This is a genomic window from Arthrobacter sp. 10N44_2 (genome assembly GCF_056394385.1).
Genome location: NZ_JBFTHT010000003.1, coordinates 1 through 115,343, shown reverse-complemented (window position 1 = coordinate 115,343; position 115,343 = coordinate 1). Strand labels below are relative to the sequence as shown.

The 115,343-nt window shown below is 67.8% G+C and carries 88 protein-coding genes, 2 tRNA genes and 1 pseudogene (1 of these 91 running past the window's edge); 34 read left to right on the top strand and 57 right to left on the bottom strand.

The window, feature by feature from the left end:
• Positions 1-236 carry the 5' end (the start) of a glycosyltransferase family 2 protein gene (locus AC1DBX_RS05040; protein ID WP_476931205.1) on the bottom strand. Its footprint begins 520 nt before the window's first position, so 236 of the gene's 756 nt are visible here — the first part of the coding sequence; the start codon lies at positions 234-236; the stop codon falls past the left edge of the window.
• 95 nt (positions 237-331) lie between these two features.
• On the opposite strand from AC1DBX_RS05040, the gene AC1DBX_RS05035 reads away from it, so the two are divergent.
• The 7 genes from AC1DBX_RS05035 to AC1DBX_RS05005 all read left to right on the top strand — a co-directional run bounded on the left by AC1DBX_RS05035 (position 332) and on the right by AC1DBX_RS05005 (position 7,600).
• On the top strand, positions 332-1,582 hold the full coding sequence (locus AC1DBX_RS05035) for a polysaccharide biosynthesis protein (protein ID WP_476931204.1): 1,251 nt from the start codon (positions 332-334) through the stop codon (positions 1,580-1,582).
• 123 nt (positions 1,583-1,705) lie between these two features.
• Positions 1,706-2,458, top strand: coding sequence for a glycosyltransferase family 2 protein (locus AC1DBX_RS05030; RefSeq protein WP_476931203.1), 753 nt, complete (start codon positions 1,706-1,708; stop codon positions 2,456-2,458).
• Entirely contained in the window at positions 2,458-2,832 is a 375-nt protein-coding gene (locus AC1DBX_RS05025) for a DUF2304 domain-containing protein (RefSeq protein ID WP_476931202.1), read from the top strand. Before AC1DBX_RS05030 ends, AC1DBX_RS05025 begins: the two co-directional genes overlap by 1 nt.
• A gap of 9 nt (positions 2,833-2,841) precedes the next feature.
• Positions 2,842-3,729, top strand: a complete 888-nt coding sequence (locus AC1DBX_RS05020; RefSeq protein WP_476931201.1) for a glycosyltransferase — start codon at positions 2,842-2,844, stop codon at positions 3,727-3,729.
• A complete protein-coding gene (locus tag AC1DBX_RS05015; RefSeq protein WP_476931200.1) occupies positions 3,726-4,661 on the top strand; it encodes a glycosyltransferase in 936 nt (311 codons plus the stop codon). The genes AC1DBX_RS05020 and AC1DBX_RS05015 overlap by 4 nt, the downstream gene beginning before the upstream one ends.
• 74 nt (positions 4,662-4,735) lie before the next feature.
• Positions 4,736-5,599: a glucose-1-phosphate thymidylyltransferase RfbA gene (gene rfbA, locus AC1DBX_RS05010; RefSeq protein WP_476931199.1), complete on the top strand. Its 864-nt coding sequence runs from the start codon at positions 4,736-4,738 to the stop codon at positions 5,597-5,599.
• Between the two features lie 12 nt (positions 5,600-5,611).
• Positions 5,612-7,600 (top strand): DUF6541 family protein, encoded by a 1,989-nt coding sequence (locus AC1DBX_RS05005; RefSeq protein WP_476931198.1) that lies wholly within the window; start codon positions 5,612-5,614, stop codon positions 7,598-7,600.
• Positions 7,601-7,718: 118 nt separating this feature from the next.
• Here AC1DBX_RS05005 and AC1DBX_RS05000 read toward each other — a convergent pair whose 3' ends face one another.
• The 5 genes from AC1DBX_RS05000 to glf all read right to left on the bottom strand — a co-directional run bounded on the left by AC1DBX_RS05000 (position 7,719) and on the right by glf (position 14,878).
• A complete protein-coding gene (locus tag AC1DBX_RS05000; protein WP_476931197.1) occupies positions 7,719-9,911 on the bottom strand; it encodes an acyltransferase family protein in 2,193 nt (730 codons plus the stop codon).
• Positions 9,912-10,012: 101 nt separating this feature from the next.
• Complete coding sequence (locus tag AC1DBX_RS04995; RefSeq protein ID WP_476931196.1) at positions 10,013-10,738, bottom strand: ABC transporter ATP-binding protein; 726 nt, start codon at positions 10,736-10,738, stop codon at positions 10,013-10,015.
• Positions 10,739-11,620 (bottom strand): ABC transporter permease, encoded by an 882-nt coding sequence (locus AC1DBX_RS04990; RefSeq protein WP_476931195.1) that lies wholly within the window; start codon positions 11,618-11,620, stop codon positions 10,739-10,741. It lies immediately after the preceding gene.
• Between the two features lies 1 nt (position 11,621).
• Positions 11,622-13,694 (bottom strand): glycosyltransferase, encoded by a 2,073-nt coding sequence (locus AC1DBX_RS04985; RefSeq protein ID WP_476931194.1) that lies wholly within the window; start codon positions 13,692-13,694, stop codon positions 11,622-11,624.
• Positions 13,691-14,878 (bottom strand): UDP-galactopyranose mutase, encoded by a 1,188-nt coding sequence (gene glf / locus AC1DBX_RS04980; protein ID WP_223916143.1) that lies wholly within the window; start codon positions 14,876-14,878, stop codon positions 13,691-13,693. The genes AC1DBX_RS04985 and glf overlap by 4 nt, the downstream gene beginning before the upstream one ends.
• A gap of 275 nt (positions 14,879-15,153) precedes the next feature.
• Here glf and AC1DBX_RS04975 point away from each other — a divergent pair, with 275 nt between their 5' ends.
• A complete protein-coding gene (locus tag AC1DBX_RS04975; RefSeq protein WP_476931193.1) occupies positions 15,154-19,539 on the top strand; it encodes an FtsK/SpoIIIE domain-containing protein in 4,386 nt (1,461 codons plus the stop codon).
• On the opposite strand, the gene AC1DBX_RS04970 is transcribed toward AC1DBX_RS04975, so the two are convergent.
• Positions 19,507-19,866, bottom strand: coding sequence for a hypothetical protein (locus AC1DBX_RS04970; RefSeq protein ID WP_476931192.1), 360 nt, complete (start codon positions 19,864-19,866; stop codon positions 19,507-19,509). The two genes, AC1DBX_RS04975 and AC1DBX_RS04970, sit on opposite strands and share 33 nt — an antisense overlap.
• Before the next feature lie 440 nt (positions 19,867-20,306).
• Here AC1DBX_RS04970 and AC1DBX_RS04965 point away from each other — a divergent pair, with 440 nt between their 5' ends.
• The gene (locus AC1DBX_RS04965; protein WP_003804966.1) at positions 20,307-20,555 is read left to right on the top strand and encodes a WhiB family transcriptional regulator; all 249 of its coding nucleotides are present in this window, start codon (positions 20,307-20,309) and stop codon (positions 20,553-20,555) included.
• Positions 20,556-20,708: 153 nt separating this feature from the next.
• On the opposite strand, the gene AC1DBX_RS04960 is transcribed toward AC1DBX_RS04965, so the two are convergent.
• The 4 genes from AC1DBX_RS04960 to AC1DBX_RS04945 are packed head-to-tail and all read right to left on the bottom strand — an operon-like array spanning position 20,709 to position 29,098.
• Complete coding sequence (locus AC1DBX_RS04960) at positions 20,709-22,178, bottom strand: sensor histidine kinase (RefSeq protein WP_223916150.1); 1,470 nt, start codon at positions 22,176-22,178, stop codon at positions 20,709-20,711.
• Between the two features lie 36 nt (positions 22,179-22,214).
• Complete coding sequence (locus tag AC1DBX_RS04955; RefSeq protein ID WP_476848790.1) at positions 22,215-27,080, bottom strand: NAD-glutamate dehydrogenase; 4,866 nt, start codon at positions 27,078-27,080, stop codon at positions 22,215-22,217.
• A 57-nt stretch (positions 27,081-27,137) separates the two neighbouring features.
• A complete protein-coding gene (locus tag AC1DBX_RS04950; protein WP_476887428.1) occupies positions 27,138-28,457 on the bottom strand; it encodes a CpaE/TadZ family protein in 1,320 nt (439 codons plus the stop codon).
• A complete protein-coding gene (locus tag AC1DBX_RS04945; protein WP_230008166.1) occupies positions 28,454-29,098 on the bottom strand; it encodes a CpaB family protein in 645 nt (214 codons plus the stop codon). Before AC1DBX_RS04945 ends, AC1DBX_RS04950 begins: the two co-directional genes overlap by 4 nt.
• Before the next feature lie 151 nt (positions 29,099-29,249).
• Here AC1DBX_RS04945 and AC1DBX_RS04940 point away from each other — a divergent pair, with 151 nt between their 5' ends.
• Positions 29,250-29,471, top strand: coding sequence for a helix-turn-helix domain-containing protein (locus AC1DBX_RS04940; protein WP_018775212.1), 222 nt, complete (start codon positions 29,250-29,252; stop codon positions 29,469-29,471).
• Positions 29,472-29,485: 14 nt separating this feature from the next.
• Here the strand turns inward: AC1DBX_RS04940 and AC1DBX_RS04935 are convergent, their stop codons facing one another.
• Positions 29,486-30,055 carry a hypothetical protein gene (locus AC1DBX_RS04935; protein WP_476848788.1) on the bottom strand — a complete coding sequence of 190 codons (570 nt, stop codon included), beginning with the start codon at positions 30,053-30,055 and terminating at the stop codon, positions 29,486-29,488.
• 129 nt (positions 30,056-30,184) lie between these two features.
• Here AC1DBX_RS04935 and AC1DBX_RS04930 point away from each other — a divergent pair, with 129 nt between their 5' ends.
• Positions 30,185-31,045, top strand: coding sequence for a LysM peptidoglycan-binding domain-containing protein (locus tag AC1DBX_RS04930; protein ID WP_476887386.1), 861 nt, complete (start codon positions 30,185-30,187; stop codon positions 31,043-31,045).
• Between the two features lie 158 nt (positions 31,046-31,203).
• Positions 31,204-31,689 carry an Rv3235 family protein gene (locus AC1DBX_RS04925; RefSeq protein WP_230008799.1) on the top strand — a complete coding sequence of 162 codons (486 nt, stop codon included), beginning with the start codon at positions 31,204-31,206 and terminating at the stop codon, positions 31,687-31,689.
• Positions 31,690-31,922: 233 nt separating this feature from the next.
• On the opposite strand, the gene secA is transcribed toward AC1DBX_RS04925, so the two are convergent.
• The 7 genes from secA to mtrA all read right to left on the bottom strand — a co-directional run bounded on the left by secA (position 31,923) and on the right by mtrA (position 42,439).
• Positions 31,923-34,661, bottom strand: coding sequence for a preprotein translocase subunit SecA (gene secA / locus AC1DBX_RS04920; RefSeq protein ID WP_028276005.1), 2,739 nt, complete (start codon positions 34,659-34,661; stop codon positions 31,923-31,925).
• A gap of 103 nt (positions 34,662-34,764) precedes the next feature.
• Positions 34,765-35,982 (bottom strand): winged helix-turn-helix domain-containing protein, encoded by a 1,218-nt coding sequence (locus AC1DBX_RS04915; protein WP_476856685.1) that lies wholly within the window; start codon positions 35,980-35,982, stop codon positions 34,765-34,767.
• 33 nt (positions 35,983-36,015) lie between these two features.
• Positions 36,016-36,741: a ribosome hibernation-promoting factor, HPF/YfiA family gene (gene hpf / locus AC1DBX_RS04910; RefSeq protein ID WP_028276003.1), complete on the bottom strand. Its 726-nt coding sequence runs from the start codon at positions 36,739-36,741 to the stop codon at positions 36,016-36,018.
• A gap of 171 nt (positions 36,742-36,912) precedes the next feature.
• Entirely contained in the window at positions 36,913-37,863 is a 951-nt protein-coding gene (locus AC1DBX_RS04905; RefSeq protein WP_230008823.1) for a ComF family protein, read from the bottom strand.
• A 175-nt stretch (positions 37,864-38,038) separates the two neighbouring features.
• Positions 38,039-39,757: an LpqB family beta-propeller domain-containing protein gene (locus tag AC1DBX_RS04900; protein ID WP_476873212.1), complete on the bottom strand. Its 1,719-nt coding sequence runs from the start codon at positions 39,755-39,757 to the stop codon at positions 38,039-38,041.
• Complete coding sequence (mtrB, locus tag AC1DBX_RS04895) at positions 39,754-41,676, bottom strand: MtrAB system histidine kinase MtrB (protein WP_476931191.1); 1,923 nt, start codon at positions 41,674-41,676, stop codon at positions 39,754-39,756. Before mtrB ends, AC1DBX_RS04900 begins: the two co-directional genes overlap by 4 nt.
• Positions 41,677-41,764: 88 nt before the next feature.
• The gene (mtrA, locus tag AC1DBX_RS04890) at positions 41,765-42,439 is read right to left on the bottom strand and encodes an MtrAB system response regulator MtrA (protein ID WP_026538469.1); all 675 of its coding nucleotides are present in this window, start codon (positions 42,437-42,439) and stop codon (positions 41,765-41,767) included.
• 202 nt (positions 42,440-42,641) lie between these two features.
• On the opposite strand from mtrA, the gene AC1DBX_RS04885 reads away from it, so the two are divergent.
• Positions 42,642-43,364: a DUF4166 domain-containing protein gene (locus AC1DBX_RS04885; protein ID WP_476858883.1), complete on the top strand. Its 723-nt coding sequence runs from the start codon at positions 42,642-42,644 to the stop codon at positions 43,362-43,364.
• Between the two features lie 76 nt (positions 43,365-43,440).
• Here the strand turns inward: AC1DBX_RS04885 and AC1DBX_RS04880 are convergent, their stop codons facing one another.
• From AC1DBX_RS04880 to mnmA, 7 genes are all read right to left on the bottom strand, one after another.
• A complete protein-coding gene (locus tag AC1DBX_RS04880) occupies positions 43,441-44,484 on the bottom strand; it encodes a uroporphyrinogen decarboxylase/cobalamine-independent methonine synthase family protein (RefSeq protein WP_476931190.1) in 1,044 nt (347 codons plus the stop codon).
• Positions 44,485-44,486: 2 nt separating this feature from the next.
• Positions 44,487-44,903: a chorismate mutase gene (locus tag AC1DBX_RS04875; RefSeq protein ID WP_230011813.1), complete on the bottom strand. Its 417-nt coding sequence runs from the start codon at positions 44,901-44,903 to the stop codon at positions 44,487-44,489.
• Positions 44,904-45,097: 194 nt separating this feature from the next.
• Entirely contained in the window at positions 45,098-46,801 is a 1,704-nt protein-coding gene (locus AC1DBX_RS04870; RefSeq protein WP_028275997.1) for an ABC transporter ATP-binding protein, read from the bottom strand.
• Positions 46,798-47,811 carry an ABC transporter permease gene (locus tag AC1DBX_RS04865; protein ID WP_476848779.1) on the bottom strand — a complete coding sequence of 338 codons (1,014 nt, stop codon included), beginning with the start codon at positions 47,809-47,811 and terminating at the stop codon, positions 46,798-46,800. Before AC1DBX_RS04865 ends, AC1DBX_RS04870 begins: the two co-directional genes overlap by 4 nt.
• A gap of 2 nt (positions 47,812-47,813) precedes the next feature.
• Positions 47,814-48,905, bottom strand: coding sequence for an ABC transporter permease (locus AC1DBX_RS04860; protein ID WP_476858887.1), 1,092 nt, complete (start codon positions 48,903-48,905; stop codon positions 47,814-47,816).
• A gap of 134 nt (positions 48,906-49,039) precedes the next feature.
• Complete coding sequence (locus AC1DBX_RS04855) at positions 49,040-50,668, bottom strand: ABC transporter substrate-binding protein (RefSeq protein ID WP_476856679.1); 1,629 nt, start codon at positions 50,666-50,668, stop codon at positions 49,040-49,042.
• A gap of 318 nt (positions 50,669-50,986) precedes the next feature.
• Entirely contained in the window at positions 50,987-52,099 is a 1,113-nt protein-coding gene (gene mnmA / locus AC1DBX_RS04850; RefSeq protein WP_476858888.1) for a tRNA 2-thiouridine(34) synthase MnmA, read from the bottom strand.
• A 281-nt stretch (positions 52,100-52,380) separates the two neighbouring features.
• Between mnmA and AC1DBX_RS04845 the strand changes: the two genes are divergently transcribed.
• Complete coding sequence (locus tag AC1DBX_RS04845) at positions 52,381-53,619, top strand: NAD(P)/FAD-dependent oxidoreductase (RefSeq protein WP_476931189.1); 1,239 nt, start codon at positions 52,381-52,383, stop codon at positions 53,617-53,619.
• Between the two features lie 8 nt (positions 53,620-53,627).
• Here AC1DBX_RS04845 and AC1DBX_RS04840 read toward each other — a convergent pair whose 3' ends face one another.
• Entirely contained in the window at positions 53,628-54,869 is a 1,242-nt protein-coding gene (locus tag AC1DBX_RS04840) for a cysteine desulfurase family protein (protein ID WP_476931188.1), read from the bottom strand.
• A 132-nt stretch (positions 54,870-55,001) separates the two neighbouring features.
• On the opposite strand from AC1DBX_RS04840, the gene AC1DBX_RS04835 reads away from it, so the two are divergent.
• On the top strand, positions 55,002-56,003 hold the full coding sequence (locus tag AC1DBX_RS04835; RefSeq protein WP_476931187.1) for a DMT family transporter: 1,002 nt from the start codon (positions 55,002-55,004) through the stop codon (positions 56,001-56,003).
• On the opposite strand, the gene AC1DBX_RS04830 is transcribed toward AC1DBX_RS04835, so the two are convergent.
• Positions 55,945-56,715 carry a helix-turn-helix transcriptional regulator gene (locus tag AC1DBX_RS04830; RefSeq protein WP_476931186.1) on the bottom strand — a complete coding sequence of 257 codons (771 nt, stop codon included), beginning with the start codon at positions 56,713-56,715 and terminating at the stop codon, positions 55,945-55,947. The genes AC1DBX_RS04835 and AC1DBX_RS04830 overlap by 59 nt on opposite strands.
• Before the next feature lie 92 nt (positions 56,716-56,807).
• Between AC1DBX_RS04830 and AC1DBX_RS04825 the strand changes: the two genes are divergently transcribed.
• Complete coding sequence (locus AC1DBX_RS04825; RefSeq protein ID WP_476856673.1) at positions 56,808-57,236, top strand: hypothetical protein; 429 nt, start codon at positions 56,808-56,810, stop codon at positions 57,234-57,236.
• Positions 57,237-57,297: 61 nt separating this feature from the next.
• Here AC1DBX_RS04825 and AC1DBX_RS04820 read toward each other — a convergent pair whose 3' ends face one another.
• Positions 57,298-58,221 (bottom strand): diacylglycerol/lipid kinase family protein, encoded by a 924-nt coding sequence (locus AC1DBX_RS04820; protein WP_476931185.1) that lies wholly within the window; start codon positions 58,219-58,221, stop codon positions 57,298-57,300.
• 141 nt (positions 58,222-58,362) lie between these two features.
• Between AC1DBX_RS04820 and AC1DBX_RS04815 the strand changes: the two genes are divergently transcribed.
• The 4 genes from AC1DBX_RS04815 to AC1DBX_RS04800 all read left to right on the top strand — a co-directional run bounded on the left by AC1DBX_RS04815 (position 58,363) and on the right by AC1DBX_RS04800 (position 61,723).
• Positions 58,363-59,349, top strand: a complete 987-nt coding sequence (locus AC1DBX_RS04815; protein ID WP_476931184.1) for a J domain-containing protein — start codon at positions 58,363-58,365, stop codon at positions 59,347-59,349.
• 83 nt (positions 59,350-59,432) lie between these two features.
• On the top strand, positions 59,433-59,900 hold the full coding sequence (locus tag AC1DBX_RS04810) for a tRNA (cytidine(34)-2'-O)-methyltransferase (RefSeq protein WP_026538402.1): 468 nt from the start codon (positions 59,433-59,435) through the stop codon (positions 59,898-59,900).
• A 307-nt stretch (positions 59,901-60,207) separates the two neighbouring features.
• Positions 60,208-60,813: an ECF RNA polymerase sigma factor SigK gene (gene sigK / locus AC1DBX_RS04805; protein ID WP_223913940.1), complete on the top strand. Its 606-nt coding sequence runs from the start codon at positions 60,208-60,210 to the stop codon at positions 60,811-60,813.
• Positions 60,814-60,823: 10 nt separating this feature from the next.
• A complete protein-coding gene (locus AC1DBX_RS04800; protein ID WP_476931183.1) occupies positions 60,824-61,723 on the top strand; it encodes an anti-sigma factor in 900 nt (299 codons plus the stop codon).
• 115 nt (positions 61,724-61,838) lie between these two features.
• Here AC1DBX_RS04800 and AC1DBX_RS04795 read toward each other — a convergent pair whose 3' ends face one another.
• The 6 genes from AC1DBX_RS04795 to AC1DBX_RS04770 form a co-directional block, all read right to left on the bottom strand.
• Positions 61,839-63,233: a GntT/GntP/DsdX family permease gene (locus AC1DBX_RS04795; RefSeq protein ID WP_223913985.1), complete on the bottom strand. Its 1,395-nt coding sequence runs from the start codon at positions 63,231-63,233 to the stop codon at positions 61,839-61,841.
• A 54-nt stretch (positions 63,234-63,287) separates the two neighbouring features.
• Positions 63,288-63,818, bottom strand: a complete 531-nt coding sequence (locus tag AC1DBX_RS04790; protein ID WP_028277966.1) for a gluconokinase — start codon at positions 63,816-63,818, stop codon at positions 63,288-63,290.
• A 74-nt stretch (positions 63,819-63,892) separates the two neighbouring features.
• A complete protein-coding gene (locus AC1DBX_RS04785; protein ID WP_476931182.1) occupies positions 63,893-64,669 on the bottom strand; it encodes a PIG-L deacetylase family protein in 777 nt (258 codons plus the stop codon).
• A 4-nt stretch (positions 64,670-64,673) separates the two neighbouring features.
• Entirely contained in the window at positions 64,674-65,624 is a 951-nt protein-coding gene (locus AC1DBX_RS04780; protein ID WP_223913937.1) for an electron transfer flavoprotein subunit alpha/FixB family protein, read from the bottom strand.
• A gap of 16 nt (positions 65,625-65,640) precedes the next feature.
• Complete coding sequence (locus AC1DBX_RS04775) at positions 65,641-66,441, bottom strand: electron transfer flavoprotein subunit beta/FixA family protein (protein WP_476931282.1); 801 nt, start codon at positions 66,439-66,441, stop codon at positions 65,641-65,643.
• A gap of 255 nt (positions 66,442-66,696) precedes the next feature.
• Positions 66,697-68,427, bottom strand: a complete 1,731-nt coding sequence (locus AC1DBX_RS04770; RefSeq protein WP_476848767.1) for a S1C family serine protease — start codon at positions 68,425-68,427, stop codon at positions 66,697-66,699.
• A gap of 296 nt (positions 68,428-68,723) precedes the next feature.
• Here AC1DBX_RS04770 and AC1DBX_RS04765 point away from each other — a divergent pair, with 296 nt between their 5' ends.
• The 3 genes from AC1DBX_RS04765 to AC1DBX_RS04755 all read left to right on the top strand — a co-directional run bounded on the left by AC1DBX_RS04765 (position 68,724) and on the right by AC1DBX_RS04755 (position 73,340).
• Positions 68,724-70,787, top strand: a complete 2,064-nt coding sequence (locus tag AC1DBX_RS04765) for a TPM domain-containing protein (RefSeq protein ID WP_476931181.1) — start codon at positions 68,724-68,726, stop codon at positions 70,785-70,787.
• 156 nt (positions 70,788-70,943) lie between these two features.
• Positions 70,944-71,735, top strand: a complete 792-nt coding sequence (locus AC1DBX_RS04760) for a PspA/IM30 family protein (RefSeq protein WP_223913934.1) — start codon at positions 70,944-70,946, stop codon at positions 71,733-71,735.
• Positions 71,736-71,915: 180 nt separating this feature from the next.
• Entirely contained in the window at positions 71,916-73,340 is a 1,425-nt protein-coding gene (locus AC1DBX_RS04755; RefSeq protein ID WP_476931180.1) for a cryptochrome/photolyase family protein, read from the top strand.
• A gap of 97 nt (positions 73,341-73,437) precedes the next feature.
• On the opposite strand, the gene AC1DBX_RS04750 is transcribed toward AC1DBX_RS04755, so the two are convergent.
• The 4 genes from AC1DBX_RS04750 to AC1DBX_RS04735 form a co-directional block, all read right to left on the bottom strand.
• Positions 73,438-73,511 (bottom strand) — tRNA-Met (locus AC1DBX_RS04750).
• Positions 73,512-73,750: 239 nt separating this feature from the next.
• Positions 73,751-73,824 (bottom strand) — tRNA-Met (locus tag AC1DBX_RS04745).
• Between the two features lie 264 nt (positions 73,825-74,088).
• Positions 74,089-77,085, bottom strand: a complete 2,997-nt coding sequence (locus AC1DBX_RS04740; protein WP_476871337.1) for a UPF0182 family membrane protein — start codon at positions 77,083-77,085, stop codon at positions 74,089-74,091.
• A 214-nt stretch (positions 77,086-77,299) separates the two neighbouring features.
• Entirely contained in the window at positions 77,300-78,448 is a 1,149-nt protein-coding gene (locus AC1DBX_RS04735; RefSeq protein WP_476858897.1) for a YlbL family protein, read from the bottom strand.
• Positions 78,449-78,705: 257 nt separating this feature from the next.
• Here AC1DBX_RS04735 and AC1DBX_RS04730 point away from each other — a divergent pair, with 257 nt between their 5' ends.
• Positions 78,706-80,250 (top strand): zinc-dependent metalloprotease, encoded by a 1,545-nt coding sequence (locus AC1DBX_RS04730; protein ID WP_476931179.1) that lies wholly within the window; start codon positions 78,706-78,708, stop codon positions 80,248-80,250.
• A gap of 7 nt (positions 80,251-80,257) precedes the next feature.
• Here the strand turns inward: AC1DBX_RS04730 and AC1DBX_RS04725 are convergent, their stop codons facing one another.
• From AC1DBX_RS04725 to nudC, 3 genes are all read right to left on the bottom strand, one after another.
• A complete protein-coding gene (locus AC1DBX_RS04725; RefSeq protein ID WP_230010553.1) occupies positions 80,258-80,902 on the bottom strand; it encodes a M48 metallopeptidase family protein in 645 nt (214 codons plus the stop codon).
• Positions 80,902-83,004, bottom strand: coding sequence for an ATP-dependent DNA helicase UvrD2 (locus tag AC1DBX_RS04720; RefSeq protein WP_476931281.1), 2,103 nt, complete (start codon positions 83,002-83,004; stop codon positions 80,902-80,904). The genes AC1DBX_RS04725 and AC1DBX_RS04720 overlap by 1 nt, the downstream gene beginning before the upstream one ends.
• 181 nt (positions 83,005-83,185) lie before the next feature.
• The gene (nudC, locus tag AC1DBX_RS04715) at positions 83,186-84,277 is read right to left on the bottom strand and encodes an NAD(+) diphosphatase (RefSeq protein ID WP_476856662.1); all 1,092 of its coding nucleotides are present in this window, start codon (positions 84,275-84,277) and stop codon (positions 83,186-83,188) included.
• A 198-nt stretch (positions 84,278-84,475) separates the two neighbouring features.
• On the opposite strand from nudC, the pseudogene AC1DBX_RS04710 reads away from it, so the two are divergent.
• A pseudogene (locus AC1DBX_RS04710) lies at positions 84,476-85,744 on the top strand (macrolide 2'-phosphotransferase); the annotation flags it as partial.
• Positions 85,745-86,121: 377 nt separating this feature from the next.
• On the opposite strand, the gene AC1DBX_RS04705 reads toward AC1DBX_RS04710, so the two are convergent.
• Genes AC1DBX_RS04705 through AC1DBX_RS04695 form a run of 3 tightly spaced genes read right to left on the bottom strand, consistent with a single transcriptional unit; the run spans position 86,122 to position 93,544 of the window.
• On the bottom strand, positions 86,122-89,751 hold the full coding sequence (locus AC1DBX_RS04705) for an ATP-dependent helicase (RefSeq protein WP_476931178.1): 3,630 nt from the start codon (positions 89,749-89,751) through the stop codon (positions 86,122-86,124).
• Positions 89,748-93,101, bottom strand: a complete 3,354-nt coding sequence (locus AC1DBX_RS04700; RefSeq protein ID WP_476931280.1) for an ATP-dependent helicase — start codon at positions 93,099-93,101, stop codon at positions 89,748-89,750. The genes AC1DBX_RS04705 and AC1DBX_RS04700 overlap by 4 nt, the downstream gene beginning before the upstream one ends.
• A gap of 26 nt (positions 93,102-93,127) precedes the next feature.
• Entirely contained in the window at positions 93,128-93,544 is a 417-nt protein-coding gene (locus AC1DBX_RS04695) for an MGMT family protein (RefSeq protein ID WP_028277185.1), read from the bottom strand.
• Between the two features lie 110 nt (positions 93,545-93,654).
• Here AC1DBX_RS04695 and AC1DBX_RS04690 point away from each other — a divergent pair, with 110 nt between their 5' ends.
• From AC1DBX_RS04690 to AC1DBX_RS04675, 4 genes are all read left to right on the top strand, one after another.
• The gene (locus tag AC1DBX_RS04690; protein ID WP_028277186.1) at positions 93,655-94,365 is read left to right on the top strand and encodes a 3'-5' exonuclease; all 711 of its coding nucleotides are present in this window, start codon (positions 93,655-93,657) and stop codon (positions 94,363-94,365) included.
• Positions 94,366-94,773: 408 nt separating this feature from the next.
• Positions 94,774-95,709, top strand: coding sequence for an ABC transporter substrate-binding protein (locus tag AC1DBX_RS04685; RefSeq protein WP_223913927.1), 936 nt, complete (start codon positions 94,774-94,776; stop codon positions 95,707-95,709).
• Between the two features lie 3 nt (positions 95,710-95,712).
• A complete protein-coding gene (locus tag AC1DBX_RS04680; protein ID WP_028277188.1) occupies positions 95,713-96,477 on the top strand; it encodes an amino acid ABC transporter permease in 765 nt (254 codons plus the stop codon).
• Positions 96,474-97,211, top strand: a complete 738-nt coding sequence (locus AC1DBX_RS04675) for an amino acid ABC transporter ATP-binding protein (protein ID WP_028277189.1) — start codon at positions 96,474-96,476, stop codon at positions 97,209-97,211. Before AC1DBX_RS04680 ends, AC1DBX_RS04675 begins: the two co-directional genes overlap by 4 nt.
• Before the next feature lie 79 nt (positions 97,212-97,290).
• On the opposite strand, the gene hemL is transcribed toward AC1DBX_RS04675, so the two are convergent.
• From hemL to hemE, 10 genes are all read right to left on the bottom strand, one after another.
• Positions 97,291-98,622 carry a glutamate-1-semialdehyde 2,1-aminomutase gene (gene hemL / locus AC1DBX_RS04670; protein ID WP_476873232.1) on the bottom strand — a complete coding sequence of 444 codons (1,332 nt, stop codon included), beginning with the start codon at positions 98,620-98,622 and terminating at the stop codon, positions 97,291-97,293.
• Positions 98,623-98,667: 45 nt separating this feature from the next.
• Positions 98,668-99,768 (bottom strand): LLM class flavin-dependent oxidoreductase, encoded by a 1,101-nt coding sequence (locus AC1DBX_RS04665; RefSeq protein WP_476856658.1) that lies wholly within the window; start codon positions 99,766-99,768, stop codon positions 98,668-98,670.
• A complete protein-coding gene (gene hemB / locus AC1DBX_RS04660) occupies positions 99,765-100,748 on the bottom strand; it encodes a porphobilinogen synthase (RefSeq protein ID WP_476856657.1) in 984 nt (327 codons plus the stop codon). The genes AC1DBX_RS04665 and hemB overlap by 4 nt, the downstream gene beginning before the upstream one ends.
• Complete coding sequence (locus AC1DBX_RS04655; RefSeq protein ID WP_476931177.1) at positions 100,745-101,725, bottom strand: uroporphyrinogen-III synthase; 981 nt, start codon at positions 101,723-101,725, stop codon at positions 100,745-100,747. The genes hemB and AC1DBX_RS04655 overlap by 4 nt, the downstream gene beginning before the upstream one ends.
• 19 nt (positions 101,726-101,744) lie before the next feature.
• Entirely contained in the window at positions 101,745-102,743 is a 999-nt protein-coding gene (hemC, locus tag AC1DBX_RS04650; protein WP_230010623.1) for a hydroxymethylbilane synthase, read from the bottom strand.
• Positions 102,740-104,023 carry a ferrochelatase gene (locus tag AC1DBX_RS04645; protein WP_476931176.1) on the bottom strand — a complete coding sequence of 428 codons (1,284 nt, stop codon included), beginning with the start codon at positions 104,021-104,023 and terminating at the stop codon, positions 102,740-102,742. Before AC1DBX_RS04645 ends, hemC begins: the two co-directional genes overlap by 4 nt.
• Positions 104,020-104,766: a hydrogen peroxide-dependent heme synthase gene (hemQ, locus tag AC1DBX_RS04640; protein WP_028277195.1), complete on the bottom strand. Its 747-nt coding sequence runs from the start codon at positions 104,764-104,766 to the stop codon at positions 104,020-104,022. Before hemQ ends, AC1DBX_RS04645 begins: the two co-directional genes overlap by 4 nt.
• A 124-nt stretch (positions 104,767-104,890) precedes the next feature.
• Positions 104,891-105,751, bottom strand: a complete 861-nt coding sequence (locus tag AC1DBX_RS04635) for a hypothetical protein (protein ID WP_476931175.1) — start codon at positions 105,749-105,751, stop codon at positions 104,891-104,893.
• A gap of 265 nt (positions 105,752-106,016) precedes the next feature.
• Positions 106,017-107,543: a protoporphyrinogen/coproporphyrinogen oxidase gene (locus AC1DBX_RS04630; protein WP_476931174.1), complete on the bottom strand. Its 1,527-nt coding sequence runs from the start codon at positions 107,541-107,543 to the stop codon at positions 106,017-106,019.
• Between the two features lie 4 nt (positions 107,544-107,547).
• A complete protein-coding gene (hemE, locus tag AC1DBX_RS04625) occupies positions 107,548-108,720 on the bottom strand; it encodes a uroporphyrinogen decarboxylase (protein ID WP_476931173.1) in 1,173 nt (390 codons plus the stop codon).
• 170 nt (positions 108,721-108,890) lie between these two features.
• Here hemE and AC1DBX_RS04620 point away from each other — a divergent pair, with 170 nt between their 5' ends.
• Positions 108,891-110,273, top strand: a complete 1,383-nt coding sequence (locus AC1DBX_RS04620) for a glutamyl-tRNA reductase (protein WP_476931172.1) — start codon at positions 108,891-108,893, stop codon at positions 110,271-110,273.
• Positions 110,274-110,311: 38 nt separating this feature from the next.
• Here the strand turns inward: AC1DBX_RS04620 and AC1DBX_RS04615 are convergent, their stop codons facing one another.
• Positions 110,312-111,397, bottom strand: coding sequence for an SDR family NAD(P)-dependent oxidoreductase (locus AC1DBX_RS04615; RefSeq protein ID WP_476931171.1), 1,086 nt, complete (start codon positions 111,395-111,397; stop codon positions 110,312-110,314).
• 85 nt (positions 111,398-111,482) lie between these two features.
• On the bottom strand, positions 111,483-112,706 hold the full coding sequence (moeB, locus tag AC1DBX_RS04610) for a molybdopterin-synthase adenylyltransferase MoeB (protein ID WP_476931170.1): 1,224 nt from the start codon (positions 112,704-112,706) through the stop codon (positions 111,483-111,485).
• A gap of 108 nt (positions 112,707-112,814) precedes the next feature.
• Between moeB and AC1DBX_RS04605 the strand changes: the two genes are divergently transcribed.
• The 4 genes from AC1DBX_RS04605 to AC1DBX_RS04590 form a co-directional block, all read left to right on the top strand.
• Positions 112,815-113,510, top strand: a complete 696-nt coding sequence (locus AC1DBX_RS04605; protein ID WP_374208359.1) for a TetR/AcrR family transcriptional regulator — start codon at positions 112,815-112,817, stop codon at positions 113,508-113,510.
• Between the two features lie 61 nt (positions 113,511-113,571).
• Entirely contained in the window at positions 113,572-113,796 is a 225-nt protein-coding gene (locus tag AC1DBX_RS04600) for a DUF3107 domain-containing protein (protein ID WP_028278253.1), read from the top strand.
• Between the two features lie 57 nt (positions 113,797-113,853).
• Positions 113,854-114,156, top strand: a complete 303-nt coding sequence (locus tag AC1DBX_RS04595; RefSeq protein ID WP_476848746.1) for a hypothetical protein — start codon at positions 113,854-113,856, stop codon at positions 114,154-114,156.
• Positions 114,157-114,323: 167 nt separating this feature from the next.
• Positions 114,324-115,343: DUF222 domain-containing protein (locus AC1DBX_RS04590; RefSeq protein WP_476931169.1), on the top strand; the 1,020-nt coding region annotated here is incomplete at its 3' end.

Genomic DNA, 115,343 nt, shown 5'->3' with positions numbered 1-115,343 from the left:
ACGTACCCCCGGTTGACAGGCGAGCGGACGAGCCTGATCCGCGGATCAACGATCCCCTCCACGATTGCGGCAGTCTCGTCGGGGGACGCATCATCGACCACGACGAGCTCGTCGTCGGGACCCAACTCGGCGAGGATGGACGCTATCTGCTCCCGGACAAAGGCCGCACCCTTGTAGGTGGCCATGCACACGCTGGCCCTGACCTTCGGCACATCGGGGCCATTCTCGTCGTTCATGCGAACCACTCTAGGCGACTCCCGGGCCAGGGGCCGGTGCGGGGCAATCGCGTATCATCGTTAGGTCAAGCCCCCCAGCACGAGGACCGTACCGCATGAGACCCGTTCTGTTCAGGCTTGCAGGCTTCACCCTGTTGCCCCTGCTGGCGCTGGTCCTGCCGTTCCTGCTCCTCCCGGTCGTTTCGCGCGTCGTGGGGGCCGCCGGCTGGTCCAGCATCACCTCCGGCCAGGCCATTGGCATCTTTGCGTCGACCATCATTCTCTGGAGCTGGAACATCTCCGGCCCGGTCGAGATTGCCCGCGCCGGCGCCTTCCCGCTGCGGGCGGCACTTTATTCCAGGAGCGTCCGTTCGCGGATCCTGCTCGCGGTCGTCGTGCTGCCCGTCATGAGCGTGATCGTCGCGCTCGTGGCCCGGGAGGGTTTCCGCCTCGATGCCATCACCATGGCCTGGGCCACAGCGCTGACCGGTTTCTCGCCGGCGTGGTACGGCATCGGCACCGGCCAGCCCCGGATCCTCGCCGTCTACGACACCCTCCCCCGCTTCTTCGCGGCCATCATCAGTGCCCCGGTCATCCTGCTCACCGGACAAGTCTGGACCTACGGGCTGGTCTCGGTCTTTACGACGCTCGTGGCATTGATCGCATTCCACCGCCGGTTCGGCGAACCCCGGACCTGGCTGCCCCGGAGCCCTCGGACCGTCGTGCGGGAGATCGTGCCCACCGCGGGCACGGCCGGCATCAACTTCACGGGAAGCGCCTACGGCTCGTCCCCGGTTCCGATCGCCACCGCGACGGTGCCGTCGGCCGCTGCCACGGCCGGTTTCGCCTCGGCGGACGCCATCTACCGCCTGGGGCTCTTCACGATCGTGGCGCTCGGCAACACGTTCCAGGGCTGGACCCTGGAGCACGATGCCGCCGACCCGCGCCGCCGCCACTTCGCGGCCATGGCTGCCCACGCGGCCCTGGGGCTCGCGGGCGGGATCTTCCTCACACTGTTCGGCCCGTGGGTCTCCGGCGTGATGTTCGGCGAGGCTGTCCGCGCGGACACCCTGACCTGCCTGTTCTACGGGGTATCCTTCTTCTTCATCTCCTCATCGACGCCGCTGATCCGGAATGTGCTGATCCCCGCCCATCGCCAGAAGTCGGTGCTGATGTGGACCGCGGTTTCCGCCGTCGTCGGCGTGCTGCTCATGGTGGCGGCCGGGCTGGCGGCCAACGTCCCCGCCATCGCCCTGGGCATGGCAGTGAGCGAGGCCCTCCTGTTCCTTGGCCTGCTGCGCCCTTCCCTCCGGATCCTGCCAGCGGGCGCCCGCGGCCGGGGCCGGAAGGTAGGATCAGCAGCGTGATCGCCAGATGCCCGCGGCCGGTCGCCGCCGTCAACACCGCATGCCCCCGGGTGATCACGAATCCCGAGCCGGACGCCGCCCACTCCGTCAGCCGCCTCCGGGCCGTTGATATATTGGAGAACTATGAAAATTCTTGACTCGACCCGTGTGCTGGTCATAATGCCGGCGTGGAACGAAGCCGAGTCCGTGGGGAATACCGTCCGGGAAGTGCTGGGCGTCGGCCGGCCCTACGATGTCCTGGTGGTCAACGATGGCTCTGCGGATGCCACCGCGACGGTCGCGAAAGACGCTGGCGCCACCGTCCTGACGCTGCCGTTCAACCTGGGCGTCGGCGGTGCCATGAGGGCCGGTTTCAAGTACGCCCAGCGCCTCGGTTACCAGCGCGTGATCCAGGTGGACGCCGACGGACAGCACGATCCCCGCAATATCCACGAGGTCCTGGCAGGCCTGGAGCACGCGGACATCTCCATCGGTGCCCGCTTTGCCGACCGCGGCGACTATTCGGTCAGCGGGCCCCGCAAGTGGGCCATGCAGCTCCTCGCCAAGGTCATCTCAGGACTGGCCAAGACCCGGCTCACGGACGTGACCAGCGGCTTCCGGGCCGCGAACGGGCGCGCCATCAACCAGTACCTGGACCACTACCCTGCGGAGTATCTGGGTGACACCATCGACTCCCTGGTGGTGGCGATCCGCTCCGGCTGCCGGGTGACCCAGGTCCCGGTGGAAATGCGCCCGCGCCAAGGCGGGACTCCCAGCCACAACCCCGTCAAGTCCGCCGTCTACCTCGGCCGGTCCGTCTTCGCCCTCATGTTCGCGCTGACCCGTAAGCGGTCCACCATTTCCGACCCCGCGCTGGCCGCCAAAGGAGCCGTCTAATGGGCAACTGGCCCGCCTTTTTCCTTGCCCTGGCGATCGTCGGCGTCGTCTTCGAGATGCTCCGCCGGAAGAAGCTTCGCGAGAAATACGCAGCACTCTGGCTCTTCGTGGGCATCGGCACGCTGGTTCTGGCCGCGTTTCCGAGCCTGCTGACGATCGTGGCCGAACGCGTCGGCGTCCAGCTGCCGTCCAATCTGCTGTTCATCATCAGCATCCTGCTGCTGCTCGGTGTCTGCCTGCACTTGTCCTGGGAGCTGTCCGTGGTCGAGGACGAGACCCGCACCCTCGCGGAGGAAGTCGCCATCCTCCGGACCATGGTCGAGGACATGTCCTCCCGGGACGGCGACGCTCCGGCGGCGCCGACGACGAAGTAGGAGGCCCCGGTGGCACTGGACATCTTTATCCCCTACTGGGGCGACGTTAACTACATGAAACTGGCCGTCGACAGCGTCCTGGCCCAGACCAGCCCGGACTGGCGCCTGACGGTGGTTGACGACGCTTACCCCGGCGACGACGTCAGACGCTACGTCGAGGCCGCGGACGATCCCCGGATCACGTATATCCGCAAGGACAAGAACGAGGGCATCACCGAGAACTTCAGGACCTGCGTCTCGCTGGCCGGCCAGGACGTCCTGGTGGTCATGGGATGCGACGACCTTCTGCTGCCGAACTTCGTGGACGTCGTGCTCCGCGCCCACAACGAATTCCCCGACGCCTGGATTATCCAGCCCGGCGTCCAGATCATCGACGAGAACGGCAAACCCTCCGTTCCCCTGGTGGACATCGTCAAGCAGCGGCTAGTCAAACCGCACGGCACCGGGTCACGGCTCGTGGGCGGCGAGCGGCTGGCGGTCAGCCTCCTGCACGGCGACTGGCTTTACTGGCCCTCCCTGGCCTTCCGCCGCGACCGGATCCGGGACTACGACTTCCGTGACGGTTTCCCCGTCATCCAGGATCTCGCCCTCGTCATGGACATGGTGCTTGGCGGGGCCGAGCTGCTGATCGTCCCGGATATCTGCTTCGAATACCGCCGGCACACTCACAGCGCGTCCTCCGCGAAACTCGTCGACGGGTCCCGGTTCGTCGGTGAGCGCGACTTCTTCGACCTGGCCGCGGCGCTGTGCACGGCGAAGGGCTGGCGCAAGGCGGCCCGCGCTGCCCGGCTGCGGCTCACGTCCCGTGCGCACGCACTCCTGATCCTCGCCGGCGCGCTCCGGCAAAGTGCCTCCGGGACGCTCGGCATCCTCCTGCGGCATTCCTTCGGAAAGTGAGCGAACCCCACGTGACCGGCGAGTCCCCCGTCCCTGCCACGGGGGCCACGGGCGTCACCGGCGTCGTCACCGCGTTCCGGCCGACGGCGGCGCTGATCGGCAACGTCGAATCGCTGCGGGAGCAGGTGGACGCCGTCGTGGTGGTTGACGACGGCGGCGGCCCCGGCTTCGAGCCGGTCTTCGCCGCGCTGGCCGCGGCCGGCGCCGAAGTCGTGCGCCTCCCGGAGAACGCCGGCATCGGCGCCGCCTTAAACGCCGGCATCCGCGCGGCACGCCGGCACCGGAACCCGGACTTCATCCTGACCGTGGACCAGGACTCCCTGCTGCCCGCGGGTTATGCGCAGGCGCTGCGCCGCGCCGCCGCGGACGCGCGGGCCGCCGGCGTCGAGCCCGGCCTCATCTCCCCGTCCAGGATCCACGGAAACCCGGTGTTGCGCGCCGGGACCCGGAACGGCGTCGCCCTGGGCCGGGAGCCGATCCAGTCGGGCCTGCTGATCCCGGCCGGCACGCTGGACGTCCTTGGCGGGTTCTGGGAAGAGCTCTTCATCGACCTTGTCGACACCGAGTACTATTACCGCGCACTCGCCGCGGGCCTGCCCACCGTCCTTGCGGCGGCGGAGTTCGACCACTCCCTGGGAACGATGGTGGAGGCCAAGGTGTTTGGCCGGCCCGTCCCGGCGGGCGGCCGTCCGCTGCTGGTGCGCACCGCCGCGACCTGGCGCTACTACTACATCTTCAGGAACCGCCTCGTCACGGGCCGCCGGTACGCGGTCCGGTATCCCGCATGGGTGGCCGCCGGGATGTGGGGCGATCTGCGGCATCTGCTGATCGTGACCCTGCTGGCGCCCGGCCGCTCCGCCCGGCTGGGCTCGGCGCTCCGCGGCACCGCCGACGGCCTCCGCGGACGGACCGGGCGCCGGCATTCGGCCTGACACCATGCGGGACCCTGGGCCGGCGGGCCCCCAGAGTTTGGCCGAGTGCAGACCCGTAGGAGAGGATGTATACCATGCGCGGAATAATTCTTGCCGGCGGGACCGGCTCTCGTCTCCATCCCATCACCCACGGCATCAGCAAGCAGCTCGTCCCGGTATACGACAAGCCGATGATCTACTACCCGCTGTCGACGCTGATCCTGGCCGGCATCCGGGACATCCTGATCATCACCACCCCGCATGACGCCGAGCAGTTCGAGCGCCTCCTCGGCGACGGTTCGCAGTTCGGCATCAACCTGAGCTATGTCCAGCAGGCCTCCCCCGACGGACTGGCCCAGGCCTTCATCCTCGGTGAGGAGCACATCGGCAACGAGACCGTTGCCCTGGTGCTGGGTGACAACATCTTCTACGGCCAGGGGATGGGAACCCAGCTGCGCAAGCATGAAAACATCGACGGCGGTGCTGTTTTCGGCTACTGGGTCAAGAACCCCAAGGCCTACGGTGTCGTGGAGTTCGATGACGCCGGCCAGGCCGTCTCGCTGGAGGAAAAGCCGGAGCGGCCCAAGTCCCACTACGCCGTGCCCGGACTGTACTTCTACGACAACGACGTCGTCGGGATCGCCAAGGACCTGAAGCCCTCGCCGCGCGGCGAGCTGGAAATCACCGACGTCAACCGGACCTACCTCGAGATGGGCAAGCTCCGCGTCGAAATCCTGCCCCGCGGCACGGCCTGGCTGGACACCGGAACCTTCGATGACCTCAACGACGCGTCGAACTTCATCCGGACGGTCGAGAACCGCCAGGGCTTGAAGATCGGCGCCCCGGAGGAGATCGCCTGGCGCCAGGGCTTCCTGAGCGACGATGAACTCCGCCAGCGCGCCGAGCCGCTGGTCAAGAGCGGGTACGGTGCCTACCTCCTCGGACTCCTGGAGCCGTAGCCCTCCATGTGGATGTCCGTCTTACCGCAGGTCCTGATCGCCTGCGCTGTCTTGGTCCTGCCCGGGCTGATCATCTCCGTTGCCCTGCGATTCAGGGGATTCAGTGCCCTGGCGCTTGCTCCCGCGATGACCGTCGGTGTTGTGGTCATCACGTCCACGTTGGCCCCGTTCCTGAAGGTGAGGTTCGGGCTGCTCCCCGTGGCCGCGGTGGCGGTGGCTCTGTCCCTGCTCGGTTTGTGGGCGGCGCGGTTCCGTCCCTCCGGCCCGGCCGTAACCGGCCTGAACCCTCTGAGGGTGCCGGACGTCCGCGGCGACGTCGCGGCGCTGGCCGGATCCGTCATCGCCGGAGGGCTCCTCGCCGTCCACTCCGTCCACCTCATCGGCAGCCCGCAGGCCATTTCCCAGACGTATGACGCCGTCTTCCACCTGAATTCGGTCAGGTTTGCCCTGGACACCGGCCAGGCGTCCTCGTTGACCCTGGGTGCCATGACCGGCGGCGGAGCCTACCCGGCCGGCTGGAACGCTGTCGCCACCCTCGTCGCCATGGCAACGGGTGCGAGCGTCCCGCTCGCCGTCAATATCACCAGCATCGTCCTCGCGGCCGTCTTCTGGCCGTTGGGATGCCTCCTGTTGGCGCGGTCCGTGGTGGGGGGACGCCCGGCCGCCCTGGTCGCCGCAGGCATTGCGGCGGCGTCGCTGGGTGCCTTCCCGCTGCACATGATGGACTTTGGGGTCCTGTATCCGAACCTGCTGGCCATTAGCGTATTGCCCTCCAGCGTCGCCCTGGCAGCAGCGTGTGCCGGGTTGACGCCCGGACTTGTCCGCCGCGATCTCGCCACGATACTTGCCCTGCTGCTGGCGCTCACCGGCCTGATTGTCGCCCATCCCACAACGTTCATGGCCTGGCTGACGTGGACGCTGCCCATGGTGCTGACGCTGGTGTGGCGCTCTGCGGCTGCCCTCCGGCGGAAGCAGTCCCGCGCCCGCTCGTACGTTTTGAGGCTGGCGCTGCCGGTCGCCGGGTACGCCGTCGCTTTCGACCTGCTGTGGACCAATCTGCGTCCACCCCCCGAGGCTTCGTTCTGGGGCCCGTACCAGAGCATTCCAAAGGCCATTGGCGAAGCCGTCACCATCTCCCCCACCGGCCTGGCACTAGCGTGGCTTGTGGCCCCGCTGGTATTCCTCGGCCTCTGGGCCTGCTTCCAAGACCGCTGGCAGCGCGTGTGGATCGCTGGCGTCTTCGCATTGTTCACTTACCTGTTCGTTGTGGTCTCCGGCTTTACCAAGTCGGAAACCCGGGACTTCCTCACAGGCGTGTGGTACAACGACAGCCACCGGATTGCCGCCCTGCTGCCGCTGGTTGCGGTCCTGCTCGTCGCCGTCGGTATGGACTGGGCAGGGCACCGCATCCTGGCCATGCGCGGCCGGTCCAAGGCCCTCGCGGTCGCCCTTGACGGTTCTCCGCGCTGGGGGCGTGCCGGAACGGCAGCCTACCGGTCCGCAGGCATCGCCGCCGTCGTGCTGGCAGCCATCGCCCTGGGACAGCAGGGCGGCCTGGAACTGGAGGTCGAACAGGGCTCAAAAAACTACAGGCTCGCCGCCGATTCGCCGCTAGTCTCCACCGACGAGCTCCAGCTCATGAAGCGGCTGCCCCAGACTGTTCCCGAGAATGCGCTGCTGATCGACAACCCTTACACGGGTGCCGCGCTGTCCTACGCGTTGGGTGAGCGCAAGTCCGCCCAGCTCCATGTCATGAGCTACGTCTCCCCGGACGTGAAGCGGATCTACGATTCGATGGGCAACGTGACGACGGACGCCAGCGTCTGCCAGGCAGTCCGCGCGGCGAATGCCTACTACATCCTGGACTTCGGCCCGGTTGAAGTCCACGGCGGAGACCACACTCCCGCCGGGCTGCGGAATCTCGCAGCGAACCCAGGCGTGCAGCTCATTGACAGCCAGGGCGAGGCGAAGCTCTACAAGGTCACCGCCTGCGGGAACTGAACCCCGGCGTGCTGCAGGCTGCGGGGCAGGTTCCGCAGCCTGCAGCAGCACCCTGCCCGCAACCTGCCCGCAGGCTGCTCCGGTCCCTGGCCCGCGGGGCAGGCTCCGCGGCCGCTGCCTAGAAACTGAGTTGCCGGGCCAGTGCCGGTGCCAGCGTCTTGGCAAAGGTGTTGGTCATATGGTTGTCCCGGTACACGAGCACGTTGCCGATGACGGCCGGGCAGATCCCCTGCCGGCAAAAATAGGCCGACATATCCAGAACCTCGACGCCGGGCACGCGTGCTCCGGCCAGCTGCAGGGGGTCTGTGGCGGCGCCGGCGCCGGATGTTGTGGACTGGCACTCGGGCGAATCCCGCCCATTGGCTTGGACGCAGTCCGGTGCCGAAAATTCCGGATACGGTGTGTCGGGCACGACGGCCACGCGGATCCCGGCTTCCCGGAGCGGCGTCAAGAGTTGGACATAGCCGTTGACGAGTTCTTCCGGGCTGCCCCACGTCCAGTTGAGAGCTTCGCGGTAGCCGGCCGGCGCCATTCCCGATACCACCACCAACCGTGGCCGCAGCTTCAGGATGCGCTGCAAAGTGGCCTTGTTCTGTTCAGAGCAACTGCGGTACACCGTGGTGCCATTCGCGGCCGGCGCTGCCGTGAAGGGGCACCCGTTCCGGACCATGGCCTGTACCTTCCAGCCCCCGGCTGCGCCGGCAATCACGAGCGGATCCACGTACTGCGCGGCGTGTGAGTCCCCGACGACGACCACCGTCTGAGTGGCGTCCGGCGCGCCGAAAACGCATTGGTCAGCCCCGGTGACGGCCGGGTTGAACTTCCCGCACGTCTCCGTCCAAGTCAGTGGCACATCCTTCATGGCGACGGCGGGATCGGGCCGGACGGGCACGCCGTCGGGGACGGCGGCGGGCCGGACGGGATCAAACGCCGTCGCGCCGGGATAGTCGCGCAAATTCAAGGCCGCGTTCAGCTGCTGCGACTTGGCTTCGACGACGCCCCACGGCACCGCAGCTGCCACCGTCGACGCCACGATCAGTCCTGCTGCCAGGACGAAGGCATTCCGGCGCAGCAATTCCCACCGTCCGGGCGTCGATCCTTGGGCGGCCGGGGTTCCGTGCCGGAACTTCTGCTCGACGAGGTGGTAGGAGGCTGCCGCCAGGGCCAGGCTTATGGCCACAATGGCGGTTCCCTGGATGACGCCCGGAGCCCGCCCGAGGTGGAAGACGTAGATCACGACGACGGGCCAATGCCACAGGTAGAGGGAATATGAGAGATCGCCGATGTAGGTCACTGGCCGCAGGCTGAGGACCCGGCTTGCCGAGTAACCGGCAGGGCTGCCCGGAGTGGCCGGTTCGACCGCCGGCGAACCGGCTGTGAGCAGCAGCAATGTCCCCGCGACGGGCAGGAGGGCGATGCTGCCCGGGAAGTCCATCGCAACGGAGAGTGCCATCGCGGAAAAGACGATCACGCCCAGGCCGATCCAGCCCGAAAGCCAGGCCCGCAACGGGCCCAAGCGCAATTTGGGAATCAGCAGGGCGCCGATGCCCCCGGCGCCCAGCTCCCAGATCCGCGTGGTGGTCGCAAAGTACGCCATGTCGTGCTGGGAGGACGAGAAGGCGACGCTGTGGACGAAGGACGCCAGCGACACTACCGCCAGGATCCATAAGGAAACGGTTTCGATCCGGAGGCGCCGTTTCACAGTGACGGCCACTCCCGCCAGCAGGATGACGGGAATGATCAGGTAGAACTGCTCTTCCACTGCCAGGGACCAGAAGTGTTGAACTGGAGACACGAGGGCGGTCGCCGCGGCGTAACTGTCCACGCTGAACGCCTGGTTCCAGTTCTGCACTTGCAGGGCGGACATGATGACGTCCAGAGAAATGGACTGCCAACGGTTCTGCGGCAGCAGGACCACGGCGCCCAGCATGGTCGCCAGCAGAACCGTGGTGGCAGCCGGCAGCAGGCGCCTGATCCGTTTCGCGTAGAAGATGGAGAGCCGGATGCGTCCGGTACGCGCAAGTTCCTGGACGAGCGATCCCGCGATCAGGAAGCCGGAGATGACGAAAAAGACGTCGACGCCGACAAAGCCGCCGGGGAGTACAGCGGGCCAGACGTGATAGATGATCACCATGCCCACCGCCAGGGTGCGCAACCCCTGGATGTCCAGTCGCCGGCCGTTCCTTCCCGCGCAGGAAGCGCCCGTCTTGCTGGCGGGCCTGGCCCGCTCGGGGGAACCCGGGGGTTGGGGCAGAACAGCCGCCGGCGGCAAAGAGGTCACAGTTCTCTTTCTGTTTTCAAACAACGTCATCGTCATTTTTGCGCTATGTGCGTTTGCCGGGAACCTGAAGGGACCATGTCCAGCGGACATGGTCCCAACAGAAACGCTGCCGGTACCGGCTGCGGTACCGCCTACGCCCGCAGCCGGGCAACGGCCTCATCAATAGGTCCGTCGAATAATACGTTGCCATGCTCGAGATAGACACCCCGGGCACAGATGCGCGACACCAGGTCAAGATCGTGGCTGACAACCACCAGCGTCTTGCCGTGCCGGGCCAGTTCCTGGATCTTGGCTATGCACTTGCGCTGGAACGGCTCATCTCCGACGGCGAGGATTTCGTCGATCAGGAAGACCTCGGGATCGGTGTGGACTGCCACGGAAAACGCCAGGCGCAGGTACATGCCGGACGAATAGAACTTGACTTCCGTGTCGATGAACTCGCCGATCTCGGAGAATTCGATGATCGCGTCGAAGCGTTCGTTGATCTGCTTCTCCGTCATCCCCAGGATCGCTCCATTGAGGTACACGTTGTCGCGGCCGGACAGGTCAGGGTGGAAACCCGCCCCGACCTCGATCAGCCCGGCCACGCGACCGCGCGTATAGACGCTGCCGGAATCCGGGAGCATCACGCCGGAGATGTGCTTGAGCAGGGTGGACTTGCCGGAGCCGTTGAGGCCGAGCAGCGCCACGGTCTCCCCCGTCTCCACCATCAAGGAGACGTCCTTCAGGGCGTGGAACTTCTTGGAAAGATCCCCCTTGCGGCCCTTCACGAGCCAGACAACCGCCTCCTTGATGGAACGGGTGTGGCGGAGCACGAACTCCTTGCTGACGTTGGAAACTTCAATCGCGTTTGCCATTTAGAGCTCCTGGGCGAAGCGGCCTTCAAGCCGCCGAAAGGTTAGCTGTCCCAGTGCCAGGACCACCAGCGAAATGATCATGCCGACCGGCATCCACAGGCTGAACAGGTTCGGCGGCATCGCGGCAGAACCGTCAGTTGTGGGGTACCAGAAGGCATAGTGGAACAACTCGACGCCCACCGTGATGGGGTTTGCCTGGTAGAGGGCGAAAAGCCCCGGTCCCAGCTTTGCTTCCACCATCGTCCAGGAGTACATGACGGGCGATGCCCAGGTCGCCACCATCAGGAGCATGTCAACGAGGTTTTCCGAATCGCGGAAATACACGTTGGCGGCCCCGAACAACAGCCCGAGCCCGGTGGCAAGGAAGCCAACAATGGCGAATCCGCCCACCGCCGCCAGAAGCTGGAACGCGTCCGGATGCCAGCCGGCAAAGACGCACCCGATCACCAGGACAACGAGCTGGGGGAAGAAATGCACGGCCGACACCCAGACCGACGCCACCGGAAACAGCTCCCGGGGAAGATAGATCTTCTTAATCAGGTTGCCGTTGTTCACGATCGATCGCGCGGAGTTCCCGAGGGCTTCGGAGAAGAAGTTGATCAGCACGATTCCGGAGAAGAGATACACGGCATAGTTCGAGAGGCCGTCCGGGTTCCGTGCACTGCGTTCCAGGCCCAGGAAGACACCCAAGGCCACATAGAACACGAGAAACTGCACAGCGGGCTTCACATAGGACCAAAGGAGACCAAGAACGGAGCCGCGGTAGCGGACTTTCAGTTCCTTGCGGACCAGCAGTTTCAGCAGAAAACTGGACTGGCGAAGATCCCGAAATCCACCACCGAGACCCGGGCGGGTCAATTCCCCGGAAATCGTGGTTGTCACGCTATTTCACTTCGCTCTGGCGCTTTTTGTGGAGATCTTCTTCAAGGAATCCAGGGATGTGAGCTCTGGCATCGCCGCTTTGGCTGTTGGCGTCAAAAGTCTTCTTCCACGCTTCCATGGAGGTTATCTCGGCGAGGGCACCTCGATACTCCCGTTTGAGGGCCGGCCATCTGCGGAGCACTTCCGCATACACCTTCATACTTTCTGCGAGCAAGCTTCGGACCCGGCGGGGATCGCGCTTATACCAGGACACTGCGCTGCCCTCGGCGTTGGATACGAGCGCGCTGTCGTACTGCGAGACCCTCCACCATTTGTTGTCCTGATGGGCCACGATGGTCTCAGGATGGGCCTTGCTGGAGTCCGAAACAGGGAAGCCGACGTGCTTTACCACCGTCTTTGCTACCCACGGCACCAGTTGCAGATAAGACGGCACTGATACGCCCTTGCCGCGTCGGGGCACCTTCGTGGACATCACCGACGGATAGTCGTCAAAGCTGGGCTTGAACTGTGCTTCCGAGAACTGCTGTGCCATTGACCGGATTTCGGGGAGCTTGGTGGGGAGAATTTCGTGCAGGCCACGGGGGCCCCGCAACAGGTCCTTCATGGCCTCGATGCGGCCCTGCAGCGTGTAGTACTGCATCGAAATGTTGTGCTTCAGATCCAGCTTGATCGAGTTCTCCACGAGGCCGCCGCCAAAGTCATAAGGGCTGTGCAGTAGTGCGTAGATGAATCGGTTCCGGGTGTGGAAGTAGGCCTGCCAGCCGACCAGGTCGTCTTTGTCAATCCAGGAGACGTGCCACACTGCCGAACCCGGCAAGGAAACCGTGTTGTAGCCCGCGGCTTTGGCACGTACGCCGTACTCCGTGTCGTCCCACTTGATGAAAACAGGCAACGACAGACCGATTTCTCGGATAACAGCGGTGGGGATCAAGCACATCCACCAGCCGTTGTAGTCGACGTCTACACGCCGGTGCATCCAAGGCGTGTCCCGCAGGTTCCGCTGCGCGAAGTTGTGGCGCATCTGTTGGTCGGGATTGGCTTCAGCCGGGCCGATGAAGTAAGGATTGACGACCTCACCAAGAGTGTGGAGGACGTTCCGGTCGTGAAGGTCAAACATGTGGCCGCCGACCAACGTGGGCTTCTTACAGAAGTCAGCGAAGGTGCCCAGCCGGATAAGGCTTTCAGCCTCGATAACGACGTCGTCGTCAAGAAGGAGGACGTAGTCGCTGCCATTCTCCACAGCCTCGTACATGCCACGGGCAAAGCCGCCGGATCCGCCTAGGTTGTTTTGGTCAATGATGCGGAGCTTGCCGCCGAGAGCACTCTCAACTTCGGCGAAGCCCTCGGCTTCCGCCACTTTTTCGGTGCCCTGGTCGACGACGATTACTTCTTTTACCTGCTCCAACGCCTCGGGATGTTGCCCGAGAATGCGGAGGTTATTGATGCAGAAACCCGTCTTGTTCAGAGTCGTGATTTCAAGCGTGATCGAACCTGTCTGCCGCCGCTCGGCCTGGGTCTGCCATTCGGCTCCGACAAAATCCATCCCCTCGGTTCCGGCAGTAACGTCGAACCAATACCAGCCGCCGTCGCCGAAGGGAGCCAAGGAGAGAGTGAACTCAGTTTGTGCGTCTCCGGAGACCCTTGTGGTCTCGACATGCTGAAGCGAACCCCGGGCGTTGGAGCGGTAGATGCTGACGGTGCCGCGCCCGGAAGTACGCACCCTCAGGCGGACCTCCTCCACGGTGGTCCAGCGACGCCAGTAGCTTGCCGCGAATGCATTGAAGTAGGTTGCGAAGGAGATGCGCTCACCAGCACGCACTGACGCGCTGGTCCGCGACGTGATGTCATCTGCGTGCACCATGCGTGCCGGGTTAAAAACGTTGACCGGCGCCTTGGTACTGCCGAATCCCCCATCGAGATCCGTAGAACTGCTAACCACACCGGAATCCATGTACAGCGGGAGGGTTTCAAGACCCCGCTCGCCCGGGAGGATGACGCGCTGGATAGTATGCCAAGCGGCTTCGTTGCCCGTGTCCGCTGTCAAGGTTTTATTGTCCTGCTGACCTACACTCATGCGTCCACTCCTCCGCTTTCAATCTTTGCGCCGCCTTCGAAGTGCGGGCGGATCTTGTTGTCGAACATGGTCAGGGCCGAGCCGATCGCCATGTGCATGTCCAGGTACTTATAGGTACCGAGGCGGCCCCCGAAGAGGACATCCTGCTCGGCCGCGGCCAGGTCGCGGTACTTCAGGAGCCGGTCGCGGTCCGTGGGCGTGTTGATCGGGTAGTAGGGCTCGTCGCCCTTCTCCGCGGCACGGGAGAACTCGCGCATAACGACCGTCTTCTCCGTCTGGTAGTCGCGCTCCGGGTGGAAGTGGCGCGGCTCGATAATGCGGGTGTACGCAACGTCTTCGTCGTTGTAGTTCACTACCGACGTGCCCTGGAAGTCCCCGACGTCGAGCACTTCTTCTTCGAAGTCGATGGTGCGCCAGGACAGATCGCCTTCGGCGTAGTCGAAGTAGCGGTCAACAGGTCCGGTGTAGACGACCGGGATGTTGCCGACCACCTTGCCCTTGCTGTACTCGTGGGACTCATCGAAGAAGTCCGTGTTGAGCCGCACCTCGATGTTGGGGTGTTCGGCCATCTTCTCGATCCACGCCGTGTAGCCGTTGGTCGGAAGGCCCTCGTACTTGTCGTTGAAGTACCGGTTGTCGTAGTTGTAGCGCACCGGAAGGCGGGAGATGATGCCCGCGGGCAGGTCCTTCGGATCCGTCTGCCACTGCTTGCCGGTGTAGTGCTTGATGAACGCCTCGTAGAGCGGGCGGCCGATCAGCTGGATGCCCTTGTCGTTCAGGTTCTGCGGGTCGGTGCCGGCCAGTTCGCCGGCCTGCTCCTTGATCAGTTCCTGGGCCTGCCCGGGGGTGAGGTTGGCCCGGAAGAACTGGTTGATCGTGGCCAGGTTGATGGGCAGGGAGTAGACCTCGCCCTTGTGCACGCCGTAGACCTTGTGGACGTAGTTCGTGAACGTCGTGAAGCGGTTCACGTACTCCCACACGCGGTCGTTGGACGTGTGGAAGAGGTGGGCACCGTAGCGGTGCACCTCAATGCCGGTCTGCTCTTCCTTTTCGCTGTAGGCGTTGCCGCCAATGTGGTGCCGGCGGTCGATGACGACTACCTTCAAGCCCAGCTCAGTGGCGGCCTGTTCTGCGATTGTCAGGCCGAAAAAGCCCGACCCTACGATGACGAGGTCAGCGGTCACAAACTCTCCTGGTTCGAATGCGGGCAGCGCAATGTTGTGCATTGTCTGCTGGTCTAGCCTACCTGAGTCCCTGTGGGTACCGGCGAATCGCGGCTGGCCCCGCGATCAGATGGCACCCCCGTCACGGGTCCGGGAGCTCCGCATGGCGGGGGCAGCGGCGCCGCTCCGAAGCGTTTTCCACATGGATCATTTTCCCCGGCGCTGCCGGGCCGGAGCCTCCCTACTCTGGAACCGGACCCGTGGAACAGGACGGCCGCTCGGAAAGGATGCCGCGGATGATTTACCACTGCACTCTCGCGCCCAGCAGCCTGATGCAGAGCGCCCCCGCAGCAGGTACGACGCCGGACGGGCAGCTCATTGAGCTGTCCGTCGAGGTCCCCGACCCGTGCCCGGGCGCGGGCCTGGAGGCTGCCGTCGCCCGGTGCTACGGGACCGGTGAGCTGTCTGTCCGGGGAGCGCCGGTCGCCGCCATGACCGTTGGCGTGCCTCCCCTGGTCCAGGGTGCTGTGCTGGTTGAGGGTGCTGGGCTCGTGCCGGGATCGGGAGCGGGATTCAGCTCCGGGCCGGGCCGACGGCACACTGCCACGTTGCTGCTCGCCGTGGACAGCGGTCCCGGCGCGGGCACGCTGGTCGCCCTGCGGCGGGGAAGCTTCCGGATCGGACGCGGGGGCACCGAGGTCGTGATCCCTGATGCCGCGCTCTCCCGGGAGCACGCGCGCCTGGACGTCGGGGACTCGGACGTCACGATCATGGACCTCGGCAGTGCGAACGGCACCAGCGTCGATGGCCGGAGCGTGCGAACGGCCCCGGTGACCACGGCGTCCTCGATCCGCTGCGGCGATTCCACTATCTCGCTCCGGCTCGGGCCATCGGGCGTGCCCCGTGCTGCCCCGGACGCCGTGACGGTGCTGGCAGGCTCCAGCGTTGCCGCGCCGCTGGTTGTCCGCGGCACCGCCGCCCAAGGCCACCGGGCCGCCATGGCGCTGGCCGCGGTGCTGCCGCTCCTGGTCGGCGTCGGCATGGCATTTCTCACCGGCATGTGGATGTTCCTGGCCTTCACCGCAGTCTCTGGCGTGTCCGTCCTGGTCCCGTTCCTCTCGGGCCGCCGCCAGCGTCGCGAGTTCCAGGCCGCTGTGGCGGAGGCCGCCCTGCAGGACAGGGAACGACGCCGGCACGCCGCACCTTCCGCGGCTGACCTGACCATTGGTTGCGCGGCTGCGGTGCCCCCGGCAGCCCGTGCGCCTGGCGGAGAGCCGCCGGACATCTGCCTGCGGCTCGGGCTGGCGGAACAGAGCGCGAATATCCGGCCCGAACCACCCGACGCCGGCTTTCGGCCACCGTCGCTCGGCCAGGTGCCCCTGACCTTGGACCCGGTCCCGGCGGTGGTGACCGTCCACGGCCCCGCGCCCGCGACGGCCGGACTGATGCGCTCGTTCATCCTGCAATTGGCCGCCTATCCCCTGGCGGACAGCACCCGACTGCTGCTGCATGGCCCTGCGGACACGGTGCCGTTGCCGGCGCGCTTCCTGCCCGGCGTCACACTGTCCGCGAATGACGCCACCACTGCGGCCGTGCTGGCCGCCGGTTCCGCCGCTCCCGACGGTCCAGGCGCTCCCGACGGTCCAGGCGGTCCAGGCGGTCCAGGCGGTCCCGGCCGCCCCGGCGGCCCCGGCGATCCCGGCGGTCCCGGCGGTCCTCCGGGTCATGGCGGGGGATTTGACCGCGGCGTCCTCATTCTTTGGGACACTCCGGCGCAGTCAGGCGCCGCGCCCGGTCCGGGCGCTGCTGGCGCCGGCCCGGCATTCAGGGCAATGGCGGCGGCGCATGGGTGGAGGGTGATCGAGTGCTCGCCGGAGCCCGGTCCCGGCGTACACCCCGGCATTGTCCTCGGCCGGCGCGGCGCCCTGATCAAGGTTGGGTCCCCGCCCGTGGACTTCGTGCCGGATCTGGTCCCGGCCGAGGTCTTTGACCGCTTTTGCCGTGGGTTCAGCGCCGCACGGCGTACGCCGCCGGCTCCCCCGCCGGCTATCCCCCAGCATTGCAGCCTGGCCGACGTCCTTCCCCTCGCGGCACAGGACATCTCCCGGCGCTGGTCCCGGAGCGGCGCGGAGGCCGGGCTGGGTACGCCCGTCGGCGTGGCGGCCCGGGGTGCCGTGCGGATCGACCTGAAGGCTGACGGTCCGCACTTCCTGGTCGCGGGGACCACGGGTTCCGGAAAGTCGGAGTTGTTGCGGACTCTTGCTGCCGGCCTCGCGGCCAGCCATCCGCCGGACCGGGTCAACTTGCTCTTCATAGATTTCAAGGGCGGCTCCGGCTTGGGTCCGCTCACCGGCCTCCCGCACTGCGTCGGCATGCTGACCGATCTGGGCGCTGCGCAGGTGGAGCGCACATTGGTTTCCCTGCGGGCCGAGGTCCGCCGGAGGGAGGAACTGCTCGCCCGGGCCAATGCCCCGGATCTCGCGGCCTACGAGGCGTCACCGGCCGCCGGACCGCCCGTCCCCTCTCTGGTCATCATCGTTGACGAGTTCAGGATCCTGGTGGACGAAGCGCCCGGCGCCCTCACCGAACTTATGAGGATTGCCGCCATCGGCCGGTCACTGGGGATCCACCTCATCATGGCCACCCAGCGCCCGCAGGGAGCCCTGAACGCCGACATCAGGGCCAATGTCACCACCTGCATCGCGCTCCGGGTCCAGTCCGGCCCCGAATCCTTCGACGTTATGGGCTCTGGGCTCGCGGCCGCGATTCCCATCGCACGCCCCGGGCGGGCGTTCCTGGTCCGCGGTGCACAAGCTCCGGAGGAATTCCAGACAGCCACCCTGACGCCCCGGGCCGACCCGCGGTCAGACGGGACGGTCACGGTTCGCACGGCCACGGACGAGCTGACCCGGTCACCGTCAGCCGCCGGTTTCCGGGCCGACGGCTCCGCCGGACGCGAAGCAGACGACGGCGCGGCCCTGGCACCGGTTCCGGCTCCGGCGCTGGCTGCGGCCCTAACTCCGGCGCAGGGGGCGGCGGCGTTGATCGACGCCGCTGCGGCCGTGTGGCAGGGTCTCGGCACACGAAGGCCCCGCCGGCCGGTGGCAGATCCGCTGCCGGCCCTGCTGCCGCACCCAGGTTCCGGGCACGCCGGGCGGGACATGGTCCGGCTGGGGCGGGTGGACCTGCCGGAGCTCCAACGCGTCACAGAGCTGGGCTGGAGTCCCGCCGGGCATGGGCATCTGGGCCTTGTCGGCGCTGAAACCGGTGCCGGGGACCGAGTAATGGCCCTCGCGGTTGATCAGCTTCTGGCCGGCAGGGTGGAGTCGCACCTGTACATACTTGACGCCGCCGGCGCTTTCAGCGGCGCCGCAGCGGAATCCCGGGTCGGCGCCGTAGCCGGCCTGCACGAAGTGCGCCGGGCTGCCAGGGTGCTGCGGCGGGTCGCCGAAGAGGCCACGTCACGGCTCGGTGCGCCTGCTGGCCGGCCGCGGCCCGGGCTGGTCCTGGTGGTCAGCGGCTGGGGCGCCTGGGTTTCGGCATTCCGCTCCGGGCCGCTGGCCTGGGCAGAAGACCTCGTTCATGACATCGTGCGGGACGGTTCCCGGGCAGGGATCACTGTCCTCGTCTCCGGCGGGCGTGAGCTCGTGACCGCGAGGTTCTTCGCTGGCCTGCCCAACCGGATTTTCTTCCCTTTAGGCTCGACCGACGAAGGCCGCCTTGCATGGCCGCGGCTTCCCGCGCTGGAGCCTCTCCCCGGCCGCGTGGCCGTGTTCGGCGCCTTTGTTCCCGCGCCTCTGGCGACCGGGCATGCGGCCCAGCTGTTCGAACCAGCGGCCGCGGGCGGGCGGCATCCCACGAGAGGGGCCGTCTCGACGAGGCCCTTCCGGGTGGACGCGCTGCCCGGGTCGGTGACCGTGGACGAGGTGCTGACCCGGTGCGGCTCCGGTCCAGGGCAGAGGATTCCGGCGCCTGCTGCCGCGCCCGGCGCCATGCCCGGCCCGGCTGATGTCCCGGTCCCGGCGGTTGCTTTGGTCCTCGGGGTCGGCGGCGACGAACTGCGGCCGCAGGGGATCCAGTTGCCCTCCGGCGGCGTTCTCGCGGTCCTCGGCGGCCCCGGCTCGGGGAAAAGCACGCTGCTGGCTGCGCTGCCGGGGATGAACCCTGCTTGCGCCTGGCTCGCGCCGCGGCCGGGAACCGCTTCCGGCCAGTACTGGTCCGGGCTCTACGCCAGCGCGCTCGCGGGCACCTTGGACCGGACAGCGATTGCGCTCGCAGATGACGCCGATCTGCTCTCACCCGAGGCCAACAGGGCCTTGGCGTCCCTGAACAGCCTGGGCTGGAGGGTGATCCTCACCGCGGGATTTGGCTCGGGCTTTGGGCAACGGGTGGATCTCGCTGCCATCGCGCGCGGCCAGGGGCGGGCGGTCCTGATACGTCCGCGCGGGCTCATGGACAGTGAGCCGTTCGGGGTCCGGTTCGAACCGGACCACAGTCCTCCGCCGGGACGCGCAGTCGTCATTTCCGACGGCCGCGCGACGCCGGTCCAGCTGGCTGCGCTCCGCCCGGCCGGCCGGGCAGCACTCCTCCGCGCCAACGGCGGCCCGGACCACATCTTCCCCGGGCGGCACGCCGCACAGGACGGACCTCTACAGGGCGGGAGGGGCTCCGGCAGCCCGTGAGGCGAACGCTATGACCCGCTTGTCGAACAGAAGCACGATCGCCATCACAGCGGGGATCAGCATGGCCAGTCCGGCCACCGGATAGCCGCCGGTCAAGGTGGGGAAGCCAATGGTCAGCACAAAGATTTGGGCCACCAGGGCACCGGCCCGCGGCCAGCGGAACCCCCGCAGCAGGAAGCGTGCGACGGCAAAGAGCCACACGGAGAAGGCCAGCAGCAGGCAGAGCGTAAAGACGGCACCCCAAAAAGAGAGTACCGGCGCCCCGGTCAGAAGCTGGGTCCCGTACCAGACGCCCGCCACGAGCAGCGCCGTGGCTTCCAGTGCCACGACCACAGCGATGACAACAATTCCCCGAGGCCGCACAAGGCCACTGCCAGGGGCTTCGCCCGGATTCGGCAGCGAATTTGCTTCGGGAGGCCCGCCGGCATTTTCAGGGAGACTCTCACCGGGGTTTTCGCGGGGATTCTCACCGGGGTTTTCGCCGGCATTTTCACGGGGATCTTCAGGGTTCACAGGGGGCCTTGACACACTGGCACACTACCGGACATAGTCGTCTAGATGTGAGGACGCCGCCACTGAATGTGATGCATCGCTCACGGTCTCGAGGCATCTTGGCCTCTATTACCCCTTGTTTACACAGCGTTAACATGACACGCTTAATCCAGATGACCGAGGGGGCCCCAATGGGCCCTTTTCTTATGAAGCCTCTAGTGAATAATTTCACAAAGGCATTTAACGAGTTCCCAGGAATGGAGTGACTGATCAGCATGGATTGGCGTAACCGCGCAGCCTGCCTTGACAAGGACCCGGAGCTGTTCTTCCCCGTAGGAAACACCGGCCCTGCCCTCCTGCAGATCGAGGAAGCGAAAAGTGTTTGCCGGCGCTGCCCGGTCGTGGACACCTGCCTGCAGTGGGCATTGGAGTCCGGCCAGGATGCCGGAGTGTGGGGCGGGATGAGCGAGGACGAGCGCCGCGCCCTCAAGCGCCGCGCAGCACGGGCACGGCGCGCCTCCTGATTCTGCTGCCCAAGCACCGATAGCTACGGTGCCGGCAACGATCGCACGACCCTGCAGCAATGGCCGCGGACCCACAGGTCCGCGGCCGTTGTCCGTTTAAGCCGGTGCGCCCGGAGCCGGCGGTGCGCCCGGCATCAGCGCGGCGTCAGGATGTCAGCGCGGCGTCAGGCTCAGGACAATCTGGACTGCGGTTCCCCCGCCGTCCCTTCCCTGCCAGTGGATGGTGCCACCGAGTTCACTCATGACCAGCGTGCGGACAATCTGCAGGCCCAGGCCCTCGACGTAAGGCGTGTCCGGCAGTCCGACGCCGTCGTCCTCCACCGTCACGGTGAGAAGTTCATCCCCGTCCTCGCTCTCCGACCGGTCGGCGATGAGCCAGACAGTACCGGTGCGCCCCTCCAGCCCGTGCTCGACCGCGTTCGTGACCAGCTCGTTGATGACCAGGGCCAACGGGGTGGCGAAGTCGCTCGGCAGGTCGCCAAAGAGGCCGGAACGCTGTGTCTTGACCTGCTGCGAGGGCGAGGCGACCTCGGCAGAGAGCCGGAACTGGCGGCCGATGAGCTCGTCAAAATCAACGCTCTGGGTCAGGCCCTGCGAGAGCGTCTCGTGAACGAGGGCAATGGTCGCCACCCGCCGCATGGCCTGCTCGAGCCCCTGTTTGGCCTCGTCACTGACCATGCGCCGCGACTGCATCCGCAAGAGGGCGGCGACAGTCTGCAGGTTGTTTTTCACCCGGTGGTGGATCTCGCGGATCGTGGCGTCCTTGGTGACCAGCTCCATCTCCCGGCGGCGCAGCTCCGAGACGTCCCGGCACAGGACCAGGGCGCCGAACCGCTGCTGCTCGTCGCGCAGCGGGATCGCGCGCAGCGAAAGACTCACGCCGCGTGACTCGATTTCGCTGCGCCACGGCATCCGGCCCGTGACGACGAGCGGCAGGGTTTCATCGACCATGCGCCGGTCCCGCAGAAGCCCGGCAGTGACCTCGGCGAGGGACCGGCCCTCGAGGGACTCGCCGTCGCCGAGGCGGCGGAACGCGGAGACCCCGTTGGGGCTGGCATACTGCACGATCCCCTCGGCGTCGAGCCTGATCAGACCGTCCCCCACACGCGGCGCGCCGCGGCGCGAGCCTGTGGGCGACGCGAAGTCCGGCCACAGGCCCAGGGTTCCCATGCGCAGCAAATCGTAGGCGCATTGCCGGTACGTTAGCTCGAGCCGCGAGGGCATCCGCGAACTCGACAGGTCCATATGGGAGGTCACGATCGCCAGGGTGCGGCCGTTGCGGACCATCGGAACCGCCTCGACCCGCAGGGCCATGTCGCTGCTCCAGTTGGTCTCGTTGGAGCGTTCGATCGCGCGGCTCTCCCACGCCTTGTCGACCAGCGGCTGCAGGTCCGACCGGATCCCCTCCCCCACGAAGTCGGCGTGGAACACCGTGTGCGTGGTGGAGGGGCGGACGTGGGCCAGTGCCACATAACCGAACTCCGGGTGCGGAAACCACAGGGCCAGGTCGGCGAATGCGAGGTCGGCGACCATCTGCCAGTCGCCGACCAGGAGATGCAGCCATTCGGCATCCCCCGGGCCAAAATCAGCATGTTCCCTGATTGGGTCCGTAAAGATTGCCACAGCACCTCCATTTGCGACGCCAGGGACGGCAGCCCCTTAGCGTCGGACGATTGACCTCAAGAGCCTCAATGCTACCGACAGTGAGGCCATGTCATCGGCCTCGAGCGCATTGACCTCATCAAACATTGACTTCGCCCGGCCCAGCTGCTCCGCGTTCTGGCCCTCCCAGACCGCAAGACGCTCCTCGGCGGGAGTCCCGGCCGGCGTGCACTCGAGCACCGCCGTCGTCATGTCCGAGACGGTGGAGTAGAGGTCATCACGCAGGGCTGCGCGGGCCAGGGCCTGCCAGCGGTCCTCCCTCGGCAGCTTGGTGATGCGTTCGAGCAGGGAATCTGCATGGAAGCGGTTGAAGACCGTGTAGTACACGTGGGCAATATCGGCCACGGATTCCTTGCTGCCGTGGACGATCTTGGCGATGTCCAGGAGCACGAAGCTCTCGAACAGTTCCGCCCAGCGGTGTGCCAGGTCTTCCGGAAGGTCCCAGCTGCGCGCCTTCTCCAGCCATTCGGCCACGCGGGCGCGGTCGTCGCCCCGGAGGTAGTCGAGCAGCCGGGCCCGCATGGGATCCATCAGCGGCTTGAATTCGGCCACGATCTCGGCGATCGGACGGGACGCCGAGCCTTGGCCGAGGAGCCACCGGACGGCGCGGTCCAGCAGCCGCCGGATGTCCAGGTGGACGGTGCTCCAGTGTTCGGTCGGGAACGACGCCGGCAGTTCGTTGAGTTCCTTGACCATGATGTCGAGCTCGTAGACCTCGCGGAGGGCCACGAACGCCTTGGCGACGGCGGCCTCCGTGGCCGAGGTTTCCTCGATGGCACGGAACGCGAAGGTGATGCCGCCGAGGTTGATCATGTCGTTGGCAACCACGGTCGCGATGATCTCCCGGCGCAGCGGGTGGGTGTCCAGTTCGGCGTCGAACCTCTCCCGCAGCTGCTCCGGGAAGTAGGCCCGCAGCGTCATGCGGAACCACGGGTCATCGGCGAGGTCGCTGTCGCGCAAAGCGGTGGCAAGTTCGATCTTGGCGTAGGCGGCCAGGACCGACAGCTCCGGGGAGGTCAGCCCCTGGCCCTGTTCCAGGCGCTCGCGCAGCGTGTCCGTGGTGGGCAGGGCCTCGAGGTCCCGCTTGAGGTCCGCCGACTTTTCCAGCCAGTCCATGAGCCGTTCGTAGCTCGGGCTCCATTCGGAGACCCGCATCCGGTCGTTGAGGAGCAGGATGTTCTGGTCGATGTTGTCCTCGAGCACCAGCCGGCCGACCTCGTCGGTCATCGAGGCCAGGAAGTCCGCACGCTCGGCGGGCTCAAGCTTGCCTGCCGCCACCATCCGGTCCACGAAGATCTTGATGTTGACCTCGTGGTCCGAGCAGTCGACGCCGGCCGAGTTGTCGATCGCGTCCGTGTTGAGGATGACGCCCTGCAGCGCGGCCTCGATGCGTCCGCGCTGGGTCATCCCCAGGTTTCCGCCTTCCCCAACCACCTTGACCCGCAGTTCGCGGCCGTCAACGCGGATGGCGTCATTGGCCTTGTCGCCGACCTCGGCATTCGTTTCGGTGCTGGCCTTGACGTAGGTGCCGATGCCGCCGTTGTAGAGCAGGTCGGCCGGGGCGAGGAGGATGGCGCGCAGTAGCTCCGGCGGGCTGAGTTCTGTGGTGCCCTCCGGGAGGCCGAGGGCGGTCCGGATCTGCGCGGACACGGGGATCGACTTGGCCTGCCGGGCAAAGACGCCGCCGCCTTCGCTGATGAGCGATTTGTCGTAGTCATCCCAGGAGGACCGGGGCAGTTCGAAGAGCCGCTGGCGTTCCGCGTAGGACGTTGCCTCGTTAGGGGTGGGGTCGAGGAAAATGTGCCGGTGGTCGAAGGCAGCCAGCAGGCGGATGTGCTTGGAGAGCAGCATGCCGTTGCCGAACACGTCGCCGGACATGTCGCCGACGCCCACCACGGTGAAGGGCTCGGCCTGGGTGTCGAGGTCCAGTTCGCTGAAGTGGCGCTTGACCGACTCCCACGCGCCGCGGGCGGTGATGCCCATGGCCTTGTGGTCGTAGCCGACGGAGCCGCCGGAGGCGAAGGCGTCGCCGAGCCAGAACCCGTATTCGCCGGCCAGTCCGTTGGCGATGTCGGAGAATGACGCCGTACCCTTGTCGGCCGCGACCACAAGGTAGGAATCGTCGTCGTCATGGCGCACGACGTCGGCCGGGGGCCGGACGGTTTCGCCCTCGGGCGTCACGATCAGGTTGTCCGTGATGTCCAGGAGTCCGCGGATGAACGTTTTGTAGCTCTCAACACCTTCGGCCATCCAGGCGCTGCGGTCTGCCGCGGGGTCCGGGAGCTGCTTGGCGTAGAAGCCGCCCTTGGCGCCCGTCGGAACAATGACGGCGTTCTTGACGGTCTGCGCCTTCACCAGGCCCAGGATTTCAGTGCGGAAGTCCTCGCGCCGGTCCGACCAGCGCAGGCCGCCGCGGGCCACCTTGCCGAAGCGCAGGTGCACGCCCTCGACCCGGGGCGAGTAGACCCAGATCTCGAACATCGGCCGCGGGAAGGGCAGGCCCTCGATCAGGGACGGATCCAGTTTGAAGCTCAGGTGGGGCTTGTTCTGGAAGTAGTTCGTGCGGAGCGTGGCCTGGATCAGGTTCTTGAACGTGCGCAGCAGGCGGTCGGCATCGAGGGTCGCGACCTGCTCGATCGCTGCATCCAGTCCGGCGAGGACCTCTACCTCCCTGAGCACGCGGTCGGAGTCGCTGAGCGCCGGGTCGAACCGCGCTGTGAACAGGGCGCTGAGTCCCCGGGTGACGTCCGGGTTCGCCAGCAGGGTGTCAGCCAGGAATCCGAAGGAGTTGGTGTTGCCCATTTGCCGCATGTACTTGGCGTAAGCGCGCAGTACGACAACCTGGCGCCAGTGCATGCCCTCCCGCAGTACCAGCCGGTCGAAGCTGTCGGATTCCACGGCGCCGGTCACGGCGGCGCCGAAGAACTCGCCCAGCAGCTGGCCGGTGGCTTGGGGATCCACGCCGGCGGGGTACTTGAGGCCGAGGTCGTAGAGGAAGAAGTCCCGGTGATCCGCGGTCTCGATCTCGAACGGGCGTTCGTCCAGGACCTCGAGGCCGAGGTTGTGGAAGTACGGCAGGATCTGGCTCAGGCTCTTCGGCTCCAGCATGTAGAGCTTGACGCGGGCGTCCTCTTCCAGTGTGGCTCCGGCGCCGTCGGGGAGGTACACGTGGACGCCCGGGTGCTCCTTGACGGCTTCGCCGGCCCGTTCGGCCGCGGCACCGTACTTTTCGAAGCGGTCGATGTCCTGCAGCGCGTCTTCGATCTCGTAGTCCACCCGGTATCCGGCCGGGAACGCCTCGGCCCAGACCGCTGCCAGTTCCTTGGCGCCGTCCTCCTTGGTGCCGCCGTCGCCGCGGGCGCGCAGAACTTCGGAAATGCCTTCGCCCCAGGAACGGGCGGCCCGGACCAGCCGCTTCTCCAGTTCGTCGCTGTTGACATTGCTGACGTCGGCGTCCTTGGGCAGCCGGATCCGGAAGAAGAGGCGGGCCAGAGCGGACTCTGTCATGCGCGCCTCATAGTCGATGGAGACGGCGTTGAAGGTCTCCCGCAGTTCCTGCTCAATGCGCAGGCGGACGTTGGTGGTGTAGCGGTCGCGGGGCAGGTAGACGACGGCGGACATGAAGCGGCCGTAGATGTCGGGGCGGAGGAAGAGCCGCGTCCGGCGGCGTTCCTGCAGCCGCTGGATGCCGGTGGCGATGGCGGCGAGGTCCGGGATTTCGATCTGGAAGAGCTCATCGCGCGGATAGGTTTCAAGGATGCCGAGGAGGTCCTTGCCCGAGTGCGAGTCCGGCGGGAAGCCGGCGTCGCTGAGAACAGCGGCGACTTTCTCCCGGACTACGGGGATATCGCGGACGGAACCGGCGTAGGCGGTTGTGGCGAACAGGCCGATGAAGCGGCGTTCGCCGTTGACGTTGCCGGCCGCGTCGAAGCTTTTAACGCCGATGTAGTCCAGGTACGCCGGGCGGTGCACGGTGGAGCGGGAGTTCGCCTTCGTGATCACGAGTGCGCGCTTCTCGCGGGCCTTCTTCCGGCCGGCCTCGGTGAGGTGCTGGACCTGGCGGGTGTCCGCGCCGGCGCGGAGCAGGCCGAGGCCGCTTTCCTCGCGCAGTTCCAGGACATCCTCGCCGGATTCGTTCACGAGGTCGTATTCGCGGTAGCCGAGGAAGGTGAAGTTCCCGTCATCGAGCCAGCGGAGCAGGTCCTGGGCCTGGCGCAGCTCGGCAATCTGCGCCCGGTTGGCCACCCGGTCCAGATCCGCGGAAATTTCAAGGGCTTTCGTGCGCATCTTCGGCCAGTCTTCGACGGCGGCGCGGACGTCGCCAAGCACGCGGGAGATTCCCTTGACCAGCTCCGCGCGCTTCTCCTCGCCGACGAGGTCGATCTCGACGGCGATCCAGGATTCCATGTGCGAGGCGTTGTCGCCCTCGGCGATCAGGTGGGAGAGGTTCGGCATGGCCGCCGTGTCACCGCTGGAGATGCCCAGGTGGGAGGGGACGCGGGCCACCTTGACGAGGTTGCCCGTCTCCCGGTTGCGGGTCACCACGAAAAGCGGGTGCAGCACGAGGTGGATGGGCGCGTTCTGGCGGACCAGCTCGGCGTTGACGGAGTCCACGAGGAAGGGCATATCGTCGGTGACGATGTACAGGACGCTGCAGTCTGCCTCGTCACGAAGGTCGATGTTCGCGATGCCCGGCTTCCGCGTCGCCGCGATCTGGCGGTGGGTTTCGGTCCTTGCCGTCAGGACTTCCTGGGGATAGGCCCGGAAATCCTCCTCCGCGAGGTGCTCGTAGTAATCCCCGAGGTAGCTTTCGCTGCTACCGATCGAAACGGGCTGATCCTCCACGCTGGACCCAGACGACATCGAAACGCCTCCATAAAAGAAGTTCACAGCCGCCTCTTTGCGGCCCTTACGTTGACCCTAACCCTTTGCCCGGCGTCGTGCTGTGGAAGAAAAGACAAAGGATTTCTTATTTCGCTGGGCAGGTGCACAAACCAAAATGGCGATCGCGTGCCTCAACTCGGATTCAGGGGCGGATTCGAGCAAAAGTGCCCCGGACAGGAGGGCGGCGTCGCTCGCCGCGGGGTCGGACGGCAGGAACGCCGACAACGGCGCCGAGGGGCCGTACCGCTCCCAGGCGGCCCGCAGCTGGCGTTCGGGCGAGCGCCCAACGGCGGAGGTCCTGACTTTGTTCAGGACCACTTGCGGCGCCGCCTGCGGGACGGCCGCCCGAAGCTCGGCGAGGCCGCGGACGAGCCTCGGCACCCCGATGGAGTCCGCCGCCCCGACGGCAAAGACCGTGTCGGCCAGCTCCAGGCTTCGCAGGGTCGCGGCGTTGCGGCGCGGCGCGCCACTGTCAAAGCCAATCTCGTCATCGGCTTCGAGGCAGAAGCCGGTGTCCACCACAGTGACATCCGCAATCTCCCGGGCCCGCTCCAGCACCAGTGTGAGGGCCGCGGCGCGCAGTTCCGTCCAGCGGTCCGCCCGCGTAATCCCGGTGAGCACCCGCAGCGCGCCGGCCTTGGTCGGCACGGTCGTGGCGATCCTGAGCAGGGCATCGGCGTCAAGCAGGCCCTGGTCTGCCAGCCGGCAGGCCTGGGCCAGCCCGGCGGCCTCGTCAAGCAGACCCAGGAGGGCGGCCACGCTGGCACCGTAGCTGTCGGCGTCGACCAGCAGCACGGAATGGCCTTCCGCGGCCAGCTCCCCCGCGATGTTGGCGGCCACCAGGGTCCGGCCCGGCGCGCCGGCCGGACCCCAGACCGCAATGATCCGACCCTTCGCGCCTGGGCTTGCGGTGACGGTGTGCGCCCCGGAAGACCGCGGCACCTGCCCTGCGGCGGCGACGGGCGCGGCGCCGTCCCCCGCGGCCGGTCCCGGGCCCTCTCCGGTGCCACTGAGCTGCGCCACCGCTGCGGAAATCCGGGCCGCCAGGGCCGCGGCGTCAACGGCCCGGGCTTCCGCTGCCACGCCAATGGTCCGCAGGCGGACAGTTTCCTCCGGATTGTCGGTCAAGGCGATGACGACGACGCCGACGGCGGACAGCCGGTCCACCAGCGAGGCCGTCAGCTCTTCGCTGCCGGCCGCTACGACGGCGGCGCGGGCCAACCCGCTCTGGCAGGCGGCCAGCAGTTCCGCCAGCTCGCTGCACCGCCGGACAACGGACACGGGCCCGTGCAGCCGCTCCAGTCCGCCGACCAGGTCATCGCGGGAGTCCCCCACAGTCACCACGGGAATGCTCATCGCGAGGTACCGCCCGGGTTCCACACGACCGCGATCTTTGCTTTGTTGGCCTGGGCCCCCAGCAACTTGGGCATCTGGGCGTCGGGAACGAGCACCATGACCACCGTGGAACGTGAGGAGCCCAGGGCCGTGCTGCCCGGGGTGATCTGGGCAATTTCGGCGCCGGAGAGGAGCAGGGAGGGCTCGCTGAAGCCGTTGCGGGTATCCGGCAACGCCACCCAGACATCCACGCGCGAGCCCGCCACGGCTTGGGCGGGAAGGGTCTCCTCGACGGTGACGGCCACGGGCTTGCGGTCCAGCCCGTCGAGCTGCCCGACACTCTCACGCGGCAGCAGTTGGTCCTTGCCGATCCGCTGCACGGCCACAAGTCCGGCATCCAGGCCGGCCTCCGGGGTCAGGTAGTGCTGTTCCACTTCGCCGAGCCGCACCTTGACCCGGTGCAGCTTGTCGGTTGTCAGCGTCTCGCCGACGGCGATCGGCTCCCGCGCCGCGTACGCTTCCGTGGTCTGGTCCGCGGCGCCGACCAGCGAGACCACGCCAACGACGGATGCCAGGACCAGCAGGATTCCGACGAGGAGCCGGGGGTCTTTCCAGGACGGCCTTTTCAAACGAGCCCCTTCGGCTGCCGCGCTTCCACTCATGCGTCCGCTCCCCCTGTCGTCGCCGTCCATTCCCGGATGCCGGGCACCCCTATTGTTGCGCCCGGGCCGCCCGGGTGGAAGATCCGGGGCCAAACAGGCGCAAACTGTGGATAACGGCACCAGTAGGCCTCAACGGTGGCAAAATGGGTTCATGCCCCGATTCCTGACTCTCGCTGACGTTGCCGAGCAGCTCCAGATCAACTCTCCGGCCGCCTACGCGCTCGTTCGCAGCGGCGAGCTGAAGGCAATCCAGGTGGGCGGACGCGGCCAGTGGCGCGTCGAGGAGAAGATGCTCGAGCAGTACATCCAGGAGCGCTATGCCGAGGCCAGCCGCATGATCGAAGAGGCCAAGGCGAAGTCCGCCGGAAGTTGAACCCGGCGGGCTGACTAGCCGCCCGCGGTACCTACGGACCTGATGCCCGCGAGGGCGCCGAAGGGGATGGCAATCACCTTCCGGGCGTTCGCCGGAGGCCGTTCCCCGCCGTCCCGTGTCACGGCCAGGTCCAGGAAGTCCCTGCCGACCGTGTCGATGATGCCGTGGAGCCCCGCATCTGCCCTCCCGTGACCGGCAAAGATCGTCACCCGTGCACGGTTCCTGGCGAGTCCCCGGAGGGCGCTGCCCAAACCGAGCCGCCGGCGGACGATTGACGGTTCGGAGACCGCCACCCGCGACAGGCCCCCATAGTGCGCGGCCGCGGCGTAGGGAATGAGCACTTGGTGTTGGGGCTCATCAAGGACCAGGGCCTCGCTGCCCGCGTGGCTCAGCACTCCCTCGAACACCCGCCCCAAGGACAAATGCACGCGGATACTGAGCCCGAGGGACCCGCGGAGCCGGTCCGCGAGCTGCACTCCCGCAGAGTCCACGAGTGCACGCTCGGCTATTTCAGCCTCTAATTCCAGCCGCTGGCGCGCGGCCAGCTGTGCCTCCATGTCCTCAAACAAGGCGTCCCACCGCATGGCGCCAGCGTAGGCGGCCCTCCCGCACTGGTCAATCCGAGGCCTCCACTATCCACAGACTCGGACTGCGTCTAGACAAACGGAGCACAACAGGATCAGACTCAATTAAACAGGCTTAAAAGTTATCAAATGGCATTAAACACCATCAAACGGTACACATTTCGACTGGAGGAACAGCCCATGGACCGGACAGTGACGCCGCAACCCGCGGACCGGCCCCTGCCCGTCCCCATGCCCAGACAAACAGTCCGGGCCGACGCCGCCATGGCCGCCGCCATCCTGTTGCTCGGGATCTTCCTCGCAGCTACGGGAAGTTTCCTGATTCAGCGCTGGCAGTCCGGCTCGGCACGCCGGCAGTCGCTGTCCTTCGAGGACCAGCTCGGGATCGTGGCAAATACGGCCGGGCTGATTGTCATCACCTGGTGGGTGATGTCGCTCGCTTTCGCCGTCGCGGCGGCACTGCTGGACCGCCTCGGCCGGACCCACGCGGCGGCCGCCACGGGCCGGTTCAGCCCGGCGTTCATGCGGCGGCTGGTGCTCGCCGCCGTCGGACTGCAGCTGCTGACGGCGCCGCTGGCCAGCGCGGCCACTGCGCCTGGCGGGCCCGGACCGGAAAGACCCGGTCCGGCAGCGGTATCGGCATCCTGGACTCCGTCACCCGGGGAGGCCTTGGCACCGGAGCCACAAGGGCCGGGAGCCGGTTCCGCGCTGGATCCGCGGTGGAAGCCGCTGAGCCCGATCGTGGATGCCGGACCGCTGGCTGCACGCCATGTGCGCACACAGGACTTCCCCGGCGCCCGCAGGGAGGTCACGGTCCGGTCCGGCGATTCGCTGTGGAGCATCGCCGCGGCCGCTCTGGGGCCGTTGGCTTCCGACGCCGACATCGCCAGAGAGTGGCCCCGGCTCTATGCGGGCAACCGCGACGCTATCGGAGCCGACCCGCACTTCCTGCGGCCCGGACAGGTCCTGGTCCTCCCGCCGCCGCGCTAGGGGCCGCCGCACCATAGGCCGGGCCCCAGCGCCGGCCCCGGCCTATGGTCCCGGCCCACCGAAGACCACAGGGACAAGCCGGTCGGAAGATTCGCCCGGTTCCAGCCACCCGCACCAGCCGCAAGCCACCCGCACCAGCCATCAGCAAAGGAACCGTCATGAACGCAGTCACCGGGATCCGCTCAGCCGCGGCGACCCCCGTCCCGCATGCCCCCGCCCTTCGGGTTGTGTCCGGCACGGCTACACCACCGGCCAACCACGCCACTGCGGCCCCGCCGCCGCTGCGCGTTGTTGACGAGGCCCGCGAGATTTGTGCGATTTCCCGGAGCACCGTGCAGGCGGCGATCGAGGTGCTGGCCGGGACGCGGCCCGCACAGCAGCTCTCCCGGCGCCTGGACCCGCGCTGTCTGGCGGCCCTGCAGCACCGAGCCGCATTGACCCGCCGGGTTGCCTCCGGCAGCTCGCCGACGGCGGGCAGGCTGCACCGCAACCCGTCCGTCAGGTCCGTCCGGGCCTGCCGCGTGTCGGATGACGTCTACGAGGCCAGCGCCGTGGTGGTCGAGGAATCACGGGTTCGCGCGGTCGCGCTGCGGCTGGAGCGCGGCACGGCGGCCTGGCGCGTCACAGTGCTGGAGATCGGCTGAACGGCAGGGCCGGAGGCACAAAACAGGCAGAGAGTCCGCAGAAAACAGGCAGAAAGCCGGCAACAGACAGGCAGAGAACCGGCAGAAGCCAGTCGCCGCCGAGGGCAGCGACGGGCACGAACCTGCGGAACCGGGCCCGGTCTGCAAGGGAATGCCCGGCATGTGAGGGAAAGGAGGCGCAAACACGGAAGGACCGGAGCAAATGCTCCGGTCCTCCCGTGTTTGCGTCGTGCCTAGCGCCGCTTCTTCTTCGCAGCGCGGCGGCCGATGTCCTGCGCCGCGGCCTTGGCCGGGTTTCCCGAACGTCCGGAGACCTTCGCCTCGATCCGGGTCTGGGCGGCACCGTCCTCGCCAGGTGCGGTGTACTGCAGCTGCGCGGGTTTCTCCGGGGCTTCGAGCCCGGCGGCATGGATCTGCGGCTCGTGGTGTTCGGTGTGCTGGCCCTCGGCGTCCGCCACCACAACGTCTTCGGCCGGCGTCACTTCGACGTCGAGGTTGAACAGGAAGCCGACGCTCTCTTCGCGGATGGCCTCCATCATGGCCTGGAACATGATGAAGCCCTCGCGCTGGTACTCCACCAGGGGGTCACGCTGGGCCATGGCGCGCAGCCCGATGCCCTCCTTGAGATAGTCCATCTCGTAGAGGTGTTCCTGCCACTTGCGCCCGATAACGGAAAGGACCACCCGGCGCTCCAGTTCGCGCATGCTCTCGGAGCCAATCGCCTGCTCCCTGGCCTGGTAGACCAGACGGGCATCGGAAAGGATCTCTTCCCGGAGGAACTCGGTCGTGATCCGGGACTTGCCGCCGGCCTCGTCAATGACGTCGCGCGGGGTGAAGCTCACGGGGTACAGGGTCTTGAGGTTGGACCACAGGAGGTTGAAGTCCCAGTCGTCGCCGGTGCCCTCGGCTGTGGCTTCGTCGATGAAAGCGTTGATGGTGTCTTCCAGGAAGTACTGGACCTTCTCGTGGAGGTCATCGCCTTCGAGGATGCGGCGCCGGTCGCCGTAGATTGCCTCGCGCTGGCGGTTCAGGACGTCGTCGTACTTCAGCACGTTCTTGCGCTGTTCGGCGTTGCGGCCTTCCACCTGGCCCTGGGCCGAGGCGATGGCGCGCGAGACGAGCTTGGATTCGAGTGCGACGTCGTCGGGCACCGAGCTGTTCATGAGCCGTTCGGCTGCGCCGGAGTTGAACAGGCGCATCAGATCATCGGTCAGCGAGAGGTAGAACCGGGACTCGCCGGGGTCGCCCTGGCGTCCGGAACGGCCGCGGAGCTGGTTGTCGATGCGGCGGGACTCGTGCCGTTCGGTGCCGAGCACGTAGAGTCCGCCCAGGTTCAGGACTTCCTCGTGTTCGTCCTTGACGGACTGCTTGGCGGATTCGAACACCTCGGGCCACGCGGCCTCGTATTCCTCGGAGTTCTCCTCCGGGTCCAGGCCGCGCTTGGCCATTTCGGCGACGGCGGTGAATTCCGCGTTGCCGCCGAGCATGATGTCGGTACCGCGGCCGGCCATGTTGGTCGCGACTGTGACGGCGGCCTTGCGGCCGGCCTGGGCCACGATGGACGCTTCACGGGCATGGTTCTTGGCGTTCAGGACCTCGTGCCGGACGCCTTCCTTGGCCAGCAGCCGGGAGAGGTATTCGCTCTTCTCGACGCTGGTGGTGCCGACGAGGACAGGCTGGCCGTTTTCGTGGCGTTCGGCGATGTCCTTGACGACTGCGTCGAATTTGACGGTCTCGTTCTTGTAGACAAGGTCGGCCTGATCGATCCGCGTCATGTCGCGGTTTGTCGGGATGGCAACGACGCCGAGCTTGTAGGTGCTCATGAACTCGGCGGCCTCGGTCTCGGCCGTGCCGGTCATGCCCGCGAGCTTGTCGTACATGCGGAAGTAGTTCTGCAGCGTCACGGTGGCGAGCGTCTGGTTCTCGGCCTTGATCTCGACGCCTTCCTTGGCTTCGATGGCCTGGTGCATGCCTTCGTTGTAGCGGCGGCCGGCGAGAATGCGGCCGGTGTGCTCATCGACGATCAGCACCTCGCCGTCGAGGATGACGTAGTCCTTGTCGCGCTTGAACAGCTCCTTGGCCTTGATGGCGTTGTTCAGGAAGCCGATCAGGGGCGTGTTGGCGGACTCGTAGAGGTTGTGGATGCCGAGGTAGTCCTCGACCTTTTCAATGCCGGCCTCGAGGACACCGACGGTGCGCTTCTTCTCATCGACCTCGTAGTCGGTCTCGGCCTGCAGGCGTGTGACCACCTTGGCGAATTCGCTGTACCAGCGGTTGGTGTCCCCCTGGGCCGGACCGGAGATGATGAGCGGGGTGCGGGCCTCGTCGATGAGGATCGAGTCCACTTCGTCGACGATGGCGAAATGGTGGCCGCGCTGGACGAGTTCCGAGCTGTCCCACGCCATGTTGTCGCGCAGGTAGTCGAAGCCGAATTCGTTGTTCGTTCCGTACGTGATGTCCGCGGCGTACTGTTCGCGGCGCAGCGCAGGGTCCTGGTTGGAGAGGATGCAGCCGCTGGTGAGGCCGAGGAAGCGGTAGACGCGGCCCATGAGGTCTGACTGGTATTCGGCGAGGTAGTCGTTCACGGTGACGACGTGGACGCCCTTGCCGGTGAGGGCGTTGAGGTAGGCCGGAGCGGTGGCCACCAGGGTCTTGCCTTCACCGGTCTTCATTTCCGCGATGTTGCCCAGGTGCAGGGCGGCGCCGCCCATGAGCTGGACATCGAAGTGGCGCATGCCGAGGGTACGGGACGAGGCCTCGCGTACGGCCGCGAACGCTTCGGGCAGCAGATCGTCGAGCTTCTCGCCGGCCTGGTGGCGTTCGCGCAGCCGGTCAGTTTCTTCACGGAGCTCGGCGTCCGTGAAGGTCTGGAAGGAGCTCTCCAGGGCATTGATGGAATCGGCATAGTTCCGCAGTTGCCGCAGGGTTTTTTTGTCACCCGTGCGGAGAAGTTTTTCGATAAGTGATGCCACGTGAAGTTGCTCCCAGTCTCAAGCTGCCGAATTCTGGCGTGTTTAGTCTACGGGAGAGACGCAAGGCCGGTGGCGCCTGTTCCCTCACAGCGGATAGTGCGGTTTACCGGGCAGCCACGGCTTCGGCGAGCGCCGGCGCAAGGTTCCCCATTGGCGAGACAACTACGTCGTCCATTCCCAGCCACTCTGCCATGAGCTGCAGTTCCGCGGCGAGTTCGACGGCGGTGTCCTCCGGCGCGCCGGGTTCGGCGTGGGCGGCCCTGGCCAGGAGCCGCCCGCCGGCCCGGTCCGCTTTGAGGTCGACCCGTGCGACGATCGCGTCGCGGAGCAGGAACGGCAGGACGTAGTAGCCGTACTTCCGCTTCGGCTCGGGCGTGTAGATCTCGATCCGGTAGTGGAATCCGAAGAGCTCCTCGAGCCGCCGGCGTTCGAACACGAGGGAGTCGAAGGGGCTCAGGAGCGCCCGGCCCGTGGCCGAGCGCGGCAGTTTCGCCTCCACGTGGCGGTACAGGGGCCGGTCCCAGCCGGATACCGTGACCGGCTGCAGCCGGCCGCTGTCCACGAGGTTCCGGACGGCGACGGCGGCGTCCTTCTGCGGTGTCCGGAAGTAGTCGGCGAAGCATCGCACAGTCCCGATACCGTGGGCCTGGGCCGCGGCGTCGATCAGCCGGTCCATGGCCGCGGCCGCATCCGGTTCGGGTGCCACCGCTTCCTTGCCCGGTCCGGGGAGCACCCGGGCGGTGAGGGTGTAGCGCCGTTCGAAGGAGTCGGTCCGCGAGGATGCGGAGACCAGGCCCTCTTCGAAGAGATGTTCCAGCACCCTTTTAACGGCGTTCCAGTTCCAGCCCCAGTTGTCCCGCTGCTGGTCTTCCACGTGGCCGAGCCGGGCTGTCAGTTCGGCGGCGGTCAGCGGCTTCCCGACGGCCAGGGTTTCCAGGACCTTGGCCGCCACCCCGTTGCGCAGTTCGGGGTCCATCGCGTGCGCGCCCACCCATTTGCGGCTCTGCCACTGCACGAGATCGTGGAAATGGTCCGGGCGGATGAAGCAGGCTTCGTGGGCCCAGTACTCCATCATCCGGCGCGGGTGGGTCCCCGCCATGCGCGCCAGGATGGTGCGGTCGTAGTTGCCGAGCCGCGAGAAGAAGGGCAGGAAGTGGCTGCGGGACACCACATTGACGGAGTCGATCTGAACCAGGTGCAGCCGGGCAAAGGTACGGCCCACCGCCCGTGCACTCACGGGTCCGGTGGGCCGTTCCTTCTCCAGTCCCTGGGCTGCCAACGCGATCCGCCGTGCCTGTGCCAGGCTCAGCGATGCTTGCACGTTAGTCCCTTCGTCGGAAAAGTCTGCACCAGCTTATGCGCTGGCGGGCTCATCCTCTGAACGGTAGGCCAGGATTTTGTCTTCCAGACTCGAATGTCCGGGCTCGCACGTCTGGTCCAGGGAGATGACCCCGTAGGTCCAGCCGTCACGGCGGTAGACGACCGACGGCGCCTTGGTCTCCTTGTCCACGAAAAGATAGAAGTCGTGACCCACAAGTTCCATGTTGTCGACGGCGTCATCGAGGGTGAGCTGGGACGCGGCGAACACCTTCCGGCGGATCAGTACAGGCGAGTCGCCGGCCGGAATATCGTTCTCGACCTCATACGGCGACTTCTCTGCCGCCGTCGCCTGGGTCTCCTGCTGCTGCGCCGCCTCCACATAGAGGGGTTCGCTGGGGCTGGCCGGCTCCAGGGCTGCCGTCGCCTCGGTGACGGACTTCGGGGTATGCCGGCCGTGGTGGACCTTTCTGCGGTCCCTGGCCCTGCGGAGGCGTTCAAGAAGCTTGTTGTAAGCGAGATCGAACGCAGCGAACTTGTCGGCGGCACTCGCTTCTGCGCGGATTACTGGGCCGCGTCCCAGGACTGTCAGCTCAACCGTGAGCGATTCGGCGGTCTGGCGGGCTTTGGTCTCTTTGGTGACCTTCGCGTCTACCCTCTGGACCTTGTCTCCCAACGACGCGATCTTTGAGATCTTGTCGTCGGCATATTCGCGGAACCGGTCTGAGACCGTCAAGTTGCGTCCGCTGATCATGAACTCCATGGTGCCCTCCAAATGACTTCGGTGACACGACGGCGGTACTTCCCGGGGGCCGATCTGACTGACAGTCGAGCCCCTTTCCGAGCCGCTATCGACAGGTACATCTGTTCTTGGTACCCATCTTCGACGTTAGTTCATAGACACCTGTTATTCATCCTTTTACGGTTTATTTTTTTAGCTCCCACCGATCATCCGCGCCGCCGCGGGGATGGCGGCGCCGACATCGGCGGCGGCCGGCGGGCGTGTCGCGGCCAGCACGACGGCGCCGCTGACAATTGCCCCCGCGGCCCGGAGCGCACGGGCCGCCTCCGCCAGGGTGGCGCCGGTGGTCAGCACGTCATCGACGATGATGCAGACACGTCCTTCGACTCGCGCAGGCCACGGACCGGACCTGGCCCGCATGGATCCGCGCACGCGCCGGGCGCGCTCACCCCGGCCCAATCCCTTCTGTCCGCCGGACAGGGAGCCGGCCCCTGTGGGGCCGTCCCGCAACCGGCCCCACAGGGGCAAAGCCGGCGGTTTCGTGTTCCGCGCGGGCGGCACGGATTTCCGCAGCGCGTCCGCGACGGTGAACCCTGGGATTTCGTCCCCGCGGACGAGCCGGCGGAGCAGGATATGGACGGGGCTGAAGCCCCGCCTGCGGTAAGCGGCGGCGCTCGTGGGCACGGGGACGAGGACGAGTCCCTGCCCGGGCCCGGACGCGGCGTGGAGGGCGCGCGCCAGTCCCCGGGCCAGCTCGGCGCCCAGCCGGGCCTGCCCGTGGCTTTTGAAGGACAGCAGGCACTGCGCCAGCTCGGCCCGGTATGGCCCGGCCGCCACCACGGGCAGCAGCACGGAGCCGTCCATGTCCATCAGGGCCGGAGCCTGGGCCTCTGCCCGGAACGGCCGGAGCGTCAGCAGGCGCAGCTTACGGGAGCACGCGCCGCAGAGTGCCGAGTCCTCCGCCCCGCAGCAGACGCAGTCCACTGGAATGGCCAGGGCGAGCACCTCAGCCGCCGCTTCGGCTGTCCGGTCGCCCAGCCTCGCCAGCGGCCACGCGTAGCTCCCGCGGTGTCGCGCCGCCCTGGCCGCGGCCGGGGCAAGGTCAGGGTCCGCTGCCGGGACCCGGGTGGTGTGGCTGCCCATCCTCCGATCCTGGACCGGGTGCGCCCCCCCGTAGTAGCCCGGCGGGCCGCTATGTGGACAACACCCCGGCCGGAACCTTCGCGGAACCTTCACCGGATCCGGGTGACGGCCGCACCGCCGTCGTCGTCGCCGTCGTCCGAGGGCGCCGGTCAGCCGGGGAAAGAGGGGACGCCGGTCAGCCGGGGAACGAGGGGTCGATGGGGCCCTTGAGCTGCGGTGACCAGCCGTTGCCCAGCCGCTGGAAGATCCCTTCCGCGGACTGGCCGTAGATCTCGGCCGGTCCGTTGCCCGCGCTGAGGGCGGTCAGCCCGGGCCACGGCGCCAGCTGCTGCGGCTGTGCCGAGGTCAGCGACAACAGCTCGGGGGTGACGGCATCGCTGGCGGAGGCCTTCATGACCGCGACGGTGGTGTCATCCACCCAGACCCCTTGGTCCGGGTCCCGGGGGGTCAGGAGCGTCAGGGGCACGGTCAGGTCCCTCGGGGTGCCATCCGCGTTCCGGATGATCCCGGTGATCTGGACCTTGCTCTTGCCGTTCTGCTGCGAAATGACGAGGGCCCGCGTGCCGTCCCGGGAAATCCGGAACTCCTTCACCGTCCGGCCCGCGAGCCATCCCGGCGACAGGGTCACGGTGGGTACGCTGGCGTTCTCCGCCACACCGACCGGCCGGTAGGCCACCACCTCGGTGGCGCCGCCGGCACCCGGCCCGGCAGTCCAGACCCAGTCATAGCGGCCGAACGAAGGCCGGGACAGCGCGGCCCGCGTAGTCAGCGCCCTGGCGGGCTGGCCCGGAACGATCGAGTACAGCGTGGTGCGGGCGGCGTTGAGGAACGCGGCCGCCTGCGACTCGGTGGACTCCGCAGGCGCCCGGGGTGAGAGGGCTGAGACGGACCGGACGTCCGGGAGCGGTGAAATCCTGTTGTTTTCGTACCGGACCAGGTCATTGTTGCTGACGGCGATCTGGTAAGCGGGGACGCTTTCGTCCTGGACCGGAGGCAGGACCGTGCCGTTGTCCTCGACGCGCACCAGGTCCTGGTTGGCCCGGAGCTCAACGTTGATCACATCCGGCTGGCTGCGGAACGTCAGGGCAAGCTGCGTCTGCATCCGCAGCCGGTCCTCGTTGGAGGCCTCGACCAGGTCCTTGGCGGTGAGATCCACCTGCGCGGCGCCGGATACGACGGGCACTGATTCGCGGGCCAGCTTGATGCCTGAAGGGAACGCGCTGACGACGGCGCCCTTGAGGTAGGGGGCGGGTCCGCCCAGGAGCGCGCTCGTCATGGCTTTGACGGTCTTCTTGCGGATGAACCACCGGACGTCGGGCACTGCGTAGGTGAACGTGGGGTCGTAGAAGTAGATCGGGAACGCGCCGTAAATGACCTTGAAGGTTTCTTCCGGAATGGCCGTGCCGTCAGGAAGATCGGAGATTCGCCATTCGCCGTCCACCTGGGTCACGGTGACGGGTATGTTTTCGGTGGTGCCCTCGGGAAGCTGCGTGGCCACGCCGTCGGCGTCCACCGAATAGGCGAGGTCGAGCTGGTAGTTGAAGACATTTTCGACGCCGGTGGCCACCACCGTGGCCTTGCGGAACACGAGCGCCCGCTGGTCCGGCTTCCACGTCACCGACGAACCCTGGGTGAGGTACTGCCGGGCCACGGCGTAGTCGTCCTCGTAGCCGCTGCCGGCGAGGTAGAAGTCTTCGATCACCGCTTCGGGTCCGGCGCCGGGACGCGGCGCGGCCGGAAAGAAGACCGGGGCGTTAGGGTTTCCCGCACTCTCGTCCGTGCTCTTGCCCACCGGCCCCGAGCGCGGAATCTGGGCGCACGAGGTCAACAGAAGCAGGATGAGCGCCAGCAGCGCAGCCCCCACGCGGGTAAACCTGCCCGAAACCCCACTCATGCCCTGCCCTCCGTCCCGGTCCCCCGGGGGCCGGCCGGGCCGCCGTCCGGGATAGCCCCGCCGGCGGCACCGCTGCCGCCGTCGTCAGAAAAGTCGTCATCGAAGCCGTCTGCGAATCCGTCCGAGGAACCCTCAACACCGGTCCCGCGGCCCGCGGTCCGGAGCGGGTCCAGCAACACCACGGTGCGCTGGCGGCCTGCCTCGGGGAGCCCGACGTTGACCGGTTCGAGCTGGAGCGGGGACCTGGTGATCGGCTCGTCGCGGCGCAGGGGAAGGGTCAGGCGGAAGTTCGACCCTTCTCCCTTGCTCCCCCAGGCCTGCAGCCAGCCGTCGTGGAGCTTGGTGTCCTCGGCGGCAATGGACAGTCCCAGCCCGCTGCCGCCCGTGGTGCGGGCCCGGGCCGGATCGGCGCGCCAGAAGCGGTCGAAGACGCGCGCCGCCTCAGCCGGGGTCATGCCGATTCCGTGATCCCGTACGGCCACGGCCACGGCGGTGCCGCTGGCGGCCACGGAAACGTTGACCGGCCGGCCCTCGCCGTGTTCGAGGGCGTTCAGGATCAGGTTGCGCAGGATCCGGTCGATCCTGCGGTCGTCCATGTCGACAATGACGCTGCCGGCCGGGGCGTTGAGGGTGACGGCGGACCCGTATTCGGCCGCGACGGGCGCCACCCCCTCGATGACATGCGCGACAAGCTGGACGATGTCGGTGGGCTCGGCGTCCAGGGTGGCGGCGCCGGCGTCAAAGCGGGAGATTTCCAGCAGGTCCGCCAGGAGCGACTGGAAGCGTTCCACCTGGTTGTAGAGCAGCTCCGCGGAGCGCTTGTTGATGGGGTCGAATTCCTCGCGGGCGTCATAAAGGACTTCGGCGGCCATGCGCACCGTGGTGAGCGGGGTGCGGAGCTCGTGGGAGACATCGGAGACGAACCGCTGCTGCATCTGGGACAGCGTGGCCAGCTGGGTGATTTGCTCCTGGAGGCTTGCGGCCATGTGGTTGAACGAGGCGCCCAGGCGGGCAACCTCGTCCTCGCCTTTGACCACCATGCGCTCCTGCAGCTGGCCGGCGGCGAGCTTCTCGGAGACGACGGCGGCATGGCTGACCGGGCTGACCACGTTGCGGGTCACATACCAGGCGACGCCGCCGATCATGAGCACCAGCAGCGCGCCGCCGGCCAGCAGGACATTCTGGATCTCGTCGAGGGTCTTCTGCGCCGTGTTGAGGTCATAGATGAGGTAGAGCTCGTAGACGGTGCCGTTGAAGGTCACCTTGTTGCCGACGGCGATGCCGGGCCGGTCTTCGGTCCCTACAGGGAACTGGGTGGACGCCCAGTACTGGTCCTTGCCCGAGTCCTGCACAGCCTTGCGCAGGTCCGGGGGGATGACGCCGATGGTGAGTTGGTCCGAGGCCCGGGATTCAACCCAACGGTTGCGCGGCTTGGTCTGCTCCGGCATGGCCTCGAAGACGTAGCGCCGCTGGATCACGGATCCGCGGCCTTCGACCGCGTTCAGGGTGTCATAGACCAGCGTGATGACGCTGGACTGGTCGGTGACCTGGGCGCCGTCGAACGTGTCCTGGACCTGCTTGACGTTGTAGCGCGTCTCCGATTCGGCCTGGGCGAGCCGTTCCTGGAACAGGTTGTTGGCGATCTGGTTGGACAGGTAGGCGCCCACCACCGCGAACGAGCCCATGGCCAGCATCAGCGTGGTCAGGACCGTCCGGAACTGCAGCGAACGCCGCCACTTCCGCTGTACCGCCCGGAGCAGGTACAGGATGCCGGGCCACAGGCGCTGCATCCCGGTGCGGACCAGCCGCGCGACCCGGACGCCAACGATCCTCGCGCGTTTCGCCCACAAGCGGGTCCGGAAGGCCAGACGCCGCCACGGGCCCGGGCCGCCGCGGGGCGTTTCGGGCGCGCGGGGCATGGACGTCTCTGGCGATGACGCCGCGGACGACTCGGCCGGCGGCGCCGTATCCGTTGCTATGGACTGCCGGACACTGCGGTCCGCAGGCTCAGGAACCTGCTTTATAGCCGACACCACGGACCGTCAATACAACTTCGGGGGCTTCCGGGTCGCGTTCGATCTTGGACCTCAACCGCTGGACATGGACATTGACCAGCCGGGTGTCGGCGGCGTGCCGGTAGCCCCAGACCTGCTCCAGGAGCAGTTCGCGCGTGAACACCTGCCACGGCTTGCGGGCCAGGGCGACGAGGAGGTCGAATTCCAGCGGCGTCAAGGAGATCCGGTCGTTGCCGCGGCTGACCAGGTGGCCGGCCACGTCGATCGTGACATCGGCGATCCGCAGGGTTTCCGGTGCCTTCTGGTCACCCGGGCGGAGCCTGGCCCGGACCCGGGCGACGAGCTCGGCGGGTTTGAACGGCTTGGGCACATAGTCATCGGCACCGGACTCGAGGCCGCGGACCACATCCGAGGTATCCGCCTTGGCCGTGAGCATCACGATCGGGACGTCGGACTCGGCACGGACCTGGCGGCAGACTTCAATGCCGTCCATCCCCGGCAGCATGAGGTCGAGCAGGACGAGGTCCGGCTTGGAGGAGCGGAACACGTCCAGCGCCTGCGCGCCGTCCGCGCAGAAGACGGGTTCGAAGCCGTCATTGCGCAGCACAATACCGATCATCTCGGCCAGAGCCTCGTCATCATCCACTACCAGAATGCGTGCCTTCATAGTTATATATTCCCCCATTGAATTGGCTTTGTCGTATCGGGCGGCCCGCCGGCATGGTGCAACCGGGCCTGCCACGGCCGCCGGAACCCCGCCGGAACCGGCCCAGAACCGCGCCGATGCACGGGACGCTGTGACAATTGCCGCGTTGTCCTGCATGCTGTGGAAAGGCCCAGTGAACCGGCCCGGACCGCAGGAGGAACCCGTGAACACCCCGATCTACCAGCGAGCCCTGGGCAGCGACTTTGCCCGACTGCAGCCGGAGCTTCAAGAATACTTTGCTTTGGCACCGGGATCCGGCCACTACGGCGTCGGCGAGGGGGTGTTCGACGTCGTCGGCTGCCGGCAGGCCTGGCTGCGTCCCCTGCTGCGGCTCACCACCGGCGAGCAGGCCTTCTTCCCCGAGTACGGCGAGGGCGTCCGCTTCCGGATCGAGAACCACGCCCACCTGGACCCGTTCGGCAGGTCCAGCCTGACGGCCCGCCGGGAAATCTTCTTCCCGGGCACCACCCGGCTGTTCCAGGACACGACCAGCTTTGATGACGGCGGGCGCGATAACGGCGGGCTCGGGCCCGGGCTCGTGGACTACGTGGGCCGGTACCGGCGGCTCGTCACCGACCTCAATCTCAGCGTCACGCCGGAGGGCCGGCTGCGCGGCGTGTCCGAGGCGTCGCGGCTGTTCGTGGGACCGCTCCGGATTCCGCTGCCGGCGGCCCTCGACGCCAAGGCCTACGCCGAGCAGTGGTGGGAGCCGCAGGACGGCGGCAGGCACCGGATCCAGGTCAAGGTGATCCAGCCCCAGCTCGGGCTGGTGCTGGTCTACGCCGGCCATTTCGACTACCGGCTCGAGCCCTACCCCGGCGGTATTGCGGCGCCGGGCTACCTGCCAGGGCACGCCCGACCGGACGCCTGGGAAAGCAGGGTCTGACCAGGGCCAGCAGGGCACAGCGGAGGCACCGCGGGCACGGTTGCGCCCCGGGCCGCCGGCGGCCGAAGGTGCCGCGCTAGCCGAGGGCGAGCTGGTTGAGCCCGTCCGCCACCTGGGTCAGCCGGGTCAGGACCGCCGCCGCAGTGGCGGGTGAGTGCCGCGCCAGGCCCTCTGACGGCGTGACCCGGAGCGCACCCAGCGTGGACGCGGGCAGACCCAGCTGCCGCCATGGGCGCCAAACGTTTTCCACGACGTCGCGGACCCGTGGCAGTGACGCGGCAGGATCAGCCACGTCCAGCGCGCCGGCCCAGAGCCGCTTGCCGGCCTCCACCGCGCCCGCGAGTTGTTCCCACTGGCGCGAGGTCAGGGCCCGAAGCGGCACAGCGATTCCATCCGCGCCTGCCGCCAGGATCCGCTCGAACGGCGCCTCTACCTCGGAGACGGCCACAACGGTTTCGACGGCGCCCGCGGCCCGGAGCGCGTCGATCACCAATTGCCAGGACTCGGTCACTTCCCGGCCCGGCACCGAACGCAGGGTCCGGTAACCGCTGGCGGTGGGAATGGTGCCGGCCAGCACCGACGCAATTTCAGGTTCGTCGATCTGGACGACGATCCGGGCACCGGGGGCAGCCGCCGCCACCCGCTTGAGGTAGCCTTCCACGCCCGCTGCGAGCGAATCCGCGATGTCCCGGCGGGCACCGTAGTCGATCAGGGCCCGCTCGCCGTTGTGCAGGTGCAGCCCGGCGGCAAGGCTGAGCGGCCCGCGCAGCTGGATCTTGATATCGTCCGACGGCACTTCCTCGACGCCGATCACGTCCGCCAGGATGTTGATGTCGGTGGACAGGGCCGACTTGGCCCGCTGCAGGTCCTTGCCGGGCCGGTCCACGAACCGCCATCCATGCGGCTGGACGTCGACGGCTAGTTCGACGAGCAAAGAGGCGGTCCGGCCCAGGGCATCGGAGCCGACGCCGCGATCGGGAAGCTCGGCGAGGAACGGCAGGTGCGGGCTGCCCAGTTCACCGCGGATGATGCGGGCGGCCTCGGCCGGGTCCTCGCCCGGCCAGGGGCCAAGGGCGGTCGCGGTCACCTGGCCCGGTGCGGGCGCGTCTGGTGCTGCCATGGCTAGGCGTCTGCGGCGCGGGCGGCGTCCGCGGAGCCGGAGGCCTGGGCGGCCTGGTGGTCCTCGGCGATGGCCTCGTGGTGGCGGATGACCTCGCCGATGATGAAGTTCAGGAATTTCTCCGCGAAGGCCGGGTCCAGGTGGGCTTCGGCGGCGAGGTGCCGCAGCCGGGCGATCTGCGCCGTTTCACGGCCCGGGTCCCCGGCGGGAAGTTGGTGCGCGGCCTTGAGGAAGCCGACCTTCTGGGTGGCTTTGAAGCGTTCGGCGAGGAGGAAGACGAGGGTGGCATCGATGTTGTCTATGCTGGAGCGGATCGACAGCAGCTCCGCCATGACCGCGGGATCCACGGAACCGGCCAGGGAGCTTGCCGCCGGGTCGTAGGAATCGGTTTCGGGAAGAGTGGGGTTCTGCTCGGTCATTGACCCAGTCTAGGGGTTCCGCGGCCAATGCCTCCCGCTGTTAAGCACCGTTGCAGGCGCCCGCGGAGACACCAAGGGGCATGCCCACCGTTCGTGGCGAACGGTGGGCATGCCCCTTGGCTGTGGCCCTGCCGGAGCCCTCGCCGGCGCAGGATCGGGCCGCGCCGGATCGGGCAGGTGCCCGGTTCCGGCAGTTAGCTGTGGAGCACGGCCTTGAACGCCTCGCGGCGCCTGGCCTGTTCGTCGGGGTCCGGAACAGGCAGGGAGGCGATGAGTTTCTTCGTGTAGTCGTGCTGCGGGTTGCCCATCACCTGGTTGCCGAGGCCCTGCTCCACCATCTTGCCCTTGTAGAGCACGCCGACCCAGTGGGCGAGCATGTCCACCACGGCGAGGTCGTGGCTGATGAACAGGCACGCGAAGCCGAACTCCTGCTGGATCTCCTTGAACAGCTCCAGCACAACGGCCTGCACGGACACGTCCAGAGCCGACGTCGGCTCATCGGCGATGAGCAGCTTCGGGTTCAGGATGAGCGCCCGCGCCAGGGAGGCGCGCTGGCGCTGCCCGCCGGAGAGTTCGTGCGGGAACCGGTCAGCGTACGACGCCGGCAGCTGCACGGATTCGAGCAGCTCCCCGACCTTCTTGCGTGCCTCGGCCGCTGTCGGGTTGGAGTGGATGATCAGCGGTTCCGCCACGCAATCGCCGATGGTCAGCTGCGGGTTGAACGAGGCCGCCGGGTCCTGGAAAACGAAGCCGATCTCCTTGCGGAGCGGCTTGAAGGTGCGCTCCTTGAAGTTCAGCATCTCGTAGCCCAGCACATTCAGGCTGCCGCCCGTGGTCCGGTTCAGGCCGGCGATCGCCCGGCCGATGGTGGTTTTGCCCGAGCCGGACTCCCCCACGAGGCCGAAGACTTCGCCTTCGGACACGGTGAAGCTGACGCCGTCGACGGCCTTGAACGCCGGGCTGCCGAGCCGCCCCGGATACTCGATGGTCAGGTTCTTTGCCTCGACCAGCACCTTGCCGCCCTGGTGGGCGCGTTCGACCATGCCCTCCGAGGCGGAGTTGCGGCCCAGGTGCGGGACGGCGGCGAGGAGCTTCTTGGTGTAGTCCTCCCTGGGCTCGGCGAACAGCACCCGTGAGGATGCCTCCTCCACGACGTCGCCCTGGTACATGACCACGACGCGGTCGGCGAGGTCGGCGACGACGCCCATGTTGTGCGTAATCAGCACGATGGAGGTCCCGTAGTTGTCGCGCAGATCCCGCAGCAGTTCAAGGATCTCGGCCTGCACGGTGACATCCAGGGCGGTCGTGGGCTCGTCGGCCACAATGAGGCCAGGGTTCAGGGCCAGCGCGGCGGCAATCACGACGCGCTGTTTCTGGCCGCCCGAGAACTGGTGCGGATAGTAGTTGACCCGAGTTTCCGGGTCCGGGATGCCAACTTTGCGGAGGGCGTCAATTGCCCGCGCCTTGGCCTCCTTGGCCGAGACCTTGCTGCGGCCGCCGCTGCCGGCGTGCGCACGGATGCCCTCGGCAATCTGCCACCCCACGGTGAAGACCGGGTTGAGGGCGGTGGATGGCTCCTGGAACACCATGGCCACGTCGCGGCCCCGGATCTCCCGCAGCTTGGCTTCGCTGACGCTGATGACGTTGTTGCCGTTGATCAGGACGGCGCCTTGGCTGATGGCCGTCTCCGGCAGCAATCCCAGGATGGTCTTGGCCGTCACGGTCTTGCCGGATCCCGACTCGCCAACAATGGCGACCACTTCGCCGGGGTTGACCTGGAGGCTCACGTCCTTGACGGCATACACATCCCCGGCGTCGGTGGCGAAGGTGACTTTGAGCCGGTCGATGTCAAGGACCGGGCCTGCGCCTGCGCCGGGCTTGTCGATGTTGGTGGTCATAGAACTCTCGATTCTGCTTCGAGTGCAGCCTGGGTGCCGGCGGTGGAGTCGGGTCCGCCCTTGCCTGCCACAGCCTTCTTGCGGCCCCGCAGGCGGGGATCGTTGAGGTCGTTGATGCTCTCACCGACGAGGGTCAGCCCAAGCACGGTCAGGACGATCGCCGTACCGGGGTAGACACCGGTCCACCAGATGCCCGAGGAGGCATCTGCAATGGCCTTGTTCAGGTCATAGCCCCACTCGGCGGCGGAGGTCGGCTCGATGCCGAACCCCAGGAAGCCAAGGCCCGCCAGGGTCAGGATGGCCTCGGACGCGTTCAGCGTGAAAATCAGCGGCAGCGTGCGGGTTGCGTTCTTGAAGATGTGCCGGCCCATGATGCGGATACTGGAGGCACCCACCACCTTGGCCGATTCGACGTACGGCTCCGCCTTCAGCCGGATGGTCTCGGCACGGATGACCCGGAAGTACTGCGGGACGAACACCACCGAGATGGAGATGGAGCAGGCAACAATGCCTCCCCAGAAACTGGACTGCCCGTGGCTGATGACGATTGACATCACGATGGCCAGGAGCAGTGACGGGAAAGCGTAGATCGCATCGGCGATCACCACGAACACCCGGTCCAGCCAGCCGCCGAAGTAGCCGCTGACGAGGCCGAGGGCTACGCCGAGGAAGATCGACATCGCGACGGCCACGATGATCACCACGGCGGCCGTCTGGGCACCCCAGAGCACCCGGGAATAGACGTCATAGCCACCAACCGTGGTGCCCCAGATGTGGGCCGGGCTGGGGGGCTGCTGTGTCGGGAAGGGACCGGCGGCGTCGCTGAGCTGGGCAAACCCGTAGGGCGCGATCCACGGCGCAAACACGGCGACGAGCAGGAAGACGGCGGCCAGCACCATGCCCGTGACGAGCATGCCGCGTTGCAGCCCGACGCTCGAGCGGAAATGCGAGATCACCGGCAGCCGGTAGATGAGGGGCTGCTTGCGCCCACTTACTTTGGTTGCATTCATGGCTAGTACCTCACTCGCGGGTCGATCAGGGCTGCGACGACGTCCACGATGAAGTTCGTGACGGCAACGATGACCGCCAGCATCACGACGATTCCCTGGACGGCGACGAAGTCGCGGGCGTTCAGGTATTGCACCAGCTGGTAGCCGAGGCCCTTCCACTCGAAGGTGGACTCCGTGAGGACGGCGCCGCCGAGCAGGAGGGCAATCTGGAGTCCCATGACAGTGATGATCGGGATGAGGGCAGGCTTGTAGGCATGCTTGGTCACGAGCCGGTAATTACTGACGCCACGGGACCTGCCGGCCTCCACGTAATCCTTGCCGAGCGTGCCGATGACGTTGGTGCGGACCAGCCGCAGGAAGACCCCTGCCGTCAAAAGCCCCAGGGTGAGTGCGGGGAGGACTGAATGGGCCGCGACATCGCCGAACGCGGCCATGTTGCCGCTGCGCAAGGCATCCAGCCAGTAGATCCCGGTCGGTGCGGCCAGGCTTCCCATGGCCAGCTCGGTCCTGGTGGAGGCCCGTCCTGCGACGGGCAGCCAGCCCAGCCAGACGGAGAAGGCCAGCTTCATCAGCAGGCCGGCGAAGAACACCGGGGTCGCGTAGCAGAGGATGGCGAAGAACCGCAGGAATGCGTCCGGGGCCTTGTCGCGCCGGTAGGCGGCGATCAGGCCGAGCGGGATGCCGACCACCAGCGCCACGATGAGGGCATTGATGGCCAGTTCCAGGGTTGCCGTGCCAAACGTGATGATCATTTCGACCACAGGGCGGCGGTCGGTGATGGTGGTGCCGAAGTTGCCGGTCGCCACCTGGCCAACGTATTCGAGGTACTGCACGAGGATCGGGCGGTCGTAGCCGGCGTCGTGGATGCGCTGCGCGAGCGCCTCCGGCGGAAGCCTGCCGCCCTGGGCTGCAGTGATGGGGTCGCCGATGACCCGCATCAGGAAGAAGACCAAAGTCACCAGAATGAAAATGGTCGGAATGATCAGGAAGAACCGGATCAGGATGTAGGTCCCCAAGCCCCCACCCGAGGATTTTTTCTTGGACGGAAGAAGTCCGTCGGCGTCGTTTAGCGGCGCCTCAGTCAATGTTGTCATTGGTACCTAAGATTGTGCTGTCGCGGCCTTGGGCGGGCCGGCGTGAACTGCAGGATGCGGCAATGACCAGCAAAGGCGGGGCGCCTCGAGGGCGCCCCGCCTCGCAGGCTGGTCAGGACAGCAGGGCTGCAGCCTTACTTGGAAAGAGTTCCCAAACGGAACTTGAAGGAGGCATCGAGGGTGGAATCGACACCCTTGACACCGCTGCCGGAAATGGCAACCTGCGCGCCCTGGAGCAACGGAAGCGTGGAGATGTCCTTGGCGAGGGCATTCTGCGCATCCTTGATCGTGGACTCGCGTTCAGTCTTATCGACGGTGGTGAGCTGCTTGCTGATCAGGTCGTTGACGGTGGGGTTGTTGTAGTGGTTCTTCAGGAAGCCGCCCTCCGGGAAGAACGGGGTCAGGTAGTTGTCGGCGTCACTGAAGTCGGGGAACCAGCCAAACTGGAACAGCGGGTATTCGTCGGCGCGGCTGGCCTTGCTGTAGGTGACCCATTCCGTGGACTGCAGGTTGACCTTGAACAAACCGGACTTCTCCAGCTGGTCCTTGATCATGGCGTACTCATCGCCGGAGGACTTGCCGTAGTGGTCCGGGTTGTACTGAAGGTTCATCGAGACGGGGGTCGTCACACCGGCGTCGGCGAGGACCTTCTTGGCCTTGTCCAGGCTCGGCTTGCCGGCGTCGCCGTAGGCGTCCTTGAACGATTCGTTGGCGCCCAGGAAGCCGTTGGGAACGTTGGAGTACAGCGGCAGGTAGGTGCCCTTGTAGACCTGGTCCGCGATGGACTGGCGGTCAACGAGGTTCGCGATGGCCTGGCGGACGGCGAGCGCCTTGGCCGGATCGGCGTCGGCAGCCTTGGCACCGAACGGCATCGTGTCGAAGTTGAACGTGATGTAGCGGATTTCGCCGCCGGGGCCAACGTTGACCTTGACCTTGGAGTCCTTCTTGAGGTCATCGACGTCGGTGGCGCTCAGGCTGCGGTTCGCGACGTCGATGTTCCCCTGCTGGATGTCCAGCTTCATGTTGGTGGGGTCGGCGTAGTACTTGATCGTGGCGGCGTCGTTGGCCGGCTTGCCGAGGACCCCCTGGTAGTCCGGGAATGCCTTGAAGCTGACCAGCTCGTTCTTCTTGTACGTGTCGATCACGTACTGGCCGTAGAACGCCTTGGCCTTGACGATCGAGTCGTCGTCAAGCAGTTTGTCGGCCGGGAAGACTTCATCGTCTACGATCGGCGCGGCGGGGCTGCTGAGGATCTGGGCGAAGGTCTGGTCGTTCGCCTGCTTCAGCTTGAAGACCACGGTGTTGGCATCTGGGGCGGTGATGCTTTCGATGTTGGTCAGCAGGCTTGCGGGACCGGCAGGATCGTTGATCTTGGTCTGCCGGTCGAAGGAGAACTTGACGTCCTTGGAGTCGAGCGTGTGGCCGTTGGCCCACTTGAGGCCCGGCTTGAGCTTGACCGTGTACTCGTTCGGCGAGGTGAAGGACGCGGACTCGGCCAGGTCCGGCACGGGATCTGCGCTGCCGGGCTTCGAGTTGAGGAGGAAGGAGTAGATCTGGTTCATCACCATGAACGAACCGTTGTCATACGCGCCCGCCGGATCCAAGGCAGTGACCTTGTCCGTGGTGCCGTAGGCGATCGGACCGCTAGCTGCGGCTGATGACCCGCCAGCGCCCCCGGTCGGCCCTGTGCAGGCCGTCAGTGCAAAGGCGGAAACCCCGGCCAGCGCGATGACGCTGTGCCAGGCCTTTTTGTTCATTGCCATCTGTGAACTTTCTGTTCGATGCGTTCTAGCGCAGCCCGAAGTGAAACGACTGACTCGTCGGGCGGCACGCTTTGCTGATTCCTAGATTCAACCAGACGATCATTCGGTGAAACGTTGCATTTTGTGAGTTGAGACACAAAATTTACACGATTCGAAGGTTTCTCTCATTTTCTGCAGGATTCCGCCCGGATCTTCGGCAGGGTCCTGCGCATCCGGGCGCCGTGGACGGCCGGGTAGTCTGACGACGACGGAGGGTACAGACGACGAAGGGCCCCGCCAACTGGCGGGACCCTTCGCTGGAGTCGGTGGGGCGGGCAGCTAGAGCGCGGCCCGCTGAAGCGAGCGCGCGGCATCGATCGTGGCCTGGCCGAGCACGCGGCTGCCCTGGTAGAGCACCACCGTCTGGCCGGGGGCCACGCCGCGCAGCGGCTCGGTGAGCGTGACCACAAGCTCGTCGTCCGCCATATGCGCGCGGGCAGGGACGGGGTCGCCGTGGGCGCGGACCTGGGCGTAGCAGTCAAACTCTTCTCCGGTCGCCACCTCGACGATGGGCAGCCCCGCCCAGGAGACCTTGATGCCTCGGATTTCGTCAATGGCGAGCAGGGCCTCCGGGCCCACCACCACCTTGTTCTCCTTGGGCCGGATCTCCAGCACGAACCTCGGCTTGCCGTCCGCAGCCGGGGTGCCGAGCTTCAGCCCGCGGCGCTGGCCCACGGTGAACGCGTTGGCGCCCGGGTGCTCGCCGACCTTCGCGCCGGATTCGTCCACGATGTCCCCCGTGGTCATTTCAATCTTCTCTGCGAGCCAGCCGGCGGTGTCGCCGTCGGGAATGAAACAGATGTCGTGGCTGTCCGGCTTGTTCGCCACGGAGAGGCCGCGGCGCTCCGCCTCCGCGCGGACCTCGGCCTTGGACGGCGTCTCGGCCAGCGGGAACATCGAGTGTTTGAGCTGTTCGTGGGTCAGCACCCCCAGCACATAGCTCTGGTCCTTGGCCCAGTCCGCAGCGCGGTGCAGTTCGGGGTTGCCGTCGGCGTCCGTGATGACCTTCGCGTAGTGGCCGGTGCATACGGCATCGAAGCCCAGGGCGATGGCCTTCTCCAGCAGGGCGGCGAATTTGATCCGCTCGTTGCAGCGCATGCAGGGATTGGGGGTGCGGCCTGCGGCGTACTCATCGATGAAGTCCTGGACGACATCTTCCTTGAACCGTTCGGAAAAGTCCCAGACGTAGTACGGGATCCCGAGGATGTCGCACGCACGCCAGGCGTCGCGGGAGTCCTCGATGGTGCAGCAGCCGCGGCTGCCGGTTCGCAGGGTGCCCGGCATCCGGGACAGCGCGAGGTGGACGCCGACGACGTCGTGCCCCGCCTCGACGGCGCGGGCGGCGGCAACGGCGGAATCGACGCCGCCACTCATGGCTGCAAGAACTCGCATACTGGCTTTCTCTAGGGTTCGGGGGGTCACAGGCCCCGGGGCTGCTGTTCGCAGCTGCGGTGCTGCTGGGCTTTTAGTGCTGGGCTACTGCCGGGCTTTCACTGCTGGGTTGAACCGCAGTGCTACTGCTGGCCCCCGGAAATAGCACAATGCCTGCCCCGCCATTCTATCGCCACGCCGAATCCTCCCCAAAAGGCCTTGACGGGACCGCCTCCCCCTTCTAGCGTCAGGACAAGCGGTTTTAGAAAACGGAAGCGCACCGACGCGGGAATCGAGCGGACATGGCTGTCGGGAACATCGTGATCGTGGGCGGCGGGCTGGCCGGCGCCACCGCCGCCAGAACATTGCGGACGGAGGGCTTCAGCGGTCCGGTGGTGCTGGTGGCCGCCGAGTCCCACCAGCCGTACCTGCGCCCGCCGCTGTCCAAGGAGTACCTGCTGGGCAAGGCCGGCGACGACGCCCTGCCTGTGGTGCCCGAGGACTGGTACGACGCGAACGACGTCGACGTCCGGCTCGGCGTCCAGGTCACGGCGGTGGACCCGGCCGCCCGGGCTGTGGTTCTGGATGACGGGCGGCGGCTGGAGTACGGCTCGCTCCTGCTTGCCACGGGAGCGCGGCCCAGGACCATCCCGCTGCCCGGCAGCGGTCTCGAGGGCGTCAGCACGTTCCGGACGGTCGAGGACAGCCGGCGCCTGCACGCCCGCCTTGCCGGCGGCGGCTTGCACGTGGTCATGGTCGGGTCCGGCTGGATCGGGATGGAACTGGCCGCTGCCGCCAGCACTTTTGGAAACACCGTCACCCTGATGGGGCTGGAGGACGTGCCGCTGGGCGCGGCGATTGGCCCGGACCTGGGCGGTTTCTTCCGCGGGCTGCACGAGGCCCACGGGGTACGGTTCAGGCTTCCGGCGTCCGCTGCCGAGATTCAGGGGTGGTTTGGTCGGGCGACGGCAGTGGTCACCGACTCGGGCGAAGTCCTGCCCGCCGACCTCGTGGTCATCGCCGTCGGCGTTGTGCCGGAGGTCGGGTTGGCCGAGGCGGCCGGGCTCGGGATCCGCAACGGCATCCTCACCGACGCGTCGCTGCGGACCTCGGCGCCCGGGATCTTCGCCGCAGGCGACGTCGCCAACGCCCTGCACCCGTTCACCGGGGAACACCACCGCAGCGAGCACTGGTCCAATGCCCTGAATGGGGGCAAGGTGGCAGCCAAAGCGATGCTCGGCCTCGACGCCACGCTGGAGACCATCCCGTACTTCTACACGGACCAGTACGACGTCAGCATGGAGTACTCGGGCTTCCCGACGCTCGTTGCCGGCCCGCCGGTCATCCGCGGCTCGCTTGCGGACAAGGAGTTCATTGCCTTCTGGCAGCGCGAAGGCCAGGTGATCGCCGGAATGAATGTCAACTGGCCCCGCGCCGCCAAGCCGCAGAAGGCGATCAAGGCGCTCATCAACGCCCGCACCGCCGTGAGCCCGGACCTGCTTGCCGACTCCTCGGTACCCCTGGATCAGCTCCTGGATTAGCTTCTGGATCAGCTCCTGCCGGAAGCCTGACGGGCGGCCTCGCGCGCGACCGTTCCGGCGGTCTGGATGCTGGACTCATGCCCGGCCATGCCGGCCTGGCGGCCCCGCGCGTAGGCGCCCGGCAACGCCGCGAGCAGGGCATCGACGTCGGCGTCGGTTGAGGAATGCCCGAGCGTAAATCGCTGCGCCCCCCTCGCCGTGTCCTCGTTCAGGCCCATCGCCAGCAGCACATGGGAGGGCCTCGGAACACCAGCGGTGCAGGCGGAGCCCGTGGAGGATTCGACGCCGGCGAGGTCCAGCAGGAACAGCAGCGAGTCCCCTTCGCAGCCGGGGAACGTGAAATGCGCATTGCCCGGCAACCGCCCGGGGCCCGGGGCGCCCCGCAGGACGGCTTCGGGGACGGCCGCACGGACCCCCTCAATCAGCCGGTCCCGAAGGGCCGCGATCCTGGCGGCTTCCTCGGGGAGTTTCGCGGCAACGGCCTCGGCGGCCGCGGCAAACGCGGCGATCGAGGCGGTGTCCAGCGTCCCGGAGCGGACGTCGCGTTCCTGCCCGCCGCCGTGCTGGACCGGGGTCAGCTTCACCGCCCGGCCCAGGATCAGCGCGCCCACGCCGACCGGTCCGCCGATCTTGTGCCCGGAGACGGACATGGCGTCCAGGCCCGTCCCGCGGAAGTCAACGGGCAGGGAGCCGAAGGCCTGGACGGCGTCGGAGTGGACGGGTACGCCGGCGGCGTGTGCCAGTTCCACAACCCGGGCGACGGGCTGGATGGTGCCGACCTCGTTGTTGGCCCACATGACGCTCACCAGTGCGATCGAGCCCGGATCCCGGGACAGCTCGGCTTCGAGCACGGCCAGGTCCACGACGCCCGCGTCATCCACGGGGAGCCAGCACACGTCAGCGCCTTCATGCCGTTCGAGCCATTCAACGGTGTCCAGCACCGCGTGGTGTTCGACGGCGGAACAGAGGATGCGGGTCCGCGCCGGGTCCTCGGCACGGCGGGCCCAGTACAGGCCCTTGACCGCCAGGTTGTCCGCCTCGGTCCCGCCGGAGGTGAAGATGACCTCCGAGGGATGGGCGCCGGCGGCCGCCGCGAGTACTTCCCGCGCGTCCTCCACGGAGCGCCGGGCACGGCGGCCCGATCCATGCAGCGAGGACGGGTTGCCGGTCCGGGCCAGTTCGCGCGTCAGCGCGGCCAGCGCTTCCGGGGCGAGGGTGGTGGTGGCGGCGTGATCGAGGTAGACAGGCACAGCCCAATTCTACCTGCGCGCGCCCGGGCCGCCGCGGTGCCAGGGCGAAGGCACAGTGTCAGGGCGAAGGCACCGGCCGGAGGCACAGTGAAGGGCACAGTGAAGCACCCGGGGCTGGTGTACATTCAAGCGGTGAAAGCGCCACTCTGCCTTGTGCTGGCCACCTTGTTCTGGTCCGGCAATTTCGTCGTCGGACAGGCCGCCAGAGCCTCAATGACACCGCTGGACCTGACCTTCTGGCGCTGGAGCCTGGCCGCCGTGCCGCTGCTGATCCTGGCCCACCTCATCGAACGGCCCGACTGGGGCGCGGTGCTGCGCCGCTGGCCCGTGCTTCTGCTGCTGAGTGTCCTGGGCATGAGCGGCTACACACTGCTGCTCTACGGCGCGCTCGGATTCACGTCCGCGATGAACGCCTCGCTGGTGACGGCCGCAAACCCGGCCCTCATTGTGGTCATGGCGATCGTCCTGCTCGGTGAGAAGACCACACGGCTGGGCTGGCTCGGCATCTGCCTTGGCCTGCTGGGTGTGCTGCTGGTCCTGACCCAGGGCGAGCTGGCCCGCGTGGTCGGCCTCGCCATCAACACCGGTGAGCTCATGATGATTGGCGCGATCATCGTCTGGGGCTTCTACACCATCGTTGCCCGCCGGCTGGATGTGCCGCCCATCGCGGCCACAGCGGTGCAGGTGGTGATCGCAACCGTGACGCTGGCGCCGTTTGCTCTCGCCATGAACGTGCGGTTTCCCGATACCGCGGCCGAAGGCTGGTCGATGGCGTATATCGCCCTGTTCCCGTCCCTTGGTTCCTATCTCCTCTGGAACTTGGCGCTGAAAACCACCCCGTCCGGGACCGCCGGAAACTACCTCAACCTGATGGTGGTCTTCACCGCGATCATCACCGTGCTGTTCGGGACCCCGCTCACCCTCGTGCAGATCGCAGGCGGCCTCCTGGTGATCGCCGGCGTGCTGCTGACCGGAATCAAGGGCCAGGCCCGCAACGCCGGCCACCCCAGCGGCAGGGCCCAAGCCGGGCCGGCCGCCGCCGCTTCAGGCAGGCAGGCTCACGCAGGCAGTCCGGTCACGATGGACGAATACGGGCACAGCACTGCCCGGGCCGCGCGCCGCCCTGCTCCCTGAGATCTTCGATGGCGAGCGCTTCGATCCGGCCCGGTTCGACCCCCAGGGCCATTGAGGCCCCGCCGAGAAAGGCTCCGTTCATGGCACACACCACGTCTGCGTGCCCGGCGGCGAGGCGATGGAACGGGCAGTTCAGCAGCACCAGTCCCCCGCCGCCGTCGTCCGCCGGGCAATAGCCCTGCCCCGCCAGGAAGTCCTCGAACGGGCCGGCGCCATCGGGGCTGCCGGCGGAGTCCGCAGGCCCCGCCCCGGTGGCCCCCGCCGGCTCGCGGCCGGCTGCGCGGGCTGCCGACTCACCCGCCGACTGCCCCCTCGCGCGGGCAGCCCGAAGCAGGGCCTCCCGCGGCGAACCGCCGCCGCTGGTTGCGTCCTCGATCGCGGACACCAGCAGCTCGGCGGCGAGATCATAGTGGCGATCGGGCACCGAGGCCGCGACCTCATCCACGGCGGCCCGGTACAGCTTGGCGGGCCGGCCGGACCCCGGGCCCTCCCGCCCTCCGAGCTTGCGGAACTCCACAGCCAGCAGCCCGTCTTTCACGAGCCGGTCCAGATGGAACGAGGCAGTGCTCCGCGCCAGGCCCACGGCCTGCGCGGCATCGTCCCGGCCAACGGCATCTGCCGCTGAGGCGACGAAGTCAAACAGCCTCCTGCGGCTCTCGTCTCCCAGCGACGCGACCGCCGCCAGCCTGTGGTTCCACGGAAGCTTGGTCATGACACAAGAATATCTCTAAAAACAAGAATCATTGCTTAATCCCTGCGGGGCCCTCTAAAATCAAAATATCTATTTTTAGAAGGAGCAATGCCATGAAAGTTTCCCCAGCCCTCGCCAATCCCGCACAGCAGCTCACGGCGGACCGTCAGGCCTTCCTGCTGCTGCGGACCGTCTTTACGGTTGCGCCGATCCTGTTCGGCCTGGACAAGTTCACGAACCTCTTGACCGACTGGACGATGTACCTGGCGCCCGTGGTGACCCAGGTGGTCCCGCTGCCGGCCCAGACGATCATGTACATCGTTGGCGTGGTGGAAATCGTCGCCGGCGTGGCGGTGGCGCTGCGCCCGCGCTTCGGATCGGTGCTCGTGGCCGCCTGGCTGCTGGGCATCATCATCAACCTGATCGTCCTCGGCGGCTTCTACGATGTCGCTCTGCGTGACTTCGGGCTGCTCGTGGGTGCCCTGGCGCTGAACAGGCTGTCCCCGCGCAAGGCCGTGCCGGCCGCGACGCCAGGCAGCTAGGCCAGACGGCGGGTCCCGGCAACTGGTCCCGGCAGCTGGGCGAAGACGCCGGGCCACGCCACTACGCCAGGACGCAGACGGCCCGCGGAACGACCTCAATGGTCATCGGGAGCGCCCCGATCCGCTCGCCGTCGGCGTAAGCCACGATATTGCCGGCAGACAGTTCCACGGTGCGGACCCGGCGAAGCTGCACGGCGGGGTGGCCCACGTGCTTGCCGGCAAAGACCTTGGGAAACACGGCCAGCAGCCGGGTCCGGGACAGCCGGTTGACAATGAAGAGGTCCAGGTAGCCGTCATCAAGGGCGGCTCCCGGGACGATCCTCATCCCGCCGCCGATCGACTGGCCGTTGGCGACGGAAATCAGCATGGCGCCCTGCTGCCACTTCTCGCCGTCGGCCGTCACCGTGTAATCGATGGCCCGGAACGACGCCAGTTCCCGCAGCATGGCGAGCTGGTAGCGGATCTTGCCGCGCGGCCAGCGCCAGTCATTGGCCCGCTCATTGACTGCGGCATCGAACCCGGCCGAGACCACGCCCGCAAACAAGCGGGAGGATCCTCCGGCGGTGATCCTGCCGGCGTCAATCAACCGGCCGCCGCCGGCCAAAGACTCCAGGGCCCGTTCACAGGCCGCCGGGAGGTCGTGCAGCGGCAGGCCCAGCGAACGGGCCGTGTCGTTACCCGTCCCGGCGGGAATGATGCCCAGCGGAACCCGCCGGCGGGCACCGGCACCTGCTCCGGCACCTGCACCTGCACCTGCTATCGCGTTAAGCCCGAGGTGGACCATGCCGTCGCCGCCCACCACCACGAGGGCATCCACGCCCGACTCCAGCGCATCCTCAACTGCCTGCGCGAGCCCGGCATAACTGTCCGCGCACAGCAGCAGGACCTCCGCTCCGGCTGCACGGAAGTAAGCCGCCGCGTCCTTGCCGGCGTGCCGCGCCCGGCCAAAGGATGCGCGCGGGTTGACGGCGACGGCGATCAGCATGCGCTGAATTATGCCAGCCGCCGGGAACCATCCCTGTGCACGCAGTCGTTATTCCTCCAGCCGGTTAAACTGGGCACGCCGGACGCCCACGAACGGTCCGGCATTCCCACCGCCGGCACCATCAACGAAAAGGATCTCTGTTTGACGCAGGGCAGCAGCTCGCATTACCAGGTCCTCGGGATCCCCGTGACGGCGACGGAGAAGGACATCAAAGTCGCGTACCGCAAGGCCGCCCGGACCGCCCACCCGGACCATGGCGGCGACCCTGCAGCGTTTCGGCGCGTCACGCTCGCGTACGAGACCCTCATCGACACCAAGCGCCGCGCGGACTACGACCGCTCCTACGGCAGCGCACCCGGCGGCGCGTATTCGTCTTCCGCCGGCGATGAGGGCGCCCACTTCGACGCGCCCGCCGCGGGCAGCCGGGCCTCCGCCAACGTGCGCCGGCCGAACACGCCGCGGAATACGGCCGCAGATCCACCCGTCTACGTTCCCCCGTTCGAGCAGTTTGACGGCGGGTCGGCAGTGCCGCTGATTCCCGCCAGCGTGGCCCGGCAGCAGGTCCACGGCATGCCCCGCAAACGCGGCATCTTCGGCGCCGAAGCCCGGATCCAACGCGAGATGCGCACCGTGCAGCTCATCAGCAGGCAGATCCTGACCACCATCCCGGCGGCGCGCCTTGTCAACGGGCTGCAGTCCCCGGCGGACAACAGCCACATCGACCACGCGGTCCTTGCCGGGTACCGTCTCGCGATCGTCGGATCCATGCTCCTGCCGCCGGGTGCCTATGCATGGAACGGCAGCACGTTGACCCACGGCGGACGCTCCGTCGCCCCGCCCCAGCTGGGCCACATCGTGCGCCGGATGCAGGACATATTTCCCGAGCTCAATGTCACCGGCTGGATTGTCGTCCACAGCACGGACGGCAATCTGCATCAACCGGTCATCGACCGGCACCGCCGCGCCCCCGGCGGCCAGGGAAGCGGGTACGGGGAAGGCTCGGGCCTTGTCGAGGTGGTCAACGCCGCGGGCCTGGCCCGCGGCCTGAAGTTGTTCCTCGGCTCGGGACCGGCGCCCAACACCGTCAACGTTCCCGTGCTGGCCCGCCTGCTGCGCGGAATGCACTAGATTCCGCCCAGGCGCTCCCCTGCGCCCCGGGGTAGGGAAGGCCCGAGGCGCGTTCGACGCCGGCGGCTCGCTAGGATGGGACGGTGTTCCGCATCCTCTTCCACACCCCAGAAATCCCCGGCAATACGGGAAACGCCATCAGGCTGGCTGCCATTACGGGGGCCGAACTGCATCTGGTGGAGCCCCTGGGCTTTGACTTCTCCGACGCCAAACTCCGGCGGGCGGGCCTTGATTACCACGACCTCGCCGTCGTGACCGTCCACCCGGACATCGACGCGGCGTGGGCCGCTCTCGAGCCGGAACGGGTATTTGCCTTCACCTCCGACGGCGAGACCACGTACACAGACATCCGCTACCGTGCCGGCGACGTCCTCCTGTTTGGTCCTGAATCCGTAGGCCTGCCCGAGGAAGTCAAACACAGTCCCCGGGTGACGTCCCGGGTGCGCCTGCCGATGCTCCCAGCCCTCCGGTCACTGAACCTGGCCAACGCGGCATCCATCGCCGTCTACGAGGCGTGGCGCCAGAACGGGTTTGCAGGGGCCAAGTTGTAGCGGTCCGCCGCGAAGGCCCGCCAGGACGTGCGGCGGCCCCCCGGGCGGCCCGCGGGAAAGAATTCCCGCGCAGCACGCCCATCCAGATGCCGGGGCGCACCGAATCACTTCTGAAGGTGGACACCAATCCGCCCACTCACATTGTGTCTACCGGGCATTGTGCGGAGAAACGGAAGGGAGCGAGGAGCGGCAGGTGAGAACAGTACATCTGGACAGATCCTCTGCCCGCGTGGCAGGGGCCGGCCCCTCGCCGCATGCCGCACCGATTGGCCCGCGTTGGGCTGCAAGCGCCCTATGCTTGGGAGTGATGGAAACTCCGAATGCCCCGAACCCCGAGGCCGCCGCACCGGCGGACACCTCAGCCGACATCAACGGCCGGCTCAGCAGCCTGCTGGCACTGATTGCCCAGGGCGACCAGACGGCGTTCGCGGAATTTTACAGCCTCACCTCCAGGCGCGTCTTCGGCATGGCACGCCGGGTCCTGATCGATACCGAACTCAGTGAGGACACCACCCAGGAAGTCTTCCTGCAGGTCTGGCAGAACGCTGCCAAATTCAATCCCGCCGCCGGCAGTCCGCTCGCCTGGCTCATGACGATCTCGCACCGACGCGCCGTTGACAAGGTCCGGTCCTCGCAGTCCGCCACCGACCGCGAAGCCAGATACGGTGCCAGCAGCCAGGAGATCGACCACGATTCCGTCTCGGACGAAGTCGGCAGCCGGCTCGAGGCCGAGGCCGTGGTCCGGTGCATGGAGACGCTGACCGATACGCAGCAGGAGTCCGTCCGGCTGGCGTACTACGGCGGCCTCACCTACCGGGAAGTGGCCGAGCGGCTGAATGCCGCGGTACCTACCATCAAGTCCCGCATCCGCGATGGACTCATCCGACTGAAGACCTGCTTGGGGGTGAGCTGAATTGACCGATATGAACGCACATGAGAACAACAACCGCCTCCCCGGCGGCTTCACCGCCGAGATCGCCACCGACCTGTCGTCCGGCCGCGTGGTGGACCTTGCCGAGGTCTATGCCCTCAACGCCGTGGACGACGCCGAACGCGCCGCAATCGAGCAGTTCCTCGCCTCCGCACCGGCAGCAGACAGGGCTGCCTTTAACGAGCGGGTCCGGCAGGCCCGGGAGACCCTGGCCACCAGCTTCACCGCAGAGGAAGAGCCTCCGCCCGGGCTGCTGGACCGGATCATGTCATCCTTGCCTGCGCAGACGGCAGAGCAGGCCGCAGCGCAGTCCCCCGCCGCAGTGCCGCTTCCCGGCACGGGTCCGCAAGCGACGCCGGTGCTGCCGCATCCGGGACGTGACGGCTCCGCGCTGCCCGCCACCGACGAACTCGGTGCGGCCCGCCAGCGCAGGGAAGAGCGCCGCCGCCCGCAGGGCATGCGGAACTGGCTTATCGGCGTCGCCGCAGCAGCCGTGATCGCCCTGGGCGGTGTGGGCGTCGGAGCCTACGTGGCCAACCAGAACGATCCCCTAAATCAGGTGATGCAGGCCAGCGACGTCCGCCAGGCTACTGTCGACGTCAACGGCGGCGGCACCGCCACCGTGTCGATTTCCCCGTCCAAGGATGCCGCCGTCGTCAAAATGAACGGCGTCCCGGCCCCGCCCGTGGGCAAGGTCTACCAGATGTGGCTGATCCCCAAGGACGGCTCGGCCCCGGTCTCGCAGGGCCTCATGGACGCTGAAGCCCTGTCCAAGCCCGCGGTGGTCAAGGGCATCGGTTCCGCGGCCGCGCTGGGCATCACCGTGGAGCCCGAAGGCGGATCCGCGTCGCCTACCCTGCCGACCGTCGCCGCCGCACCGCTGGACGCCTAGCCGCCCGCACACACAAAGCCGCCCGGGCCTTGACTCCTTCCGTAGAAGGACTCAAGGCCCGGGCGGCTTTGTGTTGTGGCCGGCGGACGTCCCGGCAAGCCGGCTTCCCGCCCGGCTAAATGACCAGCGAGAGTAGCATGACCAGGCCGAAGCTCACCACGGAGATCAGGGTTTCCATGACGGACCAGGTCTTGAAGGTCTGGCCCACAGTGAGTCCGAACAGCTCCTTGACGAGCCAGAACCCGGCGTCGTTCACGTGCGAGAAGAACAGCGAGCCCGCGCCGATCGCGAGGGCCAGGAGGGCGGCGTGCGTCGGCGACAGCGAGCTGGCCAGCGGTGCCACGATGCCGGCGGCCGTCACGGTGGCGACGGTGGCTGAGCCTGTCGCCAGGCGCAGGGCAACGGCCACGATGAAGCCGAGCACAAGCACGGACATGTTGGTCCCCTCGGCCCAGGCCTTCACCGAGTCACCCACACCGGCACCAATCAGCGTCTGCTTGAAGCCGCCGCCTGCGCCGACAATCAGGATGATCCCCGCGATCGGGCCCAGGCTGGCAGCGATCTTGCTCGTAATCTTGGCGCCGTTGAGGCCCACGGCGTAGCCGAAGGTCACCATGGCCAGCAGGACGGCCAGGGTCATCGCCACCAGCGGCTGCCCGACGAAGTCGAAGAACATCCGGATCGCGGGGGCCGTCTTGGGGTCCGGCCAGATGATGTCCACAACGGCCCTGAGCAGCATGAGGACCACCGGGAAGATGATGGTCAACAGCGTGACGGTGAAGTTCGGCGGGCGCTTGACGCCCTCCATGTCCGCGCCGTGCACGGTATCGACGCCGCCGGCGACGGCGGGGGCACCCACCGGGACCCACCGGGCCGCCAGGCGGGAGAAGAGCGGGCCGCAGATAATCACCGTGGGGACGGCGATGAGGATGCCGAGGGCCAGTGTGGTGCCCAGTTCAGCCTTGACGGCGCTGATCGCGATCAGCGGTCCCGGGTGCGGCGGCACCAGCCCGTGCAGCACGGACAGGCCGGCCAGCGCCGGGATGGCGATGCGCATCAGGGGCATCTTGGAGCGCTGCGTGACCAGGACGATCACCGGCAGCAGCAGGACGAGACCGATCTCGAAGAACATCGGCAGGCCGATGATCACGGCTACGAGCGTGATGGACCAGACCAGCTTGTTTCCGGTGGCCTTTGCCAGGAGGGTGTCGACCACCCGGTTCGCGCCGCCGGAGTCCGCGAGCAGCTTGCCCAGCATCGCGCCGAGGGCGACCAACAGACCGACTTCCTTCAGGACGCCGCCCACGCCGTCCTCGAAGTTGATGATCACCTTGGCCGGTTCCACACCGGCAGCGAGGCCGACGAATCCTGACCCCAGAATCAGGGCCAGGAAGGGGTGGAACTTGAATTTGGCGATCAGGACCACGAGCAGGGCGATGCCCAGACCCGCGATGATCAGTAGTTGGGTATTGACGCCGGTCCCGGCCTCAACGGCAGCCGGAAGCTGCATTGCTATCAGTGATTTCACAAAAAATTCCTTGGTCGCGGCGAAACGCGGGAAGGCTCAGGGCCTGGCGTCGGCGGCGTCGAGATTAAGTCGGGTGATGATTTCCTGTGCTTCTTCCGCCGGCGTTGCGGAGACGGACAGGGAGATGAAGTTTTCGTCTGCCGTGGGGGCTTCGAGCGCGTCGAACTGGGACTCCAGCAGGGCCGGGGGCATGAAGTGCCCGTGGCGGGAGGCCAGCCGGTCGGAGATCTTGTCCCGTGATCCCTCGAGGAACACGAAAACCACCCCTTCGCCGCGCAGAACGTCCCGGTAGCGCTTCTTCAGCGCCGAACAGGTCACGACGCCGGGATTCCCGGCGCCGGTGTGGGCCCGGATCCAGTCCGCAATGCTTTCGAGCCAGGGCCACCGGTCCTCGTCGGTCAGCGGCTGTCCTGCGTGCATCTTTGCCACGTTTGATTCGGGGTGCAGGTCGTCGCCCTCGGCCAGGTCCCAGCCCAGCCTGCCGGCCAGAAGTCCCGCGACAGTTGATTTGCCGGATCCGGAGACGCCCATGATCACAAGAACGGGGTGTTGCGCAGTCTTCGCCATCAAAGTCTGCCTTCCATCAATAAATATGATTTAAACAGAGGCCAGCATATGGCAGAGGTTGTGCTGCAGCAACACTAGAAACCGGCGATGGTCCCCTGGCCGTTGACTGTTACGACATGGAACGCCTCGGCGCTGCGCCCGGCGGGAAGTCCGGCGCGGGCCCCGGTGCCGAGCATGAGGCCGCGGACCGTGCGCTCCATGGCGTCGACGTCGGGGTGCTGGCTGACGTGGATGTGGATGGCGGCCAGCTTGCTCTCCACATGCCCGGTGACGTCCACGAAGTGGTTTTCGCGCTCTTCCGGCCCGGCGAAGAGCCACAGCCAGGGCAATTTGTAGGCCTCCAGCCCGGACTCGGCCAGTTCCGGGTATGCGAACGGGTTTTCCAGCGCGGGGTACACGGCGCGGGTCACCGCCTCCCCCACGGCGAGATGATCCGGATGGCTCTTCTGTATCCGGTTCCAGTTGCGTTCCGGATGCATGGAGAGCACGACGTCGGGCCGGAGCTGCCGGATCAGGCGCACCACCTCGCGCATCACCTCATGCGAGGGTTCGAGGTAGCCGTCACGCTGGTGCAGGTAATGGATGTCTGTGACGCCGACCAGGGCGGCGGCGCGCTGCTGCTCCGCAACGCGCAGCCGCACAATTTCCTCGCGCTGCTCCGGATCAAAGCCGCCGGCGTCGCCGTCGGTCATGATGCAGTAGCTGACCTGGACTCCGGCGGCGGTCCAGGCTGCAACCGTGCCGGCTGCGCCGAAATCGATGTCGTCCGGGTGGGCCGTGAAACAAAGCACCCGCTCAATCCGGGTGGTCTCCGGGTCGAACGGGCTTTGTGCCGGGACGGCGGTGCTCATGCGGTCAGCCTCTGCGCTTCTTGATTTCGGCGGTGGCCTGCGGCAGGACCTGGAAGAGGTCGCCCACAATGCCGAAGTCCGCGATCTCGAAAACCGGCGATTCGGCGTCCTTGTTCACGGCCACGATCACCTTCGCGGTCTGCATGCCTGCCTTCTGCTGGATGGCTCCGGAAATGCCCGCGGAGATGTAGAGCTGCGGTGCGACGGTCTTGCCGGTCTGGCCGATCTGCGCGTCGTGGCCGATCCAGCCGGCGTCCGTGGCCGCCCGCGAGGCTCCGATGGCTGCGCCGAGGGCGTCGGCGAGTTCCTCCAGCGGACCAAAGTTGCCGTCCACGCCACGGCCGCCGGCCACGACGATCCGTGCCTCGGACAGATCGGGGCGTCCGCTGGCAGGCTTGTCGGTGCGCGCCGTAACCCGCGCGGCAGCCGCAGTCACGTCAGGAACCTGGACAGTGATGCTCTCCGGCGCCGTGCCGGTGACTGCGGGCTCGGGCGTGATGCTGTTGGGCTTCACGGTCAGCACGGAAACGGGTGTCACCGCCTTCGCGGCGCTGGTGTAGGACCCGGCCAGGACCGACTTGTGCGCCGTTCCGTCGGGATCCACGGCTACGACGTCGGTGATGACGCCGGCGCCGAGCCTGATGCCGAGCCGGGCGGCGATTTCCTTGCCCTCGGCCGAGTTCTCGGCCAGGACCACGCCCGCACCGGCGGCGGCGGCGGCCGCGGCCAGGAATGCCGCCTTGGGTCCGACGAGGTAGTCGTCGAGGTCCGTGGCGGACGGGCGGTACAGTGCCTGGGCGCCGTACGCGGCCAGGGTCGAGGCGGCGTCGTCGTGCAGTTCGCCGTTGACGGCGGCGACGGTCTCGCCCAGGGACCGGGCGATGGTGAGCAGTTCCAGGCTCGACTTCTTCAGCGCCGCACCGGGGTTGTCGATGAAAACGAGTACTTTTGCCATGTTCGGATAATCCCCTTTAGAGCAGCTTCTGGGCGGCCAGGAACTCGACCAGCTGGATGCCGGCGTCGCCTTCGTCGGTAATGATGGTGCCGGCCGTCCGCGGCGGGCGGGCCTCTGCGGTCTCGACTGCGGTCCAGGAACCGGACTGGCCCACCTGGGCGGCGTCCACGCCGATGTCGGCAAGGCTCAAGGTGGTGATGGTTTTCTTCTTCGCCGCCATGATGCCCTTGAAGTTCGGGTACCGCGGATCATTGATCTGGTCGGTGACGGAAACGACGGCCGGGAGTGTGGCCTCGATGGTGTCCGCGTGGGTGTCGCCGTCGCGGCGGGCGGTGAGCTTGCCGGCGTCGAGCTCGAGGGACGCGGCGAAGGTGACCTGCGGGAGGCCCAGCCGCTCAGCGAGCTGTGCCGGGACCAGCGAGGTCTCGCCGTCCGTGGAGGCCATTCCGGTGAGGATGAGGTCCGCGGGGACATCCGCGCCCAGGTGGCGGATCGCGGCGGCCAGCGCCAGCGACGTGGCCGCGGCATCCGAACCGGCCAGGGCCTCATCGCTGAGGTGCACGCCTTCCGTGGCGCCGATCTGGAGGGACTTCTTCACCGCATTGACTGCCCCGGCCGGGCCCATGCTCAGCGCAATGACCTTATTGCCGGCCGCTTCTCCGCCGCGGGCCTCGGTCAGCTGCAGCGCAGCTTCCAGGGCGTATTCATCCAGTTCGGACAGGATGCTTTCGGAGCGGTCCACCGTGTTGGCCTCACCTGTGAGGTGGCGGTCGAACTGCGTATCCGGGACGTGCTTGACCAGCACAATGATTTTCAGAGTTTCTTCCACTGTGTCTACAGCAGCCTTCCATGCGGGTGGACAGCCGCCCCTGACGGGGTCATGGCCACGGAATGCCCGGCAGCCGGGCTGTTCCTAGCTAACCATATAGCCGCCGGGCAGCGCGGCCAGGGTTAAGGTCTGTGTCAGTGAACTGGCCCGGGACGGCAAAGGCCGGGCCGCACCTTTTCGGTGCCGCCCGGCCTGTTTGCTGCTGCCTTGATTTACAGCTGCGCTGTTTGCTTTCGCCCAGCTCTACTGCTCGGCTGCGGCGCCGAGCGTCACGTCGACGTCCTTGAGCTGGCCACCGCGCAGCACCGTCACCTTGACCGTGGCCCCGGCGGCCTGTTCCCGCACCGCCGCGGTGAGCTGGTTGGGATCGCTGATGGTCAGGTTCTGGAACTTCGTCACGACGTCGCCGACCTTGATGCCGGCCTTGTCTGCGGCCGAGCCGGACTCGACGGTCGCGACCTCCGCGCCCACCGAGAACCCGGAGGAGGACGAGCCTGCGGCCTTGGGCTTCACGCTGACGCCGAACTGCCCGTGGGTGGCTTTGCCGGCGCTGATGATCTCCTGGGCCACGCGCTTGGCGTTGTTGATGGGGATGCTGAAGCCCACGCCGATGTTGCCGCTGCTGCTTCCGCTGGCCGCGTCGCCGCCGGCGGAGGCGATCGCGACGTTGACGCCAATGATTTCGCCCTTGGTGTTCACCAGCGCGCCGCCGGAGTTACCCGGGTTGATGGCCGCGTCCGTCTGGATGACGTTGATCGAGATGGATCCCTGATCCGCGGTGCTCGGAGTCTCGCCGCCGCCGGGGGGCGCGAACTGGAAGCCCTGGTCACCGCCCTGGGAGTTGTCCGCACCGCCCTTCGGCGCAGCCGAGGATGCCACGCTGATGGTCCGGTTCAGGGTTGAGACGATGCCGTCCGTGACTGTGCCGGTAAGTCCCAGCGGCGATCCAATGGCGACGGCGGTGTCACCGACGTTCAGCTTGCCCGAGTCACCGAGAGTTGCCGGGACCAGTCCCGAGGGGTTGTCGATCTTGATCACGGCGAGGTCGGAAAGCGGGTCGGTACCGACGATCTTCGCGGAGTAGACCTTGCCGTCGCTCGTCCGGACCTCCATGGTGGCGTTCGCGGCCTTGCCGTCGAGCGTCACCACGTGGGTGTTGGTCAGCACATGGCCCTGGGTGTCGAGGATGATCCCGCTGCCGGTGCCGCCGTCGCTGCCGCTGGTCGCTTTGATGGTCACCACACTGGGGGAAGCCTTGAGCGCGGCGGCGCTGATGGCGTTGACGTCTTCCCTGTTGTTGACGATCACCGGACCGGCCTGGCTCGTGTTGCTCGCGGCGGACGGGGAAAGGCGATCGCCCAGCAGGGCGTTGCTGCCGGCCACCACGCCGCCGCCGATCAGGCCGGCGGCCACGATGCTGGCCACGAGGGTGGGGACGCCGAATGCCGCCTTGCGTTTGGGGGCGTGCGCCGGGTCGTTCGCAAAGCCGGGGCCGGAAGGGTAGGACGGACCCGGCTGCGGCTGGCCGCCGTAAGGGTTGGCGCCGTAGTGGGCCTGGCCGTACTGGGTTTGCGGCGACTGCCCGTACGGGGTTTGCTGGGACTGGCCGTAGGGCGGGTGGCCGGGCTGGGCGGGCTGGCCCTGGCCGGACTGGGAGAACCCGCCGTACGGGCCGGTTTGCTGGGCCGGGGCGCCGATCTGCTGGGTATCCGCGGCGGAGGGCTGTTGCTGCTGGTACACCGGACGCGGCGCGCCGTCCTCGGCGCGGTCCAGCCGGAGGGTCGGGTTCTCGGGCGCCGGGCTTCCGACTACTGAGTTTTCGGACGTCGTGCTTTCGGATGCCGGACTTCCCGGTGCCGCCTCAGGCGCGCGGCCGGCATGCGGCTGCTCCGGCGAGCCCTCCCGCACTCCCGCCGGTTCCTGGTTCTGTTGTGTCGGCTCCGGTGACACACCCGGCACTGGGTTCTCAGTCATGAGACTTCCTTTCGTCCTCGTCTGCCTATAACTATGAACGCTCAGGCTGACACTAGAGCGGACATTTGCTGGGAGGTTCCTGAACGGACTGTTTGCGGCCTGCGGGCCCGTGTTTCCCAGTTTAAGCCCGTTTCGCTGGTGGCATATTCCCCTAGGTGGACTGCCTTTTGGGTGCACCATAGAATCAAATGGAAATGCCACAGCGACCTGCGGCTTTACATCTGCGTGGGGGCGCTGCTGCTTTCTGTGACGGCTGGTTCGACCGAACCGGTCCCAGAAGTGCTGAAGGGTTGCACATGCGGTCTAAGTTGAATCGTTTCCTCGCCGTACTTGGCGTCGCTGGATTGTTGGCGCTCCCCGCCGCTCCGGCCCTGGCCGAAGATCCGGTGACCATTCCGTCCGGGCAGAACATCGTGGACAGTGCGAACGTGCTCGGCAGCCGCAAGGCCGAAGTCCAGGACGCCATCCAGAAGCTCCTCAAGGACCACAAGTACAACCTCTACGTCATCACGGCAAAGACGTTCGAGAATCCGGCCGAACCCAAGGCGTGGGCCCAGGCCGTCGCGACCAACAAGGGCATGGGCAAGGCCGACGTCATCCTGACCATGTCCGACGACGGCAAGTACTACTTCTCCCCCAGCTCGGCCAGCGCCATCTATCCCAAGACGTCCACCATCGTCCAGAACGCCATCGTGCCGAACCTGGCCGGCGGAAAGCGCGACTTCGCCCAGGCAGCCATTGATACGGCCGCTGCGGTGGGCGACGCGGCGGGCGGCGGCAGCGGAACGGTGCCGTCCGGCGCCGGAGCGGGCAGCGCCGTCCTCGTGGGAGTCGGCGTCGTGGCTGTGGGCGGTGCGGGAACGTACCTGTACCTGCGCAGCCGCCGGAAGAAGGCCCTGCAAAGTTCGGGGGCGTCAGCCGGGGCCCAGGGCGGGCAGCCGGACCCGCTGGCGGGGCTCAGCGTGGCCGAGCTGCGCCGGAAGAGCGATTCGCTGCTGATCGAGGCCGATGACGCCATCAAGTCCAGCGAGCAGGAGCTGGGATTCGCCCAGGCCCAATACGGGGACGCCGCGGTGGGCAATTTCACCAAGGCTCTGCAGGAGGCCAAGGGCCACATGACGGAATCGTTCAAGCTGCAGCAGCAGCTTGACGACCACATCCCCGACACCGAGGAGCAGCAACGGAGCTGGCTCGTTGAAATCATAGGCCGCTCCGAAGCCGCGCTGGCATCGCTGCAGGAACAGAAAGCCGATTTCGATTCCCTCCGGGAGCTGGAAAAGAACGCCCCGCAGGCCCTCGCCGCCGTCGGCGCCGGCGCCGCGGACGCCCAGGCAAAGCTTGCCGCCGCCGAACAGTCACTGACCGATCTGCGGGCCAAGTACGCCGAGAGCGCCCTGGTCCAGGTCGCGGACAACATCAAACAGGCCAAGGAACGTCTCGATTTCGTGCAGAACGCCTCCACGGCGGCGCAGGAAAAGCTCGCCGCGGGTGAAAGCAGCCTCGCCGCGGTCGCCGTCCGCGCCGCCGAGGAAAGCCTGCACCAGACGAACGTGCTGATCGGCGCCATCACCAAGGTGGCCGGCAGCCTCGACGGGGCACGCAACAGCCTGGAAGCCGCCGTCGTCGATACCGCGCAGGACCTGGCCCAGGCGAAGGCGATGATCCAGTCCGGCGCCCATCCGGAACTTGCCGGCCCCGTGGCTGCGGCGGAAGCCGCGCTCGCCCAGGTCAAAACGGAAATCCAGGGCGGCAAGATTGATCCGATCGCGACGCTGGAACGGGTCGTCACGGCCCACCAGGCACTCGACCAGTCCCTGGCCGGAATCCGCGACCAGCAGGACCAGGCGCGCCGGGCCCAGGCCTCACTGCAGCAGAGCATCATGTCGGCCCAGGCCCAGATCAGCGCGACGTCGGACTACATCACCGCCCGCCGCGGCGGCGTAGGCACCGACGCGCGCACACGCCTGGCGGAAGCCCAGCGGAACCTGGACTATGCGCTCTCCATTTCCCGCACCGACCCCGTCACGGCCTTGCAGTACGCACAGCAGGCCTACGCGCTGGCGGCACAGGCCGCGCAGCTGGCCCAGTCCGACGTCGACCAATTCGGCGGCTACGCCAACCAGGGCCAAGGCTACGGTCGGGGCGGCATGTTCGGCGGCAGCGGCGGGGGCGGCCTCGGCGGCGCGATCCTCGGCGGAATCCTCATCAACTCGATCCTCCACGGCGGAGGCGGCGGAGGCTGGGGCGGCGGCGGAGGCGGCTGGGGCGGCGGAGGCGGCGATGACTCCGGCGGCGGCTGGGGCGGCGGCGACTTTGGCGGCGGCGGAGACTTCGGTGGCGGGGACTCCGGAAGTTTCTAGCCTGTTCGCCACCCCGCAGGGGACACAGTGGGAAAGCAGTAGCAGGAAACTCGACAGACCACGCGCCGGCCGCACGGGCCCGGACAGCGGATAGATGCGATACATCATCGATCACTGGAATCAGTGAGACAACGGAGCAGGACGAAAGGTAACACCATGGTTAAGCAGTCCATTTTCGGCCGCATGGCGCAGCTGGCGAAGGCAAACATCAATTCGCTGCTGGACCAGGCCGAAGATCCGCAGAAAATGCTGGACCAGATGGTCCGTGACTACACGAACAACATCGCGGAGGCGGAGTCCGCCGTGGCCCAGACCATCGGCAACCTGCGCATGCTCCAGGACGACTACAACGAGGACGTCCGCAACGCCCAGGACTGGGGCAGAAAGGCCCTCGCAGCCTCGCGCAAGGCCGACGAATACCGGGCGAAGGGCGACGTCGGCGATGCCGAGAAGTTCGACAACCTGGCCAAGGTGGCCCTGCAGCGCCAGATGGGTTCCGAGAACGAGGCCAAGGCCGCCGAGCCGAGCATCGCGTCCCAGACCGAGGTGGTGGACAAGCTCAAGCACGGCCTCGACCAGATGAAGGGCAAGCTCAACGAACTGACCAGCAAGCGCAATGAGCTGGTGGCCCGGTCCAAGACCGTGCAGGCCCAGAGCCAGGTCCACGACGCCCTCAAGAGCATCAACATCATGGACCCCACCTCCGAGGTGGGCCGCTTCGAACAGAAGATCCGCCGCGAGGAAGCCAAGGTCCGCGGCCAGCAGGAGCTCGCCGAGTCGAGCCTGGACGCCCAGTTCAATTCGCTGGAAGATCTTGGCGAGCAGACCGAGATCGAAGCCCGGCTGGCAGCGCTGAAGTCCGGCGGCGCCCCCGCTGCCATCGGCACCGGCGAAAAGAGCGCCGAGTCCGGTTCCACGGTCGAGGAGGCCGACTTCGACAAGCTCTGACCCGCCGGTCCGGCGCTTCCGCAGGACTGCTGCACGCTTCGGGCCCGGGGCCGGGCTCCGGCGGACGAACCTGACACCTCAGGATCGCCCGCCGGGGCCCGGCCCCCGTTATGCCCTGCATGGCCCCATGTCTCACCGCACAGGCGCCCGCGGCGGCGGGCGCGCGTGTACCGTGGATCCATGTCTGCGACCCTTGTGTGGCTCCGTGATGACCTCCGGCTGGATGACAATCCGGCTCTGGCGGAGGCCGCTGCCCTGCACCAACCCCTGACCGTCGTCTATGTCCTGGATGAGGAGTCGCCCGGCATCCGGCCGCTGGGTGGCGCGGTGAAGTGGTGGCTCCACCATTCCCTGGCCGGCCTGGCCGCCGCGCTGGAGGCCACTGGCTCGCGGCTGGTGCTCCGCCGCGGCCCCGCCGCCCGGGTCATCCAGGACCTCGCGGTGGAAACGTCGGCAGACGCCCTGCTGTGGAACCGCCGCTACGGCGGCCCTGAACGCGCCGTCGACGCCGGCCTGAAGAGCTGGGCCGGCGGGGAGGGCCTCAACGCCACGAGCTTCCAGGCGAACCTCATGTTCGAGCCCTGGACCGTGCGCACCGGCGGCGGGGGCCCCTACAAGGTCTTCACGCCGTTCTGGAAGGCCTGCCTGGCCGGTGCCGAGCCCCGGCAGCCGCTGGCTGCTCCGGACCAGCTGCCGGGCCCTGCACGCACCCAGAGCGGCGGCCTGCCGGCGAGCGAACCGCTCGAAAGCTGGGGCCTGCTCCCCCGGAGCCCGGACTGGAGCCCGGGGCTGGCCGACACCTGGACGCCGGGAGAAGCCGGCGCCCTCAGCCGCCTCGAGGACTTCGTGGACGGCCCGGCCGCAGAATACGGCACCGGCCGCGACGTCCCGGGCGTCGAGGGCACCAGCCGGCTCTCCCCGCATCTGCGCTTTGGCGAAATCAGCCCCTTCCGGATCTGGCACACGCTGCGCCACAGCTTTGCGGCGGGGGCGCCGGCCGACGTCGGGATCTTCCGTTCCGAACTTGGCTGGCGGGAATTCTGCTGGCAACTGCTGTACGAGAATCCGGATCTGGCGACACAGAACTACCGGCCGGAGTTCGACCGCTTCGAATGGCAGCCGGCGTCGGGCGACGAGCTCCAGGCCTGGCAGCAGGGCCGTACGGGCTACCCGATGGTGGACGCGGGCATGCGCCAGCTCTGGCAGACGGGCTGGATGCACAACCGCGTGCGGATGGCGGCCGCGTCCTTCCTGGTGAAGAACCTGCTGGCCGACTGGCGGCTGGGCGAGGCCTGGTTCTGGGACACGCTGGTGGACGCCGATGCCGCGAGCAATCCGGCCAACTGGCAGTGGGTGGCGGGCTCGGGTGCCGACGCGTCGCCGTACTTCCGGATCTTCAACCCGGTCACGCAGAGCAAGAAGTTCGACGCCGCCGGTCGTTACCTGCGCGGGTACATTCCCGAGCTCGCCGCGCTGGATGACAAAACCGTCCACGAGCCCTGGAAGGCCGACAGCGCCGCCCCCGGCTACCCCGCACCGATCGTGGACCTTGCCGAGTCCCGGGCGCGGGCGCTGGCAACCTATCAGCGGCTCAAGGACGGCTGAGAGCCGGCACGGGGGCGCCGCCGGCGTTGCCCGCCACCGCGGACTTAAAACGAAAGGTCCGGAACACTGTTTCCAGTGTTCCGGACCTTTTCTCCAGTTGCGGGGACAGGATTTGAACCTGTGACCTCTGGGTTATGAGCCCAGCGAGCTACCGAACTGCTCCACCCCGCGTCGCTTGATCAACTCTACCCTAGTTTCCGGACCGCCCTGACCACGTGCCCAGCCGCCGTCCAGTCCGGCACATCCAGATCCATGGACTGCGAGGCGATGGACTGCGGGGCGAGCCGCTCGAGCGGTCGCCCTTTTGTCCTATGACCGGTTTCCCGGTTCCCGGTTTCCGGGCCGTCCCCCAGCGGCTTAAAGCAAAAGGTCCGGAACACTGTTTCCAGCGTTCCGGACCTTTTCTCCAGTTGCGGGGACAGGATTTGAACCTGTGACCTCTGGGTTATGAGCCCAGCGAGCTACCGAACTGCTCCACCCCGCGTCGCAAGATCAACTCTACCTGCCGGTGAACTTGAGGCCAAATCGAGGCGACGTGATGTGCATCTCGCCGCCGACCGGAGCGTCCGCCCTGGTCGCCTCGGCCTCCCGGGCCGGCCAGGGCCGCACAGGGATCGAATCCGGTCCGGCTACGCCACAGGCCGGGTTTGCCCCTCCGTAGGGGCAAACCCGGCCTGTCGCACCGTTCACAGCCTGCGCCCGGCCCTCGCGCAGCGCGTAAGGACCTGCCAGGGTCAGCTGCGCAGCGTTAGCCGCCCGCCGTCGCCGACGGTGTGGGCGACGGTGTGGCGGCGCCCGCCGGCGCGGCCGGGGTTTCCAGCTTTGCTTCGGCCTCGAGTGCCTTTTGCAAGGCAGCGTTCAGCTTCTTTTGCTGCTCACCGTAGGTCGCGAAGTCGCCCTTCGCGAGGGCGTCCTGGCCGGCCTTGATCGCCGCATTGGCCTCGTCCAGTGCAGCCTTCAGGTCTGCCTTCGCGTCGGTAGTGCCGGGCGGCGGAGTTGCACCACCTGGCGTGGTGGGCGTGGCCGGTGTTTGTCCCTTGTTGGCCGAGTCACCTGCTGCGGCACCCGAATTTCCGCCGAAGAGCTGGTTCAGGGCCTCGTCCAGTGTGGGCGCGAACCCGATCTTGTCGCCGAACGCCACCAGGACCCGCTGCAGGGTCGGGTAGGAGGTCTCCCCCGTGGAGCGAAGATAGACGGGCTGGACGTACGCCATGCCGCCACCGACCGGCAGGGTCAGGAGGTTGCCGTTGAGCACCGCCGACGCACCCTGGCGCAACAGGTTAAGGGCCTGCGAAACGGTGGGGTCGGAGTTGAACTTGTTCTGCGCCTGGCCCGGTCCGGGGACCTGGGTCTCCGGCGGGATCTGCAAGAGCCTCAGCTGGCCGTAGCTGTCCGCTTTGACGCCCTTCTGGTTGCCGGCGTCGGAGTCCGCGGCCAGGAAGCCGTAGAGCACGTTGCGGGCGTTGCCGTTGACCACCTGCGGGATGAACGACGAGGTCAGCTGGAACGCCGGCTTGTCCTGGTCGGGCATCTTCAGCGACATGTAGTACGGCGGCTGTTTGACTTCGTCCTTGACGGTGGGGTCGTTGGGAACGGACCAGGCGTCAATGTTGGTGTAGAAGCTGTCCGGGTTGGTCACGTGGTAGCGGCCCAGAAGCTCGCGCTGGACCTTGAACAGGTCCTCCGGGTAGCGCACGTGGCTCATGAGCGCACCGGACATCTCCGAATACGGCTTCACCGACGTCGGGAAGATCTTCTGCCAGGCTTTCAGGACCGGATCCTGGTCGTCCCAGGCGTACAGCGTCACAGAACCGTCATAGGCGTCCACGGTGGCCTTGACCGAGTTGCGGATGTAGTTCACGGAGCTGTTCGGCAGGGCTACTGTCCGGTTCGCGGCGGTCTGTGAGTCGGCCGTGGCGGCCGAGAGCTGCTCCTGCTGGGAGTACGGGAAGTACGGGCTGGTGGTGTACCCGTCCACGATCCACTTCACCCTGCCGTCGACGACGGCGGGGTACGGATTGCCGTCAACAGTCAGGTAGGGCGCCACCTTTTCGACGCGGTCCCGCGGGTTGCGGTCGTAGAGGATCTGGGACTCGGCGTTCACGCCGTCCGAAAGCAGCAGGTCCGAGGACTGGAACTTGATCGCGTAAAGGATCTTGTTGAAGAAGCTGCCCACGTTCGGGCCGCCGTTGCCCGTGAAGGTGTACTGCGTCTCGCCGTCGCCTTCCTTGGCCGCGGGCCGGTCCTGCTCACGGTGCGGTGCACCGTCCGGGGCGCCCACGATCGAGTAGTCGGGCGAGTCCTGGCCGAAGTAAACGCGGGGCTGGTAGGTCGAATCGTTGCCGAGCGCGCCGGTGGACGGAATGCCCGCCTGCAGGAAGTCCGGCTTGCCGTCCACGGTGAACTTGTTGCCCTTGGCGGCGACGACGCCGTAGCCGTGGGTGTAGACAACGTGCCGGTTCAGCCAGGACTGCTGGTTCGTGGCGAGCCCGTCCGGGTTGAGTTCGCGGACGGCGATGACCGTGTCCTGGATCTTGCCGTCGATCTCGTAGCGGTCCACGTTCAGGGCGCTGGGGAACTGGTAGTAGGGCCGGTACTGTTCGAGCTGCGAGAACGCATCCGAGATCAGGTTCGGATCCAGCAGCCGGATGTTGGCGGTGGTCTGCGCATCGGGGGCCAGCGCGCCGGTGGTGGCGTTGGTGGTAGCGTTGTACCGCTTTTCCTGGACCTTATCCAGGCCGTAGGCGGCACGGGTCATCGCGATGTTCCGCTTGATGTATTCGTTCTCCAGCGTCTGCTCCGAGGGCCGGACCTGGAACTGTTGGATGACCCACGGGTAGACGCCGCCGGCCAGGATGGCCGTGATGATGAGCATGGCGGTGCCGATCACCGGCAGCCGCCACTTGCCGATGACCGCGGCGACGATGAACAGCACGGCGACGATGGCCGCGGCCACGGCCAGGATGGCCTTGGTCGGAATGACGGCGTTCACGTCCGTGTACAGCGCACCGGCCCAGCGCCCGCCGTTATTCTGCACCGTGGAGTAGCGGTCCAGCCAGAAGTTGAGGCCCATCAGCACCAGGAAGGCGGCGCCCGTGACAGCCAGGTGGATCTGTGCGGCGCGGCTGGTGAAGATCCCGCGTTCCATGATCCGGATGCTGCCGTAGAGGTAGTGGGTGAGGATGCCGGCAAGGCCAGCGATCACCGTGACGCTGATGAGGAACCCGGTGACGAAGCCGAGGAAGGGAAGAGTCATGAGGTAGAAGCTGATGTCGAGCCCGAACTGCGGATCGTTCTGGCCGAATGCCTCCTGGTTCAGGAACAGGAGGACTTTCTGCCACTGGCTGGCCGCGGCGCTGCCGGCGAACAGGCCAAAGAGGATGGGAAGCCCCACCATCACGACGCGGCGGATCGGTTCGAGCTGCGCCTGGTAGCGGTTGAGGTTGTCCCGGATTTCCGAATCGGGGGCGTATACCGGCCGCGCATGGTAGGCAATCCTGATGGCGAAGAAGACGGCCAGGAACATGACAGCGAAACCTGTCAGGAAGATCACGATCCTGGCCAGGTTCTCGGTCAGGAACACTTCGAAGTAGCCGAGCTGCTGGTACCAGAGGACATCCGTCCAGACATTGGCGAAGAAGATGAATCCGACCACGATCAGGGCCACGATGATCAGCGTCGGCGTCAGGGCGCCGCGTCGTGTCTGGGGTCTTCCGGGCGGGACAGTGCTGGCGGGACGGGACAAACTCGGTACCTCATAGCTGGTCGTCTACTGCTGGTTTTTAGTTATCAGTCGCTGCTGTGGCTCAGTCTGGCGACCAAGTGCCGGTGTTGCAGGTTGATGCATTCTAACGGCCGTCACCGCCGTTCCGTCAGGGCCCTGCAGCAGGGTCCCGGCGGGACGGCGCGGCCGTCAATTAGTGCCACGAGTGGGGACGGCGCTTAGTTCCGCGGCCAGTCTAGTTGTTGGTGCAGACGGGCAGGCCCGATGTGTCGCCGCCTGACGCGGCCAGTTCAACTGCCTTGCGGGCCTCGGTGAGGTTCTCGACCCGGACCACCTGCAGGCCGTCGGGGATGTGGCCCAGGACGTCTTCGCAGTTGGCCGCCGGGGCCAGGAACAGCGTGGCCCCGCCGGACCGCGCCCCCTGCATCTTCTGGGCGATCCCGCCGATGGGTCCTACGGCACCGTCCGGGGTGATGGTTCCGGTTCCGGCGATGTGCTTGCCGCCGGTCAGGTCCCCGGGAGTGACGGTGTCAATGATGCCAAGCGCGAACATCATGCCCGCACTGGGGCCACCGACCTTGTCGAGCGAGATGGTGACATCAAACGGGAAGGTGAACTTGTACTGCAGCAAGACGCCCAGGATGTAGCGGCCCGCACTGTTTTTGGCCGGCGTAATGGTGACTGGCACCCGGGCGCCGGCGCGTTCGACAATAACCTTGGCGGGCTTGCCGTTGCCGGCGGCCAGTTCCGCCTGGACCACGCCGAGCGCAGTTATGGGCTTGTCATTGATGGAGACAAGTTCGTCCCCTGCCTGCAACAGTCCTTTCGAGGCGGAGTCGTCCGGGAGCCCGGCCACCTGCATTTTCTGCCCGAACGGAATCTTCAGTTCCTTCAGTGCCGAGGCGATGGCGTTCTCCTGGGAGGTGGTCATCGCGGTGGCGCTCTCCTGCTGGGACTGTTCCTTGGTGACGCCGGTGGGGAAGAGCAGTTCCTGGGGGTAGACGGCCTTGGTCCCGTTCAGCCATGCCGAGAACGCCTCGAAGACGCTGACCGGACCGTTGGGACCGCCGTCGACATAGACAGTGGTCAGGTCCAGGCTGCCCTTGGCGGGAAACGACTCATGGCCGCTGACGCTGATCACCGGTTTGCCGTTGTCCTGGCCGATGGTGTTGAAGGTGGGGCCGGGAGACTCGATCACGTAGGGCACGGGCAGGCTCACCGCGGTGATGCCCAGTGCGGCGGCAAGCAGCCCCGAGACAAGCATGGCTGAAGACCGGTTGTTGCGCGGGCGCCGCACGCCGGCGCCAGCCAGTCGCGCCCACCTGCCCCGGGCAGGGCCGGCCGCTGGGTCGCTGGCGGGCTGCTCACCGTGGGTGATTGTCATTGAACGACCTCTCCGTGCCGGCACGAGGGGCTGCGGCCCTGCCAGGACAAGCCCGAGAGGACACCGCGACCACGCACCAGGGCCGCAGCCTAACCCGAGGCTGCCGCGTGCAAATATTCCAACTTCCAAGCCTACGCGCTTGAGACCCCGGACCGCTCTTTGCCTACAGCGAACGTGGCGCGGTTTCGGCAGACAGCCACTCTTGCACAGGGGTACCGTGAAGTTGAGAAGCAGCCACACCGACGATCGGCGGGATCATGACCTCCAACCCACTCAATCCGTCCAATGGCGACGAGGAACCCAAGGATCCCTTGGCCGAAATGCTCAAAAACCTGATGGGCGGGCAGGGCATGGGCAATATCGACCCCGCCGAGCTCGCCAAGGCAGCAGGCCTCCCGGACGATCCAAACCTCCTGGCCCAGATGTTCACCCAGGTGCAGGCGATGATGAGCGCCCCCTCGGAGGGGCCCGTCAATTGGCAGCTGGCACATGACAACGCCCGGCGCGTCGCCGCCAGCGGAACCGACCCCTCGGTCACGGCGCATCAGTCGCGGGAGGTCGATGAGGCCCTTCGGCTGGCCGAACTGTGGCTCGACCAGGTCACCGGGCTTCCGGCCACAGGACTGATCGGCCGGGCGTGGTCCCGCGCCGAATGGGTCGAGGAAACCCTTGGGACGTGGAAGCGGCTGACCGAGCCCGTGGCCAACAGCATTGCCAATGCGCTCTCGGCCGCCATGACCGAGCAGATGCCCGAGGAAATGAAGTCCATGATGGGCGGCGCCTCCTCGATGATCCAGAACATGGGCGGGGCGATCTTCGGCATGCAGCTCGGCCAGGCTATCGGCGCGCTCTCGGCCGAAGTGGTCAGCTCGACGGACATTGGCGTGCCCCTCGCAGACCTCGAAATGGCGCTCCTGCCGGCCAACGTGGCGAAATTCGGTGAGGGCCTCAGCCTGCCGGAGAACGACATCCGCCTGTTCCTGGCCGTGCGCGAGGCGGCACACGCCCGTCTCTTCGTCCAGGTCCCCTGGCTGCGCGGGCACCTGCTCGGCGCGATCGAGGCCTACGCCCGCGGCATCCACATCGACACGTCCAAGATCGAAGAACTGGCACGCGAGATCGATCCCAGCAACCCCGAGGGCATCCAGGAGGCGCTCTCGCAGGGAGTCTTCATGCCGCAGCGCACTCCCGCCCAGGAGCAGGCCCTCGAAAAGCTGGAGACCGCGCTTGCCCTGGTGGAAGGCTGGGTGGACGAACTCACCTGGGGTGCAACCGAGAAGATGTTGCCGTCCGCGGCCGCGTTGCGCGAAACCGTCCGGCGGCGCCGGGCCACCGGGGGCCCCGCGGAACACGCGTTCTCCTCCCTCGTGGGACTCGAACTGCGGCCGCGCCGGCTCCGCGAGGCCGCCACGCTGTGGGCCTTGCTCAAGGAAGAGCGTGGGGTCGACGGCCGCGACGCCGTTTGGCAGCATCCCGACCTGCTTCCCACGGCAGAGGACCTGGAAGATCCGCAAGGCTTCAGCGAACGCCGCAAACTCGCCGAAGCCAGCGACAGCGAAGTGGATGACGCCCTGCAGAAACTGCTTAGCGGAGGGTTCGACGAGCAGGCCGGCGCCGACGCCACGGACACCGAGGGCACGGCGGATTCAGAGGGCACTCCGGATTCAGAGGGCACCACGGACACCGAGGGCACCGCGGATTCAGAAGGCACGGCGGATTCAGAGGGCACGGACGAACCGGCGGCCAAGGACGACGACCGTCAGGACGGCGGACCGGACGACGGCGGCACGCCCAAGGCCTAGCCGAACGCTAGTAGGCCCCGGCCGGGATTTCGGTTCCGTCCGGGGCTTCGTCGTATCCGCCGTCGGGCGCCAGGCCGCGTGAGGTCGCGAACGAGACCCCTTCCAGGAAGGCCTTGGCACGCTCAGTCTCCGGGTACGCCGTCAGCAACCGCCAGAAGGCGGCATCGTGGCCGGCCACCAGGAGGTGGGCCAGTTCGTGAAGCAGCACGTAGTCGATCACCCACTGCGGCATGGGCTGCAGCTTCGCCGAGAGCCGGATGGTCCCTTCGGACGGCGTCGCGGAACCCCAGCGCGAATTCTGGTTGGTGACCCAGCGGACCGAGGAGGGCACCGCCCTGCCGCCCAGGTACTTCGCCGACAGATCCGCGGCGTGGGCGGCAAGGTCGGCATCGCTGCGGGGGCGGCGCCGGCCGGAACCCCGCGCCGCCCGGTCCCCCTGGCGCCGGAGTTTCTCCAGCATGCGATGGACCCACTCCCGTTCCTGCGCCCTGCTGAAGGACGCGGGGATGGCGACGACGGCGGTGCCATCCTCCCAGAACGCGGCGACCGTGCGGCGTCGGCGCGCAGAGCGGCGGACCACTACCGGGGCGCCGTCGGCGGTGGTCAGCGGTGTGGCCGCCGGAACTGAACCGGACATCACTGAACTGGGCATCACTGAACCGTGCTTTCGGCCAGGACTGTCAGAACGGCCTCGCCGTACTTCTCCAGTTTGGATGGACCCACGCCGGCGAGTTTGGCCAACTGCTCCAACGACTCGGGGCGCGCCTCGGCGATGGCGGTCAGGGTGGCATCGGTGAACACCACGAATGCCGGGACGTCCGCCTCCAGGGCCACGTCCTTCCGCCACTGCCTGAGCGCGTCGAACGTCTGTTCCTCGTAACTGGGCGGGCACTGGTTGCAGCGGCCCACCTTGCGCTCCGCGCCGCTGGAGAGCATGCTGCCGCAGACCCGGCAGGACGCCGGAACGGCCGCCTTCCGGCGCGGCGCCGGGCCCTTGCCCCGCAGGTGGGAGCTGGCCACCGAGTCGGGGCGCAGGCCGTTCAGGAAGCGCGAGGGCTTGCGGTTGGCGCGTCCGCCGGGTGTCCGGGCAGTGGACCAGGACAGGGACAGGTGTTCGCGGGCGCGGGTGATTCCGACGTACAGGAGCCGGCGTTCCTCGTCCACCGCTTCAGGAGTGTCCGCGAACGAGATCGGCACGAGGCCCTCACTCAGCCCGACCAGGAACACGGCGTCCCATTCCAGGCCCTTGGCGGCGTGCAGGGATGCCAGGGTAACGCCCTGCACAGTCGGAGCGTGCTGGGCCAGGGACCGTTCCTGGAGCTCGTTGACAAAGTCCGGGAGCGAGAACTGCGGGCCCCTGCTGATCACGAGTTCGTCGGCCAGCGCCACGAGGGCGGCCAGCGATTCCCAGCGCTCCCGGAGAGCGCCGCCGCTGTGCGGCGCCGCGTCCGTGTAGCCCAGGGAGGCGACGATGTCCCGGACCAGCTGCCCGAGCGGCTCGGGCGTGGCGGTTTCAGCCACCGCCCGGGTCGCGGCCCGGAGCTGCAGGATGGCGTCCCGGACCTCCTTCCGCGCGAAGAACCGCTCACCGCCGCGCAGCTGGTAGCCGATCCCCGCCGAGGCCAGCGCCTGTTCGTAGGCTTCGGACTGCCCGTTGGTGCGGAAGAGCACGGCGACCTGGCTCGCCGGTGTTCCGGCGTCGAGGAGTTCACGGATCCGCGCGGCGACAGTGGCGGCCTCCGCCTCGTCATCCGAGCATTCGGTGAACCGCGGCACCGGGCCCGCCGGCCGCTGCGCCACGAGCTGCAAAGGCGTGGCCCAGGCGGCGTCCGCCACCGGGCCGCCGCTGCGCCGGCCGGCGAGGAGGTCGTTGGCGAGCCTGACGACCTGGGGCGTGGACCGGTAGTCCCGGATCAGCTTAACGACGTGGGCCTCGGGATACATCGCTTTGAACCCGAGCAGGTGCTTCGGGGAGGCGCCGGTGAAGGAGTAGATGGTCTGGCTGGCGTCGCCCACGACGCAGAGCTCGTCGCGTCCGCCGAGCCACAGCTCCAGGAGCCGCTGCTGCAGCGGCGAGACGTCCTGGTACTCGTCGACGACGAAGTGCCGGTACTGTTCCCGGACGGTCGCTGCCACCTTTGGGTCCTCCTGCAGGATCCCCACGGTGATCAGCAGCACGTCCTCGAAGTCGATGACGTTGCGGTCGGTCTTGACGTCCTCATAGGACTGGAAGACCCGTGCCACGGCCGTCAGGTCGAAGCCGCCCGGATTGCCCCGGCCCTGGGCGTTCTCCAGATAGTTCGCCGGGGTCAGCATGGATACCTTGGCCCACTCGATTTCGGAGGCGAGGTCCCGGATGGAGGCGCGGTCCGTGCTGAGCCGGAGCCGCCGCGCGGCCTCGGCAATCATCTGTGCCTTGTGGTCCAGCAGATTGGGCAGGGTGCCGCCGACAGCCTGCGGCCAGAAGAACTGCAACTGGCGCAGCGCCGCGGCGTGGAAGGTACGGGCCTGAACGTTGCCGACGCCGAGGTCACGGAGCCGGCTGCGCATCTCGGCGGCAGCCCGGGCCGTGAAGGTGACAGCGAGGAGCCGTTGCGGGCTGTACACCCCTGAGTGCACGCCGTAGGCGATCCGGTGCGTGATGGCGCGGGTCTTGCCGGTCCCGGCACCGGCCAGGACACACATGGGCCCCTGGAGGGTGCTGGCAACCTCGCGTTGCTCAGCGTCGAGGCCGCCGAGGATCCGTTCCTCCAGCGAACGGCCGTCAGGTTCCGGGGCATCGGCAGGCGGGGCATCGCCCGACGTCGTGCCGCCCGACGGTTCCCCGCCGGGGATGGTGCTGAAGTTCAATTTCTCTGTGGTCACTTTTGCTGCTCAGTCGGTAGTCGGTGTCCTGCGGATAGGGGCAGGCGGTGTCAGCCTGTATGGGGCAGTGTCAGGCGCTGTCCGCGGCGTCCTGAATGATGCCGCCGTACCAGTGTTCAATAAGGGACCGGGCGATGGAGAGCCTGCTGGAAATGACGATCTCGCCGCTGAGGACGGCGTCCTGCAGTTCGCTCCGGCTGAACCACCGTGCCCTGGTGACCTCGACGCCGTCGGGGCGGGCTTCGGTGTCCGGCGTGGTGGCCGTGAAGCCGAGCATCAGGGAGGCGGGAAACGGCCAGGACTGCGATCCAAGGTACTGGGACGCGGTGACGCGGACCCCGACTTCCTCGCTGATTTCGCGCTGCACGGCCTGTTCGAGCGACTCCCCCGGTTCGACGAAGCCGGCGAGGGTCGAATAGTTCCGGGCGTCGAGTGGGCCGCCTCCGCCCAACAGCAGTCTCCCGTCGGGGCCCACCACGGTGACGATGATGGCCGGATCCGTCCGGGGGAAGTGCTCGGAGTTATCGGCCGGGCAGCGCCGGACCCAGCCACCGGCTTCCGGCTGCGTGGGAGTGCCGCAGCGCGGGCAGTGAGTGTGGGTGGAATGCCAGTTGGCGATGGCGCTGGCTTCGATGAACAGCGCAGTGTCCGTGGCGTTCAGGCGTGCCGCGACTTCGCGGAAACCCACCCACTGCGCATCGCTCGGAACGCCGGCCACGTGAGCCTCGAATTCCTCGGCCTGGACTTCGAACTGAAGCGGGAGGACAAAGAGGACAAGCTCGGTGCCGGCGTCGAGGTCCGAACCGGCCAGGGCGGAACCGAGGTAAATCACGTGTTCGGGAGCGTACGGGGTGTTGGCCAGGTGCCCGGAGAGCTCGGCCGCGTTGAGGAGCACGAGGCTGTTGCCGCTGACGAGGGCCTGCCTGCCGGAGAGCACCACGGCCTGCGCCGCGCCTGAACCGACCAGCTCCGCGAGCATTCCGGGTTTCACCCGCGCGGCGGATCCGCGGTCGATCAGGGCCGGGCGCACGGGAAGGACCGTCTCCATGAGGTGGTTTGCCGGCAGGAGATGCAGCGGCGGCGCCGCACCGTCGGATGCCGGGGATTCGGAGGGTGTTTGCTGTGATGCCGATGAAGATGCCGCTGACTCCGCAAGACTCATACACCCACCGTACTGACTCGGGCAGACAATTGACATTTGCCGACCATGCCGCCGGGCGCTCCACAGCATGTGCGGGACAAGCCGCCTGCCCCGGATTCAGCGCCCATTTCCCTCCGATTTCCCTCCGATTTGTCCCCGATCTCAAGACTCGCCGGAGTGCATCGCCGACTTGGGCGCCGCTCAATCTACCGTGGAAGGGTGAGAAGGAAACCAATCGAACTGGCAGCTGTAGCAACGGCGGCGGTACCCGGCCTGACCCCGACCGCCGTCAGCTCTGCGCCCGACGATCCGGCGGACTTCGACGCGGCCCTCCTGCTGGACTCTGAGGGCAAGCGTTGGCGCGTCCGCTCCCCCCGGCATGCCGAAGCGAGCGCCCGGCTGGAAACCGAATTCCTGGTGCTGCGTGCGTTCGCTCCCGGCATCCGGGCCGAGCTCCCGTTCCTCATGCCCACAGTGGCGGGAACGGTCCGGCAAGGCCAGCTCAGCACGTTTGTCTATTCGCACCTGGCCGGCGCCACCCGCTCCCTGGACGAGCTCAGCAACGGCTCTCCCGCGCTGGCCCGCGAAATCGGGGCGGCCCTGGCCGCGATCCATGACCTCCCACGGTCAATCGTGAGCAACGCCGATCTGCCCAGCTACACGCCCAACGAATTCCGCCAGCGGCGCCTCAATGAACTGGACCAGGCGGCCACGACCGGAAAAATCCCGCCGCTGCTGCTGCGGCGCTGGGAACACGCCATGGAAGACGTCTCGCTCTGGCGCTTCAATCCCTGCGTCGTTCACGGCGACCTCCACGAGGACAACCTGCTGGTCGAGGGTGAGCGTGTGACCGCAGTGACAGGCTGGACCGACCTGCGCATCGGTGACCCGGCGGACGACATGGCCTGGCTGGTCGCCTCCAACGAACAGGACTTTGTGAATGCGGTCCTGGATCACTACACCTCCAGCCGGCGCGACGCGCCCGATGTGCACCTGTTGCGGCGGGCCGCGCTCTCCGCCGAATTCGCCCTGGCGCAGTATCTGGTCAAGGGCATGGCCGCCGGCAACCAGGAAATGATCGACGAGGCGGAATCCATGCTCGCCACACTGGCCGAGGACGTGGCCGAACACGGCGGCCAGCCGATCAGCGTGGAACCGCTGCCGCAGCCGGTCGCGGCACCCGAACCCGGCACCGAACAAGCCATTGCCGACGCCGGTGCTCATGTCGATGCGCCGACGGTCCCGGCCGCGCCGGCCCCAGCGGCCAACGGGACGGCGCCCGCCGTCAGCAAGGTCACGCTGCTGCCTATGGAGCCGGTCACGGGCAGCGCTCCGGCTGATGATGCCACTGCCGGCATCAGTGCCAGGCCCGCTGTGCACGTCACGCCTATCCCCCGCGAAACGGGGGCTGACGAACCGGCGGCTGTCCCCCAGCCCATCGCAGACACAACCGCAGCCGCAGCCGCAGCCGCTGAAGCAGGCGACCAGGCAAGCGCCGAGCCGGGCGCCGGTAAGGCCGCAGGTGCGTCCGCCGACATCACCGCAATCCCCGGCGCCGCCAAGTCCTCCGAGCCCTCCAGCGCTGATGCCGCGCTGGACGGCGCCCCGCAGGCGGCGGCCCCCGACCCGGACTCCGGGAAGGTCAGTGAGGCCGGTGACAGCGACGCCGGGGCCGCGGTTCCAGCCGGTACCGACACATCGACGCAATCGATCGCCGTCGTCCAGCCCGGGTCCGGTGACAACACGTCAACCGCCGCGATCACGGTGGTCGACTCCGCGTCCCGCTAGCGCCGGCTGCCGGCCGGTTCAGGTGTACTGCCCCGCCCGGATCGTTCGGCGGGCTTTCTCCGGCCGGCTGACATCCGCTAGGCGCCGCTGTGCGTCGCTGTCCTCCCTAGCGCCGCCGACACGATTTCCTCAAGCTTTTCCGCTGATCCGAGGTCATGGGGGCGGACCACCTGGTTGTCGGCCACGTAATAGAAAGCGGCCCGGACGTCCTCCAACGGGACCCCCTTGAGCCGGGCCCAGGCCAGCCGGTAGACGGCGAGCTGGACTGCCTTGACCTTCAGTTGGGCCGCCGAGGGGCGGCGGCCGGTCTTCCAGTCCACAAGATCCCAGCGGCCGTCGGCGTCGCGGAACACGGCGTCGATCCTGCCCCGGACCACGACGTCGCCGATCCGTGTCTCGACCGGGACCTCGACGTGGGCGGGGGCGCGGTGGGCCCACTCGGACTGACGGAAAGTCTCCACCATGGAATCCAGGCCGTAGGCCTCGTCGATGTGGTCGTCAGCGCCGGCTGCCTCACCCAGGTCCAGCATCCCGGCGGCGCCGAAGTATTCCTCCACCCAGGCGTGGAAGGCCGTGCCCTTGCGCGCCGACATCCCCGGTTCGCGCGGGATCGGCCTGCGCAGGCGGGCCACAACGGAGCCTGGGTCATCTTCCAGGTCCACGAGAGTCGACGCCGAGATGTGCCCGGGCAGATGCACATCCTGGACCACCGAACGCCGGGAGCGGCGTTCCAGCAAAGTGGCCGCCTCCTGCGCCCACCCGGCGGCGGGACCGCGCAGGATGGGACGTTTTCCGGCGTCCGCGCCATCCGGGCCGGATGCCATTGCCTGCAGGACACGGGCCGCTGCGGATTCCATGGCCGCCCGCCGGCCCGGGACAAGCCGTAGCCGTTTTCCCGTCCGGGGGTCATGCGGGCCCTCCAGCGGATCATAGGGCCAGGCGGCGACTTCGAGTTCAGAGGTCAGGGGGCTTTCGGCCGGCAGCGCGTCCTCGCTGACGGACAGCGGATGGATTTCGGCCGCGCCGTCGGCGGTGAGGCCCTCGAGCCCGGCAAGGAAGGGAGACATCTCCGCCAAACCGGCCCGGGACCCCACCCACGCGGCACTCGATAGCCAGAGCACGTGTTTGGCACGGGTGTACGCCACGTAGGCCAGGCGCCGTTCCTCGGCCTCGCCGTGCGCCTGGACGGCCGACTTGAACTCCTTCTCGGCGTCAAGCCAGCCTTTTTGGTCCGGCTGGTCCAGGTCCCACTGGGGCAAATCGGTGCGATCGCCGCGCAACGGCCACGGCAGTGCCGCACTGCCGCTGCTCCACCGCGAGTCGCGGCTGCTGGGGAACGCCCCGGAATTGAGCCCGGGAACGAACACGACATCCCATTCCAGCCCCTTGGAGGCATGCACGGTCAGCAGCTGGACGGCTTCGTGGTTCACCTCCGGCGCTGCGGCATCCAGACCGTTTTCCTCGGCGGCCGCAGCTTCCAGCCATGCGAGGAACGCCAGGACATCTACCCGCTGGGAGGTGTGCAGGAACCCGGCCGCCGCGTCCTGGAAGGCGTCCAGGTTGCGGCGGGCTTGATGGATGCTGATCCCGGGCCGGGCCGCAACTTCGATGTCCAGGAGCATCGCCCGTTCGACCTCCCCGAGCAAAGTGGTGAGGTCGTCCCCCATGTAGCTGCGCAACTGCCGGAGCTCGTCCGAGAGCCGCTGCAGACGGTCCCGGGCCTCCGGGCTCAGTCTGCGTCCGTGCGCCGAGGTCCAGCCGTCGCGGGGCAGCCAGTCCAGGGCCTCGACCAGACTGGCGGCGTCCGTGATGTCGCCTTCGATCACAGCGTCATCCAGCGCGTCCTCGGCGGCACGCCCGTCATCCTCGGCACCCTGTCCGGCGTCGCCGGCCTCCAGGCCGCCGGGGCGACCCCGACGGCGGGCCAGGAAACTCGACCAGTCCCGCAGGGCCATCAGGTCCGCCGGGCCGATCCGCCACCGCGCGCCGGCCAGCAGGCGCATGAGGGAGTCCGAGCGGCCCGGGTCGGCCAGGACCCGGAGCGTAGCAACAAGATCGATGATTTCCGGCGTGTCCAACAGCCCGCCGAGCCCAACGATTTCATAGGGAATGCCCCGGACTTCGAACTCGCGGCGAATGCATTCCATCTGTGCCCGGCGCCGGCACAGGACAGCCATGGCCGGCGGAACCGGGTCGGCGGAGTGCGCGGCGTCGAAGTCCGTCACGCGAAATTTCAGCACGTCGCCTGCGATCGCCGCGGCCTCGGCTTCGTCCGTGGCGAACCGTCCCATCACCACCCTGCCGTCCACCGCGGCCGGGCTGGGCTGCAGTGGCGGGACCTCGACGGCGTCGGCGCTTTCCCGGGCCCCGGCGGCCCCGAGGTTCGCCGCCGCTTTGCTCAGGGGCGCCGAAATGAGGTTGGCCGTGGCCAGGATGTTGCGTCCGTTGCGCCACGCTGTAGTCAAGTAGGAGGTGGGCGCCACGGCAAAGCGCCGGGCCTGCCCGCTGCCCCGGTCCCGCGAGCTGCCATTGGCGGTGTCGGTGCCTTCCCCGCCATTGGCGGTGACGGTGCCTTCGCCGCTATTGGCGGTGACGGTGCCTTCGCTGCTGACGAGGATCGGGAATTCGCGGACGAAATGGAAGAGTTGCCCGGCGGACGCTCCCCGGAATCCGTAGATGGACTGGTTCGGGTCCCCCACCGCGGTAACCGCATGGCCGTCGCCGAAGAGCCGGGAGAACAGCACCAACTGGGCGTGCGAGGTGTCCTGGAACTCATCGAGAAGCACCACCTTGTAACGCTGGCGCTCTGTTTGGGCGGCGACCGGAATCTCACTGGCCACCCGCGCCGCCAGGGCCACCAGGTCACCGAAGTCCAGGGCGCCGCGGGCGCGCTTCGCCTCGGAATAGCGGCCCACCATGTCCGCGACGCTGGCCCGCGTGCGAAGCATCGCGCTGAGCTCGCCCGCAGCCTGGGTGGGGTTCTTCTTGGCTTCTGCGACATACGGGAGCGACTCGAACGCGGCGACCCGCTCCAAGAGCCAGCCACGGACCTGGGCCGGGTCCTGCAAATGCTCGGAGCACTCTCCCGCCAGCTGGATCACGGCCCTGACGAGCGTTGATTTGGCGGACCGGAAGTGTTCGTAGTCCCCGTCAAAGGCTTCTACCACCTCGCTGGCGAGCTGGAACGACTGGGCGCCGCCGAGCAGCACGACGTCGCGTTCGACGCCGAGGCGGAGACCGTAGTCGGACACAATGCCGCTCGCATACGAGTGGTATGTGGAGACCTTGGGTTCGAGCGCATCCGCGCTCAGCAGCCCGGCAGGGAAGAGCGTGTTCCCGGTGTCGGCCGCCGCGATGCGCGCCAGCGCGGCCAGCTTGGCCCGGATCCGCGAGGCGAGTTCACCGGCGGCCTTGCGGGTGAAGGTGACGCCGAGGACTTCCTCCGGCCGGACCCAGCCGTTGGCGACGAGCCACACGACCCGGTCCGCCATGGTGGCGGTCTTCCCCGAGCCCGCCCCGGCGATCACGAGCCGCGGCGTGAGGGGCGAGGAAATGATCAGGGACTGTTCGGCCGTGGGGCTGTTCCCCTCCCCCAGCAGTGCCGACAGCTCTTCCGGGCTGAACCGCGGCTCAGGAAGGGGCTCGGGGAGGGGAGCCGGTGCCGGATGCGGGTCGGTCGGGCCGCTTGCCGGCGCCTCGGGGCTCATTCAGTAACCTGCTTTCCCCGCACGCACAGCGGGCACACTTCAGGGAGCCGGCAGCCGTGGCCGCCGTGGCCTCCCTTGGACGGATCGTGGCGGGCCTGGAAAACGCTGCCGGACATCACGCGGGCGGCGTCGCCGACCATCTCCAGTGCCCAGTTGTCCTGCGGATCCAGCGGTGCCTGGGCCTGGATGCCGGGGCTCTTGGTGGTGGTGCCCAGCTGGGCCAGGACGGCGCCGCCCGGCAGCGGCGGCGGACCGTCGTCGGGACCCGCGAAGCCGCCGGCCAGCACGGCGGCCTGGTAGGCACCGAGCTGCGGGTGCCGGTCCAGATCCGCTTTGCCGGGCTGGCGTTTGCCGGTCTTGAGGTCGATGATCACCAGCCGGCCCTCGGCGTCGATCTCCAGCCGGTCGACCTGGCCCCTGAGCACGGCGGGCCGCGCCGGACCGGTGGTTCCGCCCTCGCCCGGATCGGATCCGGCCTGTGTGGAAGCGGCCTCCGCCGGAACGTCCGGCAGCTTCACCTCAAAGTCCTGTTCGACGCCGATCAGGCTCCGGCCCTCGCTGCGCATCACGAGGACATACTGGGCGAGCTTGCGGACCATGGACTCGGCTCGCTGGAAGTCCAGTTTGCCTTCCCAGTTGTCCTTCATCCCCAGCGTGGGCCAGCGCCGGACGAGTTCGGCGACATATTCGCTTCCCGAGGCGTCCGGGAGGTCCTGCGCAATGGCGTGGACCAGCGTTCCGAGGCTGCGGGCAAAATCGGTGGCGGCTTCACCGCCTGCGGCTTGGATAAACCAGTCCAGCGGAGATTTCTGCACGGTTTCGACCTTCGAGGGCGACACGAACACGGTACCGCCCGGCGGAACCACCGCCTCCTCCGAGGACAACTCCGCCAGCCCCCACCAGCTCGCGGGGTGCGCGCCCGGAACCGGCGGCTGGGCCGTGGCCAGGCCCCCCAGGACGGCCGCGGCTTCCGCCGATTCGGCCGCCCTCGGGTCGAGCTGGGCGTACTGCCGCAGTTCCGCGACCAGCGCCCGGAGGGTCAGCGGACGCTCGACCGGGGTAAAGCCCCGGCGGTCCTGCCCGGGCCGCAACGGCGCCACATAGTCCAGGAACGAGGACGGCTGCTCGTCCTCCGAGGACACCGCCGTGCAGATCAGCACCTCCCGGGCGCGGGAGACTGCCGTGGAAAAGCTCCGGAGCTCGTCATAGCGTATTTCGCGCAGCCGGCTCTGCGGATCCAGTCGCAGGGCATACTCCACGCCGTGTTCGACGGCGTCGGCGAACAACGTGCTGCCGAGCAGCTCGCCGCGCAACCGGGTGTTGGGCCACACGCCTTCCTGAAGTCCGGGCACAATGACCACTGGCCATTCGCGGCCGGCCGCGCTGGCAGGGGTCATGAGCTCCACCGCGTCTTCCAGCTGCGCCCGGGCGGCCAGGGTATCCATGGGAAGTTCCTGGCTGAGCAGGTATTCAAGGAACTGCTCCGGGCCCGAACCCGGCAGCTGGTCCACAAAGCGTTCCGCGGTATGGAACAGCGCCATCATGGCATCAAGGTCACGGTCGGCCCGGGCACCGGCTGAGCCTCCGGCGAGGGCGGCGTCGGTCCAGCGGGAGGCCAGGCCGGTGGAATGCCAGAGCGCCCAGAGCACCGTCTCGGCGTTGCCTCCGGGGGCACCGGCGGCGTCCCGGCCCGCTGCGATCATCCGGGCAATCCGGCGGGCCGAGTGCCCCTCGATGCCCAGCGTTGCGAGCGCTCCCGGCTCCAGCAGGGCTTCGACCAGGAGCGCGTCGCTGGTGCGCCCGCCGCCGCCCAGGAGTTCCTCCCGGCGCAGCGACTGCCGCAGCCTCCGCAGTTCAATCGCGGTGGCGCCGCCTATCCGGGACGTCAGCAAGGACACCGCTGACTCGGGTGTGAGCACGGCAGGGTCCAGGGCCACCGCATAGGCATCGAGAAGCGGACGGACCGCGACCTCGTCCCGGACGGCGGATTCGGCGACGGGAATCCGGACCGGGATCCCCTGGCCGGCCAGGTACCGCTGCAACTGGCTGAGCTGGCCGCCGTTGCGCACGATCACGGCGATGTCCCCGAGTTCCCGGGCGTCGTTCAGCTGGGCTTCGAGGATCCGCTGGGCCACATACCGCAGCTCGTGGACCGGGGAGGGCAGCAGGTGGGCCTCGACCGTCCCAGCGCGGGCGCCGGCGGCTCTGTCCGGTGTCGGGACTGGTTGCCCGTCCGGCGCCGGCACTGGTCCGGGCTGTTCGAGCCGGCGGGCGGACTGCCCGCCGGACCTGCGGGAGATGCGCCCGGCCACTGCCAGCCATGCCTCCGCCACGGCCGGGTCCTGCCGATGCGCCGTCCACAGGGGTCGTTCCAGGATCGTCCCGTCAGGTGCCAGGAGGCCGGGAAGCTCCGCCACGAGATCGGGACGTGCCCCGCGGAAGCCCTGAACCACGGTGTCCGGCGAGGCAGTGATGATGGCATCCTTGCCGGCGGCGATGTCGGCGAGCAATTCGAAGACCGCCGGGTTCGCCTCCTGGATGTCATCCACGAGAATCAGCTGCAGGCGGTCGCGTTCGGCGGCGAGGAAATCGGGTGAGTCCTGGAAGATCTGGCGCGCGGCAGTGATGATGCCGGCGGGGTCGAAGGCCTCGGGCATGCGCAGGTCCAGGACATCGCGGTATTCGGAGTACAGGGCGGCCGCCGGAATCCAGTCCGGCCGGTTGCACTGCCGGGCCAAGGCTACAAGGTCCTCGGCGGTCCGCCCGGATTCGATGATCCGGTCAAAGAGCTGGCGCACTTCCTGCCGGAAACCGCGGGTCTGCAGGGCGGCGCCCAGGTCCTCGGGCCAGGGCAGCTCGAGGCCGGGCAGCGCATGGCCCTCCAGCAGTTCCTTGATGATCAGGTCCTGTTCCGGGCCGGAGAGCAGCTTCGGCTGGCGCGGAAGCGGCAGGAGGCCTTCGGCCTTGGCACGGCGGATCAGATCGAAGGCATATGACGCCCAGGTCCGTGCCGGCGTCGTGCTCAGGCTCCGGTCCAGGCGGGCCGTGAACCGGTCGCGGAGCGTATCCGCGGCGAGCCGCCCGGGAGCCAGGATGAGCATCCGCTCCGGATCCAGGCCATCGCGCAGGGTGCGGCGGACGGCAGCCTCGACAAGGACCGTCGACTTGCCGGTGCCGGGCGCGCCGGGCACCAGGACGGGGCCGGAGCCGGGCGGGACCTCGACGGCGGCGAGCTGGTCCGGTGACAGCACCGGCACCGCGCTGTGCTGGGTCCGGGGCGGCAACAGGCGCAGCCCCGCTCCCGTTGCGCGCCCCGCCCCGGGAAGGGGACGGGACCCGGACCGCTGCAGGCTTGGTTCAAGGTGGCTGGGGGTACTCACACAGTCATTTCATCATCGGGTACCGACAATTTATGCGACTCCCGCTCGAGCCGCTCCGCGATGGCATCGATCCGGTCGAAATCGGCGTCGGTGGGCGCCCACCGGCCGGAGGCCAGGTCAACACGCCAGCGCCCCTCGCCGGTCCGGCGGAAGTCCTCGTAACGGCCCAGCAGCGGCGTCCCCTCCTGCAGATAAAGGCCCAACGCCTCGTGCTCCAGGCCGGGCGGGGCGTCTCCGCTGGATTTCAGGACGCGCCACCAGGGCACGCTGCTGCCATAGTGGCTCATGACCGATCCGACCTGACGCGGGCCGCCGGCGCCGAGGAGTTCCGCAACGTCGCCGTAGGCCACCGCCGTTCCGGCCGGGATCAACGCCACGAGCTCCAGCACCGCCTCCACATACTCCGTCCGCATCGGTCCAGCCTAGCCGTTCCGGACTCCGGAACAGCGCCGGGACGGCAGGCGGAGACGGCACGCCGCCACCCCGGTCAGGAACTGTCAGTGGCAGCAGGTAGCGTTGAAGCATGAGCACTTGGAACACCCTCCCCCGCGCAGCCTTCGACCTCGAAACCACCGGGCGGAACTCCCGCGCGGCGCGGATTGTCACAGCATCCATCACCGTGGTGGACTCCGACGGCGGGATTGTCCAGGAACACGAGTGGCTCGCGGACCCCGGGGTTGAGATTCCCACCGAGGCCAGCGACATCCACGGCGTCACCACCGAGAAGGCCCGCAGCGAAGGCCGCCCCGCCGCGGAAGTGACGCGGGAGGTCGCCGCCGTGCTCCAGGAGCTCTTCGACACGGGTGTGCCGGTCATCGCCTTCAACGCCAGCTACGACTTCACGGTGCTCGCCGCCGAGTCTGCCCGCTACGGCGTCCCTCAGTTGAGCCGCTTCCCCGTGCTGGATCCGTACGTCATGAACAAACAGGTGGACCGCTACCGCAAGGGCAAGCGCACGCTCACCGCCTTGTGCGAGGAGTACGGCGTCAATCTGGACAACGCGCATACCTCCGCGGCCGATGCCCTGGCAACCCTTCGGATGCTCGATGCCATGGCCGGAAAATTCCCCAAGCTCAGGATGCCGGCGGGCAACCTGCACCAGCTCCAGGTCGAATGGGCCTCTGCCCAGGCCGCGGACTTCCAAAGCTACCTGCGCAAGACGAAGCCGGCCGCCGTGATCGAAGGCGACTGGCCCGTCCTGCCTCCCGAGGACGCCAGCCGGGGCGACTTCTAGGATTTCCGGACGCTGGGATTCCGGACGCTGGGCCCCGGCGCGGGAGCACTTCTTAAAACGAAACGTTCGCCGGCGGAACGGCTTAACTAGTCCCCCGCTGCGCGCAAATCCAGTGATTGCGACGGAGGTCACACGGCCCGGGGCTTCCACTTGCCGCCCGCTCCGGCGCCGATGATTCCGCGCCACCCCGCCAGCACTATCAGGATCAGCGCCGATCACACGCGATCCTGAAGATAGTTCGCAGAACGCACACATCATCTCTGATTTGTTCGGATTGAATGGGCGCCCACGTCGGATGACACAATTATCTTTCGCGGCGTGTCTGCTCCACCCGGCGCCCAAGCCAGCGGCCGGGGGCCCGATGAGCCTCCCGCGACCCACTGAATTTCAGACGAAAGTGATTGCGTGATGAAAAGCAAAGCCTTGAAGTGGCTGACCACCGTTCCCGTGGCCATCGCCGTGGCGGTTTCCCTTGCAGCCTGCGGCGGCGGTTCGGCCCAGTCAACGGCGTCACCGACGGATGCCCTCCAGGGCAGCGACCAGAAGTCCCTGGACAAATACACGACCAAGGACGTCACTCCCCTGGACCAGATTGACAAGTCCAAGCTCGGCCTGATCAGCGACGGAACCCTGACTGTGGGCACCCTTTCGGACGCCCCGCCGAACATCTACATCGACAAGTCGGGCAAGTTCACCGGCTACGACAACGAGCTCCTGCGCGCCATTGCGGACAAGCTGGGCCTCAAGGTGGAGTTCAAGGCGACCGGCTTCGCCTCGCTGCTCGCCCAGGTTCAGAACAAGCAGTTCGACCTCGGGTCCTCCTCGATCTCCACCACTGACGCGCGCCGCAAGACCGTGGGTTTCACCAACGGTTACGACTTCGGCTACATGGCCGTGGTCGCCAAGAAGGACTCCAACATCAAGGGGTTCAAGGACCTGACCAAGGACACCCGCATCGCCGTGGTCCAGGGCACGGTGCAGGATGACTACGTCACCAACACCCTCCAGATCGAGCCCGTCCGCTTCGAGGACTACAACACCGCGTATGCCAACTTGAAGAACGGCCAGGTCGACGCCTGGGTCGCTCCGTCCCAGCAGGCTACCGGCCAGGTCAAGGAAGGCGACGGCACGGTCATCGCCGAGTCGGTTGTAAACACCCAGAACTTCACCGCGTACGCCGTGAACAAGGAAAACCAGCCGCTCATCGACGCGCTGAACTCCGGCCTCGACGCCGTGATTGCCGACGGCACCTGGTCCAAGCTGACCAAGGAATGGTACCCGGACCGCGAGACCCCGGCCACGTGGTCCCCGGGCTCCAAGGCTGTCACCGTTCCGAAGTCCTAGTCCATGGATGCACTCGATCAACTCGTAAAGACCTTCTTTGACTGGGAGGCGATGGCAGCCGTCCTGCCGAACATGATTATGTTCGGCCTGCCCAACACCCTGATCCTGGCGGTTTCCTCGGGCGTGCTCGGGTGCATCCTGGGCATGGTCCTGGCCGTCATGGGCACGTCCCGCCTGACGCCGCTGCGGTGGCTCTCCCGGATCTACACGGACATCTTCCGCGGCGTTCCGGCTATTGTCATCATCCTCCTCATCGGCCTCGGGCTCGGACCCATAGTCCGGGTAGCGACCGGATCCACGAACCCGTTCCCGCTGGCCATCTTCGCCCTGACGCTCATGGCTGCGGCCTACATCGGCGAGATCTTCCGCTCGGGCATCCAGAGCGTGGAAAAGGGCCAGCTGGAGGCGTCCCGGGCCCTGGGCTTCAGCTATGGCTCGTCTATGCGCCTCGTGGTGATTCCACAGGGCGTCCGGCGCGTGCTCCCGGCCCTGGTCAACCAGTTCATCGCGCTGATCAAGGACTCGTCCCTGATCTATCTGCTGGGCCTGATCGCCAGCCAGCGCGAGATCTTCCGGATCGGTAACGACGCCGCCGCCAATACGGGAAACCTCTCGCCACTGGTTGCCGCCGCGTTCATGTATCTCATCCTGACCGTTCCGCTCACCCACTTGGTCAACTACATCGACAAGCGTCTGCGCACCGGCCGTCCGGAGAAGCGTCAGCCTGACGACGCCGCGGCCTTGATCGGGAAGGGAGCACAGCCATGAGCGAATTCGCCTCCGGCTCGCTGACCGGCAAGAACCTGCACTTGTCCTTCGGCACGAACCATGTCCTCCGCGGCATCGACCTTCATGTCGAGAAGGGCACCACTGCCTCGGTGATTGGCCCCTCCGGCTCAGGAAAATCCACGCTGCTGCGTGTCATGAACCGTCTGATCGAACCGGACCAGGGCGACATCCTGCTCGATGGCCGCTCGGTCCTGAAGGACAACCCGGACGAGCTGCGCCAGCGGATCGGCATGGTGTTCCAGCAGTTCAACCTGTTCCCGCACAAGACCGTGGTGGACAACGTCTCGCTGGCGCTGCGGAAGCTGCGCAAGCTGCCGGCGGAGCAGGCCCGGGCCGAGGCACTCGAGCAGCTCGACCTGGTGGGGCTCAAACACAAGGCCGACGCGCGTCCTGCCAATCTCTCCGGCGGCCAGCAGCAGCGTGTCGCCATTGCCCGCGCCCTGGCCATGAAGCCGGAGGTGATGTTCTTCGATGAGGCCACCTCCGCCCTCGACCCCGAGCTCGTCAAGGGTGTGCTGGCGCTGATGGCCGACCTCGCCAAGGGCGGCATGACCATGGTGGTGGTGACCCACGAGATGGGCTTCTCCCGCAATGTCTCGGACACCGTGACGTTCATGGACGCCGGCGTCGTCGTCGAGTCCGGTCCCCCGGAACAGATCTTTACCAGCCCGCGGACCGAGCGGCTGCAGGGGTTCCTCGCGGACGTTCTGTAGTTCGCTCCAGCGTCACGGCAGCTTAAATGACTGATGGCACCCGCAGCGGCGGGTGCCATCAGTCATTTAAGGGCTGAGGCTATGGCTTGGCGCCGGCCGCCGCCTTAGCCGCTGCCGGCAGGGCGTCGAAGATCCGGTTCATCGCGGTGTCGTCGTGCGCGGCGGAGAGGAACCAGGCCTCGAAGACCGACGGCGGCAGGTAGACGCCGGAGTCCAGCATGGAGTGGAAGAACGGGGCGTAGCGGTACACTTCCTGGCCCTGGGCGTCCTCGTAGTTGTGGACACCCCGGGCGCCCGTGCCGAAGGCCACGGAGAACAGGTTGCCTGCGCGCTGGATGGAGTGGTCCACGCCGGCCGCATCGAGTGCGGAGGACAGCGCCGCGGAGAGTTCCAGCGAGCGGGCATCCACGAACGAATAGACCTCGGGGGTGGCGTGCGTGAGGGTCGCGACCCCGGCGGCCATGGCCACCGGGTTACCGCTCAGAGTCCCGGCCTGGTAGACGGGGCCCAGCGGCGCCAGGTAGTCCATGACCTCCGCGCGTCCGGCGAGAGCCGCCGTCGGCATGCCGCCGCCAATCACCTTCCCAAATGTCAGCAGGTCCGGGGTCCACGGCTCGGCGGCACCGGCGGCGCCTCCGGTGAGGCCCCAGTAGCCGGAGTAGCCGGTGCGGAATCCGGTCAGGACCTCGTCGAGGATCAGCAGGGCGCCGTGTTCGCGGGTAATCCGGGAGAGGCCGGCGTTGAAGCCGTCGCCGGGGGTGACGACGCCCATGTTGGCGGGTGCGGCTTCGGTGATGACGGCGGCAATGCTGTCACCGTGCTTGGCGAAGGCGGCTTCGACGGCGCCGAGGTCGTTGTAGGGCAGCACGAGCGTCTCGGCGGCGGTCGCGGCAGTGACCCCGGCTGAGCCGGGCAGCGCGAGGGTCGCCAGGCCGGAGCCTGCGGCGGCGAGGAGGCCGTCGAGGTGGCCGTGGTAGCAGCCGGCGAACTTGATGATCAGGTTGCGGCCGGTGAAGCCGCGGGCGAGCCGGACGGCCGTCATGGTCGCCTCGGTGCCAGTGGAGACCATCCGGACGCGCTCGGCGGCCGGGACGCGCTCCTTGACGATTGCGGCAAGGTTGGCCTCGTCCGGCGTGGAGGCGCCGAAGGAGAGACCGCGGTCGACGGCGGCGTGCACGGCCGCCAGGACCTCCGGGTGGGCGTGCCCCAGCAGCGCCGGGCCCCAGGAGCAGACGAGGTCGACGTAGTCGGCACCGTCGGCGTCGGTCAGGTAGGCGCCCTTGGCGGACACCATGAACCGCGGCGTCCCGCCCACGGAGCCGAAGGCGCGCACGGGCGAGTTCACGCCGCCCGGCATCAGCTGGCGGGCACGGTCAAAGAGTTCCTCGTTGCGAGGCATGCTGGAAGTCATGGTTTCTATTCTTTCAGTTCGCGGCGAGGTCTGTTCGCGGCCAGTTCAGTTGGCGCTAAGCAACGCGGCCACGCGGGGCGCCACTTCGGTGCCGAACAGCTCAATGGAGCGCATCATGGCCGTGTGCGGCAGGGTGCCGTTGCTGTACTTGAGGTCAAAGCGGTCCACGCCCAGGTTCTTTTTGAGCAGGGCAATCTTCGCGGCCACGGTTTCCGGCGACCCGACATAGAGGGCTCCCTCGGGCGTACACATCGCGTCGAACTCGCCCCGGCTGGCGGGGCCCCAGCCGCGTTCGGCCCCGATCCGGTTCCGCTGCTGTAGCCAGTGCGGGAAGAACTCCTCGCGGGCGTCCTCATCCGTGGCGGCAACGTGGCCGGGCGAATGCGTGGCCATCTGCTGCATCGGGTGCCCGTACTTGGCCATGGCCTCACGGTAGAGGTTGGCGAGGGGCGCGAACGACCGCGGCTGGCCGCCGATGATCGCGAAGATGATCGGGTAGCCGTACTCGGCACAGCGCAGCACCGACTCGGGGGTGCCGCCCACGCCGATCCACGTCGGCAGAAGGTGGTGTTCCAGCGGCGGATAGACGCTCAGGCCGCTGATGGCCGGCCGGGTGCGTCCCTCCCAGTGGACCGGTTTCTGCGCCCGGACCTTGTCGAAGAGCTCGAGCTTTTCCTCGAAGAGGACCTCGTAGTCCGCCAGGTCCAGGCCGAACAGCGGGAAAGACTCGATGAAGGACCCGCGGCCCAGCATGACCTCTGCCCGGCCGCCGGAGATGGCGTCCACGGTGGCGAAGCGCTGGAACACCCGTATCGGGTCATCGGAGCTGAGCACTGTCACGGCCGAGCCGAGCCGGATGTTCTTGGTCCGGGCAGCCGCCGCGGCCAGGAATACCTCCGGGGCGGAGACAGCGAAGTCGCGGCGGTGGTGCTCCCCCACCGCGAAGGCGTGCAGGCCGACCTGGTCCGCGAGTTCGGCCTGTTCCAGGAGCTGGCGCAGCACCTGGGCGTGCGGGACGGGATGGCCGTCCGGGAAGACCCCGACGTCGCCGAAGGTGTTCAGGCCCAGGAGGATGCGGTTGGGCCCCACCGGCGCGGTGGGCGTGGAATTGAGCGGGGCGTCCGCGGATTCGGGGGCCGTGTTCATCGGGTTTCCTTGAGCCAGCCGGCGAGCTCGCCCGCCCAGTAGGTCAGCACCATGTTGGCGCCGGCGCGTTTGATGCCCAGGACGGACTCGGTGATGGCGGCCCGGCGGTCGATCCAGCCGTTTGCGGCGGCGGCCTCGATCATCGAGTACTCGCCGGAAATCTGGTAGGCGGCCACGGGGACCGGGCTCATGGCGGCGACGTCGGCGAGGATGTCCAGGTAGCTCATGGCAGGCTTCACCATGACCATGTCGGCGCCTTCGGCCAGGTCCAGGTCCACCTCGAGGATGGCCTCCCGGCGGTTGGCGGCGTCCATCTGGTAGGTGCGGCGGTCTCCGGTCAGCTGTGAGTCGACGGCCTCGCGGAACGGGCCGTAGAACGCGGAGGCATATTTCGCGGCGTAGGCCACGATCGCGGTGTTGGCGTGCCCGGCGTCCTCCAGGGCCTGCCGGATCACGGCGACCTGGCCGTCCATCATGCCCGACGGGCCCAGGACGTGGGCGCCGGCGTCGGCCTGGGCAACCGCCATCTGGCCGTAGATTTCCAGGGTGGCATCGTTATCGACGTAGCCGTTGGCGTCCAGGACACCGCAGTGGCCGTGGTCGGTGAATTCGTCGAGGCACACGTCGCTCATGACCACGAGGTCGTCGCCGACCTCGGCGCGGACGTCCCGGATGGCCTTGTTCAGCACGCCGTCGGGGTCCAGCGACGCCGTCCCGCGCGCGTCCCGGACGGCGGGGACGCCGAACAGCATGATGCCGCCGACGCCCAGCTGGACAGCCTCGGCCGCGGCACGCCTGAGCGAATCGGTGGTGTGCTGCTGCACGCCGGGCATCGAGGCGATCGGGTTGGGCTCACTCAGGCCTTCGCGGATGAAGGCCGGCAGGATGAGCTCCGAGGCTGAGAGCCGGTGTTCGGCCGTCAGCCGGCGCATGGCCGGGGTGGTGCGGAGCCGGCGGGGGCGGTGGGTCGGGAAGCTCATATGGTGTCCTTTGCTGAGGGCTCTGCGGCTGACGGAGGCGGTGGGGGCTGCTGGTGGTCAAGGGACCGCACGACGGCGGCAACCAGGCCGGACGCCGTCGGCTCTTCGGCGACGGCGTCGACGCTGAGTCCGAGGGAGGCCGCCTCGGCCGCCGTCGAGCGTCCGATGGCGACGAAACGGCAGGTGCCCAGCGGGCCGAGGTCCGCGTGGATGCGGCGGGCGGCGCTCGGGGAGGCGGCGACGACGGCGTGCAGCCGGCCGGCCCCGATTTCGGCTTTCGCCTCGGCCGTGGTGAGCACGGTGGGCGGCGGCGCGTCCTGCCCGGCCGGACTGATCCCCTGCGACAAGGTCGCCTGTGGCGGGGCCGGCGGGAATGCGGGCAGGAATGCGGGCAGGGCCCGGCGCGGATCGGCAGGATAGTCGACGGTGTTGTACGCGGTGACGGCCTGGACGGCCGCACCGCGGGCCTCGAGGCCCTTGCGGAGCCGCGGGTCCGCTATGTCCGCCTGGGGCAGGAGCACGCTGCCCTGGTTCGCGGGCCAGATGTCGAGCAGGCCCGTGCCGGATTGCTGGCCCGTGGGTGCAAGGTCGACGCTGATGCCCCGGGACTCCAGCTCACGGCGGGTCGCCGGGCCGATCGTGGCCACGAGGATGCTGCCGGGCAGCCAGCTGCTGAGGGAGGCGCCGCGTTCCGCGGCTTTCGCCTCAAGTGCCTGGACTGTGGTCACGCTGCTGATCACGAGCCACGTGTAGGCCCCGGCGCCGAGAGCGTCGAAGGCGACGTCGAGGGAGTGCTGGTCGCTGGCCTGCTCAAAGTCAATCAGCGGGAGCAGCAACGGCTCGGCGCCGACACGGCGGAGGGCCGTGACGAGTTCCCCCGCGCGGTCCGGGCTGCGGGCAACCAGCACGCGGGCGCCCTCCGGCACCCTCATGCCGGTTGGGCCGCCCGTGTGGTTGCGGTCGCTGTGCCGTGCCATGAAGTGGTGGATCCGCGGTTCAGGAAGCTGCCAGGTCCGCGATGTCCGCGGCGCCGCGGGCCAGCAGGACTTCCGCCAGCTCGATCCCGAGCAGCGTTGCCCCGACCTCGGTGAGGCCGTCGGTGGCTTTCTTGTCGCGGACGGTTGCCGTGCCGTCGACGGCGCAGACCACCGCCTCGAGGTGCAGCATGCTGCCCTTGCGGTAGGCGTAGGCGCCCACCGGGGCGGCGCATCCGGCCTCCAGCCGGGCCAGCAAAGCCCGTTCGGCCGTGACGGCGAGCCGGGTGTCCGGATCATCGAGGGCCGCGAGGGCCTGCGCCAGCACGCCCTGGGAGCCTTCCGTGGACCCGGCCCGGCGGGGAGCGTCGGCGGTGCGGCATTCGATCGCCAGGGCACCCTGCCCGGCGGCCGGCAGCATGATGTCCGTCTCGAGGTATTCGCTGACCGCGTCGAGCCGGCCGATCCGGTGCAGTCCGGCGGCTGCGAGCACGACGGCGTCGAGGTCGTTTGACTTGCCGTCAACGACGGCGTCGTTCGTGTTGCCCGACAGCCCGGGGACGCGTCCCAACCGGGTGTCCACGTTCCCGCGGATGTCGCGGATGTCCAGGTCCGGACGCACGGCGCGGAGCTGGGCCGCGCGGCGCGGGGAGCCGGTGCCGACGCTCGCGCCGCTCGGCAGGTCGGCGAGCTTCAGCCCGTCGCGGGCGCACAGCACGTCCCGGACGTCGACGCGTTGGGGTGTGGCCGCGAGGCTCAGGCCGAGGGCCGGACCGGTCGGGAGGTCCTTGAGCGAATGCACGGCGATATCGCAGACGTCCTGCAACAGGGCGTCGCGGAGCGCGGCGACGAAGACGCCGGTACCGCCCATCTGGGACAGCGAGCCTTTGAGGACGTCGCCGTCGGTCCGGATATGGACCAGCTCCACGGGGAACCCGCCGACGGCGGCCAGTTGGTCCGCGGTCTGCTGGGTCTGGGTCAGGGCGAGTTTGCTGGCGCGCGTGCCGATCCGGACGCTCATGCGGTCCCCTGGCCCGCCGCCGCAGCAGCCGTGCCCGAAGCCACAGGGGCGGCCGGGTAGGGATCGTGTCCGGTCCCGACGGTGGTGTCGGCACCTGCGATGGTGGGCTTTTCGCCGCGGAAGTTAGCGCAGCAGCCGGGACGGCAGACGTCGTACCAGGGGCCGAGCTTGGTCAGGTGCGGCCGCTCGGCGATGTTGTTCGCGACGGTCCGCTCGCAGATCAGGTCCACAAGCCCGGCGACAAACTTGCGGTGCGTTCCGGGCGTGGGGACGCGGGTTGCGGCCAGTTCCAGCCGGGCGCAGGTCTCAAGCGCCTCGGTGTCCAGATCCCAGACCACTTCCATGTGGTCGCTGACAAAGCCCAGCGGCACAATCACGATGCCCTTGACGCCCTGGCCTGCGAGCTCCTCGATGGCGTCGTTGATGTCCGGTTCGAGCCACGGCACGTGCGGGGCGCCGGAGCGGGACTGGTAGACGAGGGACCAGGGTGCGGTCAGGCCGGTCGCGTCTTCCACCCGGCGGATGATCTCGGTGCCGGAGGCCAGGTGCTGTGCGGCGTAGGCGGAGTCTTCCTCAAAAGTGCGCGGCTCGCCCTCGGACCGGCCGGCGGCCTCGGCATCGCGGGTCGGGATGGAGTGCGTCGCGAACAGGATGTGCACGGGGGCGTCCGGGGTGCCGGCGGCGGCCAGCTGGGCACGGACGTCGGCGAGGCCGGCGGCGGTGCCCTCGATGAAGGGCTCCACGAACCCGGGGTGGTCGAAGTACTGGCGCACCTTGTCGACCTCGAGCTTGCCGTCGAGCCCGGTTTCGGTCAGCGCCATGCCGATGTCCTCGCGGTACTGGCGGCAGCTGGAGTAACAGGAGTAGGCGCTCGTGGTGAGCATGAGCACCTTGCGGTGGCCGGCGTCGTAGATCTCCTGCAGGGTCTGCGGGATGTACGGGTCCCAGTTGCGGTTGCCCCAGAACACCGGCAGCGCGATGCCGCGGGCTGCAAGTTCGGCCTCGATGCCGGCCTTGAGCTGACGGTTCTGTCCGTTGATGGGGCTGATGCCGCCGTTGGCGCGGTAGTGGTGCGAGACCTCTTCGAGCCGTTCGTCGGGGATGCCGCGGCCGCGGGTGACGTTGCGGAGGAACGGGATGACGTCCTCCTGGCCTTCGGGTCCGCCGAAGGAGGCGAGGAGCACTGCGTCGTACTCCTTGGGGGCCATCCGGCCGGCCTCGGTGACGGTGTTCACGGCGGTTACCGGGGCGGCGGATTCCTGCGGATCGAGCGGGCTCATGCCAGGACCTCGGCAATCTCGGCGGCGGTGACGCGGCGGCCGGTGTAGAAGGGGATTTCCTCGCGGACGTGGTGCCGTGCTTCGGTGGCGCGCAGGTGGCGCATCAGGTCCACGAGGTCCACGAGCTCGGGGGCTTCCAGTCCGAGGATCCATTCCCAGTCGCCGAGGGCGAAGGAGGAGACGGTGTTGGAGATGACCTGGGGGAAATCGCGGCCCAGCATGCCGTGGTCGCGGAGCATGGCGCCGCGCTCGGCGTCCGGGAGCAGGTACCACTCGTAGGAGCGGACGAAGGGGTAGACACAGAGCCATTCCGCCGGTTCCACGCCGCGGGAAAACGCCGGGGTGTGGTTCTTGGCGAACTCGGCCTCCCGGTGCACGCCCATGGCGGACCAGACGATCTCGGTGCCGGCGAACAGTTTGCTGCGGCGGATGTCCCGCACTGCCCGCTGCAGCGCTTCCGGCCGGGGACCGTGCAACCAGACCATAATGTCCGCGTCGGCCCGCATCGCCGAGACGTCGTAGCTGCCGCGGTGGACAACTCCGGCGTCGGCGAGGCTTTTCATCAGGGCCTCGAAGTCCTCAGCGGCATCGGCGCCGCGCAGGATGTCCGCTGACCGCTTGAATACGGTCCAAAGGGTGAAGAACTGCTCAGTTGAATCTTCGGGCGCCGATGCCCCGGCGACTGATTCTCCGGGGGCTGACATTCCGGTTTTAGTGACAGATTCGGCAGAAGTGTGGCTCATGCATACCAGTCTGCCTCCTCTCCCCAGCTAAGTCGAAAAAAAGCACTTCTACAGCGCGTAGAAGTGCTTTATTTCACATGCGGGGCGCGGGAGGCGGGGGCGCATCCGCGGGAGGCGGGTCCTGTCAGCTCCGGCGCATCCGGAGGACCGCGGCGCCGGCGCCGAGCGAGAGCGCCACCAGGCCGATGCCCCAGCCGACCAGCGGGGACAGGCCGGCCGGTTCCAACGTCGAGGTTGCCTCGAGGGAGGAGTTGCCGGAGTGGCCCTTGGCCGGAGCCGGTGCCTGGGTCCAGCCGGCTGTGTTTGAACCCGTTGGGGACGGGTGCGGTGTGGCCGACTTCGAGGCCGACGCCTGCGCGCCGGCACCGTTGCCCGCGGCCGGCACCGCGGTGCCGGACTGTGGATCGGCGGCCGGATCGGCGGCCACGCTGCCCGGTGCCGGCCGGCCGGGGGCCTGTCCGGTGGGGGCAGACCCGGCGGATCCGCCTGCGGCGGGAGCTCCCGGAGCCGGGGCGGCGGGAGCTCCCGGAGCCGGGGCGGCGGGCGGCGCGGCGGGGTCCTGCGGCCCGGCGGGCGGCGCAACCGTCGCGGGCGGGGTGCTCGCCGCCGGTGGGGTACTGGTGCGCGGGGCCGTAGGTTCGGGATTGCTGGGCTCGGGGTCGCTGGGTTCCGGGCTGCTGTCGTGCGACGGCGGCGGCTGCGACGGGGAGGACTCGCCCGAGCCGGCGGACGGCGAGGGGCTCGGCGTCGTCGAGGAACCCAGCAGGCTGTCCAGCACGTCGCCGAGGCCGAGGGTCAGCGAACCCTGCGCGGACGGTGCGGTGGACGCCGCCGCGGACAACCCTGCGGCCGCCTGCGAGGCAGGAGCCCCGGCGGTGCCAGCCAGTACGGCCCCGAGCGCGACCGCCGCCGCGCCGCTTCGAAGGCCCCGATGGCGGCCGGTCTTCGTTGTTGACACCTTGGACCTGAAAATAAACATGGTCATCGAGCCTAGCCGGAATCGACCAGCAGGAAAAACTTGCAAAAACCGCTAATTTCCGGCACGAAACCGCCGTGACCGGAGGGGTTCAGGGTGCCTTTGGAACCGCTGTGATTCCTGTGACTGAAGGTGTGCTTGGGACTCGTAAACCTCGTTCGGAACAGCCAGATTCAGGGTCACCGAATTCAGCGCAGGCACATTGAGGCAACCACATTTAAGCGCAGCCACGTTCAGGCAACCACATTCAGCGCAGCCGCGCTGAGGACAACGTTCAGGACAACAGTGTGCGGACCTGCTGTGGGGTGTCGGCCACGATCGCTGCCAGGCCATTGCCGGACAGCCAGCCGCCCACCACGGCAAGCGTGCCGTCCGCGGCACAGACGCTCCGGACGGCCGCGACGCGCTGCCTGTGGCCCAGGGACGCAAACGGCAGCGCGCCGGCCCAGCGGACCACGTCCCAATCGGCCACGTCCCCGGCGCCGACTGGCACCGCCAGCAGGGCCGACGCATCAGCCAGGGCTGCGCGGAAAAGTTCATCGTCGGAGCGCGGCGCCGCGGCCAGTCCGCCGCCGCGGGGCTCGGGCAATGCCCGGGGAGTAACAGCCTCTGGAGCTGCACTCCGCCCGTAGGAGAGCCGGAGCACATGCCGTCCCGGGCCTGCCTGCTCCGCCAGCCACGCCCATTTGGCGGTGGCGTGCGTCAGCGCCTTGGCCTGCACACCCGGGCTCTGCGGCGCAACAAGCACGCCGGTGCCGCGTGGCGCCGCGTCAAGGGCCGGGAGGTCCACCACGAGCGTGACAAGGCTGACGTCGGGTCCGGCATCGGGGCGGTGGCCGGCAAGTTCCGGCAGGGACTCCTCAAGCAGCCCGACGGCGGCGGGACCCTCGACCGCAACCGCGAGGAGCCCGGCGTCGAAAGTGGCCTGGTCCGTGGCCACGCGCCAGCCGTCGGCTGTGCGCCGCACTGACCGGGCCGCGGTGCCGGGCAGCAGGGTGACTCCGCGCTGACGCAGATCGGCCAGCAGGGCGGCGACGAGGGTGTGCATGCCGCCGCGCAGCCCGGCGACGGCGGAACCGGCCTTCTGGAGCCCGCCGGCCTGGCCTGTTCCGGACGGTCCGGCCGGTCCGGGGGGTCTGCCCCTGGCGGCCGCCGCTCCCCTGCGCTGGGCCGCGACGGCGGCGGCGAGGGAACCGTGCTGGCGGATGCCGGCCCGCAGACCGGGGGCCACCATGTCGACGTCGAGCACTGAAGGGTCGGCCGAGTGGACGCCGCCGACCACCGGTGCGACGAGCCGGTCCAGGACCCGCCTTCCCATCCGCCGGCGGACAAGGGCTGACACGCTCGTTGCCCCGGCAGCGGTGCCCAGCGAGGCCGGCAGCACGGCGTCGACGGAGGCTCGGAGGGATCCCAGCAGGCCCAACGACCGGCGGACTTCCGGGTCCCATGGGCTCGCCGGGATGCCCAGCACACCGGTCTTAGGCAGTTCCCGGGGGCCGTCAGGCAACTGGACCCAGGCCCCGCCGGGGTTCGGCGCAACGATCTCGCCGGCCAGCCCCAGCTCCGCGGCGAGATCGGCTACGGCGGCGGTGCGGGTGGCGAAAGACTCCGCGCCGCTGTCCAGGGTCAGTCCGGCCACGACATGGCTGCCGACGCAGCCGCCCCAGGCCTCGCCGGCCTCCAGGACGGTGGTGCGGACCCCGGCCCGGGCGAATTCCCGTGCCGCAAGCAGTCCCGAAATCCCGCCCCCGATCACGACGGCGGTGCCTTCCACGCGAGTCCCGGCGGCGCCTGCGTCCACGCCCCTACTCCGGAGCGATGGAGTGGATGAGTTCGACGACGCGCGTGAGCACCTCAGGGTCCGTCTCCGGCGGCACGCCGTGGCCGAGGTTCAGGACGTGCCCGGGCGCCGCGGAGCCGGCCGCGATCACCTCTCGGACGTGGGCTTCGAGGACTTCCCACGGTGCCGAAAGCAGTGCCGGGTCGATGTTGCCCTGCAGCGGGACGGTGCCGCCGAGGCGGCGGTTGGCTTCGTCCAGCGGCAGCCGGTAGTCGACCCCCACGACGTCAACGCCGACGTCGCGCATCGCGACGAGCAGTTCCGAGGTGCCGGTGCCAAAGTGGATCAGGGGTGCGCCCAGGTGCCGGACATGGTCCAGGGCACGGGACGACGCCGGCGCAACGAAGCGCTGGTAGTCGGCCAGTCCCAGCGAACCGGCCCAGGAGTCGAAGAGCTGGCCGGCGGAGGCGCCGGCTTCCAGCTGTGCGCGGAGGAACATCCCCGAGGCATCGGCGGCCCAGTTGGCCAGGGCAGTCCAGGTTTCGGGGTCGGCGTGCATCATGGTGCGCGGGCCGAGGTGGTCGCGGGAAGGCTTGCCTTCCACCATGTACGCGGCGAGGGTAAAGGGCGCACCGGCGAAGCCGATCAGCGGGGTGCTGCCGAGCTCGGCCACCGTGAGCCGGACGGCTTCGCGGATGGGCTCCAAGGCCTCCCAGGTCAGCTGCGGCAGGGCGGCAACGTCCGCGGCCGTGCGGACCGGTTTGTCCAGGACGGGTCCGACGCCGGGCACGATGTCCACTCCGACGCCGGCCAGCTTGAGCGGGATGACAATGTCCGAGAAGAAGATGGCGGCATCGACGTCGTGGCGGCGGACCGGCTGCAGGGTGATCTCGGAAGCGAGCTCGGGGCGCAGGCACGAGTCCAGCATCGCGACGCCCTCACGGACCTTGAGATATTCGGGCAGTGAGCGGCCGGCCTGGCGCATGAACCAGACGGGACGGCGGGAGGGCTTGCCGCCGCGGTAGGCGGTGATCAGCGGCGAATCCGCGGTGCGGCCGTCCATCAGCGGGTGGCCGGCAGCGAGGCCGCGGGCGGCGCCGTCTGTGGCGGCGCCGTCAATGGCTGCATTGCCGGCTGTGCCGTTGTCGGACGTACTGAATGTGGTCGTGCCGGCACGTGCCGCAGCGCTTGGAGTCATGACTTCGATTGTGCCCAAATTTGTGCCCAAAAGATAACGACAGCCTGTCACGCCGGCTCTGACGCCGGCCCCGAGTGCCGCGTCGTGGCGGGAATCACAGGCCAGGGTGCCTGAGCCCACGCCCGGACAGTTGTTCTACACGGACGCGAAAAAGCTATGATGGTGATGCTGTGGTTCTTTTTTCATTGGTGGCTACACACGCCGACATCGACCTCGAAACCGTTGCTCAGTTGAGCACCGGTGCTTCAGGGATCGCCACATCCGCCCTCGCCGGATCGCCGGCCGTGGCGGGTGCCGTTGTCCTTGCCACCTGCAACCGCCTTGAAATCTACGGTGAAGCCCCCCATCCGGACGCCGTCGCCGCGGCCCGGGCGGCCCTCATCACCCACATCAGCGGCGCCAGCGGACTCAACGATCAGCTCGTCTCCCGCGCCTTCAGCACCCGCACCGGCGCCGAGGTCAGCCAGCACCTCTTCTCGGTCAGCTCCGGTCTGGACTCCGCTGTGGTGGGCGAACGGGAAATTGCCGGGCAGGTGCGCCGCGCCTTGATCACGGCCCAGCACGAGGGCACCGCCAGCTCCGGCCTGGTCAGGCTGTTCCAGGCCGCGTCCAAGACCGCGAAGGACGTCGGCGCCCAGACGGCGTTGGGTTCGCGCGGGCTCTCCATCGTTTCCGTGGCCCTGGACCTCGCCACTGACCTGTCGGAAAACCCGGACTGGTCCGCCAAGAAAGCCGTCGTCTTCGGGACCGGCGCCTATGCCGGTGCCACCATGTCCCTGCTGCGTGAACGTGGCTGCACCGATGTCTCTGTCTATTCCTCCTCCGGCCGCGCCGCCGGCTTCGTCGCTACCCGGGGCGGCACGGCACTGAACGAGGACACGCTTCCGGGCGCAGTTGCCGGGGCCGACGTCATGATCGGCTGCAGCGGCTCCGACAGCCGGGTCGAAGCGGACGACCTCGCCCGGATCCGGGCGAACTCACCCCAGCCGCTGATCGCGATCGATCTCGCTTTGACCCATGACTTCGACCCCGCTGTCGGCGACCTCGACGGCGTCGAACTGCTGACGCTGGAATCGGTCCGGCTGGCCGCACCGCAGGAACAGGCCGAGTCGCTCGAACAGGCCAGCAGCATCGTGGCCGGAGCGGCCAGCGCCTTCGAGCAGGAGCGCGAGGCCAGGAGCGTCGACTCGGCGATCGTCGCCTTGCGCCGCCACACGATGAACGTCCTGGATGCGGAAATGGAAAAGGTCCGGGCCCGGCATGGCTGCACGGCCGCCGCCGAAGAAGTCGAATTTGCCCTGCGCCGCATGGTGAAACAGCTTCTCCACGTCCCCACCGTCCGGGCCCGCGAACTGGCCTCCAACGGACAGCAGGACGCCTACATTGCCGGTCTTGAGGCGCTGTACGGCATCACGGTGGAGCCCACCGCCGGCGCAACGGTTGCAGGTGCCGCCGGTTCCGGGGCTTGCCCTGTGGACCACAATGCCGCTGTCCACAACCCCGGTGCCCATAACCCCGGCCCCGCAGCGGGCGACATCCGCGAAACCGCGTAGCTGCCCCGCGCGTCCCCGCACCGCGGCTTATCCCTGGATTATCCGGGGAAAGCGTTGATCCCGGTCATTTCGGCCGACACCTGCCACAGCCGTGTGGCCGCCTCCCGGTCCACCGCGTGGGCATCCACTCCCCTGATCCTGGCTTCGGGCGATCCCGGCACCGTGGCTTCGGCGATGTCGCAGTCCTCGCAGTAGACGCCGCCCATTCCTTCGAGCGCCGGCGTGGTTGCGGCCCAGACCGAGGTGGCGGCGCCCTGCGCGGGTGTCTTGAAGCGCGGGTCGAGTTTGCCGTGCTCGTCCATCCAGCCCGCGGCGATCATCTCCTCCCGCGGCAGGTGCCGTTGCAGCTCCGTCATGATCCCGCCGGGATGTACTGCGAAGGCGCGCACGCCAAAGTTCCGGCCCAGGGCATCGAGCTGGACGGCGAAGAGCGCGTTCGCCGTCTTGGCCTGGCCGTAGGCACGCCATTTGTCGTAGCCGGCGTCGAAATTGATGTCATCGAAGCGAATGGCCGAGAGCTTGTGGCCGGTCGAGGACAGCGAGACCACGCGGGCTCCCTGCGCCGCGGCAAGCGCCGGCCACAGCAGGTTGGTCAAGGCAAAATGGCCGAGGTGGTTCGTGGCGAACTGTGATTCCCAGCCGGGTCCCACCCTTTGCTCCGGACTTGCCATGATGGCGGCGTTGTTGATGAGGATGTCCAGGCTGCGGCCTGAGCCCGGCGCCGCGCCAAGTGCCGGACCGGCCAGGAAGCCGGCGGCGAACTCCTTCACACTGTCCTGGTCCGCCAGGTCCAATTCGGCAACTTCCAGTTCGGCAACGCTGACGCCGCCGCCAGCCGTTGCCGGCGTCAGCCCCGCCGCGGCCAGGACGTCGCGGGCATGCTCGGGCCGCCGGGCCGGCACCACGACGGTGGCGCCGGCGGAGGCCAGCGCCCGCACGGTCTCCAGGCCCAGCCCCGAGTAGCCGCCCGTGACAATAGCGGTCTTCCCGGTCAGGTCGATGCCGGCAATGACGTCGGCCGCCGTCGAATCCCGGCCGAACCCGGAGCCAATCTTGCGCTGGGACGTCACTGTATTTTCCTGGCTCACGGCGTCTTCCTCTCTCACGACATTTTCCTCGCTCATGACCAGGCCTTTCGTTTTAGGGCGCCGCTCGGCGGAGCATGTTGTGCGGTATCGCGGCCTTGCTGGCCATATGGGCCGCCGCGGCTCAATACACCGGTTTCCCGGGCTCCACGTCCCGTACCCAGGCGAGAATGCCGCCTTCGAGGTGGCTGACGCGCTCGTACCCGACGGCGCGGGCTGCGGACAGGACGGCGGCGGATCGTGTTCCGGCCTTGCAGTGGAAGACAATTTCGGCATCCTGGGGCAGTTCCTGCCACGCCTCGCCGGCAAGGATGCGGCCTTGCGGGATCAGCTCCGACCCCTCAATGCGGACGATTTCGTATTCTCCCTGCTCCCGCACGTCCACGAGGTGGAAGTCTTTGAGGCCGGCCTTGCGGGAGGCCAGCATGGTGGCGAGCTGGGTCGCCGTCACGGTGTGCTCGGTACCGGCATCCGCCGTTGGAGTGATCCCGCAGAAGGCCTCGTAATCGGTGAGTTCGGTGATTCGTGCTGCCGCCGGGTCCTTGGTCACCTTGATCTCGCGCCAGGTGCCGCCCAGAGCGTCATAGAGCGCCAGCCGGCCCAGCAGGGACCGGCCGACGCCGGTGATCAGTTTGACCGCCTCGGTCACCATCAGCGCTCCGACGGCGGCGCACAGCATGCCGAACACGCCGCCTTCGCCGCAGGACGGCACGGATCCGGGCGGGGGTGCCTCCGGGTAGAGGTCCCGGTAGGTGGGCCCGAACTGTTCCCAAAAGACGCTGACCTGGCCGTCGAAACGGAAAATCGATCCCCAAATGTAGGGCTTGCCGAGGATGGCGGCGGCGTCGTTGACGAGGTAGCGCGTGGCAAAGTTGTCGGCGCCGTCGAGGATCAGGTCGTAGCCGGCAAAGAGCTCCAGTGCGTTGGACGCGTCGAGCCGGACGTTGTGCAGCCGGACGTCCACGAGCGGGTTCAGGGCCTTAATGGCGTCGCGGGCGGACTCGATCTTCGGCCGGCCCACATCCTCGACACCATGGATGATCTGGCGTTGGAGGTTGCTGAGGTCGACGTCGTCGTCATCGACGATGCCAAGGGTGCCGACCCCCGCGGCGGCGAGATAGAGCAGGGCCGGGGAGCCGAGGCCACCGGCACCGATCACCAGGACTTTTGCGTTCTTGAGGCGTCGCTGGCCGATCGCGCCGATCTCCGGAATGATCAGGTGCCGCGAGTAGCGTTCCACCTCGTCCGGCCTGAGGTCCGCAGCCGGGTCGACCAGCGGTCCGGGCTGCGGATCCAGCTTCGTCTGGGGGGTTGCGGGGGCACCGGCGGCGGTGAACTTGGAAGCCATACTTCAATCTATGCCCGAAGATACCACCAGGTCATATTACCCGCGCGTAAGGTGTAATTGAGTGCAAGGTAGTTCAGTACAAAATGCAAATGATTGCCATTGCGCGCAATGGGGTGGATAAGGGAAAGAAGGCCGACAGTGGTTCATCAGGCACCGTTGGAGCGGGACGAGTCCGGCAAGCCGACGGCAGGGCAGCCCCGGAGCGGACAACGCTCGGCCCGCCTCCCCCGCGACGAACGCCGGGCTCAGCTGCTGGCGGCCGCGCAGGAAGTTTTCGTGGCGAACGGCTACCACGGTGCCGCCATGGACGAGATCGCCGAGACCGCCCACGTCAGCAAGCCGGTGTTGTACCAGCACTTCCCCTCCAAGCGGGACCTCTACCTGGCTCTGCTGGACAGCCACCTCAGCAAGCTGACCGACCTCCTGCTTGGCGCCCTGAACTCCACCACCGACAATGACGAGCGCGTCCAGGCCGTCATGCGCGCCTACTTCCGCTTCATCGCGCACGACGACCAGGCCCACCGGCTCGTCTTCGAGTCGGACCTGATTAACGATCCCGACGTCAGCGCGCGGCTGGAAACGTTCAACAAGACCTTCGCCGACGCCGTCGCTCACGTCATCGCCGAGGACACCAAACTGCCTGAGCTGGAGGCCCAGCTGCTGGGCCGCGGACTCGCCGGCATGGCCCACGTGAGCGCACGGTATTGGCTGGAAACGGACGGGAACCTGGATCTCGATGTAGCCAGTGACCTCATCTACCGTTTAGCTTGGCGCGGAATCTCCCGCTTCCCCAAAGAGACCTAGACTACAACTAGAGATTGACCTTAGACATTTTTTGGACGTTGATTGGCTGGGAGGCCTTGCTGTGGAAGTAAAGATTGGTATTCAAAACATTGGCCGCGAAATTGTCCTCGAATCGGCGCAGGATGCCGAAGCCGTCGCCAAGGTAGTTGGCGACGCGATCGCCAAGGGCAGCGAACTGCGGCTGACGGACGACAAAGGCCGCCTGGTGATCGTCCCCGCCAATGTTCTGGGCTACGTGGAAATCGGCGCAGAAGAGGCCCGCCGCGTCGGCTTCGGTGCCCTCTAGCCCCGTTCTTCCCACCACCGTCCTTCATCGCAGTTTCTACATCGTGAGGTGTCCTGAATGCTTTCCCTGATTGTGGTCGCCATGGTGACCGTGGCTGCGGGTTTCGTGGTGTGGGCCAACGACAAGCGTCACCAGAAGTACGGCGTCGCCGTCCCCGCGGGAGTCGCTGCATCCGTCGGTATGCTCAGCTGGATCATCTTCATAGCGGCCGGATTCGGCTACCAGCCGGGCCTGACCTGGATCCCATGGATCCTGCCGATGGTCCTGGGCACTGCGGCCTCGATCGCGGCTGTGGTGTACCTCGGCAGGGCCCGGACGCGGCAGGACACCGAGCGACTCACGGGCATCCTGAAGCTCTAGTTCGTTAGCCCCGCGCAGCTGTTTTCGGCGCGCAACTGTGACCACGCACCCAACGGGGTGCGTGGTCACAGTTCATTTGGGGTTCGGCCGAGTGCGCCGTACCGGAGTCATTCCGAGGCGGAACTGTGCCCATCACTTTTGTCGGAGCCCTCAAATAGACTCGAGCCATGGAAGCCGTCAGGGATTTCATCAGGGATTTCACCGCCTGCGGGGACGAGGCGGAGGGCACGGAGCGGGGTGCAGCCCGGGTCGGGCAATTCGGTTTGGACGCCGCCCTGGCCGCGCTGCGGGCGGTGGGTTCGACGGCGGTGGAGGATGCGGGGTCGTGGGGCTTCAGGGCCGCGTCGGACTTCGCCGGCGGCGTGGAGGAAGTCTCCCGCGCGGTGGAGTATCTGCAGCTCGTCGCGGCCGCCGCCGTGGACCGGACCAGGAAGCAGTCCGCAGCCGCGGCCACGGGGGCTGTAACGGGGGCGGTCACCGGGTGGACCACCGGCTGGCGTGAGAGCCCCGGCGGGTGGCAGACCGGCGCACCCGGAACCGCGGAACCCGCCGGCGCCTCCTTGGCCTCGGCTCCCGCGGGCACGTCCGCTGCTGCGGAGCCCTCCGGCACGTCCGCTGCTGCGGAGCCCTCCGGCAGGTCCGTTGCGGCGGCGCCCGCCGGAAGCCCCGGAACGGTGGAACCGGCGGTGCCGGAATCGGTGCTGGATGACGGGTACCGGAACACGGTGGAGTTCCTGCGGGCGCGGCTGCGGATCGGCGCCGCGGAGGCCAGGCGCCGGCTCTGCCTGGCCGACACGCTGCTGCCCCGGCAGGGACTCGCCGGCCGGCCCATCCCGCCCGTGCACCCGGAGCTCGGAGCCGCCGTCGCGGCCGGCGAGGTCGCCTCCCGGGCCGCGACCGTCATCACGCTCGCCCTGGACCGGGTCCGGCACAGCTGCCTCCCGGAGGCGGTCGTGGCGATGGAACATGCACTGACCGCGACGGCCATCGAGAACGACGCCGACTTCCTGGCCCGGGTCAGCCGCAGCTGGGCCGGGGCGCTGGACCAGGACGGCGCCGAGCCCTCCGAGGAACTGCTCCGCCAGCTCCAGGGCGCCTTCCTCCGCAAACCCCGGCACGGCCTGCAGCACCTGGAAATCTTCGCCACCACAGACCAGTTCGAACACCTGATCACCGTGATGAACACA

Excerpts from the sequence above, each read along its gene's own strand:
- AC1DBX_RS05035 (WP_476931204.1), top strand. The coding sequence starts at position 332 with ATGAGACCCGTTCTGTTCAGGCTTGCAGGCTTCACCCTGTTGCCCCTG.
- AC1DBX_RS05030 (WP_476931203.1), top strand. The coding sequence starts at position 1,706 with ATGAAAATTCTTGACTCGACCCGTGTGCTGGTCATAATGCCGGCGTGG.
- AC1DBX_RS05025 (WP_476931202.1), top strand. The coding sequence starts at position 2,458 with ATGGGCAACTGGCCCGCCTTTTTCCTTGCCCTGGCGATCGTCGGCGTC.
- rfbA (WP_476931199.1), top strand. The coding sequence starts at position 4,736 with ATGCGCGGAATAATTCTTGCCGGCGGGACCGGCTCTCGTCTCCATCCC.
- AC1DBX_RS05005 (WP_476931198.1), top strand. The coding sequence starts at position 5,612 with ATGTCCGTCTTACCGCAGGTCCTGATCGCCTGCGCTGTCTTGGTCCTG.
- AC1DBX_RS05000 (WP_476931197.1), bottom strand. The coding sequence starts at position 9,911 with ATGACGTTGTTTGAAAACAGAAAGAGAACTGTGACCTCTTTGCCGCCG.
- AC1DBX_RS04995 (WP_476931196.1), bottom strand. The coding sequence starts at position 10,738 with ATGGCAAACGCGATTGAAGTTTCCAACGTCAGCAAGGAGTTCGTGCTC.
- AC1DBX_RS04985 (WP_476931194.1), bottom strand. The coding sequence starts at position 13,694 with ATGAGTGTAGGTCAGCAGGACAATAAAACCTTGACAGCGGACACGGGC.
- AC1DBX_RS04975 (WP_476931193.1), top strand. The coding sequence starts at position 15,154 with ATGATTTACCACTGCACTCTCGCGCCCAGCAGCCTGATGCAGAGCGCC.
- AC1DBX_RS04965 (WP_003804966.1), top strand. The coding sequence starts at position 20,307 with ATGGATTGGCGTAACCGCGCAGCCTGCCTTGACAAGGACCCGGAGCTG.
- AC1DBX_RS04955 (WP_476848790.1), bottom strand. The coding sequence starts at position 27,080 with ATGTCGTCTGGGTCCAGCGTGGAGGATCAGCCCGTTTCGATCGGTAGC.
- AC1DBX_RS04950 (WP_476887428.1), bottom strand. The coding sequence starts at position 28,457 with ATGAGCATTCCCGTGGTGACTGTGGGGGACTCCCGCGATGACCTGGTC.
- AC1DBX_RS04945 (WP_230008166.1), bottom strand. The coding sequence starts at position 29,098 with ATGAGTGGAAGCGCGGCAGCCGAAGGGGCTCGTTTGAAAAGGCCGTCC.
- AC1DBX_RS04940 (WP_018775212.1), top strand. The coding sequence starts at position 29,250 with ATGCCCCGATTCCTGACTCTCGCTGACGTTGCCGAGCAGCTCCAGATC.
- AC1DBX_RS04935 (WP_476848788.1), bottom strand. The coding sequence starts at position 30,055 with ATGCGGTGGGACGCCTTGTTTGAGGACATGGAGGCACAGCTGGCCGCG.
- AC1DBX_RS04930 (WP_476887386.1), top strand. The coding sequence starts at position 30,185 with ATGGCATTAAACACCATCAAACGGTACACATTTCGACTGGAGGAACAG.
- AC1DBX_RS04925 (WP_230008799.1), top strand. The coding sequence starts at position 31,204 with ATGAACGCAGTCACCGGGATCCGCTCAGCCGCGGCGACCCCCGTCCCG.
- hpf (WP_028276003.1), bottom strand. The coding sequence starts at position 36,741 with ATGGAGTTCATGATCAGCGGACGCAACTTGACGGTCTCAGACCGGTTC.
- AC1DBX_RS04905 (WP_230008823.1), bottom strand. The coding sequence starts at position 37,863 with ATGGGCAGCCACACCACCCGGGTCCCGGCAGCGGACCCTGACCTTGCC.
- AC1DBX_RS04900 (WP_476873212.1), bottom strand. The coding sequence starts at position 39,757 with ATGAGTGGGGTTTCGGGCAGGTTTACCCGCGTGGGGGCTGCGCTGCTG.
- mtrB (WP_476931191.1), bottom strand. The coding sequence starts at position 41,676 with ATGCCCCGCGCGCCCGAAACGCCCCGCGGCGGCCCGGGCCCGTGGCGG.
- mtrA (WP_026538469.1), bottom strand. The coding sequence starts at position 42,439 with ATGAAGGCACGCATTCTGGTAGTGGATGATGACGAGGCTCTGGCCGAG.
- AC1DBX_RS04880 (WP_476931190.1), bottom strand. The coding sequence starts at position 44,484 with ATGGCAGCACCAGACGCGCCCGCACCGGGCCAGGTGACCGCGACCGCC.
- AC1DBX_RS04875 (WP_230011813.1), bottom strand. The coding sequence starts at position 44,903 with ATGACCGAGCAGAACCCCACTCTTCCCGAAACCGATTCCTACGACCCG.
- AC1DBX_RS04870 (WP_028275997.1), bottom strand. The coding sequence starts at position 46,801 with ATGACCACCAACATCGACAAGCCCGGCGCAGGCGCAGGCCCGGTCCTT.
- AC1DBX_RS04865 (WP_476848779.1), bottom strand. The coding sequence starts at position 47,811 with ATGAATGCAACCAAAGTAAGTGGGCGCAAGCAGCCCCTCATCTACCGG.
- AC1DBX_RS04860 (WP_476858887.1), bottom strand. The coding sequence starts at position 48,905 with ATGACAACATTGACTGAGGCGCCGCTAAACGACGCCGACGGACTTCTT.
- AC1DBX_RS04855 (WP_476856679.1), bottom strand. The coding sequence starts at position 50,668 with ATGGCAATGAACAAAAAGGCCTGGCACAGCGTCATCGCGCTGGCCGGG.
- mnmA (WP_476858888.1), bottom strand. The coding sequence starts at position 52,099 with ATGCGAGTTCTTGCAGCCATGAGTGGCGGCGTCGATTCCGCCGTTGCC.
- AC1DBX_RS04845 (WP_476931189.1), top strand. The coding sequence starts at position 52,381 with ATGGCTGTCGGGAACATCGTGATCGTGGGCGGCGGGCTGGCCGGCGCC.
- AC1DBX_RS04830 (WP_476931186.1), bottom strand. The coding sequence starts at position 56,715 with ATGACCAAGCTTCCGTGGAACCACAGGCTGGCGGCGGTCGCGTCGCTG.
- AC1DBX_RS04825 (WP_476856673.1), top strand. The coding sequence starts at position 56,808 with ATGAAAGTTTCCCCAGCCCTCGCCAATCCCGCACAGCAGCTCACGGCG.
- AC1DBX_RS04820 (WP_476931185.1), bottom strand. The coding sequence starts at position 58,221 with ATGCTGATCGCCGTCGCCGTCAACCCGCGCGCATCCTTTGGCCGGGCG.
- sigK (WP_223913940.1), top strand. The coding sequence starts at position 60,208 with ATGGAAACTCCGAATGCCCCGAACCCCGAGGCCGCCGCACCGGCGGAC.
- AC1DBX_RS04800 (WP_476931183.1), top strand. The coding sequence starts at position 60,824 with ATGAACGCACATGAGAACAACAACCGCCTCCCCGGCGGCTTCACCGCC.
- AC1DBX_RS04795 (WP_223913985.1), bottom strand. The coding sequence starts at position 63,233 with ATGCAGCTTCCGGCTGCCGTTGAGGCCGGGACCGGCGTCAATACCCAA.
- AC1DBX_RS04790 (WP_028277966.1), bottom strand. The coding sequence starts at position 63,818 with ATGGCGAAGACTGCGCAACACCCCGTTCTTGTGATCATGGGCGTCTCC.
- AC1DBX_RS04785 (WP_476931182.1), bottom strand. The coding sequence starts at position 64,669 with ATGAGCACCGCCGTCCCGGCACAAAGCCCGTTCGACCCGGAGACCACC.
- AC1DBX_RS04780 (WP_223913937.1), bottom strand. The coding sequence starts at position 65,624 with ATGGCAAAAGTACTCGTTTTCATCGACAACCCCGGTGCGGCGCTGAAG.
- AC1DBX_RS04770 (WP_476848767.1), bottom strand. The coding sequence starts at position 68,427 with ATGACTGAGAACCCAGTGCCGGGTGTGTCACCGGAGCCGACACAACAG.
- AC1DBX_RS04765 (WP_476931181.1), top strand. The coding sequence starts at position 68,724 with ATGCGGTCTAAGTTGAATCGTTTCCTCGCCGTACTTGGCGTCGCTGGA.
- AC1DBX_RS04760 (WP_223913934.1), top strand. The coding sequence starts at position 70,944 with ATGGTTAAGCAGTCCATTTTCGGCCGCATGGCGCAGCTGGCGAAGGCA.
- AC1DBX_RS04755 (WP_476931180.1), top strand. The coding sequence starts at position 71,916 with ATGTCTGCGACCCTTGTGTGGCTCCGTGATGACCTCCGGCTGGATGAC.
- AC1DBX_RS04735 (WP_476858897.1), bottom strand. The coding sequence starts at position 78,448 with ATGACAATCACCCACGGTGAGCAGCCCGCCAGCGACCCAGCGGCCGGC.
- AC1DBX_RS04730 (WP_476931179.1), top strand. The coding sequence starts at position 78,706 with ATGACCTCCAACCCACTCAATCCGTCCAATGGCGACGAGGAACCCAAG.
- AC1DBX_RS04725 (WP_230010553.1), bottom strand. The coding sequence starts at position 80,902 with ATGCCCAGTTCAGTGATGTCCGGTTCAGTTCCGGCGGCCACACCGCTG.
- nudC (WP_476856662.1), bottom strand. The coding sequence starts at position 84,277 with ATGAGTCTTGCGGAGTCAGCGGCATCTTCATCGGCATCACAGCAAACA.
- AC1DBX_RS04705 (WP_476931178.1), bottom strand. The coding sequence starts at position 89,751 with ATGAGCCCCGAGGCGCCGGCAAGCGGCCCGACCGACCCGCATCCGGCA.
- AC1DBX_RS04695 (WP_028277185.1), bottom strand. The coding sequence starts at position 93,544 with ATGCGGACGGAGTATGTGGAGGCGGTGCTGGAGCTCGTGGCGTTGATC.
- AC1DBX_RS04690 (WP_028277186.1), top strand. The coding sequence starts at position 93,655 with ATGAGCACTTGGAACACCCTCCCCCGCGCAGCCTTCGACCTCGAAACC.
- AC1DBX_RS04685 (WP_223913927.1), top strand. The coding sequence starts at position 94,774 with ATGAAAAGCAAAGCCTTGAAGTGGCTGACCACCGTTCCCGTGGCCATC.
- AC1DBX_RS04680 (WP_028277188.1), top strand. The coding sequence starts at position 95,713 with ATGGATGCACTCGATCAACTCGTAAAGACCTTCTTTGACTGGGAGGCG.
- AC1DBX_RS04675 (WP_028277189.1), top strand. The coding sequence starts at position 96,474 with ATGAGCGAATTCGCCTCCGGCTCGCTGACCGGCAAGAACCTGCACTTG.
- hemL (WP_476873232.1), bottom strand. The coding sequence starts at position 98,622 with ATGACTTCCAGCATGCCTCGCAACGAGGAACTCTTTGACCGTGCCCGC.
- AC1DBX_RS04665 (WP_476856658.1), bottom strand. The coding sequence starts at position 99,768 with ATGAACACGGCCCCCGAATCCGCGGACGCCCCGCTCAATTCCACGCCC.
- hemB (WP_476856657.1), bottom strand. The coding sequence starts at position 100,748 with ATGAGCTTCCCGACCCACCGCCCCCGCCGGCTCCGCACCACCCCGGCC.
- AC1DBX_RS04655 (WP_476931177.1), bottom strand. The coding sequence starts at position 101,725 with ATGGCACGGCACAGCGACCGCAACCACACGGGCGGCCCAACCGGCATG.
- hemC (WP_230010623.1), bottom strand. The coding sequence starts at position 102,743 with ATGAGCGTCCGGATCGGCACGCGCGCCAGCAAACTCGCCCTGACCCAG.
- AC1DBX_RS04645 (WP_476931176.1), bottom strand. The coding sequence starts at position 104,023 with ATGAGCCCGCTCGATCCGCAGGAATCCGCCGCCCCGGTAACCGCCGTG.
- hemQ (WP_028277195.1), bottom strand. The coding sequence starts at position 104,766 with ATGAGCCACACTTCTGCCGAATCTGTCACTAAAACCGGAATGTCAGCC.
- AC1DBX_RS04635 (WP_476931175.1), bottom strand. The coding sequence starts at position 105,751 with ATGACCATGTTTATTTTCAGGTCCAAGGTGTCAACAACGAAGACCGGC.
- hemE (WP_476931173.1), bottom strand. The coding sequence starts at position 108,720 with ATGACTCCAAGCGCTGCGGCACGTGCCGGCACGACCACATTCAGTACG.
- AC1DBX_RS04615 (WP_476931171.1), bottom strand. The coding sequence starts at position 111,397 with ATGAGCGAGGAAAATGTCGTGAGAGAGGAAGACGCCGTGAGCCAGGAA.
- moeB (WP_476931170.1), bottom strand. The coding sequence starts at position 112,706 with ATGGCTTCCAAGTTCACCGCCGCCGGTGCCCCCGCAACCCCCCAGACG.
- AC1DBX_RS04605 (WP_374208359.1), top strand. The coding sequence starts at position 112,815 with ATGGGGTGGATAAGGGAAAGAAGGCCGACAGTGGTTCATCAGGCACCG.
- AC1DBX_RS04595 (WP_476848746.1), top strand. The coding sequence starts at position 113,854 with ATGCTTTCCCTGATTGTGGTCGCCATGGTGACCGTGGCTGCGGGTTTC.